The 115343-nt window shown below is 46.8% G+C and carries 121 protein-coding genes and 4 pseudogenes (2 of these 125 running past the window's edge); 67 read left to right on the top strand and 58 right to left on the bottom strand.

The features are described 5' to 3' along the window. On the bottom strand, nt 1-371 hold the 5' end (the start) of the coding sequence (locus MJO57_RS24855; RefSeq protein WP_252019594.1) for a hypothetical protein. It extends 1813 nt beyond the left edge of the window; the window shows 371 of its 2184 coding nt (coding positions 1-371); its start codon is at nt 369-371; its stop codon lies beyond the left edge, outside the window. A 255-nt stretch (nt 372-626) separates the two neighbouring features. Between MJO57_RS24855 and MJO57_RS24850 the strand changes: the two genes are divergently transcribed. Then, nucleotides 627-1076, top strand: coding sequence for a transposase (locus MJO57_RS24850; protein WP_252019593.1), 450 nt, complete (start codon nt 627-629; stop codon nt 1074-1076). A gap of 682 nt (nt 1077-1758) precedes the next feature. Next, nucleotides 1759-3021 carry a group II intron reverse transcriptase/maturase gene (ltrA, locus tag MJO57_RS24845; RefSeq protein ID WP_252017357.1) on the top strand — a complete coding sequence of 421 codons (1263 nt, stop codon included), beginning with the start codon at nt 1759-1761 and terminating at the stop codon, nt 3019-3021. On the opposite strand, the gene MJO57_RS24840 is transcribed toward ltrA (MJO57_RS24845), so the two are convergent. Beyond that, on the bottom strand, nt 3012-4175 hold the full coding sequence (locus MJO57_RS24840; RefSeq protein ID WP_256492238.1) for an IS4 family transposase: 1164 nt from the start codon (nt 4173-4175) through the stop codon (nt 3012-3014). The two genes, ltrA (MJO57_RS24845) and MJO57_RS24840, sit on opposite strands and share 10 nt — an antisense overlap. A 25-nt stretch (nt 4176-4200) precedes the next feature. On the opposite strand from MJO57_RS24840, the gene MJO57_RS24835 reads away from it, so the two are divergent. Next, on the top strand, nt 4201-5244 hold the full coding sequence (locus MJO57_RS24835; protein ID WP_252019588.1) for a hypothetical protein: 1044 nt from the start codon (nt 4201-4203) through the stop codon (nt 5242-5244). 169 nt (nt 5245-5413) lie between these two features. Here the strand turns inward: MJO57_RS24835 and MJO57_RS24830 are convergent, their stop codons facing one another. Then, nucleotides 5414-5599, bottom strand: coding sequence for a hypothetical protein (locus tag MJO57_RS24830; protein ID WP_252019586.1), 186 nt, complete (start codon nt 5597-5599; stop codon nt 5414-5416). 398 nt (nt 5600-5997) lie between these two features. Here MJO57_RS24830 and MJO57_RS24825 point away from each other — a divergent pair, with 398 nt between their 5' ends. The 7 genes from MJO57_RS24825 (at nt 5998) to MJO57_RS24795 (ending at nt 11603) form a co-directional block, all read left to right on the top strand. Next, entirely contained in the window at nt 5998-6918 is a 921-nt protein-coding gene (locus MJO57_RS24825; RefSeq protein WP_252019584.1) for an IS4 family transposase, read from the top strand. A gap of 309 nt (nt 6919-7227) precedes the next feature. Continuing rightward, nucleotides 7228-8220, top strand: a complete 993-nt coding sequence (locus tag MJO57_RS24820) for an IS630 family transposase (protein WP_252019582.1) — start codon at nt 7228-7230, stop codon at nt 8218-8220. Between the two features lie 15 nt (nt 8221-8235). After that, on the top strand, nt 8236-8778 hold the full coding sequence (locus MJO57_RS24815; RefSeq protein WP_371924912.1) for an IS4 family transposase: 543 nt from the start codon (nt 8236-8238) through the stop codon (nt 8776-8778). Between the two features lie 227 nt (nt 8779-9005). Beyond that, on the top strand, nt 9006-9794 hold the full coding sequence (sctJ, locus tag MJO57_RS24810) for a type III secretion system inner membrane ring lipoprotein SctJ (RefSeq protein ID WP_252019575.1): 789 nt from the start codon (nt 9006-9008) through the stop codon (nt 9792-9794). A gap of 154 nt (nt 9795-9948) precedes the next feature. After that, nucleotides 9949-10587 carry a SctK family type III secretion system sorting platform protein gene (locus MJO57_RS24805; protein ID WP_252019573.1) on the top strand — a complete coding sequence of 213 codons (639 nt, stop codon included), beginning with the start codon at nt 9949-9951 and terminating at the stop codon, nt 10585-10587. Further along, nucleotides 10566-11225 carry an HrpE/YscL family type III secretion apparatus protein gene (locus MJO57_RS24800; RefSeq protein ID WP_252019570.1) on the top strand — a complete coding sequence of 220 codons (660 nt, stop codon included), beginning with the start codon at nt 10566-10568 and terminating at the stop codon, nt 11223-11225. Before MJO57_RS24805 ends, MJO57_RS24800 begins: the two co-directional genes overlap by 22 nt. Nucleotides 11226-11393: 168 nt before the next feature. Further along, nucleotides 11394-11603 (top strand): aromatic amino acid transport family protein, encoded by a 210-nt coding sequence (locus MJO57_RS24795; protein WP_252019567.1) that lies wholly within the window; start codon nt 11394-11396, stop codon nt 11601-11603. Here MJO57_RS24795 and MJO57_RS24790 read toward each other — a convergent pair. Beyond that, nucleotides 11600-12640, bottom strand: coding sequence for an IS1595 family transposase (locus tag MJO57_RS24790; RefSeq protein WP_252017335.1), 1041 nt, complete (start codon nt 12638-12640; stop codon nt 11600-11602). The two genes, MJO57_RS24795 and MJO57_RS24790, sit on opposite strands and share 4 nt — an antisense overlap. 370 nt (nt 12641-13010) lie before the next feature. Here MJO57_RS24790 and MJO57_RS24785 point away from each other — a divergent pair, with 370 nt between their 5' ends. From MJO57_RS24785 to frdD, 7 genes are all read left to right on the top strand, one after another. Then, the gene (locus MJO57_RS24785) at nt 13011-14288 is read left to right on the top strand and encodes an IS4 family transposase (RefSeq protein ID WP_256491693.1); all 1278 of its coding nucleotides are present in this window, start codon (nt 13011-13013) and stop codon (nt 14286-14288) included. Next, on the top strand, nt 14269-15318 hold the full coding sequence (locus MJO57_RS24780) for an aromatic amino acid transport family protein (protein ID WP_371924686.1): 1050 nt from the start codon (nt 14269-14271) through the stop codon (nt 15316-15318). The genes MJO57_RS24785 and MJO57_RS24780 overlap by 20 nt, the downstream gene beginning before the upstream one ends. A gap of 304 nt (nt 15319-15622) precedes the next feature. Next, the gene (frdA, locus tag MJO57_RS24775; RefSeq protein WP_252019563.1) at nt 15623-17413 is read left to right on the top strand and encodes a fumarate reductase (quinol) flavoprotein subunit; all 1791 of its coding nucleotides are present in this window, start codon (nt 15623-15625) and stop codon (nt 17411-17413) included. Nucleotides 17414-17422: 9 nt separating this feature from the next. After that, the gene (locus tag MJO57_RS24770; RefSeq protein ID WP_252019561.1) at nt 17423-18172 is read left to right on the top strand and encodes a succinate dehydrogenase/fumarate reductase iron-sulfur subunit; all 750 of its coding nucleotides are present in this window, start codon (nt 17423-17425) and stop codon (nt 18170-18172) included. Nucleotides 18173-18249: 77 nt separating this feature from the next. After that, the gene (locus tag MJO57_RS24765; protein WP_252026884.1) at nt 18250-19284 is read left to right on the top strand and encodes a transposase; all 1035 of its coding nucleotides are present in this window, start codon (nt 18250-18252) and stop codon (nt 19282-19284) included. 22 nt (nt 19285-19306) lie between these two features. Continuing rightward, nucleotides 19307-19678 (top strand): hypothetical protein, encoded by a 372-nt coding sequence (locus tag MJO57_RS24760; RefSeq protein WP_256492228.1) that lies wholly within the window; start codon nt 19307-19309, stop codon nt 19676-19678. A 19-nt stretch (nt 19679-19697) separates the two neighbouring features. Beyond that, nucleotides 19698-20051, top strand: coding sequence for a fumarate reductase subunit FrdD (gene frdD / locus MJO57_RS24755; protein WP_252019556.1), 354 nt, complete (start codon nt 19698-19700; stop codon nt 20049-20051). 62 nt (nt 20052-20113) lie between these two features. Here the strand turns inward: frdD and MJO57_RS24750 are convergent, their stop codons facing one another. Beyond that, a complete protein-coding gene (locus MJO57_RS24750) occupies nt 20114-20869 on the bottom strand; it encodes a hypothetical protein (RefSeq protein WP_252019553.1) in 756 nt (251 codons plus the stop codon). 130 nt (nt 20870-20999) lie between these two features. Here MJO57_RS24750 and MJO57_RS24745 point away from each other — a divergent pair, with 130 nt between their 5' ends. Further along, nucleotides 21000-21695: an SDR family oxidoreductase gene (locus MJO57_RS24745; protein WP_252019551.1), complete on the top strand. Its 696-nt coding sequence runs from the start codon at nt 21000-21002 to the stop codon at nt 21693-21695. Between the two features lie 23 nt (nt 21696-21718). Next, entirely contained in the window at nt 21719-22378 is a 660-nt protein-coding gene (locus tag MJO57_RS24740; RefSeq protein WP_252019548.1) for a hypothetical protein, read from the top strand. Here MJO57_RS24740 and MJO57_RS24735 read toward each other — a convergent pair. The 3 genes from MJO57_RS24735 to MJO57_RS24725 form a co-directional block, all read right to left on the bottom strand. Then, entirely contained in the window at nt 22373-22696 is a 324-nt protein-coding gene (locus MJO57_RS24735) for an Hpt domain-containing protein (protein ID WP_252019546.1), read from the bottom strand. The genes MJO57_RS24740 and MJO57_RS24735 overlap by 6 nt on opposite strands. Before the next feature lie 173 nt (nt 22697-22869). Further along, nucleotides 22870-24801, bottom strand: a complete 1932-nt coding sequence (locus MJO57_RS24730; RefSeq protein ID WP_252019544.1) for a DUF1631 family protein — start codon at nt 24799-24801, stop codon at nt 22870-22872. A 170-nt stretch (nt 24802-24971) separates the two neighbouring features. Further along, nucleotides 24972-25256, bottom strand: coding sequence for a hypothetical protein (locus tag MJO57_RS24725; protein WP_252019541.1), 285 nt, complete (start codon nt 25254-25256; stop codon nt 24972-24974). Between the two features lie 406 nt (nt 25257-25662). On the opposite strand from MJO57_RS24725, the gene MJO57_RS24720 reads away from it, so the two are divergent. The 11 genes from MJO57_RS24720 (at nt 25663) to MJO57_RS24670 (ending at nt 36823) form a co-directional block, all read left to right on the top strand. After that, entirely contained in the window at nt 25663-26052 is a 390-nt protein-coding gene (locus MJO57_RS24720) for an ISAs1 family transposase (protein WP_252019538.1), read from the top strand. A 39-nt stretch (nt 26053-26091) separates the two neighbouring features. Then, nucleotides 26092-27662, top strand: a protein-coding gene (locus MJO57_RS24715; protein WP_252017319.1) for an IS3 family transposase whose coding sequence is annotated in 2 segments (ribosomal slippage) — nt 26092-26566 and nt 26566-27662 — 1572 coding nt in all. Because the reading frame shifts where the segments join, the coding sequence is not laid out codon by codon here. Nucleotides 27663-27677: 15 nt separating this feature from the next. Next, nucleotides 27678-28475, top strand: a complete 798-nt coding sequence (locus tag MJO57_RS24710; protein WP_252019535.1) for an ISAs1 family transposase — start codon at nt 27678-27680, stop codon at nt 28473-28475. 95 nt (nt 28476-28570) lie between these two features. Continuing rightward, complete coding sequence (locus MJO57_RS24705; RefSeq protein ID WP_252017330.1) at nt 28571-30085, top strand: IS66 family transposase; 1515 nt, start codon at nt 28571-28573, stop codon at nt 30083-30085. Further along, nucleotides 30075-30803 (top strand): IS630 family transposase, encoded by a 729-nt coding sequence (locus MJO57_RS24700; protein WP_252019532.1) that lies wholly within the window; start codon nt 30075-30077, stop codon nt 30801-30803. Before MJO57_RS24705 ends, MJO57_RS24700 begins: the two co-directional genes overlap by 11 nt. A 163-nt stretch (nt 30804-30966) precedes the next feature. Next, a complete protein-coding gene (locus MJO57_RS24695; protein ID WP_252019530.1) occupies nt 30967-31272 on the top strand; it encodes a hypothetical protein in 306 nt (101 codons plus the stop codon). A 228-nt stretch (nt 31273-31500) separates the two neighbouring features. Continuing rightward, nucleotides 31501-32466, top strand: a complete 966-nt coding sequence (locus MJO57_RS24690) for a TIGR01212 family radical SAM protein (RefSeq protein ID WP_252019527.1) — start codon at nt 31501-31503, stop codon at nt 32464-32466. Further along, nucleotides 32463-33977 (top strand): IS66 family transposase, encoded by a 1515-nt coding sequence (locus MJO57_RS24685; protein WP_252017330.1) that lies wholly within the window; start codon nt 32463-32465, stop codon nt 33975-33977. Before MJO57_RS24690 ends, MJO57_RS24685 begins: the two co-directional genes overlap by 4 nt. A 168-nt stretch (nt 33978-34145) precedes the next feature. Beyond that, nucleotides 34146-35045 (top strand): TnsA endonuclease N-terminal domain-containing protein, encoded by a 900-nt coding sequence (locus MJO57_RS24680; RefSeq protein WP_252019524.1) that lies wholly within the window; start codon nt 34146-34148, stop codon nt 35043-35045. A 147-nt stretch (nt 35046-35192) separates the two neighbouring features. Then, a complete protein-coding gene (locus tag MJO57_RS24675; protein ID WP_252019522.1) occupies nt 35193-35414 on the top strand; it encodes a hypothetical protein in 222 nt (73 codons plus the stop codon). A 131-nt stretch (nt 35415-35545) separates the two neighbouring features. After that, nucleotides 35546-36823, top strand: a complete 1278-nt coding sequence (locus tag MJO57_RS24670) for an IS4 family transposase (RefSeq protein ID WP_256491761.1) — start codon at nt 35546-35548, stop codon at nt 36821-36823. A 309-nt stretch (nt 36824-37132) separates the two neighbouring features. Here MJO57_RS24670 and MJO57_RS24665 read toward each other — a convergent pair whose 3' ends face one another. From MJO57_RS24665 to MJO57_RS24650, 4 genes and pseudogenes are all read right to left on the bottom strand, one after another. After that, a complete protein-coding gene (locus MJO57_RS24665) occupies nt 37133-37462 on the bottom strand; it encodes a type II toxin-antitoxin system RelE/ParE family toxin (RefSeq protein WP_252019519.1) in 330 nt (109 codons plus the stop codon). Continuing rightward, a complete protein-coding gene (locus tag MJO57_RS24660) occupies nt 37459-37725 on the bottom strand; it encodes a type II toxin-antitoxin system ParD family antitoxin (RefSeq protein ID WP_252019516.1) in 267 nt (88 codons plus the stop codon). Before MJO57_RS24660 ends, MJO57_RS24665 begins: the two co-directional genes overlap by 4 nt. A gap of 75 nt (nt 37726-37800) precedes the next feature. Further along, nucleotides 37801-38385 (bottom strand): annotated as a pseudogene (locus tag MJO57_RS24655) (DUF935 family protein); the annotation flags it as partial. Nucleotides 38386-38397: 12 nt separating this feature from the next. Further along, nucleotides 38398-38769, bottom strand: a complete 372-nt coding sequence (locus tag MJO57_RS24650) for a DUF935 domain-containing protein (protein WP_252019513.1) — start codon at nt 38767-38769, stop codon at nt 38398-38400. A gap of 11 nt (nt 38770-38780) precedes the next feature. Here MJO57_RS24650 and MJO57_RS24645 point away from each other — a divergent pair, with 11 nt between their 5' ends. The 16 genes from MJO57_RS24645 to MJO57_RS24575 all read left to right on the top strand — a co-directional run bounded on the left by MJO57_RS24645 (nt 38781) and on the right by MJO57_RS24575 (nt 53685). Further along, nucleotides 38781-39176, top strand: a complete 396-nt coding sequence (locus tag MJO57_RS24645) for a hypothetical protein (RefSeq protein WP_252019511.1) — start codon at nt 38781-38783, stop codon at nt 39174-39176. A gap of 207 nt (nt 39177-39383) precedes the next feature. Next, nucleotides 39384-40298 carry a hypothetical protein gene (locus MJO57_RS24640; RefSeq protein WP_252019508.1) on the top strand — a complete coding sequence of 305 codons (915 nt, stop codon included), beginning with the start codon at nt 39384-39386 and terminating at the stop codon, nt 40296-40298. Further along, nucleotides 40267-41103, top strand: coding sequence for a type I-F CRISPR-associated protein Csy2 (locus MJO57_RS24635; protein ID WP_252019505.1), 837 nt, complete (start codon nt 40267-40269; stop codon nt 41101-41103). Before MJO57_RS24640 ends, MJO57_RS24635 begins: the two co-directional genes overlap by 32 nt. A 29-nt stretch (nt 41104-41132) precedes the next feature. Then, complete coding sequence (locus MJO57_RS24630; RefSeq protein WP_252019502.1) at nt 41133-41585, top strand: type I-F CRISPR-associated protein Cas7f/Csy3; 453 nt, start codon at nt 41133-41135, stop codon at nt 41583-41585. A gap of 152 nt (nt 41586-41737) precedes the next feature. Further along, nucleotides 41738-42355 carry a type I-F CRISPR-associated protein Cas7f/Csy3 gene (locus MJO57_RS24625; RefSeq protein WP_252019500.1) on the top strand — a complete coding sequence of 206 codons (618 nt, stop codon included), beginning with the start codon at nt 41738-41740 and terminating at the stop codon, nt 42353-42355. After that, entirely contained in the window at nt 42352-43092 is a 741-nt protein-coding gene (gene cas6f / locus MJO57_RS24620; RefSeq protein ID WP_252019497.1) for a type I-F CRISPR-associated endoribonuclease Cas6/Csy4, read from the top strand. The genes MJO57_RS24625 and cas6f overlap by 4 nt, the downstream gene beginning before the upstream one ends. Nucleotides 43093-43739: 647 nt before the next feature. Further along, nucleotides 43740-44696 (top strand): IS1595 family transposase, encoded by a 957-nt coding sequence (locus MJO57_RS24615; protein WP_252017306.1) that lies wholly within the window; start codon nt 43740-43742, stop codon nt 44694-44696. A gap of 254 nt (nt 44697-44950) precedes the next feature. Continuing rightward, nucleotides 44951-45190 carry a hypothetical protein gene (locus tag MJO57_RS24610; protein ID WP_252019494.1) on the top strand — a complete coding sequence of 80 codons (240 nt, stop codon included), beginning with the start codon at nt 44951-44953 and terminating at the stop codon, nt 45188-45190. A gap of 51 nt (nt 45191-45241) precedes the next feature. Continuing rightward, nucleotides 45242-46603 carry an ISNCY family transposase gene (locus MJO57_RS24605; RefSeq protein ID WP_252017318.1) on the top strand — a complete coding sequence of 454 codons (1362 nt, stop codon included), beginning with the start codon at nt 45242-45244 and terminating at the stop codon, nt 46601-46603. A 231-nt stretch (nt 46604-46834) separates the two neighbouring features. Then, on the top strand, nt 46835-47290 hold the full coding sequence (locus MJO57_RS33465; RefSeq protein ID WP_371924911.1) for a hypothetical protein: 456 nt from the start codon (nt 46835-46837) through the stop codon (nt 47288-47290). Nucleotides 47291-47855: 565 nt separating this feature from the next. Further along, nucleotides 47856-49118, top strand: a complete 1263-nt coding sequence (gene ltrA / locus MJO57_RS24600) for a group II intron reverse transcriptase/maturase (RefSeq protein WP_252017357.1) — start codon at nt 47856-47858, stop codon at nt 49116-49118. A gap of 82 nt (nt 49119-49200) precedes the next feature. Further along, nucleotides 49201-50721: a DEAD/DEAH box helicase family protein gene (locus MJO57_RS24595; protein WP_252019491.1), complete on the top strand. Its 1521-nt coding sequence runs from the start codon at nt 49201-49203 to the stop codon at nt 50719-50721. Between the two features lie 21 nt (nt 50722-50742). Then, the gene (locus MJO57_RS24590; protein ID WP_256491593.1) at nt 50743-52020 is read left to right on the top strand and encodes an IS4 family transposase; all 1278 of its coding nucleotides are present in this window, start codon (nt 50743-50745) and stop codon (nt 52018-52020) included. Further along, nucleotides 52020-52451, top strand: coding sequence for a DEAD/DEAH box helicase (locus MJO57_RS24585; RefSeq protein ID WP_252019489.1), 432 nt, complete (start codon nt 52020-52022; stop codon nt 52449-52451). The genes MJO57_RS24590 and MJO57_RS24585 overlap by 1 nt, the downstream gene beginning before the upstream one ends. 402 nt (nt 52452-52853) lie before the next feature. After that, nucleotides 52854-53186, top strand: a complete 333-nt coding sequence (locus tag MJO57_RS24580) for a hypothetical protein (protein ID WP_252019487.1) — start codon at nt 52854-52856, stop codon at nt 53184-53186. A gap of 202 nt (nt 53187-53388) precedes the next feature. Continuing rightward, entirely contained in the window at nt 53389-53685 is a 297-nt protein-coding gene (locus MJO57_RS24575) for a hypothetical protein (RefSeq protein ID WP_252019486.1), read from the top strand. 338 nt (nt 53686-54023) lie between these two features. Here the strand turns inward: MJO57_RS24575 and MJO57_RS24570 are convergent, their stop codons facing one another. Continuing rightward, nucleotides 54024-54593 carry an ISAs1 family transposase gene (locus tag MJO57_RS24570; RefSeq protein WP_252019484.1) on the bottom strand — a complete coding sequence of 190 codons (570 nt, stop codon included), beginning with the start codon at nt 54591-54593 and terminating at the stop codon, nt 54024-54026. A 198-nt stretch (nt 54594-54791) separates the two neighbouring features. On the opposite strand from MJO57_RS24570, the gene istA (MJO57_RS24565) reads away from it, so the two are divergent. The 3 genes from istA (MJO57_RS24565) (at nt 54792) to MJO57_RS24555 (ending at nt 58748) form a co-directional block, all read left to right on the top strand. Then, nucleotides 54792-56345: an IS21 family transposase gene (istA, locus tag MJO57_RS24565; protein WP_252017310.1), complete on the top strand. Its 1554-nt coding sequence runs from the start codon at nt 54792-54794 to the stop codon at nt 56343-56345. A 12-nt stretch (nt 56346-56357) separates the two neighbouring features. Next, a complete protein-coding gene (istB, locus tag MJO57_RS24560; RefSeq protein WP_252017309.1) occupies nt 56358-57113 on the top strand; it encodes an IS21-like element helper ATPase IstB in 756 nt (251 codons plus the stop codon). A gap of 120 nt (nt 57114-57233) precedes the next feature. Continuing rightward, a complete protein-coding gene (locus MJO57_RS24555; RefSeq protein ID WP_252017330.1) occupies nt 57234-58748 on the top strand; it encodes an IS66 family transposase in 1515 nt (504 codons plus the stop codon). Here the strand turns inward: MJO57_RS24555 and MJO57_RS24550 are convergent. The 18 genes and pseudogenes from MJO57_RS24550 to MJO57_RS32895 all read right to left on the bottom strand — a co-directional run bounded on the left by MJO57_RS24550 (nt 58735) and on the right by MJO57_RS32895 (nt 69951). Continuing rightward, entirely contained in the window at nt 58735-59247 is a 513-nt protein-coding gene (locus MJO57_RS24550; protein WP_252019482.1) for an ISAs1 family transposase, read from the bottom strand. The two genes, MJO57_RS24555 and MJO57_RS24550, sit on opposite strands and share 14 nt — an antisense overlap. A gap of 140 nt (nt 59248-59387) precedes the next feature. After that, entirely contained in the window at nt 59388-60089 is a 702-nt protein-coding gene (locus tag MJO57_RS24545) for a transposase (protein WP_252019480.1), read from the bottom strand. An 86-nt stretch (nt 60090-60175) separates the two neighbouring features. Continuing rightward, on the bottom strand, nt 60176-60934 hold the full coding sequence (istB, locus tag MJO57_RS24540; protein ID WP_252017770.1) for an IS21-like element helper ATPase IstB: 759 nt from the start codon (nt 60932-60934) through the stop codon (nt 60176-60178). After that, nucleotides 60931-62079, bottom strand: a pseudogene (istA, locus tag MJO57_RS24535) (IS21 family transposase); the annotation flags it as partial. The gene istB (MJO57_RS24540) and the pseudogene istA (MJO57_RS24535), both read right to left, overlap by 4 nt. A 3-nt stretch (nt 62080-62082) precedes the next feature. Continuing rightward, on the bottom strand, nt 62083-62454 hold the full coding sequence (locus MJO57_RS24530) for a transposase (RefSeq protein WP_252019477.1): 372 nt from the start codon (nt 62452-62454) through the stop codon (nt 62083-62085). Beyond that, nucleotides 62436-62831: a transposase gene (locus MJO57_RS24525; RefSeq protein ID WP_252019474.1), complete on the bottom strand. Its 396-nt coding sequence runs from the start codon at nt 62829-62831 to the stop codon at nt 62436-62438. Before MJO57_RS24525 ends, MJO57_RS24530 begins: the two co-directional genes overlap by 19 nt. Continuing rightward, nucleotides 62773-63063 carry a transposase gene (locus tag MJO57_RS24520; RefSeq protein ID WP_252019472.1) on the bottom strand — a complete coding sequence of 97 codons (291 nt, stop codon included), beginning with the start codon at nt 63061-63063 and terminating at the stop codon, nt 62773-62775. Before MJO57_RS24520 ends, MJO57_RS24525 begins: the two co-directional genes overlap by 59 nt. Continuing rightward, nucleotides 63005-63178 (bottom strand): hypothetical protein, encoded by a 174-nt coding sequence (locus tag MJO57_RS24515; protein ID WP_252019469.1) that lies wholly within the window; start codon nt 63176-63178, stop codon nt 63005-63007. The genes MJO57_RS24520 and MJO57_RS24515 overlap by 59 nt, the downstream gene beginning before the upstream one ends. Nucleotides 63179-63330: 152 nt before the next feature. Further along, on the bottom strand, nt 63331-63597 hold the full coding sequence (locus tag MJO57_RS24510; RefSeq protein WP_252019467.1) for a DUF6444 domain-containing protein: 267 nt from the start codon (nt 63595-63597) through the stop codon (nt 63331-63333). A 48-nt stretch (nt 63598-63645) separates the two neighbouring features. Next, complete coding sequence (locus MJO57_RS33460) at nt 63646-63894, bottom strand: sodium:calcium antiporter (RefSeq protein ID WP_371924910.1); 249 nt, start codon at nt 63892-63894, stop codon at nt 63646-63648. Nucleotides 63895-63896: 2 nt separating this feature from the next. After that, the gene (locus tag MJO57_RS24500) at nt 63897-64418 is read right to left on the bottom strand and encodes a sodium:calcium antiporter (protein WP_252019461.1); all 522 of its coding nucleotides are present in this window, start codon (nt 64416-64418) and stop codon (nt 63897-63899) included. Between the two features lie 415 nt (nt 64419-64833). Beyond that, nucleotides 64834-65280: a ProQ/FINO family protein gene (locus MJO57_RS24495; protein ID WP_252019458.1), complete on the bottom strand. Its 447-nt coding sequence runs from the start codon at nt 65278-65280 to the stop codon at nt 64834-64836. Between the two features lie 723 nt (nt 65281-66003). Beyond that, nucleotides 66004-67365: an ISNCY family transposase gene (locus tag MJO57_RS24490; protein ID WP_252017318.1), complete on the bottom strand. Its 1362-nt coding sequence runs from the start codon at nt 67363-67365 to the stop codon at nt 66004-66006. A gap of 344 nt (nt 67366-67709) precedes the next feature. Continuing rightward, a pseudogene (locus tag MJO57_RS24485) lies at nt 67710-67934 on the bottom strand (transposase); the annotation flags it as partial. An 11-nt stretch (nt 67935-67945) separates the two neighbouring features. Continuing rightward, nucleotides 67946-69004, bottom strand: a complete 1059-nt coding sequence (locus MJO57_RS24480) for a transposase (RefSeq protein ID WP_252017920.1) — start codon at nt 69002-69004, stop codon at nt 67946-67948. Nucleotides 69005-69025: 21 nt separating this feature from the next. Beyond that, nucleotides 69026-69223 carry a hypothetical protein gene (locus MJO57_RS24475; protein WP_252019456.1) on the bottom strand — a complete coding sequence of 66 codons (198 nt, stop codon included), beginning with the start codon at nt 69221-69223 and terminating at the stop codon, nt 69026-69028. After that, entirely contained in the window at nt 69213-69875 is a 663-nt protein-coding gene (locus tag MJO57_RS24470; RefSeq protein ID WP_252019454.1) for a hypothetical protein, read from the bottom strand. Before MJO57_RS24470 ends, MJO57_RS24475 begins: the two co-directional genes overlap by 11 nt. Then, nucleotides 69820-69951 carry a hypothetical protein gene (locus MJO57_RS32895; protein ID WP_256492198.1) on the bottom strand — a complete coding sequence of 44 codons (132 nt, stop codon included), beginning with the start codon at nt 69949-69951 and terminating at the stop codon, nt 69820-69822. The genes MJO57_RS24470 and MJO57_RS32895 overlap by 56 nt, the downstream gene beginning before the upstream one ends. Between MJO57_RS32895 and MJO57_RS24465 the strand changes: the two genes are divergently transcribed. After that, nucleotides 69950-71464, top strand: coding sequence for an IS66 family transposase (locus MJO57_RS24465; RefSeq protein ID WP_252017330.1), 1515 nt, complete (start codon nt 69950-69952; stop codon nt 71462-71464). The genes MJO57_RS32895 and MJO57_RS24465 overlap by 2 nt on opposite strands. On the opposite strand, the gene MJO57_RS24460 is transcribed toward MJO57_RS24465, so the two are convergent. Together MJO57_RS24460 and MJO57_RS24455 are read right to left on the bottom strand one after the other, a co-directional pair. Continuing rightward, nucleotides 71465-72262, bottom strand: coding sequence for a hypothetical protein (locus tag MJO57_RS24460; RefSeq protein WP_252019452.1), 798 nt, complete (start codon nt 72260-72262; stop codon nt 71465-71467). It lies immediately after the preceding gene. A gap of 157 nt (nt 72263-72419) precedes the next feature. Further along, the gene (locus MJO57_RS24455) at nt 72420-72722 is read right to left on the bottom strand and encodes a transposase (protein ID WP_252017325.1); all 303 of its coding nucleotides are present in this window, start codon (nt 72720-72722) and stop codon (nt 72420-72422) included. Nucleotides 72723-73044: 322 nt separating this feature from the next. On the opposite strand from MJO57_RS24455, the pseudogene MJO57_RS24450 reads away from it, so the two are divergent. Continuing rightward, nucleotides 73045-73910, top strand: a pseudogene (locus MJO57_RS24450) (nucleotide sugar dehydrogenase). After that, nucleotides 73804-74142 carry a UDP binding domain-containing protein gene (locus MJO57_RS33455; protein WP_371924681.1) on the top strand — a complete coding sequence of 113 codons (339 nt, stop codon included), beginning with the start codon at nt 73804-73806 and terminating at the stop codon, nt 74140-74142. The pseudogene MJO57_RS24450 and the gene MJO57_RS33455 overlap by 107 nt, the downstream one beginning before the upstream one ends. Nucleotides 74143-74232: 90 nt before the next feature. Here the strand turns inward: MJO57_RS33455 and MJO57_RS24445 are convergent, their stop codons facing one another. The 3 genes from MJO57_RS24445 to MJO57_RS24435 are packed head-to-tail and all read right to left on the bottom strand — an operon-like array spanning nt 74233 to nt 76988. Next, nucleotides 74233-74820, bottom strand: a complete 588-nt coding sequence (locus MJO57_RS24445) for a hypothetical protein (protein WP_252019448.1) — start codon at nt 74818-74820, stop codon at nt 74233-74235. Between the two features lie 20 nt (nt 74821-74840). After that, on the bottom strand, nt 74841-76355 hold the full coding sequence (locus MJO57_RS24440; RefSeq protein ID WP_252017330.1) for an IS66 family transposase: 1515 nt from the start codon (nt 76353-76355) through the stop codon (nt 74841-74843). A 48-nt stretch (nt 76356-76403) separates the two neighbouring features. Then, entirely contained in the window at nt 76404-76988 is a 585-nt protein-coding gene (locus tag MJO57_RS24435; protein ID WP_252019447.1) for a hypothetical protein, read from the bottom strand. Nucleotides 76989-77088: 100 nt separating this feature from the next. On the opposite strand from MJO57_RS24435, the gene MJO57_RS24430 reads away from it, so the two are divergent. Further along, nucleotides 77089-78659 (top strand): IS3 family transposase gene (locus MJO57_RS24430; protein ID WP_252017319.1). Its coding sequence is split into 2 segments (ribosomal slippage): nt 77089-77563 and nt 77563-78659, totalling 1572 coding nucleotides; the frame shifts between segments, so codons are not numbered across the junction. Here the strand turns inward: MJO57_RS24430 and MJO57_RS24425 are convergent. Further along, the gene (locus tag MJO57_RS24425; RefSeq protein ID WP_252019445.1) at nt 78656-78808 is read right to left on the bottom strand and encodes a hypothetical protein; all 153 of its coding nucleotides are present in this window, start codon (nt 78806-78808) and stop codon (nt 78656-78658) included. The two genes, MJO57_RS24430 and MJO57_RS24425, sit on opposite strands and share 4 nt — an antisense overlap. Nucleotides 78809-79093: 285 nt before the next feature. Here MJO57_RS24425 and MJO57_RS33450 point away from each other — a divergent pair, with 285 nt between their 5' ends. Both MJO57_RS33450 and MJO57_RS24420 read left to right on the top strand, forming a co-directional pair. Further along, nucleotides 79094-79396 (top strand): transposase, encoded by a 303-nt coding sequence (locus MJO57_RS33450; RefSeq protein WP_252017325.1) that lies wholly within the window; start codon nt 79094-79096, stop codon nt 79394-79396. Next, entirely contained in the window at nt 79354-80271 is a 918-nt protein-coding gene (locus MJO57_RS24420; RefSeq protein ID WP_371924909.1) for an IS3 family transposase, read from the top strand. The genes MJO57_RS33450 and MJO57_RS24420 overlap by 43 nt, the downstream gene beginning before the upstream one ends. A 58-nt stretch (nt 80272-80329) precedes the next feature. Here the strand turns inward: MJO57_RS24420 and MJO57_RS24415 are convergent, their stop codons facing one another. Then, entirely contained in the window at nt 80330-81844 is a 1515-nt protein-coding gene (locus MJO57_RS24415; RefSeq protein WP_252019443.1) for an IS66 family transposase, read from the bottom strand. Between MJO57_RS24415 and MJO57_RS32890 the strand changes: the two genes are divergently transcribed. Beyond that, entirely contained in the window at nt 81843-81968 is a 126-nt protein-coding gene (locus MJO57_RS32890) for a hypothetical protein (protein WP_256492197.1), read from the top strand. The genes MJO57_RS24415 and MJO57_RS32890 overlap by 2 nt on opposite strands. Nucleotides 81969-82016: 48 nt before the next feature. On the opposite strand, the gene MJO57_RS24410 is transcribed toward MJO57_RS32890, so the two are convergent. After that, nucleotides 82017-82415 (bottom strand): PIN domain-containing protein, encoded by a 399-nt coding sequence (locus MJO57_RS24410; protein ID WP_252019442.1) that lies wholly within the window; start codon nt 82413-82415, stop codon nt 82017-82019. Further along, nucleotides 82415-82615, bottom strand: coding sequence for a type II toxin-antitoxin system VapB family antitoxin (locus tag MJO57_RS24405; protein WP_066015066.1), 201 nt, complete (start codon nt 82613-82615; stop codon nt 82415-82417). Before MJO57_RS24405 ends, MJO57_RS24410 begins: the two co-directional genes overlap by 1 nt. A gap of 116 nt (nt 82616-82731) precedes the next feature. Here MJO57_RS24405 and galU point away from each other — a divergent pair, with 116 nt between their 5' ends. After that, a complete protein-coding gene (gene galU, locus MJO57_RS24400) occupies nt 82732-83553 on the top strand; it encodes a UTP--glucose-1-phosphate uridylyltransferase GalU (protein ID WP_252019440.1) in 822 nt (273 codons plus the stop codon). Nucleotides 83554-83618: 65 nt separating this feature from the next. Here the strand turns inward: galU and MJO57_RS24395 are convergent, their stop codons facing one another. Continuing rightward, complete coding sequence (locus MJO57_RS24395) at nt 83619-85052, bottom strand: hypothetical protein (RefSeq protein ID WP_252019438.1); 1434 nt, start codon at nt 85050-85052, stop codon at nt 83619-83621. Nucleotides 85053-85333: 281 nt separating this feature from the next. On the opposite strand from MJO57_RS24395, the gene MJO57_RS24390 reads away from it, so the two are divergent. Next, nucleotides 85334-85636: a transposase gene (locus MJO57_RS24390; RefSeq protein ID WP_252017325.1), complete on the top strand. Its 303-nt coding sequence runs from the start codon at nt 85334-85336 to the stop codon at nt 85634-85636. 169 nt (nt 85637-85805) lie between these two features. Here the strand turns inward: MJO57_RS24390 and MJO57_RS24385 are convergent, their stop codons facing one another. Further along, nucleotides 85806-87320, bottom strand: a complete 1515-nt coding sequence (locus tag MJO57_RS24385; RefSeq protein ID WP_252017330.1) for an IS66 family transposase — start codon at nt 87318-87320, stop codon at nt 85806-85808. Here MJO57_RS24385 and MJO57_RS24380 point away from each other — a divergent pair. After that, the gene (locus MJO57_RS24380; protein ID WP_252019436.1) at nt 87319-87582 is read left to right on the top strand and encodes a hypothetical protein; all 264 of its coding nucleotides are present in this window, start codon (nt 87319-87321) and stop codon (nt 87580-87582) included. The genes MJO57_RS24385 and MJO57_RS24380 overlap by 2 nt on opposite strands. Before the next feature lie 416 nt (nt 87583-87998). Here MJO57_RS24380 and MJO57_RS24375 read toward each other — a convergent pair whose 3' ends face one another. Then, nucleotides 87999-88640: a hypothetical protein gene (locus MJO57_RS24375; RefSeq protein ID WP_252017818.1), complete on the bottom strand. Its 642-nt coding sequence runs from the start codon at nt 88638-88640 to the stop codon at nt 87999-88001. Between the two features lie 13 nt (nt 88641-88653). Between MJO57_RS24375 and MJO57_RS24370 the strand changes: the two genes are divergently transcribed. After that, on the top strand, nt 88654-90027 hold the full coding sequence (locus tag MJO57_RS24370) for an IS1380 family transposase (RefSeq protein ID WP_252019434.1): 1374 nt from the start codon (nt 88654-88656) through the stop codon (nt 90025-90027). 137 nt (nt 90028-90164) lie between these two features. Here MJO57_RS24370 and MJO57_RS24365 read toward each other — a convergent pair whose 3' ends face one another. Next, nucleotides 90165-91526 carry an ISNCY family transposase gene (locus MJO57_RS24365; protein WP_252017318.1) on the bottom strand — a complete coding sequence of 454 codons (1362 nt, stop codon included), beginning with the start codon at nt 91524-91526 and terminating at the stop codon, nt 90165-90167. 326 nt (nt 91527-91852) lie between these two features. Between MJO57_RS24365 and MJO57_RS24360 the strand changes: the two genes are divergently transcribed. Genes MJO57_RS24360 through MJO57_RS24345 form a run of 4 tightly spaced genes read left to right on the top strand, consistent with a single transcriptional unit; the run spans nt 91853 to nt 96327 of the window. Beyond that, the gene (locus MJO57_RS24360; RefSeq protein ID WP_252019432.1) at nt 91853-93934 is read left to right on the top strand and encodes an RND family transporter; all 2082 of its coding nucleotides are present in this window, start codon (nt 91853-91855) and stop codon (nt 93932-93934) included. Continuing rightward, entirely contained in the window at nt 93934-94761 is an 828-nt protein-coding gene (locus tag MJO57_RS24355; RefSeq protein ID WP_252019429.1) for an outer membrane lipoprotein-sorting protein, read from the top strand. Before MJO57_RS24360 ends, MJO57_RS24355 begins: the two co-directional genes overlap by 1 nt. Nucleotides 94762-94808: 47 nt before the next feature. Next, nucleotides 94809-96056 (top strand): hypothetical protein, encoded by a 1248-nt coding sequence (locus tag MJO57_RS24350; RefSeq protein ID WP_252019427.1) that lies wholly within the window; start codon nt 94809-94811, stop codon nt 96054-96056. A 43-nt stretch (nt 96057-96099) separates the two neighbouring features. Then, complete coding sequence (locus MJO57_RS24345) at nt 96100-96327, top strand: DUF2892 domain-containing protein (RefSeq protein ID WP_252019424.1); 228 nt, start codon at nt 96100-96102, stop codon at nt 96325-96327. A gap of 48 nt (nt 96328-96375) precedes the next feature. On the opposite strand, the gene MJO57_RS24340 is transcribed toward MJO57_RS24345, so the two are convergent. Both MJO57_RS24340 and MJO57_RS24335 read right to left on the bottom strand, forming a co-directional pair. Then, complete coding sequence (locus MJO57_RS24340) at nt 96376-96819, bottom strand: cupin domain-containing protein (protein ID WP_252019422.1); 444 nt, start codon at nt 96817-96819, stop codon at nt 96376-96378. Nucleotides 96820-96962: 143 nt separating this feature from the next. After that, nucleotides 96963-98543 (bottom strand): transposase, encoded by a 1581-nt coding sequence (locus tag MJO57_RS24335; RefSeq protein WP_252019419.1) that lies wholly within the window; start codon nt 98541-98543, stop codon nt 96963-96965. Nucleotides 98544-99245: 702 nt separating this feature from the next. Between MJO57_RS24335 and MJO57_RS24330 the strand changes: the two genes are divergently transcribed. Beyond that, nucleotides 99246-99761: a GNAT family N-acetyltransferase gene (locus tag MJO57_RS24330; RefSeq protein ID WP_252019416.1), complete on the top strand. Its 516-nt coding sequence runs from the start codon at nt 99246-99248 to the stop codon at nt 99759-99761. A gap of 641 nt (nt 99762-100402) precedes the next feature. Here the strand turns inward: MJO57_RS24330 and sctV are convergent. Genes sctV through MJO57_RS24315 form a run of 3 tightly spaced genes read right to left on the bottom strand, consistent with a single transcriptional unit; the run spans nt 100403 to nt 103232 of the window. Next, complete coding sequence (gene sctV / locus MJO57_RS24325) at nt 100403-102484, bottom strand: type III secretion system export apparatus subunit SctV (protein WP_252019414.1); 2082 nt, start codon at nt 102482-102484, stop codon at nt 100403-100405. A 43-nt stretch (nt 102485-102527) separates the two neighbouring features. Then, nucleotides 102528-102821: a hypothetical protein gene (locus MJO57_RS24320; RefSeq protein ID WP_252019411.1), complete on the bottom strand. Its 294-nt coding sequence runs from the start codon at nt 102819-102821 to the stop codon at nt 102528-102530. A 12-nt stretch (nt 102822-102833) separates the two neighbouring features. Then, complete coding sequence (locus MJO57_RS24315; RefSeq protein WP_252019409.1) at nt 102834-103232, bottom strand: hypothetical protein; 399 nt, start codon at nt 103230-103232, stop codon at nt 102834-102836. Between the two features lie 246 nt (nt 103233-103478). Here MJO57_RS24315 and sctC point away from each other — a divergent pair, with 246 nt between their 5' ends. Further along, a complete protein-coding gene (gene sctC / locus MJO57_RS24310) occupies nt 103479-105683 on the top strand; it encodes a type III secretion system outer membrane ring subunit SctC (RefSeq protein ID WP_252019406.1) in 2205 nt (734 codons plus the stop codon). 49 nt (nt 105684-105732) lie between these two features. Continuing rightward, nucleotides 105733-106641, top strand: a complete 909-nt coding sequence (gene yvcK / locus MJO57_RS24305) for a uridine diphosphate-N-acetylglucosamine-binding protein YvcK (protein ID WP_252019404.1) — start codon at nt 105733-105735, stop codon at nt 106639-106641. Between the two features lie 16 nt (nt 106642-106657). Here yvcK and MJO57_RS24300 read toward each other — a convergent pair whose 3' ends face one another. The 9 genes from MJO57_RS24300 to MJO57_RS24260 form a co-directional block, all read right to left on the bottom strand. Further along, entirely contained in the window at nt 106658-107299 is a 642-nt protein-coding gene (locus MJO57_RS24300; RefSeq protein WP_252019402.1) for a sugar transferase, read from the bottom strand. Between the two features lie 40 nt (nt 107300-107339). Further along, nucleotides 107340-108536: a glycosyltransferase family 2 protein gene (locus MJO57_RS24295; RefSeq protein WP_252019399.1), complete on the bottom strand. Its 1197-nt coding sequence runs from the start codon at nt 108534-108536 to the stop codon at nt 107340-107342. Continuing rightward, nucleotides 108533-109627, bottom strand: a complete 1095-nt coding sequence (locus tag MJO57_RS24290) for a glycosyltransferase (RefSeq protein ID WP_252019397.1) — start codon at nt 109625-109627, stop codon at nt 108533-108535. The genes MJO57_RS24295 and MJO57_RS24290 overlap by 4 nt, the downstream gene beginning before the upstream one ends. Beyond that, on the bottom strand, nt 109624-111129 hold the full coding sequence (locus MJO57_RS24285; RefSeq protein ID WP_256492165.1) for a GNVR domain-containing protein: 1506 nt from the start codon (nt 111127-111129) through the stop codon (nt 109624-109626). Before MJO57_RS24285 ends, MJO57_RS24290 begins: the two co-directional genes overlap by 4 nt. Then, on the bottom strand, nt 111119-111532 hold the full coding sequence (locus MJO57_RS24280; RefSeq protein ID WP_252019392.1) for a hypothetical protein: 414 nt from the start codon (nt 111530-111532) through the stop codon (nt 111119-111121). Before MJO57_RS24280 ends, MJO57_RS24285 begins: the two co-directional genes overlap by 11 nt. A gap of 185 nt (nt 111533-111717) precedes the next feature. Next, nucleotides 111718-112578, bottom strand: coding sequence for a glycosyltransferase (locus MJO57_RS24275; protein ID WP_252019389.1), 861 nt, complete (start codon nt 112576-112578; stop codon nt 111718-111720). A 262-nt stretch (nt 112579-112840) separates the two neighbouring features. Next, nucleotides 112841-113425 carry an acyltransferase gene (locus MJO57_RS24270; protein WP_252019386.1) on the bottom strand — a complete coding sequence of 195 codons (585 nt, stop codon included), beginning with the start codon at nt 113423-113425 and terminating at the stop codon, nt 112841-112843. A 103-nt stretch (nt 113426-113528) separates the two neighbouring features. Beyond that, a complete protein-coding gene (locus MJO57_RS24265) occupies nt 113529-114740 on the bottom strand; it encodes an O-antigen ligase (protein WP_252019383.1) in 1212 nt (403 codons plus the stop codon). 290 nt (nt 114741-115030) lie between these two features. Further along, nucleotides 115031-115343, bottom strand: partial view of a lipopolysaccharide biosynthesis protein gene (locus MJO57_RS24260; protein WP_252019381.1) — the final stretch only. The gene runs 1118 nt beyond the window's last position; only the last 313 of its 1431 coding nucleotides appear in the window; its start codon lies beyond the right edge, outside the window — the gene reads right to left on this strand; it ends in the stop codon at nt 115031-115033.

Below are 115343 nucleotides of genomic sequence, written 5' to 3'. Positions count from 1 at the left end.
TCCGCCAGACGCACACCTGCACAGAGCTTGGCGGCGACGTCCGCAACGATCTGAACCTGTGGACACCAATAGCTCATCAATGAGCAGGCCAGCCCCGCCCCCTCAAACAGACTCCCTGTGAACGTCGCTGGTCGATTACCCGATACCGGATAATGGGTTGTTGCAGACAACGGTGTTTCGTTGTCGGTTTTCAGGTGATCGGGTAAGTAATTTGGAGAAAGGGACGTGACAAAAGAGCGAGTTCCATTGTACAGGTTAACCGCAAACCTCCCCATGGAACCGGAACCGGATGGTGGTTTAGCGTGCTGCTCTGATTGAGTATCGTCATACACTGTTTTAACCGGTTGAAGGGTCGTGTTCAGACTTTGCATGTATTATAGTCCTGTGAATTTTAATTTAAAAAAACGACGACATTATTATTATTCTTGTCGCATTTGCAGACCAAATTGTAGACACTTCCTAACTTTGTGCTTAATTATGCTGAAATTAAAAATCTGGAAGAAAAAAACAATCTGAATAATGAAAACTAGATGTCAAGCAATCCCCTTGTGTCAGCCCTGTATCAGCATAGTAGTCGCCCCTCATGAATTGAGAAACCTAAACAGGGAGCGGCCAATGAATGATCAATGGCCCGCTATTCAGAAGAGCTTAAAGAGTCCATCATTCAGATGATGATGCCACCAAATAATGTGCCTGTTTCTCAGTTGGTACGTGATATTGGTATCTCTGATGTGACTCTGTACACTTGGCGAAAGAAAGCTTTATCTCAAGGAATACCGGTACCAAGCGACGGGAAAAATCCAGATCAGTGGACACCTGAAAACCAATTAGCAGTAATCATTGAAAAAGTGGCCTTAAATGAAACAGAAATGGTTGAATACTGTCGTAAGAAAGGCCTTTTTGCTGAACAACTTTTTGCTAAACAAATAGAGCAGTGGAAACCAGTCTTTATTCTTAAGGTAGACATTAAGCTCCACCCACTGCACAGAAGCCTAATCTTGTACGCCCTGAACAACCATCCCGTGCAGGGTGTTCTCGTTTCGCATTATTTCCCCAGAAGTCCAGTAGCTTTTTAATGCATGAGACCAATGACTTTCCTGCATTCATCAACGATGAAATCACATTACCAAACAGGTGAGTCCCACTTTTCATCACCTTGGTACGCCCGGCATGGGCATGAACTGATGGGGTGAAAGTCCCCTGTGGGAGAACCTACATCTGACTGGCGGTAAAGACGCCTGCTGATGACAACCACTAGCTTAAGGCAAGTGCAGTCCCGCGAGGGGCTGTGCGGAGGCAGTCTGAGTGCAAAGGTGCGAGCCGACGTACAGAAATCGCATATAAGGCTGAGTCTCTGGGCGAGTGAGCCAAGGATCACAAAGCCCTATGGTTCGTGAGACACGGTAAATGCGGCGGTTGTGCACTGAAAGTTCATGTCCTTATCCGGGGAGATCTGTTCAACATGCGATTGGTAATTCCCAGTTCTCAGCCACTGGTTACAACAGGCTCGGCGAACAGGTCTCATCATCCTGTTCGAGCAAACCCGATGGCAACCAATAGCGCCAGCAGAGGTAACTCCGCGTGGTGATTGGACAGAAGTCAGCAGAGGCCATAGTAGCTGTACGACAGAAGCCATTAACGGATGGGAAGTCGTTAGCGAAGGGCCGAACATCGACGACAAAGAGGAGACTGATTCCCTCAAGGCGATGCAGCCGTCCGGCGACTCACCGTACTTGGCGACAGAATCTTTAACCAGCTTTGAACCATGATCTACTAAATTGCGTACTTGAACCGGCTAATCTGGCAAGTGCATGGAAACAGGTCAAAAGCAACAAGGGTGCTCCGGGTATTGATGGAGTCACTATTGAAGCTTATCCAGACTTTGCCAAACAGCATTGGCCTTCAGTGCGTCAAGCCTTATTGGACGGAACCTACCAGCCATCACCCGTGCGCCGACATGTTATAGAAAAGCCGGACGGCGGTGAGCGTTTGCTGGGAATCCCTACCGTGATGGATAGGGTCATACAGCAGGCCATTGTGCAGGTGCTGACCCCTGTCTTTGATCCGGGTTTCTCTCCAAACAGCTTCGGCTACCGACCGGGACGGTCAGCACACGACGGAGTCCGTCAGGTTAAGCAGTTGATCAACCGGGGGCTTCATTACGCTGTTGACGTTGATCTGAGTAAATTCTTTGATACGGTTAATCACGACGTTTTGATGTCGAGGGTCTCCCGTAAGGTCCGCGACAAACGCCTTCTGAAACTGATTGGTAGCTACCTGCGCTCCGGTGTCATGATTGAGGGCAATGTCTACCCGACCAGGGTTGGCATGCCACAGGGTGGGCCTTTATCACCCTTGCTGTCTAATGTGGTCCTCGACGAACTCGACAAGGAGCTTGAATATCGGGGTCATTGCTTTGCAAGATACTGTGATGATTTTGTGATTCTCGTCAAAAGTCAGCGTGCAGGGGATCGGGTGATGCACAGCATTACCCAATTCATTGAACGCAAATTGAAACTGAAGATTAACTCCCGGAAAAGTAAAGTTGTGAAAGCAACAGAAAGCGAATTCCTGAGTTTCACCTTCACAGGGAAGAAAGTTCGCTGGGCCCAGAAGTGTCTGGACCGATTCAAATACCGGATACTCAAGTTGACCAGTCGTCGCTGGGGTGTCTCAATGCAACATCGGTTACGCAAATTGGCACAATATATCCGGGGTTGGATGGGGTATTTCCGGTTATCGGAATATCACCGACCAATTCCCCTGCTGGATCAATGGATACGTCGGCGAATCCGTTGCTGCTTTCTGAAGCAATGGCGCAAGCCGAAAACCCGTTTTAAGAATCTGGTCAGGTTAGGCGTTGATAAAATTAACGCCGCCAAGATCGCAGCCAGCAGCAAAGGGTATTACCGTCTGAGTAAAACCTATGCGGTACAACAGGCACTGAATAACAGTTACCTCGCGAAAATTGGGCTTGTTTCATTGAAAGACTTATGGATCAGGTTTCACCATCATCGTTGAACCGCCCGGTGCGGACCCGCATGCCGGGTGCTGTGGGGAGGGCTGGAGAAAGACCGGCCCTTACCCGATTGCGTCGAGATTTCCTCAATGCTCCCACTTTCACAGAGGTTCGCCTGTGCAGCATGGGCAAGGTACCTTTTCAACGTCACAACCACAAAGGACATCAGAATCAGGCTAAACACCAGTGTCGCTGATTTGGTGTTAAAACGATGCCACCCTGAATAGGATTTGATCTCTTTGAAAATCAGCTCTATCTGCCACCGTAGACGATAGGCCTGGAGCACATCACTCAAGGTGAACTCCACCCGGTTCAGGTTGGTCACAACGAAAACCCACTTCTGTTTTTTGTCATTCCAGCGGACAACCAAGCGGAATGGCCAGGCTTTGAATCCCGGCCATTCTACATCCAGGTCGAGGCACTGGTCTTTGGGGAAGCCAGACAGTACATCCTTCAGTTTTTGTCCTTTGTAGCGATTGAGATTCTTGCCATCCTCCCGTACCGCGCTGAGTATCGTCGGGTTGATACTCTGAGGTGCCTTGCAGATAAAAGAACCCTCCCTGTCATCAATAGCGGCAAAGAGTTCCAGCTCAAAATAACCGGCATCCATTAGCATCAGGATATAGGCCATGGATGTTGGCAGTGGTGGCAGACAGTCTCTTTCTGAACGGGTATCTTCAGTCAGCTGCACCCGCACCAGGTTGTTGGTGAGAAGATCCATTGTCGTATGAAGCTCGACGGCAGCAGGACTGACCGTTGAGAACCTGCCGGGAAATGCTTCTTTCAGGGCATCATAGACAGCTTGTGACGAACCGTCCTGAATCAGAATGTGCTCAAACTCTGAAAATGGACTGTCTTCATCAAACGCCATGACTTTGCGGGAAAATATTTCCAGACACTGCACCCATAGCCACAGGATAAGAGTAGGCAGCGCGTCCTTTTTAGCTTGATTTGCCCAAGAACGATAAGAGACATTCAGCCCCGTCAACTCGTTAAATTTACGGTGTAGATCCGCCAGGGTATCGCAGTTTCCATCACCAGCGAGGGCATCAATCAGTGAGAGGATAAAATCCAAAGGACGGATATCTCGCTGTCGTATAGTAAAACCAAGCTGTTCCGCCATACTTAGGAGTTCTGACCGGTCGAAACAGGTCAACAGTTTTTTTCAACTAATCTACTATTTGCAGTACTCATCTTGTTCAGCCATTGATAATGGTTTCGAAGCTTTATTGTGGCTGTTCAAGGTGGGTTCTGCCGCCGGAAACGAACCTTTTTTGAGCTTAATGTCTACCCTAAGAGTCTTTATTAGCGGAGTGTCACCCAAATCTTTCAGTCCATCAGAGCAGCGTAAGGCCTTGACGGTTGAGCAAAAAAAGACAAACAAACCATCAGGAAACTCGAACGTGAGTTCAAGCACAAGGACATCGGCAGGGAATTTCCGTAGATGGAACTTTTTTGCAAACTTAGGTTCCAATAGGGAAATAAAACTGAAGGTCGATCTTATGCCAACCAATGTTTCAAATAATCAAACAGGATTATTGCCCAGAGTTCTGCCGAAATCAGTAGAATCAACGCCAAGCCAACAGTTACCAACACCAGGCCAACAGTTGCAACCTGACGATTTCAACTGTTTGTCAGTTGATGTGATTCATCACAATGCAAATGAACTGGCTCAGCCCAACGCGATCCAACTTGAGCAGGCAGGCCATAATACCAACCAATCTATTGATCAAAGGACTATCGAAGATTTAAGGTGCCCAATTCAATTCAAGAATATGGAAGCGGTTGAAAATGCAAGTAAATATGAGAAGTTAAAATCATTTTACAATACAGGTAGACTTGATCATTTTTATAAACGTTATGCGTATGACGAAAGCTTAGGGCTTGTTAATGATCCAAAGCGAGTAGATATAAAAAAATTCTATGCAATTATGAAGCTGTGTAATGCAACCACTAAATACCAAAATGAAATATACACAATGTATACAGGGTTATTTGAAAACGGGCATGTTTTTCTTATTGCACCTCGTGAATCCTATAGGATAGAAGAAGATCCAAACAATCCCAATAAAGTTTTATTTAATGGAAATACATATAGTTTAGGTGTTGATGCCATTTATTCGGGGAGGACTTTTCAGGAAGTAAAGAAACTAATAAACATAGTTCATAATAACACTCCACTATCAAACCACATCTCTCATATTCTTGAGCATGAATATAAGTAGCTAACCATATGGAATCGAATATTTCTGACTCCTTGTGCCGACACTCTGCTTCGTTATAACTCTGGTCACATAGTTACGGCTATGCTCCCTCCGTTGTGCCTCTCATAGTACCAGCCCAAGTAGCCAGAAATATTCGATTCCATATGGTCAGCTACTTAAGTAAGGCGCTCTAAAGCGCCTGCACCACTTTCATAAACTGGGACAGCCCACTGCTGGTGATGCTGCTGTCTCTCAATACCTCAAATTCCATAGCAACCTCGGCAAACTCGTCACTGATAAAGGGCAGCAGCTCGCCGTCGGTACCGCTGGCGGCAATTACTTCATCGGTGACTGAACCGCTGGTATCTTCACTCACCCACTGCTTGCAAGGCAGGCGCTACCCCCAATTGTATGTACTCAAAAACTAATATTTTGAGGAAAATACCATCACAGTCTACCTTTCAGAATCATGAATACATCGCCTGATAACCTTTCTACTGCAAAGTTGCTTGTTTTCATAACTCAGCAGCAGGAGCACATTGTTCAACTTCAGGAGCGGATAAAGATTCTGGAAAACGAAATCAATCGTTTGAAAGAGCTGAATCCAAAGCCAGAGATAAAGCCCAACACCAAACCATCCGATAGGCTTATGAGGTAGCGGAATATTCCCGAGATTGACTCAGAAAATTGAGAGTGCTGCACAGACCGCTGTGTTCTGTCTCTTGATCACAAATAGCTACCTTGTTCTATCATTTCTCACTGATAAAACAGGTCATGCTTCCACTTTCTCCTAAACCATGGTCAGAACTAACTTTTGGATGTGCTGATTTGGGCGATACTCGACGTACAAAACGACTTGTCAAAGTTGCTGCCGAGCTTTCAGCTCATACCGGTAATTCTTTGTCATCTTCATGCGAAGGTTATACCGCACTGGTAACTGGAGCTTACCGGCTGATTGAGAATGAGGCCGTAAAGCCTGAAGCAATAGCTGAGGCAGGCTTTCAGGCAACTGCCAAAATAGCGAGACAGTCTCGCCTACTTCTGGCTCTCGAAGATACAACAACCCTGGGTTATAAACATGCTGTCAGATCCGAGCTTGGTGATCTTGGAGGTCCTGAAGGCTCTAAAACCAGAGGATTCCACGTCCACTCTGTCTTCTTGGTTGATGCGGATACAGAGCGAAGCATTGGGCTTATTGATCAAGAACGATGGGTTAGAGAGGACGTTCAGCGGGGGAAAAAGAACCAACGTCGTCAGCTACCTTACGAGGGAAAGGAAAGCTTTAAGTGGCAAAGAGCCTCTGAAAACACAGAACAAAGGATGGGGGGTAAAATGCCTGACATCATCAGTGTTTGCGACCGGGAGGCGGATATATACGAATATATGCACTACAAACTGGATAACCGACAGCGGTTTGTTGTAAGAGCTACACAAAACAGAATCCTGGTGGATGGCGAACTCTTATTATTTGATTCCTTAGCTCAGACTGAAGTGTTGGGGAAATATACGATAGTGGTTCCTCAAAAAGGAGGTAGAAAGAAGCGAAAGGCAACGCTGCAGGTCAAAAGAAAGAAGATGACAATACAGGCGCCGCAAAGGCCAGGCGGCAGGCCGGAACCGGTAACTATGAATATTGTGTCGGCTGAAGAGATTGGCAATGACTCCGAAGACCGTTTGCACTGGGTAAGTAGTTAAAAGTTTGCTTATGGATATTTTGATCGTACTATCAGGCAGACAAAGAAAGAGATCCTTAATCTATTATAAGTGGGTCTTGAACTAAAACGTCCCCAACCTATGAAGTATGTCAATATCACTGATGAAGCTGTTGTATTAACTTTGAAGGCTCTATTTTGATTACGAACTGCTCTACAGTGAAAACTGACTGTAGGTCACGAAAAACAAGGATTGAGCAACATTACCGGACAATATGCTGACAACCTTTGTAGATAAAGGGCTTCAGCAATGTTCAACCCAGTAGCAGTCTGAAATCCTACAAGAGCCACTTTGAAATACGCCAAGCACTACGGCCCTCTGAGGTGTATCAGGGAAAGAGCTCATGGTCTTCTATTGAGTAATCGAGGCTTTACCCTTGAGCAAATTGCAGAAATCCTTGAGATTAAATATCAGACCGTTTCCCAATGGATTGATGATTGGGAGGACTATGGTATTCGTGCATTGTATAAGAAACATGGTGGTGGAAGATCTTGCATATATGATGAATCTGAAGTGCAACGCATAAAAGAGTTAGTAGCAGAAGAGCCTCGTCGTTTATCGTATGTAAAATCCAAAATTGAGGATGAGACCGGTAAATCCTCATCAAAACTTACTCTGGCCAACATCGTAAAAAAGTTAGGACTGGTTTACAAAAGACTCCGTAAATCGTGCAAACATAAACGGGACGAAGAGCATTTCCAGCGTTGTAAAACTGCACTGAAAGACGCCCAGGAAGCTGAGCGCAAAGGGTTAATAAACTTGTTTTATTTTGATGAGTCCGGATTTACTCAAGAACCTTGTGTGCCATATGGCTGGCAGGAAAAAGGAAAGCAGCTCAGAATTCCATCAGTCAAAAGTAAGCGCATCAACGTGCTGGGCTTTATGAATCGGAGCTGTGAGCTGTTTCATTACCCTGTTGTGGGCTCTGTGAATAGTGATACAGTGATTGCAGCCTTTGACGACTTCGCAGAGAAAATGGAGGATGAAAAATACAGTTCAAATGACCGCTACACCGTAGTTATGGTGGACAATGCCAGTATTCATACCAGCAAAAAGTTTCGTGACAGAATCGCTGACTGGACTCTTGAGAAAAAGTTACTGATCTGCTTTCTTCCAACATATTCACCTGAACTCAATCTGATTGAGATCCTGTGGAGGAAAGTAAAGTATGAATGGCTCAATCTATTGTCAATCAAGAGTTTCACGGAATTTGAAAAGGAAGTTGAACGAGTGTTCGCTTCATTTGGAGAGAGTCATATGATTTCGTTTGCAAATACTAAATAATCGTTCAGTCAATTTATCCGAAAGCAAATTATCAACTACTTACTATTGACAACTGAAGATATTGAAACATTCGAAGACTGTCGCTCTATCATTCGATTTTACGAGCTCCGATGGCGAATAGAAGAGTTCCACAAGGCTTGGAAATCGGGAGCAGGAGTAGAAAGGCTTCGTCTGCAATCTCCGGATAACATTGAACGACTTGCGGTCATATTAATGTTTGTCGCTGTCAGACTAATGCAAATCCGTGAAGCATTAATGTTACCGAATGACAGGCAGCACAAAGACAGAAAGCTTTGGAGTGAAAAAACACTCGCGAATGAGGTGGTCAGTGATGATGAATGGCAGGTTCTCTGGCTAACCTATGAAAAAAAAGCGTTGCCCGATAAGCCGCCAACAGTCACTTGGCTGCTTCAAACGATTGCTCGGCTTGGTGGTTGGGGTGATTCAAAGCATACAGGGCAGCCCGGCTGGTTAGTGGTATGGGAAGGCTGGGCGAAATTGCAGGATCGGGTAAAAACCTGGCAGATAGCCCGGCAGTTCAGCGCTGGAGAGATGTGATCAAGAGTCAGCGCTGTGTTAGGTTAGTTGTCGTGTGGGCCAAATATGGCTTTTTGAGTGCATGCTATTTTTTCTGTAAGCGGAAAGAAAATAAGTTAATTTTCCTTTCGCTATTATCGCTGATCCTACTTTTCAAAACTATATTCTGTAAATTGTAATTTTTCTCCGCAACTGGCCGTTAAAAGTAAGAGTAATAAATATCCTAACGTACATAAGGTTGGCTCGTCATGAAACAGGGGTTTGTCCAGAGCTTTAGAGTTACATTGCTGTGTCTCATCGGTCTTTTATTACTGGGGTGTAAGGTCGAGCTTTATTCCGGGCTTGATGAAAGAGAAGGTAATGAAATGCTTGCCATCCTTCTCGATAATGATATACCCAGTGAGAAACTGGTGGATAAAGATAAAATTGTCACAATCATGGTGGAAGGTGTTGATGTTGCAAGATCTGTCAGGGTTTTGAGCAGCCTTGGTTTTCCGAAAGAAAAATACTCATCGATCGGTGATATTTTTCCAAAAGATGGCTTGATTTCTTCCCCTACCGAAGAGCGGGCTCGATATACCTATTCTATGTCACAGGAGCTGTCATCAACACTGTCTATGATTGATGGCGTCGTGACCGCTCGTGTTCATGTCGTATTGCCGCAGGAGCAGGATAGCCTGACGGATGTTAACTATCCCTCATCAGCGTCAGTGTTTATCAAGTATACTCCTGAGCTGGAACTGGCTGGTTTGGTTCCCAAAGTAAAAACTCTGGTGGCAAACAGCATCGAGGGTCTGTCTCTTGAGAAAATCGCAGTTTCACTGTTCCCGGCAACCCGCTTGAACTCTGGCAATTTTGATAGGCCATCAACAGAAACGGTGCTGTTTGTCGATGTTAATTCTGATTCTGCAGGTGTTGTTCGACTGGTTGTCTATGCTTTGATTCTACTGTTGGTAGTAGCACTGGGTGTTGGTGGCTATTTCTTCTGGATGATGGAACAGAAGAAAAAGAAGAAGAAAAAGAAGGATAATCGTTAAAAGCGGATGATTTGCTCAAGGCCACAATTATTTGTAGGACGATGCATCCTTCGCTAAATGGTTATTCAGTTGAGTGTATAGGGTTAGAGTGAAATGACCAATGAACAGTAACAATGTTTTTCAGGAATACCAGGGAACAAGCCTGTTCAATCATATGGTTGAGTTTAACTTCTTTCCTATTCGTTATGTACATACGAGCTGGCTTAAATCGGATAAACATTTCAGGTTTCTTAAAGCGCTTCAGTCAAGTGTGCCTGCGCAGTTCAATATATCAAGCTATTTGTTGAGAAAGTTTGGTATCTCGAAGCAGTTTGATTATGACTTTGACCGTCTGGATAAAAGGATTGTGTTTGCCAGTGCCGAAGAAATTGAGCGGTTGGCTTTATACATCGGGTTAATCCTGAATGAAGAAGCAATCCGGTCTGTTATCCACCGGGATGAGCGTGTGGCACTGAAGCAATGCCTGGGAGAAGAGGCCTATCGCTTTGCAGTTAAAAAAGCGCAGTTTATCAGCAGGGCATCAGACAAAAGCGGTCCCAGTCTACTCATTGATTGGAAACACCTGGATCGATTTAAAGCCTTTCTGGAAATAAATGGTCAACAGGTAATTGCCACTGCATTTTCCGATTTGCCTGTAGCCTTTCGGCAACGGTTGATATTAAAAATGCCCAGTAGTTGGAAAAAGACGTTGAACTCACCAGATGCTGGGGGGCTGGGTAAAGCCCAGTGCGTGAATTTACTGGTAAAAACACATAAAGAGGTGAATCGACAGTGGCGGCACCTGTTATCCTGAATAATATCCAGCTGGAGCTGGATCCAACCTGTAAAGTGCTCAAGGCAGATGACTATGTTGTTTATCTTGAAGCTCAGGAAATTATTAAGGCCGCCCAGCAGCAGGCTGCAGGTATTGCTGAGGAAGCTCACCAGGCCTATGAGCAGGAAAAAAAACGGGGGTATCAGGATGGTTTGGCTGAAAGTAAGGCTGAACAGACTGATCATATGTTGAAAGTGGTCAGTAGGACGATTAACTATCTTTCAGATATTGAAAATACCCTTGCTAATATCTTGCTGTCGGGTGTTAAAAAGATCATCGGTGAGTTCGATCAGGACGAGCTGGCCATAAGCCTGGTTAAAAATGCCCTGCAACATGTCAGAAATGAAAAGCATGTAACTATCCGTGTTCCGTCTGCCCAGTACAGTGCTGTTCAGGCGCGCTTGAATACCATCCTGGCAGAGTATAAAGGCGTTGGTTTTATTGATCTGGTTGCTGATCCCCGGCTCTCACCCGGTGACTGTATCATGGAGAGTGAAATCGGCGTTGTTGATGCCAGTGTTGATGTTCAGTTACGAGCATTACAGAAGCGGTTTGACAGTCTCCAATCACTATCTGTGCGGAACCGTGAGGCCGATGTGGCTAACAATGCTGAATAGAAAATGCTCTTCGGGTTATTAACGTCTTTTATCAGCTCTTTTTGAAATAAAGGGCAGTTACCTTCACTTGATGCTTACTTTGTCCAACAGGACATAATCAGGTAAGCATCTTTATTAAATTTCCCTATCTTTATGACTGGAATTTAGATTCAGTGAAGGTGTTTTCTTATGTCTGAGCCAAGTCGTTCTTCCACCATTGGCAGTGCTTTGATTTTGGCAGGAACGGCAATGGGTGCGGGCATGCTTGCTTTACCACTGGTATCAGCCAGCATAGGCTTGGTGCCGGTTATGATTATTTTTGCAGTAACAGCATTTTTTGCAGTCATTTCCGCCCTTTATGCCTTTGAGGCAAATATTGCCATAAACCCTGGCGGCTAAGTTACCGTTAATGGTTGGAAGCACCAATGTTCAGTAATTCTGCTGATCAACCGGCCAACAGTTAATTTTTTTGCTGCCGTCAGTTCTCGCCTCCAGGCCAGATAATGGGGAAGGTAACGAGTTGCAACCCCTTGGAATACGCCGCCAATCCAGCGTTTTAAATGACTGTGATAAGAATTTACAGTCTGGATGTGGTAGATGCCTTCAACAACATGTTGACCTGCTGATGTCACCAGCTCCTTGAAGACAAATCCAAGCTTGTCAGCAAGTTTTTCGTGAGCGAGGTGTGCATCCGCACAGACCGTGGCCTGTATCGATATGCGGCCATTTAAATGCCTGCACAATTCATTAGCACTTTCGTTTTCTAATACACCGTCAACGGTATTTCGATTACGGTCCCGAGCCACCATTACCGGGACTTTTCGGGCTTTGTTGGGATCATTACCCCGCTTTCGGGTTGGCCGTGGAAGGCCTTCTCTTTGCCCTTTGAAGGATTCACGGAAAAATGTTTCATCAAGCTCAGTAATGCCACAAAGCTCTTCTGCTTGATCATTATTAATCACTTCAAGAAAGCGGTGACGCCAGCGGAACGCAGTTTTCAAGTCAATGGCATTCTCAGCAGCAGCTGGTCGCAAGACCATAGAGTGAGTCATACCTGCGAGGTACTTGTTCCATTTTTCAGGGTGCCTGAGCCTTGCCAAAGGCGTTCCACTAAAGGCGTTAAACGTTGAGTCGCAAGTCTTGCAGTGGTAGCGCTGTCGGCCATTTCGTATGCCCCAGCGACCAACGCTATGGCTTTTGCATTTGGGGCACCTGGGGTTTTCGGCAAATTGGGCAAGTATGCTCTTTTCTACGTCAGGTGTTGCATTATCGTTATTGGGTATAGATTCACTGTAAACAGGTTCAGAGTCAGTGGTTTCTACTACCTCGGTAACCTCTATTTGAGTACTAAGGAGCGAGTTGTTAAGAATGTCTCGCTGTTCACTGGTTAATGTTGAAATGGAATCAATAAAATTCTGGAAGAGTTCAGATTGCATATCACTCCCCTACAACGTAGATTTTATGGGAGTTTAGCTGATTCAACCATTAACGGTAACTCTTAGGGTAGACATTAAGCTCAAAAAAGGTTCGTTTCCGGCGGCAGAACCCACCTTGAACAGCCACAATAAAGCTTCGAGGCTCTTATTGGATTACAGACTGTTCCCAGATTGAACCTGGCTGAAGCACTTATCATTAAAGGCTCTCAGAGCTTTGCTCGGCAATTTGCCCTCAAGCCTTACATTGCGTGGTCCACATCCAATTTTCACTGCAGAGCAGTTCGGAAATCAAATAGAGCCAGCTTCGAAACCATTATCAATGGCTGAACAAGATGAGTACTGCAAATAGTAGATTAGTTGAAAAAAACTGTTGACCTGTTTCGACCGGTCAGAACTCCTAAGTATGGCGGAACAGCTTGGTTTTACTATACGACAGCGAGATATCCGTCCTTTGGATTTTATCCTCTCACTGATCGATGCCCTCGCTGGTGATGGAAACTGCGATACCCAGGCGGATCTACACCGTAAATTTAACGAGTTGACGGGGCTGAATGTCTCTTATCGTTCTTGGGCAAATCAAGCTAAAAAGGACGCGCTGCCTACTCTTATCCTGTGGCTATGGGTGCAGTGTCTGGAAATATTTTCCCGCAAAGTCATGGCGTTTGATGAAGACAGTCCATTTTCAGAGTTTGAGCACATTCTGATTCAGGACGGTTCGTCACAAGCTGTCTATGATGCCCTGAAAGAAGCATTTCCCGGCAGGTTCTCAACGGTCAGTCCTGCTGCCGTCGAGCTTCATACGACAATGGATCTTCTCACCAACAACCTGGTGCGGGTGCAGCTGACTGAAGATACCCGTTCAGAAAGAGACTGTCTGCCACCACTGCCAACATCCATGGCCTATATCCTGATGCTAATGGATGCCGGTTATTTTGAGCTGGAACTCTTTGCCGCTATTGATGACAGGGAGGGTTCTTTTATCTGCAAGGCACCTCAGAGTATCAACCCGACGATACTCAGCGCGGTACGGGAGGATGGCAAGAATCTCAATCGCTACAAAGGACAAAAACTGAAGGATGTACTGTCTGGCTTCCCCAAAGACCAGTGCCTCGACCTGGATGTAGAATGGCCGGGATTCAAAGCCTGGCCATTCCGCTTGGTTGTCCGCTGGAATGACAAAAAACAGAAGTGGGTTTTCGTTGTGACCAACCTGAACCGGGTGGAGTTCACCTTGAGTGATGTGCTCCAGGCCTATCGTCTACGGTGGCAGATAGAGCTGATTTTCAAAGAGATCAAATCCTATTCAGGGTGGCATCGTTTTAACACCAAATCAGCGACACTGGTGTTTAGCCTGATTCTGATGTCCTTTGTGGTTGTGACGTTGAAAAGGTACCTTGCCCATGCTGCACAGGCGAACCTCTGTGAAAGTGGGAGCATTGAGGAAATCTCGACGCACAAGGTGATGAAAAGTGGGACTCACCTGTTTGGTAATGTGATTTCATCGTTGATGAATGCAGGAAAGTCATTGGTCTCATGCATTAAAAAGCTACTGGACTTCTGGGGAAATAATGCGAAACGAGAACACCCTGCACGGGATGGTTGTTCAGGGCGTACAAGATTAGGCCTTTGTGCGGTGGGTGGGGCTTAATGTCTACCTTAAGAACGGTAACTTAGCCAACCCTGGCTGTAATTTGTATACCATGGCCAGCAGAACATTAGGGCGGATAGGGAAGGTTTTGTCTGCAATTGCGCCTCTTGGGCTATTTTACGCATTGATGTCAGCGTATTTTTCCGGGGGAGGATCTTTACTGGCGCAATACGTTCAATTAGTGCTTCCCGGAGCCTCAGCCCAACTGTGTGTGATTTTCTTTGCTCTGGTTGCTGGTGCCTTTGTTTATTACAGTACCCGGGCCGTGGATCTTGTTAACCGTATCTTTTTCACCCTGATGATCGTTACTTTCATTTTTGCCCTGATTTCACTGGCACCTTCGGTGCGTTATGAGAGTATGGTTCATACGGCAAAGGTTGAATGTTTATCGGTTCTGGCTGCGCTGCCGGTCATATTTACATCGTTTGGTTATCATGGTGGCATTCCCAGTATTATCATTTATCAAAAGAAGCAGCTGAAGCATATCCCGTTTGTTTTTCTTTTAGCGACCTTGATTCCGCTGACGATTTATACATTCTGGCTGATGGCGGTGCTGGGGGTATTACCGGAAGGTTTATTACTGAGAATCAGCCAGTCATCAGGGGCAACGGCTCATTTAATTTCAGCATTGAGCGGTGATAACGATGTACACACTATCCTTTATCTATTTTCTGATCTGGCTTTGTTGACTTCAGTGTTAGGCGTTGCGCTTGGGCTGTTTGATTATCTTGCCAGCTTACTACAAAGGGAGGATACCCGAATCCACCGGCTGCAAACCGCGTTGGTGACATTCATCCCGCCTGCTGTTATTGCCATTATGTTTCCGGATGGTTTTGTCCCGGCTTTAGGGTATGCTGCGATTGCTCTGGTCATTCTGGGTATCCTTCTGCCTACGGCCATGGTCTACGTACTAAGAAAAGATCCGGCCTATGAAAACCCGTTTCGGGCACCAGGGGGAACCATGTTGATGTCAAGCTGTTTTGTGTTTGGCTGTATTATCATTCTGTCCCAGTTTATTTCCAGGCTATAGGTTTTTTTGCGTAAGTTGAGAATGAAAAGTGAACCTTTGGTTAATTAAACAATAGATCTGCATACATTAAAATTTAAACTGTCGTTTATAGTGGTTAATGCTGTTTGTTCATATTAAAAATATGTTTTTTCCGAAAATCTGATTAATCTTTGTTCTAAGTCAATGGCTTTAATTTTTTTGGTTATATAAACTTCGGTTCTAGATTTTTAACCCTTCTTTAATTATTCAATTTAGCCAGTTCGCTGGCTGTCTCTGTTTGGGACTCTTCCCGGAGATGGTGGTGAACAGTGGTAGAGGTTTGCGTATGCAGGTCATAAAGGCTGATGTAGCCATTGTCGGTGCCGGAGGTGCCGGTCTTCGGGCTGCGATTGCCGTTGCCGAAAAAAATCCTGAGCTCAAAGTAGCATTGATTTCCAAAGTCTACCCTATGCGGAGTCATACGGTGGCAGCAGAAGGCGGTTCAGCCGGTGTCATTCAGGATCATGACTCTCTGGAAAACCACTTTGTTGACACGGTTGCCGGTGGCGACTGGCTCTGCGATCAGGATGTTGTGGATTACTTTGTTTCCCACGCCACCGAAGAGATGATTCGCCTGGAGCACTGGGGTTGCCCATGGAACCGTAAGGACGACGGTAACGTAAACGTTCGTGCTTTTGGTGGTATGAAAATTGAGCGCACCTGGTTTGCTGCCGACAAGTCCGGCTTCCATATGCTTCACACGTTGTTCCAGACATCCACCAAGCACCCATCCATTGAGCGCTTCGATGAGTATTTTGCCACTGACCTGATCATGGAAGATGGCCGTGCTCAGGGCGTTGTTGCCATTGAAGTGAAAACTGGCGAGCCAAAAGTATTCCTGGCGAAATCAGTGGTTCTGGCAACAGGCGGCTCTGGTCGTATTTTCCGTTTCAACACCAACGGTGCCATTGTGACCGGTGACGGTCATGCCATGGCCCTGCGTGCTGGTGCACCGCTGCGTGATATGGAATTTGTTCAGTACCACCCAACCGGTCTGCCAGGCTCCGGTGTATTGATGACGGAAGGTTGTCGTGGTGAAGGCGGTATCCTGTTGAACAAGGATGGTTACCGTTACCTGCAGGATTATGGTCTGGGGCCAGAGACTCCGGTTGGTCAACCAAAGAACAAATACATGGAACTGGGGCCACGTGACAAGCTTTCCCAGGCCTTCTGGCAGGAGCAGCGTAAAGGCCGCACCATTGAAACGCCACTGGGTGATGCGGTGCATCTGGACCTGCGTCATCTGGGCGAACAAAAGCTGATGGAGCGTCTGCCACTGATCTGCTCCCTGGCAAAAAACTACCTGGGGGTTGATCCGGTTCATCAGCCAATTCCGGTTCGTCCTGCGGTTCATTACACCATGGGTGGTGTCAGAGCGGACATCAACTGTGCCACCGATCTGGCCGGTCTTTTCGCTGCCGGTGAATGTGCCAGCGTTGGTATGCACGGTGCCAACCGTCTCGGCTCCAACTCTCTGGCAGAGACTGTGGTCTTCGGTAAGGTTGCCGGTGAAAGCGCGGCTGATTTTGCCAGCCAGAATATAATGTCTGACGAACGCAAATTGCTGGACCAGGCAAAAGCGCACCTGGCAGCCATCGAAAGTCTGCGTAACGCCAACGGCACTGAAAAAGCATCTCACCTGCGTCATGAAATGGTGAAAACCATGGAAGACAGCTTTGGCATTTACCGGGTGGGTGAAGAGATGCAGGCCGGTCTGGACAAGATCTCCGAACTGCGTGAGCGTTTCAAAAACGTCAAGGTGGAAGACAAGAGCAAGGTCTTCAATACCGAACTGCTGCAGGCCTTTGAGCTACAAAGCTCCCTGATGGTTGCTGAGTGTATGGCCATTGGTGGTGTTGAGCGTAAAGAGTCCCGTGGTGCGCACCAGCGTATTGATGGCTTTGAAGCCCGTGATGATGTCAACTTCCTGAAACACTCCGTCACCTTCTATAACGGTGATGCCAAGCCTCGTCTGGAATATGAGGACGTGAATGTAACCCGCTTCCAGCCAGAAGAGCGTGTCTATGGCGCCGCAGCCGAGAAGAATGCGGCTGAGAAAAACGGCGAAGGGAAGTAAGGAGGCCCCATGAGTGATAAAACCATAACCATCGAGATTCTGCGTTATAACCCAGAAACCGATGATAAGCCGACATTTGGCACTTTCACTATTCCTTATGTGGAAGCCTGGTCCATGCTGGATGCCCTTGAGCATATCAAGGATGAACTGGATTCCAGCCTGGCTTACCGCTGGTCCTGCCGTATGGCGGTGTGTGGCAGCTGTGGCATGGTCATTAATGGTACACCAAAGCTTGGCTGTGAAACTTTCCTCCGGGATTTCTACCCGAACACCATTCGGGTAGAGCCACTGGCTAACTTCCCGATCGAAAAGGATCTGGTGATTGACTCTGAAGACTTCATCAAGAAGCTGGAGTCAGTGAAACCTTACATCATCAATGCGATGGAGAAGCCGGTTCGAGAGGGTGTGAATAAGCAGACGCCTCAGCAAATGGGCCTTTATAAGCAGTTTTCCATGTGTATTAACTGCATGCTCTGCTACTCCGCGTGTCCACAGATGGGCTTGAACCCACTGTTTACCGGTCCTGCGGTGATTGCTCTGGGCCACCGTTATAACCTGGACAGCCGTGATGATGGCTATGAGCAGCGTACTGAAGTGATTCAGGGCAAGAATGGTGTCTGGTCCTGTACATTTGTGGGCTACTGTTCTGAGGTTTGTCCAAAGAATGTTGACCCGGCCGCTGCCATCAACCAGAACAAACTGCAGGGTTCCCAGGATTGGGCGCTCTCTTTCCTGATGCCACGTAAAGGAGACAAGTGATGAGTCTAGGACTTACGCATTGACAACAGGCTCTAAAATTTGATAATGCCAAAAAACAGATGTCTTCAGGGATGAAAGTGAGAACTACCACTCGACCGACCACTGCACGATGCACTCTTGCAAAATACATTGGCTTTTTGATTAGTGAGCCAAAATCATCAACATGCACAAGACTGGCCGAGGTTACCGACTTTTCTCACGATAGCGCAAACCGCTTTCTTAAGCGTGAAAACTATCAGCCCAAAGATATGTACGATGAAGCAGTCAAAAGTTTAAACCCTATTGGCGGCACCCTGAGCGTTGATGACAGCGTGCTCGACAAACCTTATAGCTACTCCGTGGCACTGGTTGGCCACTTTTGGTCGGGTAAACATCACCGAGTGGTTAAGGGAGTTAACCTCATCACCCTTTATTACACCGACGTATCCGGGCGCCATATGCCGGTGAATTACAGGATATACGACAAATCGGAAGACAAGACAAAAAACGACTACTTCCGTGAAATGTTGATTGAAGTGCTGGTATGGGGGCTGAAGCCAGCGTTCGTTACCGGTGACTCCTGGTACAGCTGCACGACTAACCTGAAGACGATTAAAAACCATCAGACTGGGTTTATGTTTGCCGTTGAGAAAAACAGGACAGTATCACTGGAAAAAGGTAAATGGCAGCAGGTTCAACACCTCGACATCCCCGACAATGGTCTGGATGTATGGCTCAAAGACTTCGGTAAGATCCGGTTGTTCAGGACGATGCTAAAAGACCAGCGTCGCCACTACGTGGTTTACTTGCCAGAGGAAGTCCCTTTTGAACGCAATGACTTCAAGCAGATCCATGACCAGCACTGGCAGATCGAACAGTTTCACAGGGCGATCAAGCAGGTTTGCCATATTGAGCACTTTCAGGTTCGCAGCGAACGACCCGTCAGAAACCATATATTTGCTGCAATTTTAGCTTTTGTTTATCTCCAGAAAATGCAGATAGAGCAGGAGTTTACGAATATTTATCAGCACCAACGGGGGCTGTTTAAAGAGACAATAGGCGCTTTCATTGAGAGTTTTGCAAAGGGGAAGGATCACCTCCTACCAAAATTTATCGGTGTCATCAATGCGTAAGTCCTAGAGTCGTCGCCCCTATGTGCGTCCTATGAAGCGCACCTGGTATATGGATCATCCCTTTTACCGCCAGTACATGGTACGGGAATCCTCCTGCGTAGTTGATGGTCTGTATGCCATCAACCTGTTTGTCGGCCTGGTTCAGCTGGTTAGAGGTGAAGCTGCCTGGAATAGCTGGCTTGCTTTTCAGGCCAACCCACTAATGATTTTGTTTACCGTGGTTACCCTGGGCCTGACCCTTTACCATGCCGTCACCTATTTCGATATGACGCCCCGCGTTCTGCCACAGCAGATTCGTAAAATGGTAAAAGACAGTGTGGTTAACAAGTTGATGTACGTTGGCCTGGCGGTGGTTTCTGCCATCATTCTGGCTGCGGCCACCATGGGACTTTGACGGGGATAGGAGAGGGAGCATGAGTAATAAACGTCATATTGAACCTCTGTTGTGGAGTCTGTTTGGGGCGGGTGGTACGACCATCGCCTTTTTCTTTCCGGCCATTATTTTTGTGGTTGGTCTGGGCGTGCCTCTGGAAATTATTCCGGCAGAAGCGCTCTCTTACGAGCGAATGTCAGCGTTCTTTCTGGAGAGCTGGATTGGCAAGTTGGCACTGATGGTGGCTTTGGTGCCTTCTTACTGGGCCTGTATTCACCGTATTTACCACGGTGCCCACGATCTGGGCTTTCACCCGGGGGTTGGGGTAAAAGTGGCCTGTTATGGTGGTACGTTGATTCTCAGCCTGGCAACCATTGCTTTATTGCTGGTTTGATCAGATTGTACGAAGGGGCTGAGTAAGCCCCTTCTCATGGATGGAAAGTTATGGATAGAAAGTCAAGCTGCGGGTGAAGTTTTTTCAGGGCTTTGGCTTTTTTCCTGAAGATAATTTTGTTCGATTCGTCGTTGATTTCGTGCTTGGGATATTTTTTCTGTGAAGACAGGGTCTTTATTGAGTAACTCCTCCTGCTTGATCATTATTTGATTGATCTGGTCATGAAATTTCCGGGTAATGTTATTAATCATTTGGGCACGATTAATCCCTGTTAAGGAGTGTTCCCGAATATAGCTGTCGACCGATACTCTTATCATTGCGCCCAGTGGGCTATCATGCTCATCAGAACGTTGAATAATCAGTTCAAGGCTCCCGAGATTTTCATGCTCTGCTCCGTCAGTGAGCCCTTCAGTCAGAATGGGAGTTGCCTCCTTTACCCAGAGTTCCCCAAAGTGATCCCCTATTGCCTGTTGAGTCTCAACCGGCATAGTACTAACTTGAGGGTTTATTGAAGCCAAGGCTTCATCCAATTGAGCCCGAGTTGTACAAGAAATTATTGCTGCCCGAACTCCCCCCCATTGGTTTTGCCTTGCAAGTACCTTTATCATTTCCAGATTGTCGGGAGATAGAGATTCAACCTGACGTCTGCCAACGGCCAGATTACGGGTTGCATTACCGGTTTTGTCTGATTGGGGCGTTACCTTGGCTTTACTGACTGGTCGTCCTATATGACTGGTGCTTGTCTCGGCAGAGGAGGTATGGCCCTTTTGTGCTGGTATATAGGGTGTTTGGTTGTCGCCTGTTATTTTTGGAGGCATCTTTCCCATCCCTGGTTTGCCATAATAAAGCGTTCTGTAAGTTTTTTTCTTCGTTTACTAGTAAGATGAATTATCGGCGGCTTTCGCTTGATTTCTACCAGAAGCCGCCAGTTTATCCCGGGGAGTCTGTATGCAGAAAATAGTTGTGGTGACCGGAGTGAGCCGAGGGCTTGGTCTGGAGCTGTGCCGTCAATACCTGGCGGAAGGTGCCAAAGTTTATGGTTGTTGTCGGTCTCCGGAACAGTCACAGAAACTGCTTGAGCTTAAACGCAGTGCAGGCTATCAATTTGAACTGGTACCTCTGGATATTACTCAGCCAGGGATGATTCACAACCTGCAGTATGTGATTGAAGAACCCATCGATATCCTGATCAATAATGCCGGGATTTATGGCCCTCCGGGTCTGTCGTATGATCAAGTGACCGTTGACCCGTGGATGGAGGTTTTGCGAGTTGATACTGTGGCCCCAATGATGGTGACTCAGGCGTTGGTCGGGAAGGTAGCCCAGAGTCATGACAAGAAAATTATTATGATGTCCAGCAAAATGGGCAGTATGGGGGACAACCAGAGGGGGGGTAGTTATATCTATCGATCTGCTAAAGCGGCATTAAATGCTGTGGGTAAGAGTCTCGCCGTTGATCTTGCTGAGAAGGGAATTAGCGTTGGTATATTGCATCCGGGTTGGGTTCAGACCGATATGGGGGGCGCCAATGCCCTGATAGATACAGAGACATCCATCAGGGGGATTCGTAAGGTTATTGAGCAACTTTCGTTGAAAAACAGTGGCCAGTTCATCAATTATGATGGGGCAGTGATTCCCTGGTAGGTTGATTAATCGGGTGAAATTTGATGCTTTCTATTGTCCAGTCGCTACATTTTTTCGCCCTTTATGGCGTGAGCCTGACGGGCTTGTTTCTATTGTCCGCTATCCCGTCCGAAATCGTCGGATTATACCTCCACCAGTCTTTTGCCGGCAGTAGCGAGATGAGTGGTGGATTTGCAGATCTGTTTATTTCAGTGTTGATCGAGCCCCTTGCTATGGGAGCAGCGATTTTCTTTATCGCCAGTCGTGACCAGGGCGGGAATTTAAGCCTTTATGGCAGTTTAATAAAGTCGATGGGTATCTACTTCCAGTTGGCGATCAGTTACCTGATCGTGTTGGTAATAGTCATGCTTGGCTTTAGCCTTTACCTGATACCCGGATTTTATCTACTGTACAAATTGATGTTTGTGGAGTTTCGGGTGGTCCTGAAAGGAGAGCCGCCAATGGAGGCTATTAAGGCCAGTTTTAACCAGACAAGGGGGCAATGGTCCTTGTTGTTTTTGCCTTTTACTTTACTCTTGCTTGCTCTAACGTCCTCACAATACCTCATCCGTTATTTATTAATAGACCAGGAGAGTGTGCTGCTGTTACAAATAATGGGCGGTATTCTTCAGGCGCCCTTTATGGCGTTTGCCGTTGTAGTTGGTTTCCGCCTGTTCAGCTTGACCAGTCAGCCGCTTTCATAGGTTAGGATGCAGGGCTTCAATACGGTTAAACGTATCTTGCAGTTGAAGAAATAGAGGATCATAACGCTCAGGCTCCATTTGCTGTCCTGATTGCTCCAGGTCTCCGGCAAGTGTTACCAGATGCTCTGCTCCGACCACTGCAGCACCGCCTTTAATCCGGTGGGCAAAGTTGACAATTAGCGCGGTTTGCTGATTGTTGACCGCTGCTTTCAAATTAAGGATGTCTTCTCGGGTACTCTGGAAAAATGTAGATAACAACTCTTCCAGAAGTACCTCATCACCGTCGGTGATTTGATGTAAATTTTCCAGATTGATCATAAAACGTCCTGTACAAATCATTAATAAATTAGTTTTTCGCCTTTAAACTCAAGTGCTTTAGTCGTCAGGAGCCTGTCCAATAACTGAAGTTTCTACCAGATTGCCATCAGCAGGCCTGAAAAATTTTCACATTCTTCTGTTCTTGCTTTATCTGCGAGTGTCCTCAGGCAGCATTACAGACGTTTTTTGAATCGCTCCAGGACAGCCTGGATAGCCCGGTCGAAGACCGGGTTATCCGCCATAACACGGATGGAACCGTCTTCGATTCCCTTTTTGAGATCGCTTCCAGATCGCTCCGCAATACGCATCCCCGAACGATTGACAAAAATATATCGATGACTGTCCTTGCTCAGTCGGGCCAGTTTGCAGCAGAGGCGGTGTGAGTCACCTTCACCAATAAACTCAACCCACTGACCTGGGTGAAGTCCATCAATGATGACAGGGGCAAATGAGGAGTGGTGCCCCTGCGCATCAGCTTCATCATTCGGTTCATTAGGAACCAGTTCAAGCTCCTGAGAGTCTTCGGTTGCCTCTGGGTTGAGCTCAGACAAGGGTGAATTATTCAGGCTGAGACCGGACTGTCCGCAGGAAAGAATTATCTCTTCTCCAAGTTCGGAATCTTCTTTCTTGAAATTTTCTGACCGGAAATCAATCGTATTGTCGTCAGAGGATGCTGTTACCTGCATCTCTTCTGGTTGTTCGCTGGGTTCAGTAGCGTGATTTTGTTTTTCCGAACGCTCAACCTCTGGTTGCAGGATGATATTCAGGTTGAATTGAAATCCATCAAGGCAATCCTGAAATATATTAGGGTTTTCATTGTGGTCTGAAATGATGGTACGTACCGTATACTCAATCAGTAACAACACATGTTTGCTTAGTTGAGTATCCCGGCAATACAGGATGCCCGCGGACGTCAAATTGTTTAATAAGCGTCGGGCCGGGTGCTTATTATGGGTTAAAAAATCATCATCAAGGATTGCCTGTTTTAAAATCGGTATCTGCAATAATGCCATGGTTTTTTTGACGTCATCAGGCAGGTGATGATCATCCAGAATGTATTCAAATAACCAGCCAACCATATTGATAAGGTCTTCATGATGGCGAGAGAGATTTGAGTTCACACCCTGTACTTCCAGAGCATCTATGACCGAGTTGTGGAGGTTCCTTATTGAAACGTGTTGCTCAAGAACTTCCAGTTGCAGTGAGCTGAGGACATTGGCCAGATCGATAGTCTTGACCCTGTTTGCTTTGGCTTCAGGGATGAGTTCGTCTTCGGCAAGCATATCCTCCAGACGGGATATCAGCTTCTCGGCAAGGCTATCCAGAAACTCGGGGTTTGCAATGTCAGGGTAATGGCCCTGCTTAGGGGCTGTTTGTATTCGATCCATGGAACGGGGAGCTGATACGGGATGATGATCTGGGGCGGGGACTGTATTGTTTTCCGATCGTCTAACCGGAGATAAATGTTTGGGCTCCAGCCCTTTATTAATAAGTAGCTGATCAACCTTTAGCCAGAGTTGATCAGCCGTTTTGTTAAGATGTCTGGCAAACCAGATGAAAAGCTGTTGTTCAATATCTCGATCAGGTTGAAGGTTTTCAAGGGCTTTGGAGAAACTTTCGCACACCCGCTCCCGGGTAGCTGGATAAGTACCCTCATGTTGGGGATAAGTGTTCTCAAGACTGCTTTTGATTCGGCAAATACGCTCAGCGTTTTTACTGTTCACAAAGTTATTGGCTGCAGAATGCCATAGCAGTTGATGATCAAGTTCGGAGTTGTCCAGTAATTCAAGCGTTAAGACACTTTTTTGTTGAGAAGATTGTTCTTTGTCGGTGCTGGTCAAATGCTCAATGAAGCTATTTTGAATTAAGGATTCAGACTTATTCAAACGGTTTTTTATATCGACCCAGCGCATCATATCCTGATCATTGGTGATTTCTTCCAGATGGGATTCTAAGTTAGACGATAAAACTGAAAACAGCGCATCAATCTCAGGACAGATGATTTCATGGACTAATTGGTTTAATTCAGAAAAAAGAGCCAGTTTCGTGGACTCATTTTTACCGCCCGGGCTGAGGGGTAAAACGTTGGAGAACTGAGTTGACATGCTGGTCACATCCCTGTACTGCACAATACCACCTGCAGGACTTAAGGTACCTGCAGGGACCATTCATATCATTAACATACTGTTGTTATCTTGCGAATACTTAATTGAATTAAGTAGCTGTTAACTAAAAATTTTTAATGCATTTGTCAAAAAACGGCAACAAACCCGTTTTATCCCTGTCTTAGCTCTTTAGCTATTTCTTTAGCTTTTTCAAGGGCTTTATTAAAGCCGTTTTTAAACAGGTTTTCGCGAATCTGTCTTTGAAGCTGTTCGGGAGTAATCTCTCCGTCTTCCGCAGCGGCTTCAGCAAGCTTATTTTTCTCCTTGTTTTGTACAAGGCTTGAAAACTCCTGAGACTGCATCGGATCAATACGGTCTACCGGTTTGACATTCCCTACCTGCCCTGAGTTATTAGAAGGTAGGTTCTCGACATCCTTGTTAGTAATGAGTGACATGGTCAGGCTCTCCAATGCCCAGCACAAGCTGGAATTTTGTAAATTAAGAAAATGTCGCCTTCTCTGGCGGCATTGTTCGCTAATGCTTTAATCCTAATACTGCTCATTGTAGATTATGAATAGAGATTATAAAAAAGATAAGTAGTTAAAAGTTTGCTTATGGATATTTTGATCGTACTATCAGACAGACAAAGAAAGAGATCCTTAATCTATTATAAGTGGGTCTTGAACTAAAACGTCCCCAACCTATGAAGTATGTCAATATCACTGATGAAGCTGTTGTATTAACTTTGAAATACGCCAAGCACTACGGCCCTCTGAGGTGTATCACACGGCAAAAACATGAGCATTATTTGAACAGACAAACAGGCTAAAAAAGGACAAAATACTCATTTTCTATCAGCCTATGCCTTCAAAAGCCTTATTCTCAAAATTCAGTACACTCACCGATCCTCGTGACCCAAAGAAAACTACTCACATTTTGGCGGAGATTATGTTCATCTCTGTTTGCGCCATCCTTTGTGGTGCCGATGACTGGAACGCCATAAGACTGTTTGCCAAAACCAAAGAACGCTGGTTCCGACAGCATCTGACTTTGCCCGGTGGAATTCCTGTCGCTATCACATTTAATCGAGTCTTTGCCGCGATCGATCCTGATGAGTTTCGCCAGATCTTTATCCAATGGATCCGGGATGTGCTTTCAGGTTTGCAACTTTCTGATAGCAGAATCGTGGCAATCGATGGAAAAACCATCAAAGGTTCCCCCCTGTGTCAGCATAGTTGTCGCCTCTCCTGAAATTAGAAATCTCAACAGGGGGCGGTCTATGAGTAATCAATGGCCCGCTATTCAGAAGAGTTCAAAGAGTCCATCATTCAGAAGATGATGCCACCCAATAATGTGCCAGTTTCGCAGTTGGTACGTGAGACTGGTATCTCTGATGTGACCCTGTACACTTGGCGAAAGAAAGCAGTATCTAAAGGAGTGCCTGTGCCGGGCGACGGAAAGAATCCAGATCAATGGACAACTGAAAACAAGTTAGCCGTAATCATTGAAACGGCTGCGTTAAATGAAGCAGAAATGGCTGAATACTGTCGTAAAAAAGGTCTGTTTGCTGAACAAATTCAGCAGTGGAAGGCTGCCTTTATTAACAGTGTTTCTGTCCAGCCTGAAAGTCAGTCAAAACAGCGTAAGGCGCTGTCTGACGAACACAAAAAAGATAAGAAAACCATCAAAAAGCTTGAGCGTGAACTCAATCGCAAGGACAAGGCGTTAGCAGAAACTGCTGCCTTGCTGGTACTCACAAAAAAGGCCCAAGAGATCTGGGGGGCGCCAGAGGACGATTAGTCTCTCTCCCGGATCGACAAAATGCTGTTAGCCTGATTAAACAGGCAGTTAAAGATGGGGCTCGTCAGTCAAAAGCCTGCAAAGCCCTTGGTCTTACAGAAAGAACTGTACAACGCTGGATGCAGGGTGATGACGTGCGCGCAGATAATCGCAAAAATGCTGACAGGCCAGAACCGGTTAACAAGTTTTCTGAAGCTGAGCGACAGGCGATTGTTGACGTCTGTAACAGCGAGCGGTTCAAAAGCCTTCCGCCCAGCCAGATTGTGCCCACATTGTTAGATGAAGGTCTCTATATGGGGTCTGAAAGGACATTTTACCGGGTGTTGGAGGAAACAGGGCAACAGCATCATCGGGGCAGTGCTGCCAAGCCAAACAGGTATAAGCCAACGTCCTGGTGTGCTACCGGACCCAACCAGGTCTGGTCCTGGGATATTACCTATCTGCGCTCTCCGATACGGGGGCAGTTTTATTACCTGTACCTGGTGATAGACATCTTTAGTCGTATGATTGTTACATGGGAAATTCATGAAACCGAATCAGCTGAGCATGCATCAGAAATGATCACTAAAGCCTGTATCAAACAGGGAATTGCAGCCTTGGAGTGGCCACTGGTTCTGCACTCAGATAATGGTAGTCCCATGAAGGGTGGCACTATGCTGTCAACACTGCAGCGTCTTGGGGTCGTGAGCTCATTCAGTCGTCCCCGGGTCAGTGATGATAACCCCTTTTCCGAGGCCATATTCAGAACCCTGAAATACCGCCCTGGTTATCCGCGCACGCCATTTGCTGATCTTGAAGCAGCACGTAGCTGGGTGCATGGTTTTGCCCAATGGTACAACGAAGAGCACAAGCACAGTGGGCTGAAATTTCTGACACCCGGGCAAAGGCATCGTGGTGAAACCAAGGTGCTTATGGCTAACCGCAGAAAGGTTTATGAACAAGCCAAAGAACGTCACCCAGAGCGCTGGGGAAAGAGGTCAACAAGGAACTGGGATCTGGCTGATGAAGTCTGGTTGAATCCCGACAGACCTGCTGATGATCAACTAAGCAAAGCCGCTTAAGTTGAGGCGACAACTATGTTGACAAACACCGGTTCTGCCTGGAACAAAGGTAAAGATGCCATTCACATGGTTAATGCCTGGTGCACCAAGGCCGGGCTGTCCCTTGGTCAATATAAGGTAGATGCCAAGTCTAATGAAATTACTGCTATTCCTGAACTGCTCAAACTGCTTGAGTTGGCAGGTAGCCTGGTCACCATCGATGCAATGGGCTGCCAGAAGAAAATCGCCACAGCCATCCTGAAAAAAGAAGCGGACTATCTGCTTGCTGTGAAGGGTAACCAGAAAAAACTTTATGGTGAACTTACTCGCGCTTTTGAACAGCTGTGGCAAGAAAATCCGGAAGATGGTCCATGCCCTGAGTTTGCTGAGCAGGAAGGTAAATCTCATGGTCGTCGTGAACATCGTAGATGCTGGGTAATCAACGATATCGCGGAAGGTTCCAACGCGTCAGGCTGGCAGGCCAAAACGATAGCAGCCGTCCAGTTAGACAGCCAGAAAAAAGGCAAAGGGAGCACATTAATCCGTTACTTTATATCGAGCCGCAAGTTGTCAGCAGGAGAGGTACTTGAGGCGACAAGGAAACACTGGTTGATTGAAAACCAGCTACATTGGGTTCTAGACGTTGCTTTTGATGAAGATCGTTGCAGATCACGAGAAGGTTATGCAGCAGAAAATCTTGCAGTTGCACGACAGATAACACTCAATCTTCTAAAGCTGGATACATCCGAAAAAGCAGGCATCAAAAACAAACGTCACAAATGTGGTTGGGACGAAGAGTATATGATGAACGTGCTTGGGCTGATCAATATATGATCATGTGTAACTGTTCAGCACCCCCACATAAATCTGGAATTTTCTGATTTTTATACCATCCTCTTAAGCACCATTTTTCCACAATATTCGCCAGCATGATTCCAGAACTACCCGCAACTATGTCGGCTGAGATTCTCTTGAAAGAGAATGCAGAGCTGCGGATGAGAGTTGCCTGTCTGGAAGAGCGATGTCGAGAATTGGAAGAAAAGGTTGGCAAGAACAGTCAAAACAGCAGCAAGCCGCCATCGTCTGATGGTTATCAAAAACCTTGTAAAAACAGTAATTCTCCAGATCATTCTGACGACCTTTCCGCAGATAAAGGTACCGATCCATCGGATGAAAAACCCAATCCTAAAAGTCTGAGACAGTCTTCTGGTAATAAAGCCGGTGGAAAGAAAGGGCATCAGGGCACTTGTCTTAAACAGGTCGATATCCCTGACTATATTGAGTACCTTCCGGTTAAAGAATGCAATAAATGTCAGGCGTCTCTTCTTGATAGTGAGCCGGTCAAATATATTGAACGACAGGTGTTTGAACCAGGGAGACCGGGTGAATTTGAAGTAACGGCCCATAGAGCTGAAGTAAAAATCTGCACTTGTGGTTGTCGGAATCAGGCTGAATTCCCGGAAGGTGTTACCGCTGCCGCACAATATGGCTCAGCCACACAGGCTATGGCCGTCTATCTTAACCAATACCATTTCCTGCCTTTTAAGCGCGTGTCAGAGTATTTTAATACTCTCTATAAAATGAGTGTAAGTGCAGGCACTGTCGCCAATTTTGTGGCCAGAACCTATGAAAATCTGGCTTCTACTGAAGAGGTTATTCGTGACGCCTTGCGGGAATCGTCTGTTGCCGGAGCCGATGAAACGGGTATGCGGGCCGAGGGCTCTTTGCACTGGCTACACGTTATGCGGGATGAACAATGGACGCTCTACTACTTGTCTGAAAAGCGAGGTCGTGAGGCCATGGACACGATGGGCATACTGCTAACATTTGCAGGCGTTCTGGTTCATGATCATTGGAAATCCTATTTTGCATATGCGGCAACTCACGTACTTTGCAATGCCCATCACCTGAGGGAGCTTTTGGGTGTTGTTGATAGGGACAGCAATCAACTGGCGTTGCGATTGATGAAGCTACTGAGGCTTTCCTGGCATTACTGCAAGGGCTTTAAGACCATAGGTATGCTACAGATGCCAAGTGTTGTCTGTGAACGAATCGAGAAGATTTATGACCGGTTGCTTCAGCGGGCTCTAATGAAAGAAGTCGTCTATATGGAGAAGCAACGAGAGGAGCTTAAGCGCAAGAAAGTCAAGAATACTAAAGCTTACAATCTCTTCAAACGACTCACTGAGTTCAAGGCTGAGACACTGCGCTTCATGTCAGATTTTACCATTCCCTTCGATAACAATGGCAGTGAGCGGGATGTTCGAATGGCCAAGTTAAAGCAGAAAATCTCAGGCTGCTTCAGGAGTGCAGACGGTGGTTCTATGTTTGCACGGATTCGCAGCTATTTGTCGTCTGCCAGAAAACAGGGAATGGACATATATCAATCACTTCATAGAGCTGTTCGGAATTACTGTAATATGCCTTTGCTCAGTGCTGAATAGTTACGATCATGTTTTTGCCGTGACCGGTAAATCCTCATCAAAACTTACTCTGGCCAACATCGTAAAAAAGTTAGGACTGGTTTACAAAAGACTCCGTAAATCGTGCAAACATAAACGGGACGAAGAGCATTTCCAGCGTTGTAAAACTGCACTGAAAGACGCCCAGGAAGCTGAGCGCAAAGGGTTAATAAACTTGTTTTATTTTGATGAGTCCGGATTTACTCAAGAACCTTGTGTGCCATATGGCTGGCAGGAAAAAGGAAAGCAGCTCAGAATTCCATCAGTCAAAAGTAAGCGCATCAACGTGCTGGGCTTTATGAATCGGAGCTGTGAGCTGTTTCATTACCCTGTTGTGGGCTCTGTGAATAGTGATACAGTGATTGCAGCCTTTGACGACTTCGCAGAGAAAATGGAGGATGAAAAATACAGTTCAAATGACCGCTACACCGTAGTTATGGTGGACAATGCCAGTATTCATACCAGCAAAAAGTTTCGTGACAGAATCGCTGACTGGACTCTTGAGAAAAAGTTACTGATCTGCTTTCTTCCAACATATTCACCTGAACTCAATCTGATTGAGATCCTGTGGAGGAAAGTAAAGTATGAATGGCTCAATCTATTGTCAATCAAGAGTTTCACGGAATTTGAAAAGGAAGTTGAACGAGTGTTCGCTTCATTTGGAGAGAGTCATATGATTTCGTTTGCAAATACTAAATAATCGTTCAGTCAATTTATCCGAAAGCAAATTATCAACTACTTAGAAGGTTTGGTTTTTTGTTTGGGAGTGTTGCCCGGTTTAATCAGCCGACAGCTGGTCTGAAGATCATAAAGCCATCTGTATCACCGCCGACAACTGAAACTAGTACAGCCGGGAGAATACTATGAGCGGTGAGCATTTTACGTTAACGATCAGTCAAAGCACGTCTGACGCCGGCGATTTTGCCATACATATGAAAGAACCTGATAAATCTGAACAGTTGTTAGTTCATTTAAGATTTACGCCTTTGGCTATGTTTGATGAAGCTTATCTGGATGATCTTGTCGGTGTGATGGCCAGGAAGCTGGCAAAAAGGATTATTGAATGGCGTGTGGCTCCCGATGACCCTGACGCAATGCTGGCCTGCCAGAGTGAGGCTCGTGCAGTCGTTCAGGAAGCTCTGGAAAGAATGAAAAAGAATTCAGGTTAGTTTTTCAGGGATAGCTGTATTCTGACTGGAATGGCTTTTGTCTATACAGAAGGTCATGGGGTAATCATGGAAGTCCTTCCCCGTTTACTCACTGCATACTCTGATTTATTTCCTGCTTTGAAACCTAAGCATTGGCCATTAGGTCATGCGTTAAACTCCCTATAGGCTAAGCCAAAGTCTATCGGTATTATGTTGAGATTTTTGATGACGAAATAACTCGCTATGGACATGACCCGCTTCGTGAATACTTTTGGCCGTTACCTTCGGCAGAAGTACCGAGAGAAAGTACACAAAGTTTCGGTGAATGCTTCGTTTACCTGCCCAAACCGTGACGGCACCAAAGGTATTGGTGGTTGTACGTTTTGTAATAATGCCTCTTTCAGTCCCGGCAGTACCAAAGCAGGAGAAATTTCTGAGCAGATTCGACAGGCTCAGGAGAGGGTTGGTTCCCGAACGGGTGCCAGGAAGTTTATCGCTTATTTTCAGTCTTACAGTAATACCTATGGCGCTTTGGAAGATCTCAAGCGCTATTATGATGAGGCTCTGGCTCAGCCCGGTGTAATAGGGCTTGCCGTTGGTACCCGGCCTGACTGTGTACCAGATCCGGTGTTAAAACTGTTGTCGGAGTATCAGGAACGGGGTTACGAGGTTTGGCTGGAGCTTGGCCTTCAATCCAGCTTTGATCCTACGCTTGACGTCATTAACCGTGGTCATACCTTTAGCGATTATGAAGATGCGGTGATAAGGGTCAAGCGCTATGGATTAATGCTGTGTACTCACCTGATTGTCGGTCTTCCGGGGGAAGAGCCTGAAGACAGTCTGGTCAGTTTTGACCGTGTTGTTGGTTTAGGTGTGGATGCCATTAAAATTCATCCTCTTCATATCGTGAAAGGCACTCAAATGGCTCGGCAGTGGCGTAAAGGGCTGGTTCGTGAATTATCGATGGAGTCCTATACGGATGTACTGGCAACAATGATTTCACGAGCACCAGAGGGATTATTGTTTCATCGATTGACAGGCTCTGGAGAAAGGCAATATCTACTTTCACCACAATGGACAATGCATAAATGGGATGTGCTTGGCTTGCTCTATAAAAAGTTGGTAACTGTTCAGCACCCCCACATAAATCTGGAATTTTCTGATTTTTATACCATCCTCTTAAGCACCATTTTTCCACAATATTCGCCAGCATGATTCCAGAACTACCCGCAACTATGTCGGCTGAGATTCTCTTGAAAGAGAATGCAGAGCTGCGGATGAGAGTTGCCTGTCTGGAAGAGCGATGTCGAGAATTGGAAGAAAAGGTTGGCAAGAACAGTCAAAACAGCAGCAAGCCGCCATCGTCTGATGGTTATCAAAAACCTTGTAAAAACAGTAATTCTCCAGATCATTCTGACGACCTTTCCGCAGATAAAGGTACCGATCCATCGGATGAAAAACCCAATCCTAAAAGTCTGAGACAGTCTTCTGGTAATAAAGCCGGTGGAAAGAAAGGGCATCAGGGCACTTGTCTTAAACAGGTCGATATCCCTGACTATATTGAGTACCTTCCGGTTAAAGAATGCAATAAATGTCAGGCGTCTCTTCTTGATAGTGAGCCGGTCAAATATATTGAACGACAGGTGTTTGAACCAGGGAGACCGGGTGAATTTGAAGTAACGGCCCATAGAGCTGAAGTAAAAATCTGCACTTGTGGTTGTCGGAATCAGGCTGAATTCCCGGAAGGTGTTACCGCTGCCGCACAATATGGCTCAGCCACACAGGCTATGGCCGTCTATCTTAACCAATACCATTTCCTGCCTTTTAAGCGCGTGTCAGAGTATTTTAATACTCTCTATAAAATGAGTGTAAGTGCAGGCACTGTCGCCAATTTTGTGGCCAGAACCTATGAAAATCTGGCTTCTACTGAAGAGGTTATTCGTGACGCCTTGCGGGAATCGTCTGTTGCCGGAGCCGATGAAACGGGTATGCGGGCCGAGGGCTCTTTGCACTGGCTACACGTTATGCGGGATGAACAATGGACGCTCTACTACTTGTCTGAAAAGCGAGGTCGTGAGGCCATGGACACGATGGGCATACTGCTAACATTTGCAGGCGTTCTGGTTCATGATCATTGGAAATCCTATTTTGCATATGCGGCAACTCACGTACTTTGCAATGCCCATCACCTGAGGGAGCTTTTGGGTGTTGTTGATAGGGACAGCAATCAACTGGCGTTGCGATTGATGAAGCTACTGAGGCTTTCCTGGCATTACTGCAAGGGCTTTAAGACCATAGGTATGCTACAGATGCCAAGTGTTGTCTGTGAACGAATCGAGAAGATTTATGACCGGTTGCTTCAGCGGGCTCTAATGAAAGAAGTCGTCTATATGGAGAAGCAACGAGAGGAGCTTAAGCGCAAGAAAGTCAAGAATACTAAAGCTTACAATCTCTTCAAACGACTCACTGAGTTCAAGGCTGAGACACTGCGCTTCATGTCAGATTTTACCATTCCCTTCGATAACAATGGCAGTGAGCGGGATGTTCGAATGGCCAAGTTAAAGCAGAAAATCTCAGGCTGCTTCAGGAGTGCAGACGGTGGTTCTATGTTTGCACGGATTCGCAGCTATTTGTCGTCTGCCAGAAAACAGGGAATGGACATATATCAATCACTTCATAGAGCTGTTCGGAATTACTGTAATATGCCTTTGCTCAGTGCTGAATAGTTACAAAAGTTGGAAGCTAATTGTGAGATAGGCAATTAAGTCGGTAAATAGTGCATTAAGTCGGTAAATACGAGCAATTAGTTGGTAAATACGAGCATTAAGTTGGTAAACGGCTAAAAAATAATCAACTACACTATCTGATAAGTAATCAACAGGTAGCGTATTTTTATGCCTAAAAAGAATGTAAAGCATTCGCCTTATTCCAGAAGTGAGAAGCAAATAACCCGTTGGCTTGAAGAGCAGAAACGTGGCACAGGGCATGGTTTGGAATATATTCCAGGCTTGTATACCAATGAAATCGAATCTGCCAAGAAGAATAACTTCAAAGAGCGGGTTTCTGGTATTAAAGCGTGTGGGCGTGATATGCAGCTGGCATCTCACACGGAGCATAGAATTCTTCGTTTCTTTGATTTAGCCAAAAATGTTGTCGAAATTAGAGAGCAGTTTCCCCTGAAGCGCTCTGTAACCCTTGGTATTGCGGAAAAACTTAAGATTCAGCATCCCAGCCAGACTGATTATAATACGGAAAAGCCCTTCGCTATTTATATGACCACTGACTTTTTGGTTACTCTTCTCGATAAGAGTAACCAAGAATATCTTGTTGCTGTTTCAGTGAAACCTGTCTCAGAACTTCAAGATAAAAGAGTCTTGGAAAAACAAAAGATTGAGTATGTGTACTGGTCTCTTCGAGGAGTCCGATTTGTCATTATCACTGATCTATCTTTTAAATCTGCAGTTAGTGATAATCTTGAACTCATCCACCAAAGTTACTGTACGATGGAGCAAAATGAAGTTTCTTTGCCTGGAAATGTTAATATTGCTTTAATTGAGGCTCATATCCTGTCTGCCATTAAATCAGAATCAGGAGCGATAACCATTTCTGAGCTTTGTAAAAAAATAAGGCTCTTTTCGGGTTACAGACTGCTCTGCAATGAAAATTGGCCAAAGGCCTTGATATACAATGCCTTCAGGAAACTGCTGGCTAAATATTGCCAAGCCCTGCCACAGGAGGATTCCAGCCTGATTTATGAAATCAGCAGTCTGCAATACGAAAAGAGCCAAAAATAAATAATCGGCATTCTTGCCCACCCGGCGTTGCATTAACGATTTTTTACCGAATGATCGCTGTCAGAAAAATTGATGTTGATATGAATAAAATTTCAATTGGCACACAGACTGATGTTTTGTCTCTGAAGAAGTATTTGGTATCTTGAGATGAATGACTTTGTAGATATTTTTGAGAATCATTTGATTGAATTTAAAATTAATGATAAAGAAGCTGGCGAAGGTTCGGCAGCTGTCTATCGTGTTTTGTGGCGTGATTCAGACAAGCTGATTTGGGTTAATGTTATTAATAACAGCTTTCCTGAGCAGGTTGATGTTGCTTATGTTAAGCAAAAAATAGATAGTGGTGAGTATTGCTTTATCTTAGGGTAGACATTAAGCTCAAAAAAGGTTCGTTTCCGGCGGCAGAACCCACCTTGAACAGCCACAATAAAGCTTCGAAACCATTATCAATGGCTGAACAAGATGAGTACTGCAAATAGTAGATTAGTTGAAAAAAACTGTTGACCTGTTTCGACCGGTCAGAACTCCTAAGTATGGCGGAACAGCTTGGTTTTACTATACGACAGCGAGATATCCGTCCTTTGGATTTTATCCTCTCACTGATCGATGCCCTCGCTGGTGATGGAAACTGCGATACCCAGGCGGATCTACACCGTAAATTTAACGAGTTGACGGGGCTGAATGTCTCTTATCGTTCTTGGGCAAATCAAGCTAAAAAGGACGCGCTGCCTACTCTTATCCTGTGGCTATGGGTGCAGTGTCTGGAAATATTTTCCCGCAAAGTCATGGCGTTTGATGAAGACAGTCCATTTTCAGAGTTTGAGCACATTCTGATTCAGGACGGTTCGTCACAAGCTGTCTATGATGCCCTGAAAGAAGCATTTCCCGGCAGGTTCTCAACGGTCAGTCCTGCTGCCGTCGAGCTTCATACGACAATGGATCTTCTCACCAACAACCTGGTGCGGGTGCAGCTGACTGAAGATACCCGTTCAGAAAGAGACTGTCTGCCACCACTGCCAACATCCATGGCCTATATCCTGATGCTAATGGATGCCGGTTATTTTGAGCTGGAACTCTTTGCCGCTATTGATGACAGGGAGGGTTCTTTTATCTGCAAGGCACCTCAGAGTATCAACCCGACGATACTCAGCGCGGTACGGGAGGATGGCAAGAATCTCAATCGCTACAAAGGACAAAAACTGAAGGATGTACTGTCTGGCTTCCCCAAAGACCAGTGCCTCGACCTGGATGTAGAATGGCCGGGATTCAAAGCCTGGCCATTCCGCTTGGTTGTCCGCTGGAATGACAAAAAACAGAAGTGGGTTTTCGTTGTGACCAACCTGAACCGGGTGGAGTTCACCTTGAGTGATGTGCTCCAGGCCTATCGTCTACGGTGGCAGATAGAGCTGATTTTCAAAGAGATCAAATCCTATTCAGGGTGGCATCGTTTTAACACCAAATCAGCGACACTGGTGTTTAGCCTGATTCTGATGTCCTTTGTGGTTGTGACGTTGAAAAGGTACCTTGCCCATGCTGCACAGGCGAACCTCTGTGAAAGTGGGAGCATTGAGGAAATCTCGACGCACAAGGTGATGAAAAGTGGGACTCACCTGTTTGGTAATGTGATTTCATCGTTGATGAATGCAGGAAAGTCATTGGTCTCATGCATTAAAAAGCTACTGGACTTCTGGGGAAATAATGCGAAACGAGAACACCCTGCACGGGATGGTTGTTCAGGGCGTACAAGATTAGGCTTCTGTGCAGTGGGTGGAGCTTAATGTCTACCTTAAGAGTAGCCTTTTACGACAACATCTTTTGCAAAAGCAATACTTGAAAAAATAGAAATTACGATTAATGCAGCTAACTTTTTCACTTTAATTAAACCCAGTTACAAATCGAATCAAGTTATATCAAGGTATAATTAAAATCATTGATGCAAATCAACAAAACATGTCTTTGGTGTTTACAAAATAAACAAAACGGCAAAACGGTGTCTTGACTTGAATCTTGAACTTCCTCCCAACATCACCGCCCCATCAACCACCCGAGAAAGCAGCATTCCTCTCCCGCAAGCTGCTTTCTATATTCTATAACTCATCAAGCAACCCATTCAAACGCGCTGGTATGTCCATACTGCTGTGCAAAATAGACAGGACGTATAAAACTTCCGATTGCGCACCATCGGAGGATTTTACAAATACATAGTGCTTCTTGTAACGCAAAAAACTGACTCCATTGATGATGCTCTCCGGTAGCACTTTCAGTAAAGCGTGGTTTCTGGCGACGCTGGTTAAATATTGGTGCAGTCCATCAATGTAAAGATCGGCCTGTTTTTCTCCCCAATATTCGTAGGTATAGAGCCAGATTTCTTCCTGCTGAGCAATGGCTACCGGGTGAAAACGGTAGAGTTCACTCACTCATCACCTCCGGAATTGTTCAGTCTCTTTCTGGCTCTTGTCTTAACGTCGTCAGCACTGAGTGATTGAAACTCGTCTTCCGGTGTATTCAACATGGGCTCCAGGTGCCCTTTTAACCATTTGGCCGATTGCTCTTGCTGGCGTTTGTCGTTGCGGATCAAGTCCCTCAGATAGTCGCTGGCGCTTGAGTATTCACCTTGTTTAACCTGCTGGGCAACCCAGTCTCTAAGCTGGTCGGGTAATGAAATATTGAGTGTGGCCATAATTGTCTCCTTTATCATATTATGGCTGAATATTAGCAGATATTGGCAAAGATTGGCATTTTGGCAGGAGAGGGCCTACACGCCACTTTTAACCATCCCCATCAACCGCCCAAAAAACGAAGCATTCCTTACTGTCTCCACCGCCTCATCCGTAGGCGGTTCCTCCATCATCTCCACCAGTTTCTGCCTAAAGGTAGCCACATCATCGGTTTCCTCCAAATAGTTCAGCAGCTGCTCCACCCGCTTTCCATACATCGCCTGGTACTTGGTGCCTAAATATTCAGCGGCATCCACCAGTGACTGCATATCTGCCCGATGGTTGGCTCGCTTTTGGGTAAGGCTGGATATTTCAGAAAACTCCGGGGGTAGCTCTGGCGCTCCTGCCCCCATGGGCGGCAGCGGACTGGCTGCTTTCTTCTTCCAGCCTTCCCCATAGGTTTCCAGAATATATTCCTCGGTGGGCTCAAAACCGAGAGTACTGATCTTGTTATCCCGTTCTGCCCTGGCCATCAGGTCTTCTTCGGGCTCTGTCTTCCGCCATACCCTGGGCGGTGTAGCGTTGGGGAAATTCCATTCGGTGAGCCAAGCCACCACCTGCTGGTTGAAGCTCTCACAAATAAGATCCGCATCGCTCTTGATAACTGCTTCCTGAACCTCTTGATGAACTTCCGCCTAGCTGCGACTGCTGCCATCATCCGTGGTCATGGTCTGGCTGAGAATGACTTTACTGATGGCCTTATCCATACGCTGGCACAGCGCATCATAATCGGCGGTGCCGGATCTGGCCGCTTCGATCAGCTCGATGATGACGTTACTTTTCCAGAAAGATCTGACAGAACCTAATAAGTAGTCCATAGTTTGCTTTTGAGGAGCATTTCCCGTTAGTTCTGACGCAGTGGCTGAGAAATATCCGTTTTCAATTTTTACCCTACTTACCATTCCGTTTGAAGAACGGTTGGTGATAGTGCCGTACAAGAAGATACGGGCTAATTGAAAATTGCTAAATAGCTGGTCTGTACTACCTTGCTGATGCTTCTGTAACACTTGGCGGAAACATGCTAAAAGAACCAATCAAACTTGAAGAACTGATCTGTGAAAGTGAGGAAAGTGATTCCCCTGATGATGTTCTCTATCGGTTTGTCAGCGCATATCGGGCGGGTTATGAGATTGAGGGTAGTGAAGAAGAAGCTATTTGCCTGTTGGTTAATTTCTCTGTTCGACGCGACTTGGTAGAAGCTCCACTGGACAGGGAAGAGGCCATTAAGAATCTTCGGGAGAAGAACTTCCGGTTGATCAGAAGGTATAAGGACTCGCTCAGGGGATATCACACCCATAATGCCAAGTTTACCTTGAGCTTTTTACGCGCCAATGTATTTTTCGAATGGCTCTATTTGATTTCCGAACTGCTCTGCAGTGAAAATTGGATGTGGACCACGCAATGTAAGGCTTGAGGGCAAATTGCCGAGCAAAGCTCTGAGAGCCTTTAATGATAAGTGCTTCAGCCAGGTTCAATCTGGGAACAGTCTGTAATCCAATAAGAGCCTTTCGAATTACCTTACGATGAAACAGATCCTTATGTTCATTCTGGCAGTGTCATACTAAACAAGCGCCATGGATATGCACAGAATGCAGCAAATACAAAAGCAGCCAAGGCGATATTGGCAGAGTTTTATTATCAGGGGGTTCGGACATCCATGGTGGAGGAATTGCAGCGAGGTAGCATTCTTTCCCATTCATATCTTGGTTTTTTAGAAGAAAGCGTTGAGCGTAGCTGCAAATCTTCGGATCAGTATGATGAAAAAGCCCAATGCATTGAAGCGTTATTAGAGGCTGTAAATGAGCTGCCGGAGGAAGTTATACCAGAAGTAGCGACAGACCCACAGGTGTTTGCCTATACCAGTGATGGAGAACCTGAGCTGCTCCTTTCTCCTGTTGTTAATACCGGCTTGCAGAATGAGATCAATCTAAGATTGGCTGATTATGATTGGTGGCTTGTAGCGGCGATACACACTGGAACAGGGAACGATATTCACACCTATGGCAGCCTGCTTTCTGATTCTGGTGGTTATTTACGGGTGCTCCGTTCTGTAACTCCTGTTGAAAAGAAGGGTGAGTTTCGATTGTTAATTGACCAGCTCAGTTTGGCTGGGCATTTGTATGATTTTACCTGGCAGAGTCCAAGGATTTTATCCATTGGTCAAAGCTACGGTGATAATGAAACCGGGCAGGTACGGCGGTGGAGCCGGTTTGAGCAGCAAAAGGCTGTGAAGGTGGAGAGTCGTAGAATCGTGCGAGCCCTGTTCAGCCACTACAGAAAGTTGAATTTTTATTTTGGACTGGGTAAGAGGTTACCAATATGGTGTCGCAACTTGCTGGAACAACGCTCAGCTCAGCTTTACCTGATTGATGGTGACACTAAAACGTCCACACAACAAAAGGTGATTATTGAAGATATAAAGCCGCTGTTATTTGATCACTTAACCATTCTGGCAAACGAAAACGATCTAACTTTTGTGGAATATCATCAGAAGGCTGTTGAAGATGCAATCAGAGACTATCTCCAGTCATCATAGTGTTTATCTTTGCATCAAAGATATGAGAGTGAATCGGGCCAATGCGATGCCCTCGCCTTATATTGCTGGCTTTCCCTCCATGTATGGTGTGGTGGGGATGGCAAAACATCTGGTTGATAGAGTCCTCAAAGGATCGGGGATGGCTTTTGAGGCTGTGGCCGTAAGCATCAACCAATTCATGATGTCAGAGAGTCAGCATAAATATTCTGCCCAAACATTAAGGGATATAAAAAACAGACAGGGTTTGCGTGTTATCACAGCCCGGGATTGCTGGTTCAGGGCTTCAGTATTTATCCGTGTAAATATTGGAGACAGAGGATTGCCAGTGGTAAGAGAGTGGCTGGATGCGCATCGTCATCTTGATGGCCTTTACCGGTTACGGTTTTGTGGAGGGCATATTATCTATGAGTCTGGCTCTCCTGAACTGCATCTTTTATCAAAAACTGAACTCCCCTTGGTCTGCAGGCATGTTGACGGTTTCCTGGTTGCTGATCGCATTGATTTATGCAGAGTATCCAGACAGCCCGATGAAGATGCTCTGGATACCATGCTACGCCTGATTCAAGAAAGTAAAAAGATGGGGCAAGGTTGGTTGGTCCCGCTGGCTGTTGGTTTTATGCCGTTTGGAGATCGGAAGTACCGGGCAAATACACGACAAAAGCTATTACATGGGTTTTGTGAGCCCGTAACGGGATTAGGCCGCTTGTTTAATGTTCGCTCATCGGCTTCAAACCTTGGTAAAAGTGACCATTTTTTCTGGAAACCGAATGTTAACCGTGAATTTCTGGTGACAGGGTCTATATAAAGGAGGATGTAACAATATCAGAGGAAGGTATGGCTGATCCTAACCAGTTGAGTTTTAACCGCTCCCTGGAAATCGGGTTTGGAACGATGAGCAATAAAAGCTCGTTATCAGGAAAGGAGTTTTCCCTCCATGTCCAGAAACGGATGGTCAAGGGGTCGTCCGGAGATTTTGCAACGCTCCGAGGGACTAATGACCAGAATATGGATACCCCAAATGTTCACCAAGCCGAGTTTGTTCACAATGAGCCAGGGGATACCTTGGTTGTGGAGTTTGAGGGGTACATCGTAAACAATGCGTTTCATCCTAAAACACCGGAAATTTTGGCAAAGGAAGATGTCATTCGATTCATGGAGTTATACCGGGATAAAGGTGGCCTGAGGTACCAGGCAGAGTCGATTTTCCAAAATATTCTGAACTTTCGCTGGTTGCGTCGTAATAATCAGATATGGCTCTTTTCGTATTGCAGACTGCTGATTTCATAAATCAGGCTGGAATCCTCCTGTGGCAGGGCTTGGCAATATTTAGCCAGCAGTTTCCTGAAGGCATTGTATATCAAGGCCTTTGGCCAATTTTCATTGCAGAGCAGTCTGTAACCCGAAAAGAGCCTCAGATATTTCAGCGTAGCAGGAGAGTGATGTTTAAAACTCAGGATTTTGAGTGTCATTTTAAATTACCAGACAGCATTGAGCTGCCAGAGTTCAGTGAGATTGAGACTGATGAGCCTGATTCCATAGAACGATGTATCGATTTTATTGAGAGTCGGATGCATCAAACGAATGTTGCCCGCTGGTTTAAAGTGAGGGTTGAGATGCTGGTTGGCTGCGGCCTGAATCTCTTTCCTGCCCAGGAAATGAAGATTGAGAAAAAGGGTAATGATTCTACTGACTCAAAGCAGAAGAACCGACAGGGCCGAACATTTTTGAAAGGCATTAATGAATACACTGGGCGTAGAGATACCCCGTTGATCGATGAACGACATATTCTGTATGCACTTTATACCAGTGATACCTCGTACGCTGAGGGTGAAAACTTGCCGCCGATTAACGCCAACCCTTCCGGTTTTGTTGAGTCTGAGGGGACCCATCACCGTGATTACCAGGGGAGAAATTGTCTTTATAACTATCAAGAGGCGCTTGATCAGTTGATCAAAGAGCTTGAGATAGTGAAGTCTCCTGAGTCTATTCCAGCTCACTGCCATTATCTTGTAACCAACTATATTAAAGGTGGTGTTTTTGGTGAGAAGAGTGAGTGATTAAAGAGGTGGGATGGTTGATGAAAAAGAGCTACTATTTTGAGCTTTTCCAGCCTGAATCACTGGATGAGCTGGAAACGTTTCATCAAGATACCTTCAGGCTTATTCATAATCATTCTGAGCCCTATAATGATCCAATTAGTAATGCGCGTTATCGTTCCTGGGTTGGGCTTTCGTACCCCAAGTTTGGCCGGATTGATCAATATTACCCTCAAGAATTTTGTTCTGATCATTCGTTGATTCTTTATGTTGCCATTAAACATCCAAGCTTGTTTGTTGGTGATGTTGTGCATTGTGTTTCTACAAAGTATGAATGTCTAGAGATGCTCTTAAAATCGGAAGAAGTAAAGGAGATGGTTGAGAATGGGGTTGCTATCGGTACTATTAGTGAAGTACCCACTGACTGCCAAAAAACCCGGAACAACAGAGATCGACGACCTGAGAGAAGGTCAAAGCGATACATTATGAAGAAGAACAAGAGGAGGCAGGGAAAATTCAATCTGGGCAAGGAGTCAGTTCAATATAGTCCGACACCAATTATGGAACCACTGCCCCGTTTTGCAAACCTCAGTAATAGTAATAAGGATCAGAGACCCATTCATATTAATCAAATAGTAACAGACTCCAGTCAAGGTGGCTGGTACAGCGTGTATGGTCTTTCCAAGCATGGTTCAACCGTGCCCAAAATTCCTGTAGATATTACCATTTTTTCGGGTGATAAAAAGGTTAGGGGATAACCTGTTGATACTCTGAAGCTTATCGTTTTTCAATTCATCAAGAAAAATTATTTGTATTTTCTCGATGGCTCTTTTCGGGTTACAGACTGCTCTGCAATGAAAATTGGCCAAAGGCCTTGATATACAATGCCTTCAGGAAACTGCTGGCTAAATATTGCCAAGCCCTGCCACAGGAGGATTCCAGCCTGATTTATGAAATCAGCAGTCTGCAATACGAAAAGAGCCTTCTCGATAAAGGTACAATTGCTACTAGAATCAAGGAGCAGGAGAGTTTTCTCTCTTGTGAACCGCCAAGTAGGCGGCTGAGAAGGGCAAAGATTTTGCATGCGAAATTATTTGTCGGTGAACCGCCAAGTAGGCGGCTGAGAAGGTTCGTGGATATGTAAGAAGTTTGTGTGTTTCGTGAACCGTCAACGCCAAGTAGGACCGCCAAGTAGGCGGCATAATACCCAGTCCCAATCTGTTTCTATAAAACAATCAGCCTCCCAATGTGTCGCGTATGCTGTATGGGAGGCTTTATCTCGCTGGTTGATAGTCTTCAAGAGCTGTAAACTGCTCCAAAAATACTCCTGATTACCACCGACCCTACGTCGTGAGCCAGCTGCTATAATAAACGTCGATAGTCATGTGTTTTGGAGGTAAAACTGATGTGTAAAAACACCATTCAGTTCCAAAAAGGCCTTGGCATTATGCAATTTCTGGCTAATTACGGCAGTGAAGAGCAGTGTGAGAACGCGCTGTCCTCTTGGCGCTGGCCAGATGGCTTCCAATGCCCGAAGTGTGGCTCCCGCAGTTTCTGCAAGCTTCACCGGAAAGCTGAATTCCAGTGCAATTGCTGCCGTTGCCAAACCTCGCTTACCAGTAACACTATCTTTGACTCAACAAAGCTGCCTCTAGCTACCTGGTTTCTGGGTATCTATCTCGTCACCCAGAATAAAGCGGGGATTTCTTGCCTGACGCTTCATCGACAACTTGGCATTTCCTACAATGCCGCATTGCGCATGAAACACAAACTCATGCAGGTCATGATGGAAAGAGATAACAGCTGGCAGTTGAGTGGTTTTGTTCAGATTGATGACGCCTATTGGGGCGGAGAGCGCCACGGAGGCCGCCGGGGCAGAGGCTCAGAGAACAAAGCCCCCTTCGTGGCCGCAGTTCAGACAGATGCTGATAACCACCCTATCTACATGAAGTTCAATGCCGTTGATAACTTCCGGCGAAAAACCATTCAGGAGTGGGCAGAACATGCCCTGAAAAAGGGTGTCCGGGCCGTCAGCGATGGCTTGTCCTGTTTCCGGGGTATTGAAGATGCCGGATGCCAGCACACAGCCATCATTACCGGTGGTGGGCATGCATCCATGGAGAATGAGTTGTTCACCTGGGTAAATACCATGCTGGGAAACGTGAAAACAGCGATTACCGGTACTTACCATAAGCTCGACCCCAAGCATCTGGGCCGTTATCTATCAGAGTTCAACTATCGGTTTAACCGGCGTTTTGATATGCCTTCAATGATCTCAAGGCTAGGTCGGGCTGCAGTCAATACAGCACCGATGCCGGATCGACTTCTCAAACTGCCAGACGTCCAGTGGAAACCGGGTTAGCCATCAACCGATAATTGAAAGTCAGTTGACGTATTAATATCATTATTTCGAATGATGATGTGGGTCTTTGCTTGTTCGGAGCGGTTATGAAACCGAATTTAGTTGATAATCTGGAGAACAAGCCGTCATGATGCCTGCTCCACCGGTAATACTGGAGAGGTTCTATTATTTCTTTACCGGGTTATAGACATAAAGAATGAAAAGCTGCACGTATATTCTTAAATTATCTTTCCCTGTGTCATGACGTACGATCAGTGGTAATCAGGAAAATACTTGGCTACTCTATTGGCTCTAAATTGGACGATATTTCCAAAGAAATTCAGATTATTGACCAACAACTTCATAAATTGGAAGAAGATAGGCAGGTGTTGCTTGCAAGGCGGCAGCGGCTTATTGCTAATTTAGATAGTTCTCGTCCAAAAACACAACCAATTGAAAACTGTAGATTTTATCCTGAAAAATTAAGTGGAGCCCTACTGCTATCTGGCGACTAAACTTCCCAAGAGCAAGAAACATAAGGGATTGCCAAAAACAGAGGACTCCAAATGCGCAAAAAACGCAACCCGCAGTGTAGTATGGAACTCCATTACGTACCTCATGAAATCTGCTCCCAGCTTTCCGGTATCTCGCAATGGCTTGACGCCCATCCACAGTTCAATGACTGGATTTATGAGGACTTAAGTTCTGGTGATAAACAGAACACTGGGCGGAACGGACTATCAGCAGAATCCGTTCTTCGTGCGGCACTCCTGAAACAGTATTTGAATTGTGATTATGACTACTTGTCGTTTGTTTTGATGGACTCCATGCTCTTTCGAGACTTTTGTCGCCTCGAACCAAACCAGCGCCCCAGTCGCTCCAGTTTGCATGGGCTCATCAGCCTTCTTACTGCATCTACATGGGAACGGATTAATAACTGTCAGCTAATGACCGCTAAAGATCAGGGTATTGAAAAAGGGCGCACTGTGGCTATTGACAGCACAGTCACCGAATCGGATATCAAACCTCCTTGCGACAGTGATCTTTTAGCCAGTTCCGTTAAAGAAATTTGTCGGCTGCTGGAACGGGGACAAACACTGACAGCGACACCGCTTTATGAATATACCCATCACAACCGAGCCGTAAAAGATGCGGCCAGAAAATGCATCTACGCTGGCAAAGAAGAGCGGCATCAGCATTATAAAAAACTGCTGCAGTTGACCCGAAAATCCCGGAAGGTACTTATCGAAGCTACTGTCACGCTAGCAAACGCCCGTCAGCAGGGGCAGTGTCTCCTGGCTGATGATGCCGACAAGTGGCAGGCCGATGTGGATCACCTGTTACCCCTGGTGGATGCAATAGTCTCCCAGACAGAGCGCAGGGTCTTTAAGGGTGAAAAGGTGCCAGCCCAGGAAAAAGTGGTTAGCCTGTATGAACCCCATACGGATATCATCGTAAAAGACAGGCGGCAAGTACAGTATGGCCATAAACTGAACCTGGTTCAGGGAAAAAGTCGATTGATCCTGGACCTGGTTATTGAGGAAGGTAACCCAGCGGATTCGGACCAATTCATTCCGATGATGGAAAGACAAAAAGAAATTTATGGTCGTGTACCTCGCCAGACAAGCGGTGACGGCGGATACGCGTGTCGCGCTAATTTGGAAAAAGCCAAGGCCATGGGAATCAGCGATGTAGCTTTTAATAAGAAGCGCGGACTTGAAGTCGAAGAGATGACTAAAAGTCAGTATGTGTATAAAACGCTCTTTCGCTTCCGGGCAGGTATTGAAGCGGGAATTTCGTGGCTAAAGAGATGTTTTGGGCTATCACGTTGCCACTGCAAGGGTTCTGAGCGTTTTGATTCTCATTGCTGGTTATCGGTGGTCTGTTACAACCTGGTGATTCTGGCCAGACACCCGGCACCATCCTGATAGCCACCTCCACGCTACATGAAAGTACCTTTCCAGCATGGTGGGAGGATGTTTTCTGCCTGCTTTTCGCGTTTTTCTCCAATATCCGTCCCAGATTAGAGAAAAAAAGGGAAGAGTTTTTGCGGCTCTCTGGAATTTCAGGAAATATCAAAACGCACGTACAATCTAATTATGATTGCCTGATGCGTTTTTGGACGAGAACTAGATAAAGAACGACCCACTGCAGTAGTACTGAGTCCAGGAGGGAAGATACAGATCTACCGGTCTCTCTTTAAAGGACGAGACGATGTGATTGCTGTACGTTGGCAAAGCAATAACTCAGGCAGGTCTGGTTACTCTCCTGCCTGCCACAATGAATGGCGACCGGGTATTTGCCAGAAGCCCGGGGTTAAATGTACTGACTGTCCCCATCAGAATTTTGAGCAATATACGGATCAAGCCGTCCACAGCCATTTGACAGGGAAGCGCACACTCGGCATTTATCCTCTCAATCAGAATGATACTTGTTGGTTTCTGGCGGCTGACTTTGACAAGAAAAGCTGGCGGGATGAGGTAGCTGCATTTGTCCAGGCCTGTCAGGCTAATGACGTATCCTGTCATCGGGAAGTATCGCGTTCTGGCAATGGTGCGCATGTCTGGATATTTTTTTCTTGGTACGCCCGGCATGGGCATGAACTGATGGGGTGAAAGTCCCCTGTGGGAGAACCTACATCTGACTGGCGGTAAAGACGCCTGCTGATGACAACCACTAGCTTAAGGCAAGTGCAGTCCCGCGAGGGGCTGTGCGGAGGCAGTCTGAGTGCAAAGGTGCGAGCCGACGTACAGAAATCGCATATAAGGCTGAGTCTCTGGGCGAGTGAGCCAAGGATCACAAAGCCCTATGGTTCGTGAGACACGGTAAATGCGGCGGTTGTGGACTGAAAGTTCATGTCCTTATCCGGGGAGATCTGTTCAACATGCGATTGGTAATTCCCAGTTCTCAGCCACTGGTTACAACAGGCTCGGCGAACAGGTCTCATCATCCTGTTCGAGCAAACCCGATGGCAACCAATAGCGCCAGCAGAGGTAACTCCGCGTGGTGATTGGACAGAAGTCAGCAGAGGCCATAGTAGCTGTACGACAGAAGCCATTAACGGATGGGAAGTCGTTAGCGAAGGGCCGAACATCGACGACAAAGAGGAGACTGATTCCCTCAAGGCGATGCAGCCGTCCGGCGACTCACCGTACTTGGCGACAGAATCTTTAACCAGCTTTGAACCATGATCTACTAAATTGCGTACTTGAACCGGCTAATCTGGCAAGTGCATGGAAACAGGTCAAAAGCAACAAGGGTGCTCCGGGTATTGATGGAGTCACTATTGAAGCTTATCCAGACTTTGCCAAACAGCATTGGCCTTCAGTGCGTCAAGCCTTATTGGACGGAACCTACCAGCCATCACCCGTGCGCCGACATGTTATAGAAAAGCCGGACGGCGGTGAGCGTTTGCTGGGAATCCCTACCGTGATGGATAGGGTCATACAGCAGGCCATTGTGCAGGTGCTGACCCCTGTCTTTGATCCGGGTTTCTCTCCAAACAGCTTCGGCTACCGACCGGGACGGTCAGCACACGACGGAGTCCGTCAGGTTAAGCAGTTGATCAACCGGGGGCTGCATTACGCTGTTGACGTTGATCTGAGTAAATTCTTTGATACGGTTAATCACGACGTTTTGATGTCGAGGGTCTCCCGTAAGGTCCGCGACAAACGCCTTCTGAAACTGATTGGTAGCTACCTGCGCTCCGGTGTCATGATTGAGGGCAATGTCTACCCGACCAGGGTTGGCATGCCACAGGGTGGGCCTTTATCACCCTTGCTGTCTAATGTGGTCCTCGACGAACTCGACAAGGAGCTTGAATATCGGGGTCATTGCTTTGCAAGATACTGTGATGATTTTGTGATTCTCGTCAAAAGTCAGCGTGCAGGGGATCGGGTGATGCACAGCATTACCCAATTCATTGAACGCAAATTGAAACTGAAGATTAACTCCCGGAAAAGTAAAGTTGTGAAAGCAACAGAAAGCGAATTCCTGAGTTTCACCTTCACAGGGAAGAAAGTTCGCTGGGCCCAGAAGTGTCTGGACCGATTCAAATACCGGATACTCAAGTTGACCAGTCGTCGCTGGGGTGTCTCAATGCAACATCGGTTACGCAAATTGGCACAATATATCCGGGGTTGGATGGGGTATTTCCGGTTATCGGAATATCACCGACCAATTCCCCTGCTGGATCAATGGATACGTCGGCGAATCCGTTGCTGCTTTCTGAAGCAATGGCGCAAGCCGAAAACCCGTTTTAAGAATCTGGTCAGGTTAGGCGTTGATAAAATTAACGCCGCCAAGATCGCAGCCAGCAGCAAAGGGTATTACCGTCTGAGTAAAACCTATGCGGTACAACAGGCACTGAATAACAGTTACCTCGCGAAAATTGGGCTTGTTTCATTGAAAGACTTATGGATCAGGTTTCACCATCATCGTTGAACCGCCCGGTGCGGACCCGCATGCCGGGTGCTGTGGGGAGGGCTGGAGAAAGACCGGCCCTTACCCGATTCCCATACCAGCAGTGGATGCGCGGCAGATGGGAAGCTTTCTGCTGGATCAGGCAATGGAAACCTGCCCTGAGTTAAGCTTCGACTCATATGACAGACTTTTCCCAAATCAGGATACTTTGCCAAAAGGTGGTTTTGGTAATCTTATAGCGCTTCCTCTTCAGCACCAGCCTCGTCAGCAAGGTGGCAGTGTATTTGTTGATGCAGAATATTTGCCTTACCCGGATCAGTGGCAATACCTCAGCCAGGTTATAAAAGTGTCACCGGAGAAGGTTGCAGAGTTGGTGGGCAAATACAGGGCTCAATTCCGGCATCAATCCATACCTGAAATCGAACTGGCACCATGGGAAACAGGGCTTCCACAAGCTACCAGTAAAATTGAAGGCTGTCCGGAAACGGTTAATGTGGTTCTGGCTAATCAGCTCTATATCTCCGCAGATGCACTCCCTGCGAAATTATTAACACGGATAAAAAAACTGGCTTCATTTCCGAACCCGGTCTTTTTCAAGACGCAGGCGATGCGGTTTTCAACCCAGGGGATACCCAGAATTATCACCTGTGCCCGAATGGAGGGTGGGTATTTGCATCTGCCCCGTGGATGTCTGGAAGCCCTGTCTGACTTACTTGAAAGCCAAGGTTGCAAATTGGATATAGAAGATAAAAGGATTTCGGGTGCTGAGCTTAAAGGTGTGGAGTTCCAGGGGCAGCTAAAAAAAGAGCAGCAAAAAGCGGTCAAGGCAATGATGAAGCAGGATGTTGGGGTTCTGCATGCGCCCACAGCTTTTGGGAAAACGGTGACAGCTCTTGCTCTTGTGGCAGAACGTAAAGTGAATACCCTGGTATTGGTGCACAGCCGCCAGCTGATAGATCAATGGAAAGAGAGAGCAGAAACGTTTTTGAATCTTGAAAATGTTGGCGTTATTTCTGGCGGGCGGAAGAAGCCTACCGGTTTGTTGGATGTAGCCACCTATCAAAGCCTGATCAGTAAAGGCGACAACCAGGTTAACCCGCTCATATTCGACTATGGACATGTAATTATTGATGAGTGTCACCATCTTTCTGCACCAAGATATGAATTACTTCTGAATGAAGTAAGGTGCCGCTATGTGCTTGGAATTACCGCAACACCTCATCGACAAGATGGACATCAACCCATTATCCATATGCAGGCTGGCCCTGTACGTCATAAGGCACAGGAGAAGCAAAGTGAGTATTTGCGAAAAGTAATCTTTAGGGATACGGGACTGCTGCCACTTCCTGAGTGGGTAGAGAACAAGCCCCATATCAGCGCAGTCTACCAGTGGCTTGCCAGTAATGAAGAACGAAATCAGCAAATTGTACGTGATGTGCTGATGGTGGCAAAAGATGGCCGACATCCTGTCATTCTGACGGAAAGAAAAGAGCATGCGATGCTTCTTAGGGTAAACATTAAGCTCAAAAAAGGTTCGTTTCCGGCGGCAGAACCCACCTTGAACAGCCACAATAAAGCTTCGAAACCATTATCAATGGCTGAACAAGATGAGTACTGCAAATAGTAGATTAGTTGAAAAAAACTGTTGACCTGTTTCGACCGGTCAGAACTCCTAAGTATGGCGGAACAGCTTGGTTTTACTATACGACAGCGAGATATCCGTCCTTTGGATTTTATCCTCTCACTGATCGATGCCCTCGCTGGTGATGGAAACTGCGATACCCAGGCGGATCTACACCGTAAATTTAACGAGTTGACGGGGCTGAATGTCTCTTATCGTTCTTGGGCAAATCAAGCTAAAAAGGACGCGCTGCCTACTCTTATCCTGTGGCTATGGGTGCAGTGTCTGGAAATATTTTCCCGCAAAGTCATGGCGTTTGATGAAGACAGTCCATTTTCAGAGTTTGAGCACATTCTGATTCAGGACGGTTCGTCACAAGCTGTCTATGATGCCCTGAAAGAAGCATTTCCCGGCAGGTTCTCAACGGTCAGTCCTGCTGCCGTCGAGCTTCATACGACAATGGATCTTCTCACCAACAACCTGGTGCGGGTGCAGCTGACTGAAGATACCCGTTCAGAAAGAGACTGTCTGCCACCACTGCCAACATCCATGGCCTATATCCTGATGCTAATGGATGCCGGTTATTTTGAGCTGGAACTCTTTGCCGCTATTGATGACAGGGAGGGTTCTTTTATCTGCAAGGCACCTCAGAGTATCAACCCGACGATACTCAGCGCGGTACGGGAGGATGGCAAGAATCTCAATCGCTACAAAGGACAAAAACTGAAGGATGTACTGTCTGGCTTCCCCAAAGACCAGTGCCTCGACCTGGATGTAGAATGGCCGGGATTCAAAGCCTGGCCATTCCGCTTGGTTGTCCGCTGGAATGACAAAAAACAGAAGTGGGTTTTCGTTGTGACCAACCTGAACCGGGTGGAGTTCACCTTGAGTGATGTGCTCCAGGCCTATCGTCTACGGTGGCAGATAGAGCTGATTTTCAAAGAGATCAAATCCTATTCAGGGTGGCATCGTTTTAACACCAAATCAGCGACACTGGTGTTTAGCCTGATTCTGATGTCCTTTGTGGTTGTGACGTTGAAAAGGTACCTTGCCCATGCTGCACAGGCGAACCTCTGTGAAAGTGGGAGCATTGAGGAAATCTCGACGCACAAGGTGATGAAAAGTGGGACTCACCTGTTTGGTAATGTGATTTCATCGTTGATAAATGCAGGAAAGTCATTGGTCTCATGCATTAAAAAGCTACTGGACTTCTGGGGAAATAATGCGAAACGAGAACACCCTGCACGGGATGGTTGTTCAGGGCGTACAAGATTAGGCTTCTGTGCAGTGGGTGGAGCTTAATGTCTACCTTAAGTGCGATGCTTTTGCATCAGACCTTATCCGTTGAGATACCTTCAGCAGAGGCTCTACACGGAGGGATGCGGGATAAAACCAGACAAGCCGTTCTTCAGCGTATTATTGACTCCACTGCTCCCGTCCCATTAGTGGCCACCGGGAAATATCTGGGAGAGGGTTTTGATCTTCCGAAGCTGGACACTCTGTTTCTTGCTTTGCCGGCTTCCTGGAAAGGCACCCTTGCTCAATATGCGGGACGAATCCACCGGGAGCATGAAGGAAAAACAGAGGTCGTCATCTATGACTACACAGATTCAGCTGTTCCCATGCTGGCCAGAATGAAGCAGCGTAGAGAGAAGGGGTATAAGAATCTCGGGTATGTTGTTAATTCAGGTATGGACAGGCTTCAAAGGCAGAGCGTATTCAAGGAAGAGTGATGGTGTTTCGTTGAGTGACAGGATAGGGAACTGGAACGCCCTTTCAAGAAAGGAGCTTCTCACTCCCTTTTTGGTACTATTTTATCAAACCTTATCAAGGGACTTGTTTTTGTGGAAATAAACGCTGTATCCTATTGAAAATAAAAGGTTTTTATATTTACCGACTTATTGCACTAAATTGAATGAGGGAGTTACCCTCCATTTACCAACTTAATTATTCTATATTCATTCAAACAAATGTTTGATTCCTTTGTTTTCAAGGGGTTGAGATGATGCTCATTTACCGACTTAATTGCCTATGTCACATAATTGTCAGACATCCAATTAAGTAGGGAATTCTTATAATTATATTGGGTATTTTTATAAATACTTGGAAATTATGATAATTATCTTGGGGATTTTTTGAAATCTACTTCTATACTGCCTCTATATAGTTTATTCAGGCAGTATTTTTTTATGCCAAATACAGATAAAAGGCGCAGCATCTATTCCAGATCTAAAAAGAAGTTTGAAAAATGGAAGCGAGATGGAAGAGGCACAGGCACTGGTCGTGATTACAAGCCAGGACTTAAAATAACAGAGGTACCATCAGGCACTGAAAATAACCGGAAGCACTCCGTTCCGGGAATTAAGGCTAAAGGTCGGCTGGTTCAGCTAATGTCAGATCTTGAGTTTTTTGTTTTTATTTTTGGCTCTTGTAGGATTTCAGACTGCTACTGGGTTGAACATTGCTGAAGCCCTTTATCTACAAAGGTTGTCAGCATATTGTCCGGTAATGTTGCCCAATCCTTGTTTTTCGTGACCTACAGTCAGTTTTCACTGTAGAGCAGTTCGTAATCAAAATAGAGCCAAAAGAAAATCTAAAGATAGTGAAGGGTATACGTTTACTTTTGTGAAATACAATAAGGGTGAAAATGAAGTTAGTAGGAAGTAATTTTTGAAATATTTAAAGCATTACTGGAAGCGTGGTAAGTGCGAGTTCGCATTATATCCGGATTTTGATAAATGCGGGATACCCAAAAAACCGTCACTACAGGTTGGAAGAAAGAGAGGACCAAAATACTTTGTTGACCCAGAGAAAGGAAGGGCTACTACCCCAAGAGATAAAAGGATTTTTGAAAAGTTTATCAAAAGTGAGATATTAGGAAAAAAAAGACCTTTAGAAACAGTTCATCATGAAATGATACATGGCTCTTGTAGGATTTCAGACTGCTACTGGGTTGAACATTGCTGAAGCCCTTTATCTACAAAGGTTGTCAGCATATTGTCCGGTAATGTTGCTCAATCCTTGTTTTTCGTGACCTACAGTCAGTTTTCACTGTAGAGCAGTTCGTAATCAAAATAGAGCCTGATACATAGTTCAAGCTATAAGTACGAATTTGATCACGAGAAAAATACTTATAAATACGAACTAAACCAAGAGTCTAAAAAATTAGAAAAAGTTATCCTTTCTGTTGATAAAAAACCATCTATTTCACAGTTTAGAAATTATTACTATAAATCAAGGAGCCCTGAATTCAGATTAAAAAATAAGATGGGTAAAAGAACTCATAATTTACCAAGGCTTACGCATCAAATAAGCACTATGGAACTTAATAATTGCTCAAGCTTTTCGTTGTCCCAACCAGCAGCTAACCGTTTAAGTTTTATACTCTCGTTGGTTTCCGTGTCCTGAGTGTGGATATTCAGTGCCAGCCGGTTAAGGATGGAGAAGTTTTCAATGGCGCAATTATTGGTGGTTTGATTTTTATCTTCACCAAAAGCAACATCAAGCCTCCAGTGAAGTTTGTTCTCCACTTCCCAGTGTTTACGGGCAATGTCCAGTACCTCTGCGGCACTGAGCTGTTTGCTCATGATGTAGTAATGTACTTCCGTAGTGACTTTATTACCGATTTGTCGATCACGCTGTATCATGGCAACTTGTTGCAACCCTTCCCACTTTGCAGCTTCCGTGATATCAGAGAGGTCTTCCATAACCCAGGCCATACGCCGTTCAGTCCGGCCATGACCTTTATCCAGCGTTTCTGAATAATTGAAACGTAACTGTTCAGCACCCCCACATAAATCTGGAATTTTCTGATTTTTATACCATCTGCATATTCTGGTAACTCTTGAACACTCATTCTGGTAACACTTGAACACCCATTCTGGTAACACTTGAACACCTATTCTGGTTTCTTTTGAACACTTTTTGATGATTTCCAGAATCACCGTTCAAGCTTCCAGAAACGCTGTTCAACAGACCATAAACCGGTCTAATACAGCTAACAAATATCTTCTTATGCATTGATTTTCCATAACTTTGGCCGTTCTTATCTGTACCAAGAGAGGGAACCGGCCATGACAGAAAACAGGATTACCATGCGTAAGCTACTAGAAATACTCCGGATGCGGTTTGGCAGCCAACTCAGCTTCCGACAAATTTCCCGCAGTGTACGGGTCAGTGTGGGGACGGTATCCAACTACGTTAAGGCCTTTCAGGAATCGGAATTAAGCTGGCCCCTGGCAGAGGATATATCTGAGCCTGAGCTTATTCAGGCGCTGTTTCCCGATGCCTCGATAGCCAATCGAAAAGGGTTGATTGATCCTGACTGGGCTGAGGTGCATCAGGAACTGAAGCGCAAGGAAGTGACCAAACAACGACTCTGGGAAGAATACTGTCAGGCCCACCCCCTCAATGCCTACAGCTATGCCCAGTACTGTCACCGTTACAATCAGTGGCGTGGTTGTCAAAAGCGATCTATGCGACAGCTGCACAATGCAGGTGAAAAGTTATTTGTTGATTATGCCGGGCCAACCATGCCAATCATCAACCCGGACACCGGCGAAATTGCCCACAATGCCCAGATATTTGTGGCAGTGCTGGGAGCGTCCAACTATACCTACGCTGAAGCGACTCTGTCACAAAAAACAGAGGACTGGCTGGGGTCTCATGAACGGGCCTTTGAGTTCTTTGGTGGGGTGCCAGAAATTGTTGTGCCAGACAACCCAAAGTGCGCAGTTATCAAAGCCTGTCGGTACGAGCCGGATCTCAACCCATCATACCAGCACCTGGCTTGTCACTACCAGGTGGCAGTCATTCCGGCACGCCCCTACAAACCCAAAGACAAGGCCAAAGCAGAAGTCGGTGTACAGGTAGTGGAGCGGTGGATACTGGCCAGGCTTCGTCATGAAATGTTCTTTACCCTGGCAGAGCTGAACCTGCGGATACGTGAGCTGTTAATCGAACTGAACCTGAAGCCCTTTAAGCAGTTGCCAGGAACGCGACGTAGTGCGTTTGAACAACTGGATGAACCAGCCCTCAAGCCACTGCCGAAGCAATCTTTTGTGTTCGCTGAGTTTATCAAGGCCCGGGTGAATGTGGATTATCATATTATCTGCAAGGGGCACGCCTACTCGGTTCCCCATCAGCTTGCCAGGCAGGAAGTAGAAGTACAGGCGACTGAGCACTGCGTCACGATCTACGCTAACGGTAAAGTGGTGGCCAGCCACGCTCGCAAGCACACACGTGGATTTACGACGTTAGCAGTTCATATGCCGGAACGACATCGTCACCATCAGGATTGGACGCCTGAGCGTTTACTTAACTGGGCTAACGACATTGGTCAGGAAGTCTATTGTTTTATTCAATCACTGCTGGATAGCAAGGAGCATCCTGAACAAGCCTATCGAGCTTCATTGGGGCTGCTAAACCTGCAGCGGGAATATGGAACTGAACGACTCAACAACGCCTGCGCCCATGCCAGGAACATCGGGGGTTATCGGTTAAAAAATGTCCGATCAATCCTCCAGTCAGGCAAAGACCTGATGCCATTGGAGCCACAGTTAAAACAAACGACAGGTCCCTTGCATGATGATCACGAAAATATTCGTGGCGCTATTTGCTATCAATAACCGGAGGCGAACATGATCAATGAAACACTGGCTCGCCTTAGGTCACTGCGACTGACCGGAATGGCAGATGCCCTCAATCAACAGCTGGACCAGCCGGGCACCTACAGTAGCCTTAGCTTTGAAGAACGACTGTCGTTGCTTACTGAGCAGGAAGAAACAGAGCGAAACAATAAACGTCTGGCTCGGCTGCTCAGAAGCGCCCGGTTTAAACTGGCTGCCCGGATACACGACATTGACTATGAACACCCCAGAGGTCTCAAACAGAACCAGATGGCCAGCCTGTCTGGAGGAGGCTGGCTTGACCGGTACAGGAACCTGTTGATCACCGGACCTTGTGGTTCCGGTAAGAGCTACCTGGCCTGCGCCCTTGGGCACATGGCTTGTCTGAAAGGCTACAGTGTCCGGTACTATCGGATGTCCAGGCTACTGGATGAACTGATCCTTGCCCACGGTGATGGCAGCTACAGCAGGCAGTTGAAACAACTGGCAAAAGTAGACTTGCTGATTCTGGACGACTGGGGCCTGGAACCACTGACGCAGCAACAAAGGAACGATCTGCTGGAAGTCATGGATGACAGGCACGAGCAAGGTTCCACGTTGGTTACCAGTCAATTGCCCACCCGGAAGTGGCATGCCAGCATTGGTGATGAAACTCTGGCCGACGCCATTCTTGACCGGCTTATGCACAATGCCCACCGGATTGAACTCAAAGGCGAATCCATGCGCAAAAAGCTTGGAAAATTGGACGCAGTTGAACACCTGGTCTAAAAATCACACTGGGCAATGTGTAAGGAGTTCAGGGTGTTCAAATGAAACAGAATAGGTGTTCAAGTTAACCAGAATACGCACCATCCTCTTAAGCACCATTTTTCCACAATATTCGCCAGCATGATTCCAGAACTACCCGCAACTATGTCGGCTGAGATTCTCTTGAAAGAGAATGCAGAGCTGCGGATGAGAGTTGCCTGTCTGGAAGAGCGATGTCGAGAATTGGAAGAAAAGGTTGGCAAGAACAGTCAAAACAGCAGCAAGCCGCCATCGTCTGATGGTTATCAAAAACCTTGTAAAAACAGTAATTCTCCAGATCATTCTGACGACCTTTCCGCAGATAAAGGTACCGATCCATCGGATGAAAAACCCAATCCTAAAAGTCTGAGACAGTCTTCTGGTAATAAAGCCGGTGGAAAGAAAGGGCATCAGGGCACTTGTCTTAAACAGGTCGATATCCCTGACTATATTGAGTACCTTCCGGTTAAAGAATGCAATAAATGTCAGGCGTCTCTTCTTGATAGTGAGCCGGTCAAATATATTGAACGACAGGTGTTTGAACCAGGGAGACCGGGTGAATTTGAAGTAACGGCCCATAGAGCTGAAGTAAAAATCTGCACTTGTGGTTGTCGGAATCAGGCTGAATTCCCGGAAGGTGTTACCGCTGCCGCACAATATGGCTCAGCCACACAGGCTATGGCCGTCTATCTTAACCAATACCATTTCCTGCCTTTTAAGCGCGTGTCAGAGTATTTTAATACTCTCTATAAAATGAGTGTAAGTGCAGGCACTGTCGCCAATTTTGTGGCCAGAACCTATGAAAATCTGGCTTCTACTGAAGAGGTTATTCGTGACGCCTTGCGGGAATCGTCTGTTGCCGGAGCCGATGAAACGGGTATGCGGGCCGAGGGCTCTTTGCACTGGCTACACGTTATGCGGGATGAACAATGGACGCTCTACTACTTGTCTGAAAAGCGAGGTCGTGAGGCCATGGACACGATGGGCATACTGCTAACATTTGCAGGCGTTCTGGTTCATGATCATTGGAAATCCTATTTTGCATATGCGGCAACTCACGTACTTTGCAATGCCCATCACCTGAGGGAGCTTTTGGGTGTTGTTGATAGGGACAGCAATCAACTGGCGTTGCGATTGATGAAGCTACTGAGGCTTTCCTGGCATTACTGCAAGGGCTTTAAGACCATAGGTATGCTACAGATGCCAAGTGTTGTCTGTGAACGAATCGAGAAGATTTATGACCGGTTGCTTCAGCGGGCTCTAATGAAAGAAGTCGTCTATATGGAGAAGCAACGAGAGGAGCTTAAGCGCAAGAAAGTCAAGAATACTAAAGCTTACAATCTCTTCAAACGACTCACTGAGTTCAAGGCTGAGACACTGCGCTTCATGTCAGATTTTACCATTCCCTTCGATAACAATGGCAGTGAGCGGGATGTTCGAATGGCCAAGTTAAAGCAGAAAATCTCAGGCTGCTTCAGGAGTGCAGACGGTGGTTCTATGTTTGCACGGATTCGCAGCTATTTGTCGTCTGCCAGAAAACAGGGAATGGACATATATCAATCACTTCATAGAGCTGTTCGGAATTACTGTAATATGCCTTTGCTCAGTGCTGAATAGTTACATTGAAACAAAGAGTCTGCTCCGGATCCCATTCGCATTGTTGTTCAGCTACTTTTTCAATTTGCTTGTGAAGGTTCTCCTGGTTGCCCTTAACTGGAAGCAGATAATCACCGCCCTGTTCGATGCAGACTTTAACAATCTCTCTTTGGCAGTTGAGAGCGTCAGCAGTGATAAAACAACCCTTCAGGTACATAGACCTCAAAAGTTCAGGAACAGCAGTGATTTCATTGGATTTGTCATCAACCTTTCGTTGACAGATAACCATTCCCGCGCGGGTACTCCACGCGCTTACCATATGAATGGCCTTTTTGGATTTACTTCTTGAGCCTCGGAGGCACTTTCCATCAATGGGGATAACATCCAGTCCCTCGCCGGAAAAGTCTCTGAAAGTATCGGAAATCCATCGTGTAAAGCACTCTTGAAACCTTAATTCCCGCTTAAGAATGGATAGCTGATCGGATACTCTGTACCAGAAGCAAATTTGTACAGTTTTCATACAGGGTCGATAAAATGCTATCCAAATCAGCTCGTATTCATGGTGCAACCTGTGTGTTTTGCGTTCAATTATCACCCTTTAGGTAAAGCAGGGCTCCACAGCACTCTGTGTTATTCGTCAAGTCGGCAATCTTGGACTGATCAGCTGCAAATCGGCGGAGGCTTCATGTCCAGCCTGTTGCTGATATCCAACAGCCATCCAAGATCTGCAGCCGTTTTGACGAACCACAATGTCCACTTTTTACCGCTATAGGTTAACCGGCCCACTGACCGGATCACTTTCCTGATCAGCGGGCGAATACCATGTCTTCTCTCTTTCTCTGGCAAAGCCTTGTACTGCAAAGCTCTCAGTAAAATCTGTGCCATTTGACCACAGGCGTAAAAAGCCTGATTGGCGTGAAATGAGCGACAGGGTGGATGGTGCAAATCCAGATCAATCAGTGGACCTTTCTGGGCATTCTCCTGCCCCTGCTTCTCCCGGTGGCGACGCACCAGTTCTGCCAACGGCAGATCAGAGCGGCTGACCAGTATCACTGAGTAGCGGGGCACTGCCAGCCACTGTTTTCCGTCATGCCAGCGGCGGGTCACGACATACGTCTGCTGACGGTTCCACCCGGCAGGCTGGTGATAAGACAGGATCGCCTCTTCTGTGTTGTCACTGCGGATAGGCGTCCAGGCACTTTTGGGTAAACCCTCAATACAATCGAGTACTGGACGGCAGTAGTTGTCATTGGTGACGCTGATAGAGAAGTCCCACGGACGGGCTTCAAACCATTCCACAACCTGTTTTCTGTAGTAGGCATTGTCCATTGTTAGCACCGATTTGAAATGACCTGTTTTCACCGGTTTGAGATGACCCGTTAACTGTGAAGGTTTTGACCTTCATTCACCGGTTTAGTTTCATTGAGTTATTTCAGGAATTGCAACTATTACCGTGGTGGTTCTTTCAGTAAGCCCGCCTTTCGTTTCTCTTTTAACCGATAACTTTCACCCTTGATATTCAAGGTGGTTGCGTGATGAAGCAATCGGTCGAGAATAGCAGTAGCTATGGCCTGGTCACCGAAGATTTCACCCCAGTCTACGAAGCTTTTATTGGAGGTCAAGATGATGCTTGCCTTTTCATATCGGCGAGTAACGAGCCGGAAGAAAAGGCTGGCCTCATCCTGATCCATTGGGAGGTAACCAATTTCATCCAGAACCAGAAGCTTTGGATAGGCCAGCAGCTGCATCTGTCGTTCAAGCCGGTTTTCCTGCTGTGCCTTTTTCAAGGTGGTCATCAGCTTGTCCAGACTCATGAACATGACCTTATGGCCTGCTTCCGCTGCCTTGACGGCAAGCGCGATGGCCAGATGTGTTTTGCCAACACCCGGAGGTCCCAGTAAAACAACGTTCTCAGCCCGCTCTACAAAGCCAAGGCCAGACAGCTCCCTGACGACTTTACGATCAACAGTGGGCTGAAAGCTGTAATCGAATTGCTCCAGGGTTTTCAACCACGGTAGCCTTGCCTGCTTCAAGCGGCTCTCAAGGCCTTTCTGATGGCGACCGGCCCATTCGGTGCTTAATGCTTCAGCCAGAAATTCCCGATAGTTCAGGTCTTTTTTGCTGGCCTGTTCACAAATGGCATCAAGGCTGTCATGGAGATGATCGAGTTTTAATCGCTCAATCAGTGTCGTTAAGGAGGTGGTCATGACATCATCTCCTCGTACCGGCTCAGATCACGGGTTTCTACCTTGATCTCGTCGTAAATCGCACGATGATGCTCAGGGTTTTGTTGCCACTGGTTACGCCCATCTTTCAGGGTATGGGTGGCTACCAGGGAGTCATTCGGCCCATAGACTCGCAGCCGCCGGTCAAGCCCTATCCGGATGCTGACCTTCTGACCCGCCAGGTCCGATGGAACGCTGTACCGATTGGTGCGGACAGTGATGTAACCATCAATCGGCACCTGTCGTACTTCACGATAGCTGGTATCAAAGGGAATGGCAGGTAATGCCTTAAGCTCGGTTTTTTCCCGTTCAAACCGTTCATAAACAGGCTCATTAACGGTCTTGTGTACCCGTTGATCGGCTACAGTGAGTAACCAGTCATTCAGCAGCTGGTTCAAGTGCTCAATGCTTTCAAACGAGCGGTAGCGCTGGAAGAAATTTTCTTTAATGTAGCGCACCATGCGTTCGGTTTTACCTTTGGTCTGGGCTCTGTATGGCTTGCAGGCTTTGGGCTGAAACTGATAGTGCTTTGCCAGCATGAGAAAGCCTTCATTGAACTGAACCTTGCCGTTAGAGGGATGCTTGAGCACTGCCGCTTTTTGATTGTCAACCAGTACCTGAGCACTGACGCCACCAAACCATTCAAAGCTTCGGATGAGGCTTTCATAGGTGTGTTCTGCATCATTAGTGAAGGCCGCCCAGGCAAAAAAACGACGGGAAAAGCCCAGGGTATTGACCGAGAAATACACCTTGCGCAGTTCACCGGCAACCTCGGTCATCAGTTCACCCCAGTCATGCTGGAGTTGGTGGCCGGGTAACGTTTCGTACCGGGCAGAAGCCTTACATTTACGTGTCGAACGCCTGGGTCGAATGTAATCCCGTAGAATGCTGATGCCACCGGTATAACCCTGCTCACGGATTTGGGAAAAAATCACCTCAGCGTTCCAGACATTCTCAGCGATCAGGCCGTTCACCATGGGTTTGAATGACTCCAGTTTGCTGATCCGGGCACCGGTTTTACGTTTGGGTGATGGCCCCTGTCGTTTGAGTGCCCGCTTGACGGTACTGACTGAGCAACCGACATCATCGGCTATGTCTTCAAGGTAGCTGCCTTTGTCCCTTGCTTGTAACTATTCAGCACTGAGCAAAGGCATATTACAGTAATTCCGAACAGCTCTATGAAGTGATTGATATATGTCCATTCCCTGTTTTCTGGCAGACGACAAATAGCTGCGAATCCGTGCAAACATAGAACCACCGTCTGCACTCCTGAAGCAGCCTGAGATTTTCTGCTTTAACTTGGCCATTCGAACATCCCGCTCACTGCCATTGTTATCGAAGGGAATGGTAAAATCTGACATGAAGCGCAGTGTCTCAGCCTTGAACTCAGTGAGTCGTTTGAAGAGATTGTAAGCTTTAGTATTCTTGACTTTCTTGCGCTTAAGCTCCTCTCGTTGCTTCTCCATATAGACGACTTCTTTCATTAGAGCCCGCTGAAGCAACGGTCATAAATCTTCTCGATTCGTTCACAGACAACACTTGGCATCTGTAGCATACCTATGGTCTTAAAGCCCTTGCAGTAATGCCAGGAAAGCCTCAGTAGCTTCATCAATCGCAACGCCAGTTGATTGCTGTCCCTATCAACAACACCCAAAAGCTCCCTCAGGTGATGGGCATTGCAAAGTACGTGAGTTGCCGCATATGCAAAATAGGATTTCCAATGATCATGAACCAGAACGCCTGCAAATGTTAGCAGTATGCCCATCGTGTCCATGGCCTCACGACCTCGCTTTTCAGACAAGTAGTAGAGCGTCCATTGTTCATCCCGCATAAACGTGTAGCCAGTGCAAAGAGCCCTCGGCCCGCATACCCGTTTCATCGGCTCCGGCAACAGACGATTCCCGCAAGGCGTCACGAATAACCTCTTCAGTAGAAGCCAGATTTTCATAGGTTCTGGCCACAAAATTGGCGACAGTGCCTGCACTTACACTCATTTTATAGAGAGTATTAAAATACTCTGACACGCGCTTAAAAGGCAGGAAATGGTATTGGTTAAGATAGACGGCCATAGCCTGTGTGGCTGAGCCATATTGTGCGGCAGCGGTAAACACCTTCCGGGAATTCAGCCTGATTCCGACAACCACAAGTGCAGATTTTTACTTCAGCTCTATGGGCCGTTACTTCAAATTCACCCGGTCTCCCTGGTTCAAAACACCTGTCGTTCAATATATTTGACCGGCTCACTATCAAGAAGAGACGCCTGACATTTATTGCATTCTTTAACCGGAAGGTACTCAATATAGTCAGGGATATCGACCTGTTTAAGACAAGTGCCCTGATGCCCTTCTTTCCACCGGCTTTATTACCAGAAGACTGTCTCAGACTTTTAGGATTGGGTTTTTCATCCGATGGATCGGTACCTTTATCTGCGGAAAGGTCGTCAGAATGATCTGGAGAATTACTGTTTTTACAAGGTTTTGATAACCATCAGACGATGGCGGCTTGCTGCTGTTTTGACTGTTCTTGCCAACCTTTTCTTCCAATTCTCGACATCGCTCTTCCAGACAGGCAACTCTCATCCGCAGCTCTGCATTCTCTTTCAAGAGAATCTCAGCCGACATAGTTGCGGGTAGTTCTGGAATCATGCTGGCGAATATTGTGGAAAAATGGTGCTTAAGAGGATGGTATAAAAATCAGAAAATTCCAGATTTATGTGGGGGTGCTGAACAGTTACTAAAGATATTAGATCCAATAACCGTAGCCACTGTCATATCGTGCAGTCCTTTCCGGGCACTGACCACCACTGCCGCCAGTTCAGGAAGGCTGGTGCCAAAAGCTACCAGCGTCAAGCCAATAATCAGCTCATTGACTCCCATCGCCAAGGCAATACCTTTAGCGCCCCAGACCAGGAGCTGAGAACCCAGCACAAGCAGCAACAGCATAATCAAAGACTCTGCAAAGGCCCGGGGAGTATGATCGGTAGCACGGGGATATCCTGCTCGGCTTCCTGTCCGGTTGAAGACTTCAGCAAATAGCAGCTGTAGGTAAAAAATGCAGCGGAAAAAATAATCCCATCCAACAGGCTTAATCTACCGTCCATTAACATCACAGCAGCAGCTACGGTCGTAATCAGCAGGATAGAGAGTTCGCGATAGACAATACGTGCCTTAACGACCAGAGGAGCAATCAGTCCACCTATCGCCAGAATCAGGCCGATGTTGACGATATTTGAGCCAACCACATTGCCAATGGCGATCCCGCCGGAGCCATTAAATGCCGCAACGGAAGAGACCATTAACTCAGGAGCAGAAGTACCAAAAGCAACCACGGTAACACCAATGGTCAACAGAGGCATGCCCAGACGAAATGCCAGGGTAGATGCCACTTCAACGAGACGATTTGCACTCCAGCAAAGCAAAGCAAAACCGACAGCAACTGCCAGAATAAATTGGAGAATGGAAATCATGAGCAGGAATCACTGAGGGCATGGCAATCAGATAACAGACACCAGGCCCTCTTGCTGGTATCCATCATCTGAGTCTGGCCAAATGTTGCTCGTTAGCAAACATCGTATACACCATGACCAAAAGGTCAATGCATGTTGATGTATACACCGGTCAGCCGAAAATGGCCGGGGCAGGCTACTCCCTCAATATCAGGCCGATTATAGCGATTACAGAGAGGGAGGGAAGTCGTTTAATGCGCTATGAGTAAGTACTTTTCTTATAAAAAATACCGACTCAGCACAGATTATCTATCTCAAGACCGCTTATTCACAGAAAGCAGACGAACCTTCTTGATAATGACCAGATCCCGCATAGGGATAAAGTCATTGCTCCTGGTATACAGCTTGATTTCTGCATCGACTGCTTCGCGGAGTTTTACTCGACCTGCCGCCTGCTCCTGAAGGTTAATCCGGATAGCGCCAGGCTTGATTTTTCAAGATAGCGATCCATGGACGTAAAAAATCGCAGTGCTACAGGAATAATATATGCCGGCAGCAACTTTGCTTCTGCCATCTCTTTGTGAATACCGATCTTGAGGGGCCGGGGATCTGAAACATTGAACGCGCCGGGCCAGATAATTCGTACCAGGCGCAGCGCCTCCGAATTCATTACGTCACTATCAGGCCGACTGTGCAGCCTCTCAAGAATTTTCCTGGCCTCTTCCGGAAGCGATTGACTCATGGCGGAGCCATCCTGTTCAGTTGCCAGCTGCATTTCCTGTTCATGGTTGCTCTGGTCAGAAATATTACTGTTTTCTGCTGTCATCGACTGCCTTGCCCGCATAACTCCGGGCATCTCGGAAAAGTAATAAAGCAGTGTCACCACTAGCCTGAGACGCCCCTGAAAACAACACACCCAGCAGCCTGGGAGCCTGACCGAGAATAGCGCCCGTAGCGAGGATGGCAGAAAATTGAGGATAAAAAGTCGGAAATTTTTAGTGAATAGTGGTTCTATTTGCTAAAATTTCCGACTTGTTAGACCAATTTGCTGCCACCGCAGTAGGGCAGTCTATTCTCGGTCAGGCTCCTGGGCTAAAGGGAACACTATAATGACGGATTCAGCACCGCCATAAAAGTGTAATTTGTCAGCAAACTGTATCAGGCATCCGGCTGGTATTGAAGATCCGGGAGGCTCGGGTGCTGTTGCCGAGCTGTTGTCGATAGGTGTGGACGGTTGTGATATTTGATGGTTGCGGCACTGAAACCGGCGGATGTTAATCGTTTCAGGGCACGCGCGACAGCCGCTTAATTGACTTTTCCCTTCCTGTTTCTGCGCATACGATATAGCCTTCCAAGTTTCAGATGTAATTGAATTGCCGATGGTTTCCATAAAAGACGTAGCTAGTTCTCGTCCAAAAACGCATCAGGCAATCATAATTAGATTGTACGTGCGTTTTGATATTTCCTGAAATTCCAGAGAGCCGCAAAAACTCTTCCCTTTTTTTCTCTAATCTGGGACGGATATTGGAGAAAAACGCGAAAAGCAGGCAGAAAACATCCTCCCACCATGCTGGAAAGGTACTTTCATGTAGCGTGGAGGTGGCTATCAGGATGGTGCCGGGTGTCTGGCCAGAATCACCAGGTTGTAACAGACCACCGATAACCAGCAATGAGAATCAAAACGCTCAGAACCCTTGCAGTGGCAACGTGATAGCCCAAAACATCTCTTTAGCCACGAAATTCCCGCTTCAATACCTGCCCGGAAGCGAAAGAGCGTTTTATACACATACTGACTTTTAGTCATCTCTTCGACTTCAAGTCCGCGCTTCTTATTAAAAGCTACATCGCTGATTCCCATGGCCTTGGCTTTTTCCAAATTAGCGCGACACGCGTATCCGCCGTCACCGCTTGTCTGGCGAGGTACACGACCATAAATTTCTTTTTGTCTTTCCATCATCGGAATGAATTGGTCCGAATCCGCTGGGTTACCTTCCTCAATAACCAGGTCCAGGATCAATCGACTTTTTCCCTGAACCAGGTTCAGTTTATGGCCATACTGTACTTGCCGCCTGTCTTTTACGATGATATCCGTATGGGGTTCATACAGGCTAACCACTTTTTCCTGGGCTGGCACCTTTTCACCCTTAAAGACCCTGCGCTCTGTCTGGGAGACTATTGCATCCACCAGGGGTAACAGGTGATCCACATCGGCCTGCCACTTGTCGGCATCATCAGCCAGGAGACACTGCCCCTGCTGACGGGCGTTTGCTAGCGTGACAGTAGCTTCGATAAGTACCTTCCGGGATTTTCGGGTCAACTGCAGCAGTTTTTTATAATGCTGATGCCGCTCTTCTTTGCCAGCGTAGATGCATTTTCTGGCCGCATCTTTTACGGCTCGGTTGTGATGGGTATATTCATAAAGCGGTGTCGCTGTCAGTGTTTGTCCCCGTTCCAGCAGCCGACAAATTTCTTTAACGGAACTGGCTAAAAGATCACTGTCGCAAGGAGGTTTGATATCCGATTCGGTGACTGTGCTGTCAATAGCCACAGTGCGCCCTTTTTCAATACCCTGATCTTTAGCGGTCATTAGCTGACAGTTATTAATCCGTTCCCATGTAGATGCAGTAAGAAGGCTGATGAGCCCATGCAAACTGGAGCGACTGGGGCGCTGGTTTGGTTCGAGGCGACAAAAGTCTCGAAAGAGCATGGAGTCCATCAAAACAAACGACAAGTAGTCATAATCACAATTCAAATACTGTTTCAGGAGTGCCGCACGAAGAACGGATTCTGCTGATAGTCCGTTCCGCCCAGTGTTCTGTTTATCACCAGAACTTAAGTCCTCATAAATCCAGTCATTGAACTGTGGATGGGCGTCAAGCCATTGCGAGATACCGGAAAGCTGGGAGCAGATTTCATGAGGTACGTAATGGAGTTCCATACTACACTGCGGGTTGCGTTTTTTGCGCATTTGGAGTCCTCTGTTTTTGGCAATCCCTTATGTTTCTTGCTCTTGGGAAGTTTAGTCGCCAGATAGCAGTAGGGCTCCACTTAATTTTTCAGGATAAAATCTACAGTTTTCAATTGGTTGTGTTTTTGGACGAGAACTAGTTAGTTCTCGTCCAAAAACGCATCAGCCAATCATAATCGGAATAAACGTACGTTTTAATATTTCCTGAAATTCCAGAGAGTCAGGAAAACTCCTCCCTTTTTTCTCTAATCTGGGACGGATATTGGAGAAAAACGCGAAAAGCAGGCAGAAAACATCCTCCCACCATGCTGGAAAGGTACTTTCATGTAGCGTGGAGGTGGCTATCAGGATGGTGCCGGGTGCCTGGCCAGAATCACCAGGTTGTAACAGACCACCGATAACCAGCAATGAGAGTCAAAACGCTCAGAACCCTTGCAGTGGCAACGTGATAGCCCAAAACATCTCTTTAGCCACGAAATTCCCGCTTCAATACCTGCCCGGAAGCGAAAGAGCGTTTTATACACATACTGACTTTTAGTCATCTCTTCGACTTCAAGTCCGCGCTTCTTATTAACTGAAGTTACGCAGCTAACAGCTCTCTCAGCTGCCCCAACGAAGCTTTCAGCCCTGCCATATAGATTTTGGCTCTGAGCTGAAAGTGATTCAGATTTACTTTCAATGACAATACTTCCAACCTGAAGGCTGAGTAAATTGAAAGAAAGATATGATTACTCTGTGTTCTCACAGTATGCGCCGGTGACTTGGCCATTGACGCATTCGATTTCAGCGTTTTATGGAAGACCTCGACTTTCCACCGTTTCTCGTAGATTGCCTTGAGAGTCTCGGCATCACAGTCAAGATCGCTGCAAACCAGATAGAGAATGCCTGTGCTTCCGTCTTTGTTTTTAAAGACCTGACGGTATAGCAGAACAGGGAAATCGACACCTGCTATCCACCCTTGTACAGGCTTATCTTCTGAAAAATCAACAGTATCTATACGCTGTGAACGGCCTTGTAATTTGTCGTCCAGACTGAGGGATACCTTGCGGTTTGACTTCATCGCCATCAGGAAATGTTTATTACAGTCGTGTCGAATAAACATCATATTGTCGTTTGAGCAAAACCAGCTATCTGCAAGGACATAGCGGAACATAAGCTGGTTATGGCAGCAAATCATCAGCATCTCCCGCATCATTTCATTTTTGGTTTGCTCTGCATATCGTCTTACCTTTTTTGTCTTCAAGTCGGTGTACAGGATGGTTTTCTCGATCAATTTATAGGCGACAGGAATCGACGCATCTCCGGCATGGTAGTGTGCATTGAGCAGATTTATACCTTTCACGGTGCGATTTTTTGTATGATCAAAATGCCAGGTGTTCAGGGCATTCTCTTTGCTGAACTGCTTTTCCTGAATCGTATCGTCAAAGATCAAAACCCCATCACTGCACTCAACCTGTCGCACGACGGGTTTAACGTAAAGCCATAAGTCACGACTGGTAAACTCATTGTTTGAAAGCAATCGGGTGAATTGGTCATGACTGTAGACATTATCCAAAAGCTCTGACACTCCCGTTGCAGTGGTCTTCCCAGACGACGACAACAGGTAGTCAGAATAAAGTTCTATGAGATCATTTTTCATGCCACCAATAATGGCTGATTTTCAGCAAGGTGCGTAACTTGAGTTATTAAAAGCTACATCGCTGATTCCCATGGTCTTGGCTTTTTCCAAATTAGCGCGACACGCGTATCCGCCGTCACCGCTTGTCTGGCGAGGTACACGACCATAAATTTCTTTTTGTCTTTCCATCATCGGAATGAATTGGGTGAAAGTCTCATATTTATGAGTACTAACGTTCAATATTACCCTTCCCTGATGAAAATGGAATCACATTATCACTGACCATATTTACCTTGGCCCGGTACGTTACCGACAGCAGCATCCAGCCACAGTCGAACCAACCACTTTGAATTATTGACCTGAGTGTCAGAATGCCTTGCCCCCCGGGACACCGCCAACGCATTCCCGAACACTTCATTCGCTGTGTAACCAGCGTTTTACAGGACGCCTCAATGACCCCTGAGCCTATGGGCAGGTTGCGCGACAGGTGTTCTGCATAATTCATCCGTAACCGGTTTTTTCTGAAGTACTTTAACTCTGTCTTTAATTTCGATCGGCGGGGATGCTTGCTATGCTGGTAAGCCAGTGCCTTGATTATTTTTTCAACCCCACCCGGCTCCTCCTTCAGGATATGTCGGTAGGTGCTGAATTTCTCTTTGGACTTCGCGCTATTTTCACCGTAAGCCAGGTCAAATGCCTTCTTCAGGTGTTCTGCCGCATGGTAATAATCAACAATTTCTTCTCCCTCCGGTAGCTCTTTGGTGAAGTATGTCCAATTGTCCCGGGCTCCATCTGCCACTTTGACCAGAGTCAGATTTGGCTTTTGCTGAAGCACCTTATCCAGAAGGTTTGAAAGGGATTTTTTCAATGTCGCTTTGTAACTGTTCAGCACCCCCACATAAATCTGGAATTTTCTGATTTTTATACCATCCTCTTAAGCACCATTTTTCCACAATATTCGCCAGCATGATTCCAGAACTACCCGCAACTATGTCGGCTGAGATTCTCTTGAAAGAGAATGCAGAGCTGCGGATGAGAGTTGCCTGTCTGGAAGAGCGATGTCGAGAATTGGAAGAAAAGGTTGGCAAGAACAGTCAAAACAGCAGCAAGCCGCCATCGTCTGATGGTTATCAAAAACCTTGTAAAAACAGTAATTCTCCAGATCATTCTGACGACCTTTCCGCAGATAAAGGTACCGATCCATCGGATGAAAAACCCAATCCTAAAAGTCTGAGACAGTCTTCTGGTAATAAAGCCGGTGGAAAGAAAGGGCATCAGGGCACTTGTCTTAAACAGGTCGATATCCCTGACTATATTGAGTACCTTCCGGTTAAAGAATGCAATAAATGTCAGGCGTCTCTTCTTGATAGTGAGCCGGTCAAATATATTGAACGACAGGTGTTTGAACCAGGGAGACCGGGTGAATTTGAAGTAACGGCCCATAGAGCTGAAGTAAAAATCTGCACTTGTGGTTGTCGGAATCAGGCTGAATTCCCGGAAGGTGTTACCGCTGCCGCACAATATGGCTCAGCCACACAGGCTATGGCCGTCTATCTTAACCAATACCATTTCCTGCCTTTTAAGCGCGTGTCAGAGTATTTTAATACTCTCTATAAAATGAGTGTAAGTGCAGGCACTGTCGCCAATTTTGTGGCCAGAACCTATGAAAATCTGGCTTCTACTGAAGAGGTTATTCGTGACGCCTTGCGGGAATCGTCTGTTGCCGGAGCCGATGAAACGGGTATGCGGGCCGAGGGCTCTTTGCACTGGCTACACGTTATGCGGGATGAACAATGGACGCTCTACTACTTGTCTGAAAAGCGAGGTCGTGAGGCCATGGACACGATGGGCATACTGCTAACATTTGCAGGCGTTCTGGTTCATGATCATTGGAAATCCTATTTTGCATATGCGGCAACTCACGTACTTTGCAATGCCCATCACCTGAGGGAGCTTTTGGGTGTTGTTGATAGGGACAGCAATCAACTGGCGTTGCGATTGATGAAGCTACTGAGGCTTTCCTGGCATTACTGCAAGGGCTTTAAGACCATAGGTATGCTACAGATGCCAAGTGTTGTCTGTGAACGAATCGAGAAGATTTATGACCGGTTGCTTCAGCGGGCTCTAATGAAAGAAGTCGTCTATATGGAGAAGCAACGAGAGGAGCTTAAGCGCAAGAAAGTCAAGAATACTAAAGCTTACAATCTCTTCAAACGACTCACTGAGTTCAAGGCTGAGACACTGCGCTTCATGTCAGATTTTACCATTCCCTTCGATAACAATGGCAGTGAGCGGGATGTTCGAATGGCCAAGTTAAAGCAGAAAATCTCAGGCTGCTTCAGGAGTGCAGACGGTGGTTCTATGTTTGCACGGATTCGCAGCTATTTGTCGTCTGCCAGAAAACAGGGAATGGACATATATCAATCACTTCATAGAGCTGTTCGGAATTACTGTAATATGCCTTTGCTCAGTGCTGAATAGTTACGTCGCTTTCTTGCTTTCAGGCATTCGTCCCATCCTGATCGTAGAGAGGCGATCTCCCTGGTCATCGTAAAACGACAGTGTTCCACAACTGGCCTCCTGACAACCTGCTGGCCCTCGGGTACGTTTGCCATCAGCAACACTCTTTTCACGTTTCTCCTGACGCTTGCCGTCTTTCATTGGTAGCATCACACCGTCAAGGGAAGCAGCTACCGTCACCGCGTCAGGCGGTACTGTGAGATTCTCCGCGAGAAGGGTCTCGAAAGGGTCAAGGTGCTGCTCCCATTGTTCGTTGAGTTTTTTGGGAAGACGTGCCAGAGAGCTGGTTGAGGGTGACATATTCCCCATTAGATCGAGTAAGCTTTTTACGTCCGCGGGCGGCAACTGGGCAACCATCCATGCTGCTTGCTTCGCAGCCTTTGGTAACCAGTAGCCTTCTACAACGCCAGCCTTGAGCTCTAAAGGGACAATGCACTTATCCCCGGCATTGCGGTAGAGGCTGCGCAATACCCGGACAGGTCCTGCTGCTGACTGGTAGGTTTGATAGCTGCGTAATGCCTGGTGATACACGACCCCATTCACTTCGATAGAAGCTTTATTGATGTCTAATTTTTGCAGTTCTTCTGCCAGTATTTCTCGCTCCGCCTGAATAAAGAGGGAGTGAATCTCGTTTTCATGATCCTCAAAATGCTGGATTGGATTATTGGACTGACGAAGGAGGGTCAGTTTTTGCTGCAGTTGGTCAATAGCAGGACAGGAATCATTGGCGACTTTGGTTAGTGGCTGACATACTTCCATCGGAGCGGCCTCTCACAGTTGACTCTTTGTTTGCTGTTAGAATCATAGCTGTGTTTGGCTGCTCTCCATTCAGTTTGAAAAATTTGGTGTTACGTCTGTTTGCTGTAGCTCAAGGCCTGTGGGTGTGATCAATATGAGACTTTCACCCATGCAAATCTTACAACAGGTCTTTCGCGAAGAAGGCCGTCGCCTTTTTTAATATTTCCTGTTCCATTTTCAACTGGCGGTTTTCAGCTTCCAGCTCTTTTATTCGCTGCTGATCAGGCGTCAAAGCTTGCTGCCCTTTGCCTGGAAAAGACATTTCCTTTTTTTCATCCTGTTCCCGTATCCAGCGTCTCAGGTTGCCATCATTGATACCAAGACTTCTGGCAACCTCTGTTACAGCCTGCTTCTGCTCCACTACCATGGCAATGGCTTTACGCTTGAATTCCGGAGAATAATTTTTACGCTGCTTTGTCACTTTCTACCTCGTCACTAACTGCACTATTGTGCTTAACGAGGTGTCCTAAGTCATTAAACCACTTCACTTCTTTATAACGGTTGATCCAGTCATATACGCAGGTGTGATCTGTACTGTATATCTCTGAAATTTCTTTGACATCAGCACCATCCAACTACTTTTGAATAGCCTCTATGCGAATAGACTCGCGAACAGTGTGGCTTAGCTTGCGTCCATCAACTCTACTCATAAACTGCCGCCCCCCTGAAAGAGGCGACAGTCTACTCAACTTTGTTGTGGGAGGCTTTGGCACATATCAATATTTGCCCAACACAACCCGGTGATGGCCGTTGATATCATTCCTCAAAAAGTGGATATGATTAACGACCGACTGTCGCCCATTGTTGATGCTGAAATTGAAGACTTCCTGGCTAACCGGGAACTGAACCTCAGAGCTACCACCGAACCGCAACTGGCCTATACCGATGCGGAGTTTGTGATTATTGCTACGCCAACGGATTATGACCCCAAAACCAACTACTTTAATACCGCTTCTGTGGAAGCGGTGATTAAACAGGTAATGGCGATTAATCCCAATGCGGTTATGGTGATCAAATCTACTGTTCCTGTTGGCTATACCCAGCGAATTAAAGAAGAGCTGGGTTGTGACAATATTATGTTCTCACCGGAGTTTCTTCGGGAAGGCAAGGCGCTGTACGACAATTTGTATCCATCTCGGATTATTGTGGGCGAGCAATCGGAACGGGCAGAACGTTTTGCCCAGCTGCTGGTAGACGGTGCTGAGAAAACCGATATCCCGGTTTTGTTTACTGACTCTACTGAAGCGGAAGCCATCAAGTTATTCTCCAACACCTACCTGGCCATGCGGGTGGCATACTTTAATGAGCTGGATACTTACGCCGAGGTTCATGGCCTGGATGCCCGCCAGATTATCGAAGGGGTGGGTTACGACCCGCGGACGGCGGACACTACAATAACCCCTCCTTCGGTTACGGCGGTTACTGCCTGCCCAAGGATACCCGACAGCTACTGGCTAACTATCAGGATGTGCCCAACAATATTATTGATTATTGGCGCCATTGTGGATGCCAACACGACCCGCAAGGATTTTGTCGCCGAGTCCATTCTCAAGCGCAAACCACAGGTGGTGGGTGTTTACCGGCTGATTATGAAGGCTGGCTCCGATAACTTCCGAGCTTCGTCTATTCAGGGCATTATGAAGCGCATCAAGGCCAAGGGTGTCGAGGTGGTGGTGTATGAACCGGTGCTGGAAGAAGCGGAGTTCTTTAACTCACGGGTGATTACCGATCTGGATGAGTTCAAGCAGACTGCTGATGTGATCGTCTCCAACCGTCTGGTGGATGAGCTGGCGGATGTGCTGGATAAGGTCTATACCCGCGACCTTTTTGGATCGGATTAAAAATCGCTGAGGCGATTTTGTTACAGCGTTGAAGGTTTAAGCGTTTAAAAGAGCGTTCACTTCGGGTGCTCTCTCGGGTTAATAGCTGACTTAGCAATCAAGTAAAACTTTGCCTGACATAACGTTAGACCACAGTTGTTCCCAGCGTCCCTTGCTATGGATAAGAGACCTTGTTTCCAGCAGTACTTCTGCCCCGGCTAATTTCCACCTCATTCCTGAACTGCATAGCCGTTGTTTGACCAATGTCTTACATGCTGCTTCTGTGACTCCGGAACCGATCGGCCAGTTGTGCTCCAGAGCCTCTTGATACTTCATTAAGTGATGATTGTTGGTAAAGTAGGTCACTGCCTTGTAACGCTTTTCTATCAGTGCCGTCGTCTTTTTCGGGAGTTCTGCTGATTCAATCTCCTTCAGTATTTTCCTGGCCGCACCGCATGTGTGTTTCAAGTTATGGAGCCTATCTTCTAACCAGACCTTTCTCCTGGCTTTACTGTCCGGAAATAATGCTTTTGCTGCCCCGGCCAAGTATTCCGAGGCATGATAAAAATCGAGTATCTGAGCAGAGGTATGCTTCGTCAGATAGCACCAGTTTTCTTTAGCCCCATCAGCGACCCCCACATAAGTCGCTTGTGGGTAAAGGCGTTTTAGTTTTGCAATCTCCTCGTCCAGTTTGCCCATAAAGCTTTGCTTGCCAGTAACTATTCAGCACTGAGCAAAGGCATATTACAGTAATTCCGAACAGCTCTATGAAGTGATTGATATATGTCCATTCCCTGTTTTCTGGCAGACGACAAATAGCTGCGAATCCGTGCAAACATAGAACCACCGTCTGCACTCCTGAAGCAGCCTGAGATTTTCTGCTTTAACTTGGCCATTCGAACATCCCGCTCACTGCCATTGTTATCGAAGGGAATGGTAAAATCTGACATGAAGCGCAGTGTCTCAGCCTTGAACTCAGTGAGTCGTTTGAAGAGATTGTAAGCTTTAGTATTCTTGACTTTCTTGCGCTTAAGCTCCTCTCGTTGCTTCTCCATATAGACGACTTCTTTCATTAGAGCCCGCTGAAGCAACCGGTCATAAATCTTCTCGATTCGTTCACAGACAACACTTGGCATCTGTAGCATACCTATGGTCTTAAAGCCCTTGCAGTAATGCCAGGAAAGCCTCAGTAGCTTCATCAATCGCAACGCCAGTTGATTGCTGTCCCTATCAACAACACCCAAAAGCTCCCTCAGGTGATGGGCATTGCAAAGTACGTGAGTTGCCGCATATGCAAAATAGGATTTCCAATGATCATGAACCAGAACGCCTGCAAATGTTAGCAGTATGCCCATCGTGTCCATGGCCTCACGACCTCGCTTTTCAGACAAGTAGTAGAGCGTCCATTGTTCATCCCGCATAACGTGTAGCCAGTGCAAAGAGCCCTCGGCCCGCATACCCGTTTCATCGGCTCCGGCAACAGACGATTCCCGCAAGGCGTCACGAATAACCTCTTCAGTAGAAGCCAGATTTTCATAGGTTCTGGCCACAAAATTGGCGACAGTGCCTGCACTTACACTCATTTTATAGAGAGTATTAAAATACTCTGACACGCGCTTAAAAGGCAGGAAATGGTATTGGTTAAGATAGACGGCCATAGCCTGTGTGGCTGAGCCATATTGTGCGGCAGCGGTAACACCTTCCGGGAATTCAGCCTGATTCCGACAACCACAAGTGCAGATTTTTACTTCAGCTCTATGGGCCGTTACTTCAAATTCACCCGGTCTCCCTGGTTCAAACACCTGTCGTTCAATATATTTGACCGGCTCACTATCAAGAAGAGACGCCTGACATTTATTGCATTCTTTAACCGGAAGGTACTCAATATAGTCAGGGATATCGACCTGTTTAAGACAAGTGCCCTGATGCCCTTTCTTTCCACCGGCTTTATTACCAGAAGACTGTCTCAGACTTTTAGGATTGGGTTTTTCATCCGATGGATCGGTACCTTTATCTGCGGAAAGGTCGTCAGAATGATCTGGAGAATTACTGTTTTTACAAGGTTTTTGATAACCATCAGACGATGGCGGCTTGCTGCTGTTTTGACTGTTCTTGCCAACCTTTTCTTCCAATTCTCGACATCGCTCTTCCAGACAGGCAACTCTCATCCGCAGCTCTGCATTCTCTTTCAAGAGAATCTCAGCCGACATAGTTGCGGGTAGTTCTGGAATCATGCTGGCGAATATTGTGGAAAAATGGTGCTTAAGAGGATGGTATAAAAATCAGAAAATTCCAGATTTATGTGGGGGTGCTGAACAGTTACGCTTGCCATATTCAGGTGAGCTGGCGGTATAAATAGTGTGCAATCGATCACCATTGGCCGAGTAAAGACTCAGGGTTCCACACATCGCTTCTCTCCAGCCGTGTTCACAGAGCAACATGCAGGTGCCATCCAGACCTATGGCAATGGTTTCGACAGGTTCTGGCAGGAGCGGCAAGTCATATTCGATGTCATTCTGGTCTTCAATTAATGCACCTACCCTGTCGGATAAATGCTTGATATACGAGTTAGACAGAGTTCTTTGATGGTTGGTTGCAAAGTCTTCTTTAACAGCAGGAGCGGGCATCTGACTGTATTTCCAAGCGAGTGTTTTGGCAAACTTGGGGGTAGCTGAGCCGACAATACCGGTGCGAAGATCAAGAGGCGCCAGCGTAACACCACCTCTGCCCCCCTGATAAACAGAACGTTCCATAGGCACACATCCATACATGGTTTCATATCGCTTCAGCACCTTTCCCTTGTAACTCCACTTCTGCTGGTTTACGACAATGGGGTCTTTGTTGGGTGGTTCAAACAGTTCAAGCAACTCTTTTGTTCCGAGCTGTCCTGCTTCCCCCCTGTGTCAGCATAGTTGTCGCCTCTCCTGAAATTAGAAATCTCAACAGGGGGCGGTCTATGAGTAATCAATGGCCCGCTATTCAGAAGAGTTCAAAGAGTCCATCATTCAGAAGATGATGCCACCCAATAATGTGCCAGTTTCGCAGTTGGTACGTGAGACTGGTATCTCTGATGTGACCCTGTACACTTGGCGAAAGAAAGCAGTATCTAAAGGAGTGCCTGTGCCGGGCGACGGAAAGAATCCAGATCAATGGACAACTGAAAACAAGTTAGCCGTAATCATTGAAACGGCTGCGTTAAATGAAGCAGAAATGGCTGAATACTGTCGTAAAAAAGGTCTGTTTGCTGAACAAATTCAGCAGTGGAAGGCTGCCTTTATTAACAGTGTTTCTGTCCAGCCTGAAAGTCAGTCAAAACAGCGTAAGGCGCTGTCTGACGAACACAAAAAAGATAAGAAAACCATCAAAAAGCTTGAGCGTGAACTCAATCGCAAGGACAAGGCGTTAGCAGAAACTGCTGCCTTGCTGGTACTCACAAAAAAGGCCCAAGAGATCTGGGGGGCGCCAGAGGACGATTAGTCTCTCTCCCGGATCGACAAAATGCTGTTAGCCTGATTAAACAGGCAGTTAAAGATGGGGCTCGTCAGTCAAAAGCCTGCAAAGCCCTTGGTCTTACAGAAAGAACTGTACAACGCTGGATGCAGGGTGATGACGTGCGCGCAGATAATCGCAAAAATGCTGACAGGCCAGAACCGGTTAACAAGTTTTCTGAAGCTGAGCGACAGGCGATTGTTGACGTCTGTAACAGCGAGCGGTTCAAAAGCCTTCCGCCCAGCCAGATTGTGCCCACATTGTTAGATGAAGGTCTCTATATGGGGTCTGAAAGGACATTTTACCGGGTGTTGGAGGAAACAGGGCAACAGCATCATCGGGGCAGTGCTGCCAAGCCAAACAGGTATAAGCCAACGTCCTGGTGTGCTACCGGACCCAACCAGGTCTGGTCCTGGGATATTACCTATCTGCGCTCTCCGATACGGGGGCAGTTTTATTACCTGTACCTGGTGATAGACATCTTTAGTCGTATGATTGTTACATGGGAAATTCATGAAACCGAATCAGCTGAGCATGCATCAGAAATGATCACTAAAGCCTGTATCAAACAGGGAATTGCAGCCTTGGAGTGGCCACTGGTTCTGCACTCAGATAATGGTAGTCCCATGAAGGGTGGCACTATGCTGTCAACACTGCAGCGTCTTGGGGTCGTGAGCTCATTCAGTCGTCCCCGGGTCAGTGATGATAACCCCTTTTCCGAGGCCATATTCAGAACCCTGAAATACCGCCCTGGTTATCCGCGCACGCCATTTGCTGATCTTGAAGCAGCACGTAGCTGGGTGCATGGTTTTGCCCAATGGTACAACGAAGAGCACAAGCACAGTGGGCTGAAATTTCTGACACCCGGGCAAAGGCATCGTGGTGAAACCAAGGTGCTTATGGCTAACCGCAGAAAGGTTTATGAACAAGCCAAAGAACGTCACCCAGAGCGCTGGGGAAAGAGGTCAACAAGGAACTGGGATCTGGCTGATGAAGTCTGGTTGAATCCCGACAGACCTGCTGATGATCAACTAAGCAAAGCCGCTTAAGTTGAGGCGACAACTATGTTGACAAACACCGCTTCATTCAATGCTCGCTGCAGTCCATCTTCAAGATCCAGCATGTTGCCAGATTCAATGGGTACTTCAATTTGCAACACAATGGTTTTTGGTTTACGGGCAACGACAGAAGCAGGCATGGCGACAGATTACGACTGTGAAAGATGGTTCCCATAATAGTCGTGATTGGGGTGCACATAGGTTTCAATTATTCAGAGAGAACACCCTTCACTTTTCACTTCTTTGGCGTTGTAACGCTTAAACTTGCCACGTTGAAACTTCTTTGCGGCGATTTTGTTACAGCGTTGAAGGTTTAAGCGTTTAAAAGAGCGTCCACTTCTTTGGCGTTGTAACGCTTATGAAGTGGTTTAATGACTTAGGACACCTCGTTAAGCACAATAGTGCAGTTAGTGACGAGGTAGAAAGTGACAAAGCAGCGTAAAAATTATTCTCCGGAATTCAAGCGTAAAGCCATTGCCATGGTAGTGGAGCAGAAGCAGGCTGTAACAGAGGTTGCCAGAAGTCTTGGTATCAATGATGGCAACCTGAGACGCTGGATACGGGAACAGGATGAAAAAAAGGAAATGTCTTTTCCAGGCAAAGGGCAGCAAGCTTTGACGCCTGATCAGCAGCGAATAAAAGAGCTGGAAGCTGAAAACCGCCAGTTGAAAATGGAACAGGAAATATTAAAAAAGGCGACGGCCTTCTTCGCGAAAGACCTGTTGTAAGATTTGCATTTATACAACAGGAGAAGGAGGCCTATCCGGTGCAGGTGCTCTGTAAAGTAATGCAGGTTGGGCGCAGTGGCTTTTATCGCTGGCAGAATCAACAGGAACATCAGAAGGACTCTCTGGCCAAGCAGTTCCGCCTGGATTCTGATGCACAACAAATTTTTATCGACTCCGATCGCTCATATGGCAGCCGGAGAATGGCAAAAGCCCTGCAAGGCAAGGGTTACAATATTGGCCGCTATCAAGCAGCAACACTGATGAAGCGCTTGGGACTGGTTGTGAAGTATGCAAAAAAATTCAAGGTGACGACGAATAGCAAGCATAAGCTTCCGGTAGCAGAAAATCTTCTGAACAGGGAGTTTGCTGTCACAGAGGCAAACAGGGTCTATACGACTGATATCACTTATCTATGGACTCGCGAAGGCTGGCTGTATCTGGCAGTGGTTATGGATCTCTATTCCCGGAAGATAGTAGGCTGGTCAATGGACAAGCGTATGACCACAGAGCTGCCGCTGGAAGCCTTGAGAATGGCGTGGTGGAGTCGTAAGCCTGGTTCGGGAGTGCTTCACCACTCAGATCAGGGAAGCCAGTACGCCTCGCTGGACTATCAGGCTCAGCTCAGGGAATACGGCATGATATGCAGTATGAGTCGTAAGGGAAATTGCTGGGATAATGCGGTAACGGAGCGATTTTTTGGCAGTATGAAACGAGAAAGGACTGACCATTATATTTTCGAAACAAGGGCAGATGTTGAGGCGACAGTTGTTGATTATATTTTGTTCTACAACAACCGCAGACTTCACTCTTATCTTGGTTACATGAACATGAGCCCTGTGGACTTTGAACAACAAGAACTCAGGAAAGCGGCTTAATCAGGTGTCCATTTTTACTTGACCACTACATTAAACTTGCCACGTTGAAACTTCGTAACTATTCAGCACTGAGCAAAGGCATATTACAGTAATTCCGAACAGCTCTATGAAGTGATTGATATATGTCCATTCCCTGTTTTCTGGCAGACGACAAATAGCTGCGAATCCGTGCAAACATAGAACCACCGTCTGCACTCCTGAAGCAGCCTGAGATTTTCTGCTTTAACTTGGCCATTCGAACATCCCGCTCACTGCCATTGTTATCGAAGGGAATGGTAAAATCTGACATGAAGCGCAGTGTCTCAGCCTTGAACTCAGTGAGTCGTTTGAAGAGATTGTAAGCTTTAGTATTCTTGACTTTCTTGCGCTTAAGCTCCTCTCGTTGCTTCTCCATATAGACGACTTCTTTCATTAGAGCCCGCTGAAGCAACCGGTCATAAATCTTCTCGATTCGTTCACAGACAACACTTGGCATCTGTAGCATACCTATGGTCTTAAAGCCCTTGCAGTAATGCCAGGAAAGCCTCAGTAGCTTCATCAATCGCAACGCCAGTTGATTGCTGTCCCTATCAACAACACCCAAAAGCTCCCTCAGGTGATGGGCATTGCAAAGTACGTGAGTTGCCGCATATGCAAAATAGGATTTCCAATGATCATGAACCAGAACGCCTGCAAATGTTAGCAGTATGCCCATCGTGTCCATGGCCTCACGACCTCGCTTTTTAGACAAGTAGTAGAGCGTCCATTGTTCATCCCGCATAACGTGTAGCCAGTGCAAAGAGCCCTCGGCCCGCATACCCGTTTCATCGGCTCCGGCAACAGACGATTCCCGCAAGGCGTCACGAATAACCTCTTCAGTAGAAGCCAGATTTTCATAGGTTCTGGCCACAAAATTGGCGACAGTGCCTGCACTTACACTCATTTTATAGAGAGTATTAAAATACTCTGACACGCGCTTAAAAGGCAGGAAATGGTATTGGTTAAGATAGACGGCCATAGCCTGTGTGGCTGAGCCATATTGTGCGGCAGCGGTAACACCTTCCGGGAATTCAGCCTGATTCCGACAACCACAAGTGCAGATTTTTACTTCAGCTCTATGGGCCGTTACTTCAAATTCACCCGGTCTCCCTGGTTCAAACACCTGTCGTTCAATATATTTGACCGGCTCACTATCAAGAAGAGACGCCTGACATTTATTGCATTCTTTAACCGGAAGGTACTCAATATAGTCAGGGATATCGACCTGTTTAAGACAAGTGCCCTGATGCCCTTTCTTTCCACCGGCTTTATTACCAGAAGACTGTCTCAGACTTTTAGGATTGGGTTTTTCATCCGATGGATCGGTACCTTTATCTGCGGAAAGGTCGTCAGAATGATCTGGAGAATTACTGTTTTTACAAGGTTTTTGATAACCATCAGACGATGGCGGCTTGCTGCTGTTTTGACTGTTCTTGCCAACCTTTTCTTCCAATTCTCGACATCGCTCTTCCAGACAGGCAACTCTCATCCGCAGCTCTGCATTCTCTTTCAAGAGAATCTCAGCCGACATAGTTGCGGGTAGTTCTGGAATCATGCTGGCGAATATTGTGGAAAAATGGTGCTTAAGAGGATGGTATAAAAATCAGAAAATTCCAGATTTATGTGGGGGTGCTGAACAGTTACGAAACTTCTTTGCGGCGATTTTGTTGCAGCGTTGAAGGTTTAAACGTTTAAAAGAGCATTGAAACCTTTAACGATTGAACGTTTCATCTATACAAAACAACAGGTATGTGTTTGCGGTAGTGGATAAAGTCTTTATCTGTTGTCAGTACAGGGATCTGGTGTTTGATGGCCATTGTAGCAATCAGAAAGTCGGTATGAGAGCCCTGAACCCCATGCCTACGACAGATGTTGGCTTGAGTCGCCGCGCTGATATAGTCCATTTCAGAAATAGGCAGCAGTTCAAAGGCACTGAGTTTGTCACACAAGCGTGTGAATTGAGCCTCATGCTTAATGCCGGTTAACACTTCCTGCAGTATCGGCCCGATCATCACGGCCCGGTGCTGACGGATTAATCGCTGCAACAGGATGGCTTCTTTGGGAACGGATTCAGCATTACGCCGACGCAGTGCAGCAGACCATACGCAGGTATCTACCAATACCATTATTTTCTACGGGCCTCTTTTTTGGAGGCTTGATCGTCGTGGTAATCAATGGTGCCGAAATCGTCCAGCAGTTCCAGCTGCTTGCGATGGCGAATAAATTCGGCAAGCGCTTCATTAACGGCCGCCTTTTTGGTTTTATAGCCACCCAGCTGTTGTACCTGGGCAATCAAGTCATCGTCTATAGCGAGGTTTGAAGGCATATCATCAACTCCTACACAATGCTTTACACAAAAACAGTCTAGCCTGTCTGCTCATTCATTACCAATGGCTGTAACGTTTAAACGCTGTAACGCTTTAACTTTCTTACAGAGATTTTATGTTAAAAAAATGTCTTTTCCCCGCTGCCGGTTACGGCACCCGTTTTCTCCCCGCCACTAAAAGCATGCCCAAAGAGATGATGCCGGTGGTCTCCAAACCGCTGATTGAGTACGGGGTTGAGGAAGCCCTGGAAGCCGGATTAGCGGATATCTGTATGGTCACCGGTCGGGGCAAGCGAGCCCTGGAAGATCATTTCGATGCCAACTATGAGCTGGAACACCAGATTGCCGGGACCGATAAGGAATCCCTGCTGACTAATATCCGCCAGTTGATTAACCGGTGCTCTTTCTCCTACACCCGGCAACGGGAGATGAAAGGGCTTGGCCATGCTATTCTCAGTGGCGAATCGCTGATTGGCGAACAGCCCTTTGGCGTGGTACTGGCCGATGACCTGTGCATCAATCCGGATGGCCCAGGTGTGCTGTCGCAGATGGCTTTGCTCTACAAACAGTTCCGTTGCTCTATTGTGGCGGTGATGGAAGTGCCGGAAAACGAAGTGCATAAGTACGGCGTGATTGCCGGGCAGGCCATCTCTGATGACTTGATCCGGGTGGAAAATATGGTGGAGAAGCCTGCTAAAGAGGATGCGCCCAGCAATCTGGCCATTATTGGCCGCTACATTCTGACACCGGATATTTTCGACCTGATTCGGGATACTCAACCCGGAAAAGGTGGCGAGATCCAGATTACCGATGCCCTGATGATGCAAGCTCAACGTGGCTGCGTACTGGCGTATAAATTCAAAGGCAAGCGGTTTGACTGTGGCAGTATCGAAGGCTTTATCGAAGCGACCAACTATTGCTACGACAAACTGTATTAAAAATCGCTGAGGCGATTTTGTTGAAGCGTTTAAACGTTTGGGTGAAAGTCTCATATTGATGAGTACTAACGTTCAATATTACCCTTCCCTGATGAAAATGGAATCACATTATCACTGACCATATTTACCTTGGCCCGGTACGTTACCGACAGCAGCATCCAGCCACAGTCGAACCAACCACTTTGAATTAGTGACCTGAGTGTCAGAATGCCTTGCCCCCCGGGACACCGCCAACGCATTCCCGAACACTTCATTCGCTGTGTAACCAGCGTTTTACAGGACGCCTCAATGACCCCTGAGCCTATGGGCAGGTTGCGCGACAGGTGTTCTGCATAATTCATCCGTAACCGGTTTTTTCTGAAGTACTTTAACTCTGTCTTTAATTTCGATCGGCGGGGATGCTTGCTATGCTGGTAAGCCAGTGCCTTGATTATTTTTTCAACCCCACCCGGCTCCTCCTTCAGGATATGTCGGTAGGTGCTGAATTTCTCTTTGGACTTCGCGCTATTTTCACCGTAAGCCAGGTCAAATGCCTTCTTCAGGTGTTCTGCCGCATGGTAATAATCAACAATTTCTTCTCCCTCCGGTAGCTCTTTGGTGAAGTATGTCCAATTGTCCCGGGCTCCATCTGCCACTTTGACCAGAGTCAGATTTGGCTTTTGCTGAAGCACCTTATCCAGAAGGTTTGAAAGGGATTTTTTCAATGTCGCTTTCTTGCTTTCAGGCATTCGTCCCATCCTGATCGTAGAGAGGCGATCTCCCTGGTCATCGTAAAACGACAGTGTTCCACAACTGGCCTCCTGACAACCTGCTGGCCCTCGGGTACGTTTGCCATCAGCAACACTCTTTTCACGTTTCTCCTGACGCTTGCCGTCTTTCATTGGTAGCATCACACCGTCAAGGGAAGCAGCTACCGTCACCGCGTCAGGCGGTACTGTGAGATTCTCCGCGAGAAGGGTCTCGAAAGGGTCAAGGTGCTGCTCCCATTGTTCGTTGAGTTTTTTGGGAAGACGTGCCAGAGAGCTGGTTGAGGGTGACATATTCCCCATTAGATCGAGTAAGCTTTTTACGTCCGCGGGCGGCAACTGGGCAACCATCCATGCTGCTTGCTTCGCAGCCTTTGGTAACCAGTAGCCTTCTACAACGCCAGCCTTGAGCTCTAAAGGGACAATGCACTTATCCCCTGCATTGCGGTAGAGGCTGCGCAATACCCGGACAGGTCCTGCTGCTGACTGGTAGGTTTGATAGCTGCGTAATGCCTGGTGATACACGACCCCATTCACTTCGATAGAAGCTTTATTGATGTCTAATTTTTGCAGTTCTTCTGCCAGTATTTCTCGCTCCGCCTGAATAAAGAGGGAGTGAATCTCGTTTTCATGATCCTCAAAATGCTGGATTGGATTATTGGACTGACGAAGGAGGGTCAGTTTTTGCTGCAGTTGGTCAATAGCAGGACAGGAATCATTGGCGACTTTGGTTAGTGGCTGACATACTTCCATCGGAGCGGCCTCTCACAGTTGACTCTTTGTTTGCTGTTAGAATCATAGCTGTGTTTGGCTGCTCTCCATTCAGGTTGAAAAATTTGGTGTTACGTCTGTTTGCTGTAGCTCAAGGCCTGTGGGTGTGATCAATATGAGACTTTCACCCATTTGCATTTATACAACAGGAGAAGGAGGCCTATCCGGTGCAGGTGCTCTGTAAAGTAATGCAGGTTTGAAGTGGTTTAATGACTTAGGACACCTCGTTAAGCACAATAGTGCAGTTAGTGACGAGGTAGAAAGTGACAAAGCAGCGTAAAAATTATTCTCCGGAATTCAAGCGTAAAGCCATTGCCATGGTAGTGGAGCAGAAGCAGGCTGTAACAGAGGTTGCCAGAAGTCTTGGTATCAATGATGGCAACCTGAGACGCTGGATACGGGAACAGGATGAAAAAAAGGAAATGTCTTTTCCAGGCAAAGGGCAGCAAGCTTTGACGCCTGATCAGCAGCGAATAAAAGAGCTGGAAGCTGAAAACCGCCAGTTGAAAATGGAACAGGAAATATTAAAAAAGGCGACGGCCTTCTTCGCGAAAGACCTGTTGTAAGATTTGCATTTATACAACAGGAGAAGGAGGCCTATCCGGTGCAGGTGCTCTGTAAAGTAATGCAGGTTGGCGCAGTGGCTTTTATCGCTGGCAGAATCAACAGGAACATGAGAAGGACCCTCTGGCCAAGCAGTTCCGCCTGGAGTCTGATGCACAACAAATTTTGTAACTATTCAGCACTGAGCAAAGGCATATTACAGTAATTCCGAACAGCTCTATGAAGTGATTGATATATGTCCATTCCCTGTTTTCTGGCAGACGACAAATAGCTGCGAATCCGTGCAAACATAGAACCACCGTCTGCACTCCTGAAGCAGCCTGAGATTTTCTGCTTTAACTTGGCCATTCGAACATCCCGCTCACTGCCATTGTTATCGAAGGGAATGGTAAAATCTGACATGAAGCGCAGTGTCTCAGCCTTGAACTCAGTGAGTCGTTTGAAGAGATTGTAAGCTTTAGTATTCTTGACTTTCTTGCGCTTAAGCTCCTCTCGTTGCTTCTCCATATAGACGACTTCTTTCATTAGAGCCCGCTGAAGCAACCGGTCATAAATCTTCTCGATTCGTTCACAGACAACACTTGGCATCTGTAGCATACCTATGGTCTTAAAGCCCTTGCAGTAATGCCAGGAAAGCCTCAGTAGCTTCATCAATCGCAACGCCAGTTGATTGCTGTCCCTATCAACAACACCCAAAAGCTCCCTCAGGTGATGGGCATTGCAAAGTACGTGAGTTGCCGCATATGCAAAATAGGATTTCCAATGATCATGAACCAGAACGCCTGCAAATGTTAGCAGTATGCCCATCGTGTCCATGGCCTCACGACCTCGCTTTTCAGACAAGTAGTAGAGCGTCCATTGTTCATCCCGCATAACGTGTAGCCAGTGCAAAGAGCCCTCGGCCCGCATACCCGTTTCATCGGCTCCGGCAACAGACGATTCCCGCAAGGCGTCACGAATAACCTCTTCAGTAGAAGCCAGATTTTCATAGGTTCTGGCCACAAAATTGGCGACAGTGCCTGCACTTACACTCATTTTATAGAGAGTATTAAAATACTCTGACACGCGCTTAAAAGGCAGGAAATGGTATTGGTTAAGATAGACGGCCATAGCCTGTGTGGCTGAGCCATATTGTGCGGCAGCGGTAACACCTTCCGGGAATTCAGCCTGATTCCGACAACCACAAGTGCAGATTTTTACTTCAGCTCTATGGGCCGTTACTTCAAATTCACCCGGTCTCCCTGGTTCAAACACCTGTCGTTCAATATATTTGACCGGCTCACTATCAAGAAGAGACGCCTGACATTTATTGCATTCTTTAACCGGAAGGTACTCAATATAGTCAGGGATATCGACCTGTTTAAGACAAGTGCCCTGATGCCCTTTCTTTCCACCGGCTTTATTACCAGAAGACTGTCTCAGACTTTTAGGATTGGGTTTTTCATCCGATGGATCGGTACCTTTATCTGCGGAAAGGTCGTCAGAATGATCTGGAGAATTACTGTTTTTACAAGGTTTTTGATAACCATCAGACGATGGCGGCTTGCTGCTGTTTTGACTGTTCTTGCCAACCTTTTCTTCCAATTCTCGACATCGCTCTTCCAGACAGGCAACTCTCATCCGCAGCTCTGCATTCTCTTTCAAGAGAATCTCAGCCGACATAGTTGCGGGTAGTTCTGGAATCATGCTGGCGAATATTGTGGAAAAATGGTGCTTAAGAGGATGGTATAAAAATCAGAAAATTCCAGATTTATGTGGGGGTGCTGAACAGTTACAAAAAATGATGCCCCTTACCAATGGATTTTTCATCGATAAGAAGAGCGCGAATACCATCCCGCTTGGGTGCAGGCAGCATCTTCATGAGCATCTCTTTATCCCAGCGACGAGCGGTGCCGCCAGAGATAGCAATGAATTCAGGAACCTTGTCACATGGCATATAGCGGCATAGATGGCTGACATGCCTTTTAAGTCGCTCTGTTGCTTGAGCTTTAGGTGCAAGCCCCGGAGGCGTGACTGTTTCTATATTACCGCAACGAGAGCAACGCCCTTGAAATGCAGTGAAGAGAAGATTTACCTGAAGAGTCCCCAGTGGCAGATCCTGAACGCTTCGATCGTTTGTCTTCATCTGCCCCATAGGTGTTTCGCACTTACTACATCTGACGTGTTGTATACGGCCATCCCGACGGAGATGGACAAAGGCATGTTTGATATTCCAGTCAATATCAATTCGCTCGATTACCCAGCCAGGAAATGCGAACATAGGACGAAGTGATGGGGTTGCAGACATGTCTGATCCTTCAGAAGTTTTGATCCTTACAAATCAATCTTCCTCTGAAGGCTATTTCTGTTGCAACCCCTCACTTTTCATCCGCCAACCTGTAAAAGCCCCGGAATTACCGCATCCGGCTCCCGATAGACCCGTGTCCCCACACATGTTCGGTGAGACCGGAACATTGACACCGTTTTCCAGCTCTCTGGATACGCCAACACTTTAAGAATTTTCACCAGCTTTCCCCAGCTCAAGTATCCTTTTCCTCCCTGACGATTAAGCCATCTGTGGATCGTTCGTTTGCCTTGCAGAATGAACTGCCTGACCCGTCCTTGATTGTCTGTGATCCCATGATAGTTGATCCATCCCTTGATCCCCCGAATCGCTCTCTTCAGCGTTTGCACCCGGTCAGAACTCAGGCGCTTCCAGAGGAACTCCCTTAACCCTTTGAGCTTCGATGCAAAACGATCTTTACGGCTGGTGAACTTCAGTCGCCAACCACCTTTTCGCATCTTACCCCAGTAACAGGTGAACCCCAGGAAGTTAAACGTCGAAAGACGCTTACCTGATTGATTGGCCCTCTGAGCTGCAATCCATCCTGCAGGAATTATCTGCGATTTCTCTCTATGCAACTCCAGACCAAACTTCTCTAACCCGAATATTTCATAAATAAGAGCAGGTTCCGCCCAATCACCTGATATGATTGGGTCGACCAAAAAAAGCTTCGGAAGAAGCAATCCGGAACCTGCTATGACGAAACATACACAAGAAACCCTTCGTTTTCACCCTGTTAATGGTAAAACTGTCAGAGCTGACTTTAACGGAGGAGAGTTGTCCTCCGATTTTGGCGCGCTGTTACTGCATGAAATGGCCATCCGCAGTGAGCTAATTCCCCGGCTCGTCAAGGCAATCCAGGACAAACGACATCAATCCTATATTGACCATTCCATGCAGGATCTTCTAACGCAACGAGTGCTTCAAATGGCCTGCGGATATCAGGATGCCAATGACAGCAACCACTTGCGTAAGGACCCGATGTTCAAGCTGGCTGTCGGTCGCAGTCCTCTGAATGCCGAGACCCATCTGGCATCAGCCCCCACATGTTCACGACTCGGGAAGGGCTTGTCCCGCAGGGATATATACGACCTGGCCTACGCCTTTGCAGAGCATTTTCTCAGCAGCTATAAAAAACCGCCCAAGCTGGCAGTCATTGATCTGGACCACACAGCCAGCCTGACCCACGGCGCTCAACAGTATAGCTTGTTCAACACCAAATACGGCAATACCTGCTATTTGCCACTGATGATTTTTGAAGGCTTGAGCGGGAAGTTGATTACAGCCATTCTGCGGCCAGGGAAAACACCCTCAGGACGGGAAAATGCCGCCATTGTTAAACGTCTTTTGACGCTGATCCGGCAGTCATGGCCGAAAACACATCTCATCATCCGGGGAGACAGTCACTTTTCCCAGCCGGAGCTGATGCGCGTTGTTGAGCAGGATAAAGCTGCTGATTACGTGCTGGGTAAAGGCGCTGGGCATCCAACGGCCTTACGGCCAATGTCGGATGAAAGCATGGCGGAAGCTCGCCTCTGCCTGCAAGCACGAACAGCTTACGCTCGATTGAATAAATTACCGATACCTTACCGAGTGCGTCTGTATGGCGAGGCACAGTATCAGGCGAAGAGCTGGAAAGGGCTGGATACACGTGTCATATATAAGGCTGAAGTGAACCAGATGGGTGATAACCCTCGCTTTGTTGTAACCTCCATCAAGAATGCCTCGGCCCGGTGCATTTATGATCAGTTCTATTGTCCCAGAGGACAGGATGAAAACTACATCAAACACCTGAAAAATGATCTGTCCTGTGATCGGACATCGGATATGAGCTTTCGGGCGAATGCATTGCGTATGTACTACGCCTGTGCCGCGTATGTTCTGCATTACGAAATGAGAACCACTGTATTGAAGGATACAGAGATGCAGAGGGCTCAGCCTTCAACAGTGATCGCCAAGCTGTTCAAAATTGCCGTTAAGGTGGTGGAGTATAAAGACCGAGTTAGTTCTCGTCCAAAAACGCATCAGGCAATCATAATTAGATTGTACGTGCGTTTTGATATTTCCTGAAATTCCAGAGAGCCGCAAAAACTCTTCCCTTTTTTTCTCTAATCTGGGACGGATATTGGAGAAAAACGCGAAAAGCAGGCAGAAAACATCCTCCCACCATGCTGGAAAGGTACTTTCATGTAGCGTGGAGGTGGCTATCAGGATGGTGCCGGGTGTCTGGCCAGAATCACCAGGTTGTAACAGACCACCGATAACCAGCAATGAGAATCAAAACGCTCAGAACCCTTGCAGTGGCAACGTGATAGCCCAAAACATCTCTTTAGCCACGAAATTCCCGCTTCAATACCTGCCCGGAAGCGAAAGAGCGTTTTATACACATACTGACTTTTAGTCATCTCTTCGACTTCAAGTCCGCGCTTCTTATTAAAAGCTACATCGCTGATTCCCATGGCCTTGGCTTTTTCCAAATTAGCGCGACACGCGTATCCGCCGTCACCGCTTGTCTGGCGAGGTACACGACCATAAATTTCTTTTTGTCTTTCCATCATCGGAATGAATTGGTCCGAATCCGCTGGGTTACCTTCCTCAATAACCAGGTCCAGGATCAATCGACTTTTTCCCTGAACCAGGTTCAGTTTATGGCCATACTGTACTTGCCGCCTGTCTTTTACGATGATATCCGTATGGGGTTCATACAGGCTAACCACTTTTTCCTGGGCTGGCACCTTTTCACCCTTAAAGACCCTGCGCTCTGTCTGGGAGACTATTGCATCCACCAGGGGTAACAGGTGATCCACATCGGCCTGCCACTTGTCGGCATCATCAGCCAGGAGACACTGCCCCTGCTGACGGGCGTTTGCTAGCGTGACAGTAGCTTCGATAAGTACCTTCCGGGATTTTCGGGTCAACTGCAGCAGTTTTTTATAATGCTGATGCCGCTCTTCTTTGCCAGCGTAGATGCATTTTCTGGCCGCATCTTTTACGGCTCGGTTGTGATGGGTATATTCATAAAGCGGTGTCGCTGTCAGTGTTTGTCCCCGTTCCAGCAGCCGACAAATTTCTTTAACGGAACTGGCTAAAAGATCACTGTCGCAAGGAGGTTTGATATCCGATTCGGTGACTGTGCTGTCAATAGCCACAGTGCGCCCTTTTTCAATACCCTGATCTTTAGCGGTCATTAGCTGACAGTTATTAATCCGTTCCCATGTAGATGCAGTAAGAAGGCTGATGAGCCCATGCAAACTGGAGCGACTGGGGCGCTGGTTTGGTTCGAGGCGACAAAAGTCTCGAAAGAGCATGGAGTCCATCAAAACAAACGACAAGTAGTCATAATCACAATTCAAATACTGTTTCAGGAGTGCCGCACGAAGAACGGATTCTGCTGATAGTCCGTTCCGCCCAGTGTTCTGTTTATCACCAGAACTTAAGTCCTCATAAATCCAGTCATTGAACTGTGGATGGGCGTCAAGCCATTGCGAGATACCGGAAAGCTGGGAGCAGATTTCATGAGGTACGTAATGGAGTTCCATACTACACTGCGGGTTGCGTTTTTTGCGCATTTGGAGTCCTCTGTTTTTGGCAATCCCTTATGTTTCTTGCTCTTGGGAAGTTTAGTCGCCAGATAGCAGTAGGGCTCCACTTAATTTTTCAGGATAAAATCTACAGTTTTCAATTGGTTGTGTTTTTGGACGAGAACTATCTAGTTCTCGTCCAAAAACTCTGCAGCCTATGCGTGCCAAGGCTTAGAGGGAAAAAATCAAGTTTTGTTTTGACGCCTTTTTCAACCAGTTTTCGGGGGCTACAGCGGAGTTGATGTGATTTTCCTGTAAATTCAGAGCACGTCAAATCTCTGTAGGCTACGTGGCCCAAGGGCTATAGTTTTTGGATGGGAACTATCTATGTTCCGTTGACCTCGAAGGACATCAGTTATGCCACAGCGGAAGCCATTCGCACCATTGCCGACGCACTGGATAGCGATGACCGTTACCTGATTACCGGCCTGCCAGTTGCGGAAGACCAGTTTGGTGTCGAGATGTTTATCCAGATGGGGATCTCTGCACCACTGGCCGGGCTGGCCATATTTCTGCTGATGTGGTGGTTTTTCCGCAGTATTCCGCTGGTGATCGCACCGATGGTGGTGGCCATGTCCACGGTGCTGATTGTTATGGGGCTGCTGATCGGTACGGGTTTTACCGTGCATATCATGTCGTCCATGATTGCTATTTTCCTGATGCCCATTGCGGTCGTGGATTCCACTCATATCCTGTCTGAGTTTGCGGACCGTTTTCGTCCCGGCGAAAAACCAAAAGCCGTCATTAAACAGGTGGTTGGTCATCTGTTTACGCCGATGCTATACACCTCCATCACTTCTGCGGCGGGTTTCCTGTCGTTAATGCTGACACCGATTCCACCGGTACAGATTTTTGGTGCCTTTATCGGCTTTGGTATTTTCCTGGCCTTTGTGCTGACCATTCTGTTTATTCCGGCTTATATTTCCCGTATGAAACCGGAAGCACTGGCTTCCATGCAGGCGGCACTGCATCGTTCTGAAGACGGTGGACGTCTGCAGCACTGGTTGCCAAAGCTGGGTAAACTGGCCGTTGGGCGTTCCCGCTGGGTACTGATGTCGTTCCTGGTTCTGTTCGTGGTCAGCGTACAAGGCATTACCAGAATTCAGATCAATGACAACCCGGTCAACTGGTTCAAGGCCGACCATGAAATTCGAGTCGCTGATCGTGTGCTGAACGATCATTTTTCCGGAACCTACGACGCCTGGCTGGTACTGGAACCCGATAATGAACAGGCGCCTCAGACGCAGTTTACGGCATCCTTTAACCGTATCGCTCAGGAGGCCAAAGCCGAAGGAATTGAGTTGCCCGCCTTCACTGCATCGGATCACGGTGGCTTTACCGCAGATCTCTCCACCCTTCTGATTGATCTTGATGACCGTCTTTTTGAAGCCGGAGCATCACAGGCCCCCTGGCTTGAGCAACAACTCCTTTTGACAGAGCAGGCTCAGTCATCACTAAAAACCTTCCAGTCCCCGGCTGTACTGGATTGGATGGCTGGCCTCCAGAACGCACTGGTGGATAGCGGTCTGGTCGGTAAGGTGAATGGCCTGTCCGATATCGTTAAAACGGTCAACCGGGAGCTGCAAACTGGCCATGACAAGGATTTTGTGATTCCTGAAACTCCGGCCGGTGTTGCACAGACCCTGTTACAGTACCAGTCATCACACCGCCCTCAGGATCTCTGGCACTTTGTCACCCCGGATTATCGCCGCAGCCTGATGTGGTTGCAGCTGACCAGTGGTGATAATCAGCATATGTCGCAGGTTGTGGAGTTTGTTCAGCAGTATGTTGCAGCCAATCCGCTGCCAGAAGGGCTGTCCTACGGCTGGGCGGGCAAGGCGTATCTGAACATTGTCTGGCAGGAGGCCATGGTCAACGGCATGCTGGACAGCCTGTTGTCATCCTTTGTGGTGGTCTTTGTCATGATGGTGGTGCTGTTCCGCTCGGTGAAATACGGCATTCTGGCCATGCTGCCGCTGACGTTTACCATCACCTTTATTTACGGACTGATTGGCTGGCTTGGCAAAGATTACGATATGCCCATTGCGGTGCTGTCGGCGTTAACACTGGGTCTGTCGGTGGATTTTGCCATTCACTTCCTGGAGCGTTGCCGGGAGATTTATAAAGATAAAGGCTCCGTTACCGACACGCTGGCTGAAATGTTCAGGGAGCCTGGCCGGGCCATTACCCGTAACGCCATTGTGATTGCTGCCGGATTCACGCCTCTGCTGTTTGCGCCACTGGTTCCATACATCACCGTCGGCGTATTCCTGGCCAGTATCATGGCGGCATCGGCACTGGTAACACTGATGCTGTTACCTGCCTTACTTAAAACTGGTCGTTCGTATCTCTTCAAGGGAGCCGTGAGCAGTTCTGTTAAAGAGGAGGTCTGCTGATGAACAGTGTCATTGATAACATTAAGGCAGTATTGATCAACACTGTGGCGATCACAGGGCTGTTGATCAGCGCATTGCCAGTGATGGCCTCAACCCCATTAACGGATGCCAATGAGATTGTGCAACAGGCAAACCTGGCCTCTTTCTATGCCGGTAATGATGGACGGGCCGAAGCACGCATGAAAATTACGGATAGTCAGGGTAGGCAGCAGTTACGGCAGTTCACCATCCTGCGACGGAATCATGAACGTGGTGGACGACAGGACATGATGGTGTTTTTCAGTCGCCCCAGCGATGTCAGTGGCACGGTATTTCGTGTTGTGCGCCAGCCAGGCAGCGACGATGACCGCTGGCTTTACCTGCCCGCCCTGGACCTGGTGAAGCGCATTTCAGCCGGAGACCAGAGAACATCATTCGTCGGTTCCGATTTTTTCTATGAGGATATTTCCGGTCGTGATCTGCAGGCAGATACCCATAAGCTTCAGGATACCACGGCCAGCCATTATGTTCTGAACAGCAGGCCAAAAGATCCGGAAGCCGTTGAGTTCGCCCATTACACCAGCTGGATTGACCGGAATACCCTGCTGCCTATGAAAGTGGAATACAGCAATGACCTGGGTAACGTCTACCGTCGTATGGAGGTGCAGAAAGTGGAAGCCACTCAGGGCTTTCCGACCGTGTTACAGGCCTCCATCAGTGACCTGGAGCGTGGCAGCACCACAGTGATGCAGATGCGAGGCATACGCTATGACCTGGGTTTGCCCGCCAGTATTTTCAGCGAGCGCAGCCTGCGCACTCCGCCAACCCGATGGCTGCGGAGCAAATAACCATGAGGTGGATTCGATCCGGATTGTTTGTTCCCTTGTTATTTTCCATGCTGACGATATCTGCCGTACAGGCGATGGACGACTGGTCTGACGATGGCTGGGGAGACGACTGGACTGACGTTCCCGCTTCGCCATGGGAGCTCAGTGGTTTTGTGGAAGCCGGTTATGGTGCCAGAACCGGGGATGACCCCGCCATCAGCCAATCATCAACCCTGGGCGATATTCGTGGCCGTCTGTCCCTGGATTATGTCGCCGACAACTGGCGCCTGGATATGCAGGGTGAGGCACTCTACGACGATGTGATTCACGACACACAGTGGACAGTGCGGGAACTGGCGCTCTCCTTCAGCCCTGTGGATCAGCTGGATATTAAAGCGGGTCGTCAGGTCATTACCTGGGGTATAGGGGATTACCTGTTCCTGAACGATCTCTTTCCCAAAGATTGGCAATCGTTTTTTTCGGGCCGTGACGATGAGTTTCTCAAGGCGCCCTCTGATAGTCTGAAAGCCAGCTGGTTTGCTGATCGTTTCAGTGTTGACCTGGTGTGGACACCGGAGTTTGAACCGGACAACGCCCTGACCGGAGAGCGTTTCTCTTTCTTCTCTCCGGTGGCCGGAGCAACGGTTGCTCCCGATCCAGCCCTTAATCCTGAGGAACCTTCAGGCAGTACCCTCTCAACCCGACTGGCAACCAGCCATCAAGGCGTTGAGTACGCACTGTACGGACACGCCGGTTACTGGCCAACGCCATTGGGGGTAAACGATCAGGGACAAATGATGTATCCCGGCCTGAACAGCTGGGGAGGCAGTATTCGGGCGCCAGCCTACAGCGGGCTGTTGAATACTGAGTTTTCCTGGTATGACAGTGAGGATGATCGTGATGGCACAGATCCCAATATTCCCAACTCACAGCTGCGCGGACTATTGGGCTACGAACGGGAAGTGGCCGACAATCTGACGGCAGCGGTTCAGTACTACCTGGAGTGGACTGCCGACTATGATTCACAACAGTCCGGTGCCGTTTATCCTGAATACTCGCAGGATGAATATCGTCAGCTGCTTACCCTCAGGCTGACCTGGCTGACCATGCAGCAGAAACTGAACTGGTCGCTGTTTTCGTTCTGGTCGCCCAGCGATGAAGATGCTTATATCCGACCCAGTGTTACCTATCGGGTTAATGACCAATGGACTCTGGCGACCGGAGCCAACCTGTTTTATGGCAACCGGGAGTACAGTTTCTTTGGCCAGCATGAAAACAACAGTAACGGCTGGGTCAGGGCACGGTTCAGTTTTTGATACTAATGGACAATGACAACAATAACACGACAGGAGAACAACAATGATCGTTGAAAGAATGACCGTTGAACGAGCCGTTTATTCCTTTGCCGGTTTTATGGTGCTGCTATCCCTGGTGCTGACCCATTGGGTGCATCCGGGGTTTGTCTGGTTCACCGTATTTATCGGTGCCAACCTGTTTCAGTTTGGCTTCAGTGGCTTTTGCCCTGCGGCCCTGGTGTTCAAAAAAATTGGCTTGAAGACCGAGCGTCAATGTGTAGAACAGGCTTGATATACGCGTATTGCCCTGCTGATGTATGCAGGGCATCTGTCCTTTTGTTCACTCGCTGGATAATCCCGGACCGATAATTTTGACACCGAACTGCTCAGCCAGAATGCTCAGTTCATCAGGTGTTGCACCCTTTTGTTGAGCCTCCGGTATGTTTTTGATAAAGCCGTCATGGATACCAGGTGTTAAAATACTAATCAGATACCCTTGGCTTTTTCCGATATTTAAAAAGCAGTGAGGGGTGTTTGCGGGAATATAGAAAGTGTCGCCCACCTTACTCTGAATAATCTCATCACCTACCTGGAATTTAAAATCGCCACTGACAACATGAAAGGTTTCTGCCTGCTCGGTATGAAGATGCAGAGGCGTGCCTTCATTGGCTTTTGGTTTTGATATTCTCAGTGAAAACCGGCTGTCAGTCTCCACGCCAAACAACGCAACCTGTAGCTGATTAGCAGTTTTTTCTTCAGAAACAATCTTCACTTTATCGTTCATGTTATATCCATTTTATCAGATTCCTAATGTCTTTTATGATGAACCATCATCTGTCGATTTTGCACCAATTCTTCTACTGATCGGTCGTCTATTAAAACATTAGTACCATTTTCCAGTGGTATATTTTCAGTAACTGCTCATATTTAACTGGCAATAACAGTTTCCTGGCAACCTGATGCCTGCAGTATCAGGTCTTTTAGACGGGGTAACAGGTTTGCTCCTGAAAGCCTGTCTTTAAGATATTTGGCAAACGAAATACCATGCTGCTTACATGTCTTTTTCAGGCTGGCAAAAGTGTCACGACACATTTGGCCAAGGTCACTACGGGTTCCACCGCTGACTTTTCGCCTTTTCACATACTCCCTGATCTGTCTTTCCATCAGGTTGTTATGCAACGGTAGCCACGGGTATTCAAGAACCAGTAACAGCTCTTCCCTGACAACCATCAGCTTCCCCAATACATCTTGCAAGTCAGGATAATCAACCCTGGTTGTTACCCAGTGGTCAAAATCCCGCTTTATTTGCTGCTTCTTCTTTTCTGTAGGGTTTTGCCGGTAGTCGTCCAGGTCATCGTAGATGAGCCAGTACTGATCCTGAATCCAGTCTCTGGCCGCTCTTTCCAGTGCATTACCCGGGATTAGCTTATCCAAAGGCCTGCCTGCATGATACCAGCACAGCGAATGCTGAAAGGCAGTGTCAAACTGTCGGGCACCGTCACTGTGGATGATCATGCTTTCAAGGCAACGATTCTTAACCAGTGCTGCTTTCAACACACCCTCTGTTGCCAAACGTCTTTGCGGAACAGTGGTCAGGCCAATCTTATCAAGGAAGGTTTCCCATTCTGCTGATGTATTAAAGGCCTGTACGACACTGGCAGAGAGGGCCTTTACCCATTTACCTGCCATCTTGACCTGCTTCATATAATCAATTGCCACAGAATCAAGCAAATAACAGCATTGTTTCCCCTGCAGTCGGGTCAGAAAGTTGATCCGACTCTTGCTGGCTGTACTGGAAAAATAAGTAAAAAATTCATTGCCAATTGCCAGACAGTAGCCGTTTTTACCTTGGTGTCTGGCACCAGTATCATCTGTCTGAAGATATTTTGAGCAGGCTATCCCTGTATCCAGTAATTCTTCTTTTTCCTGATGAAAGGCATCATGGCCACAAGTCAGTATATTGCTCAAAGATCCTTCGGATATAGGGCATCCATGGTCTTGCATCCAGGCCAGTAACAATGGCTGAGTAGTGCTGAAGGAATGATAAAAGTCCAATGCATGACTCTTCAGGTTATCACCGAAGCGACCTTTAACATGTTCCGGCAGAGGTGCTGCCACTATGCCTTCAGGTGTCAGATAGTATTCGCGCCGGTAAAGAGTCGTGACAAATTCGACAACCATCTCAGTATGAAGGGAATCATAGTAGCCTTTGAACCGCCATCCTTCCTGTGGGTTGGGAACTTTGCAGATCTCTTCCCGGTCAACCGTAATGGGAGGTGACGCTGTTTCACCGGGAGGTTGCTGTTTTGGCCGTTTACCTTTTGGAGGGGGGGCACTGTTATTCTGAGTAGAGCCTTGAACTGTGGCATCTTCTTCTGGCGAGGTTTGCCCCTGATCGGTTTGATCGGACACATTGGGTCTTATTTTGGGTTTTCCCTTCTGCTTTTTCAGGTGCCGGAGTTCTGCCCGCAGCTTCTCATTATCTTCGGTGAGTTTCTCGATCTGCACACTCTGCCTCTCGACAGTATCGAGTAGATTTTGGACGAATGAACGAAACGGTTCACCGTCTTTACCGGAGAAAAGATGGTCTGGCAGATGCATGCAGGAATTATACGGGAAAGTTAGAAGCTCTTTTTTTGATCTGATAGGCTTGTCTTGCCAGTTAAATATGAGCAGTTACGATGAGCCTTCAGATATTCTGGAAAAGATTATCACATCGGCTCACAGACAGAATATAACAAGGGTATGGGTTAAGGGTCGGGAAGTCATCAACAAGAAAAGGTAATTGTAAACGCAGTGGCTACAACAGTTTTAGGCCGTAGTCATCTTCAAACTGTTTAGGGAGGGCTAATAAAGGTCTTTGATGTGTTTAAGGTGATTTAGATTAATGTTGATTGGATTTTCTGATTTTGTTTGATATGAAATCATAATGATATCTTTAATAAGAAATAATAATAATAAAATTATCCTGGTTTTGAATGATTGATTGTATTTAATATTATAATTCATCGTTCAGAGATGGTTGAGGCTTTCATCTTTATTTCCCTTTTACAAAATCAAGCCTGCTAAATGGATTAGATAAACTAAAACTTCAGCTTGGTTGGATAATCCTCGGCGTATTAAGTCATACCAATGGGTTCAGGGTGTATCATCAAGCCCTTGGTATTTTTGCCGATGTTTTACCTGATAGCTGACTATCAGGATAATGATATGCATATAGATTTGGGTAATGGTTACTGCCTCAGAAGGTTCCTTTATGGCGATGCAATCTCTCTGGCTAAACATGGTAATAACGTCAAGATAGCCAGAAACCTTCGGGATACTTTTCCACACCCCTATACCATAGAGCATGCCAGGGCCTGGGTTCAGCATGTAAAGGAACACGAGACCAGAACCCGCTTTGCCATTGATCATGGGGGGGAGGCCATTGGTGAGATTGGCTTTGTGGTTCAACTGGATGTCCACCGTTTCGGTGCAGAGATTGGCTTTTGGGTTTCGGAAGATCACTGGGGTAAAGGTATTATGACCGCAGCGCTTTCTTATGTCTGCCAGTATGCATTTGACGAGATGGGACTGGTTCGTATTTTTGCTGATGTACAAGCTTCTAACGATGGTTCCCGCCGTGTGCTGGAGAAGTGCGGCTTTGAGCTTGAAGGTGTGATGAAAAAGCATGTTTATAAAGAAGAGCAGTTTATTGACCAACTGGTTTTTGCATTAGTTCGTTGATTATCATTCTCTCTTAATCTCCTTACCTTACCTTACCTTACATTACTTCTACCCATTTACAGGGTGGGAGTAGTGTCGTAGCTAAAGGTAAGAGAGACAAGAATAAGAATTTTTGATCAGCCTTTTTTTAGATATTGCGCATAAAACCTTCCAGCCAAATCGATCTGAGCACCCATCCATTTCGCCTTTTTTCTGTACTGTGACAACTGGTAATTTCAGTTTGACAGTTTTCAGACCACGGCTCTTCAATAAAAATCTTCAGAAGAAGATAATTCATTTTGGCTCTATTTTGATTACGAACTGCTCTACAGTGAAAACTGACTGTAGGTCACGAAAAACAAGGATTGGGCAACATTACCGGACAATATGCTGACAACCTTTGTAGATAAAGGGCTTCAGCAATGTTCAACCCAGTAGCAGTCTGAAATCCTACAAGAGCCTTCATTTTTTGTATTGGACACCAATGCTTACAGCCAATGAATTTTATGGAACGATTGAGCATTGATTGGAAATTGATTGGAAGTTGTTTCACAAGGGGAGTTGACTGAAGATGTGATTGCCAGAAACCACAGCTCTCAACTACTGGCTGAAACGATCTGCCAGCAGATTGAGAAGCGAATCCGTTAAGGGAATGACATTGTTTACAGAGAAATACGGCCCAGTGGTTGAACGGTAATCTCTTCCGTTAGTTCCTGGTGTGAAAGCACGGCCAGGTCATAGACTTCCAGCTCCAGAAGTTTTCGCACATAGCGGCGTATATCCATTGACGTAATCAGCACAGGCTTGTGCTCAAGATGACCTATTTTGCCAACAGAATGCTTAACGTTTTCGACAAATTGGGCAGAGGTCGATGGATCAAGAGCCAAGTAACTGCCTGCCGAGGTCTGGCGGATACCGGAGCGGATGGTATCTTCGACATCCTGGTCCAGCAGGTAGACTGGCAACATGTTTTTGCCGTTAGAGTACTTGTAGCTGATGTAGCGCTTCAATGATGAGCGGACATACTCGGTTAACTGAACAACCTCTTTCTCCTTGTGTCCCCAGACCACCAGAGATTGCAGGATTGAACGAAGGTTCCTTATCGAAATGTCTTCAGATACCAGGCGCTGGAATATTTCGGTGATTTTGTTGACGGGTAACAGTCTTTGGACCTCCTTAATCAGTTCACCAAAAGTGCTTTCCATTTTTTCCAGAAGGTAGCGTGTCTCCTGAATACCAACAAAATCTTCTGCATATTTCTTCAGAACATGTGCCAGGTGATAAGTCAGGATTTTTGAGGAATCCATAAAATTGACATTATTGCGCTCAAGCTTGTCCTGAAGGCTTTCATTGACCCAGAGAGAGTCAAGGCTGGGCAGGAACGGATCGCCAACTTCATAAGAGATCTTCAGCATGTCCAGATGCTCATTACTCTCTCTGACGAAGAGAGAGCCTGGTTTGAAATAGCCAGAGGCGACTGGAACTTCCTGTAGAAGTATGCTGTAGGTATTCTCATCCATGGAGTCGTTAAACCGCAGGTGTATACCTGGAAAAGGCACACCGAGATCCATGTAAAGTGATTTCCGGACTTTAAGGAGCTCCTCATTCAAGGAGGATGTGTTCAGGCTTTTCTGTACAGAGGTCGGAACATCAATAATCAAGGGCAGAGTTTGGGTGAACTCTTCCTGTTGGTCCAATCTGGATTTGGCCTCACCCGGTGTTTCTGCTGCTGCAGCCATGGCAGGAATACCGCCATCTTCCTCAGCGGTTCGGGCTTTTTCCACTTTCCTCATCAGAAAGTAGCCACCGCCACCGATGGCTGCAGCGAGAATCATGAAAGTCAGTGTCGGGAAGCCGGGGATCAGAGCAAAGCAGAGTAATAGTGCTCCACCAACCATAAGGGCCTTTGGTTTATCGGTAAGCTGGGTGCCTATCTCATTACCAAGGTCTTTGGCATCTTCATTGGATACACGGGTTACAATGATACCTGCTGTAATGGATATCAGCAGAGCCGGTATCTGGGAGATAAGGCCATCCCCTACGGTTAAGATAGCGTAGAGCTGGAGAGCTTCTCCGCCACTCATACCGTTACCGGTACCAATGGCAACACCGGCGGTAATGTTGACAAAGATGATGATCAAACCGGCAATGGCATCACCTTTTACGAACTTCATGGCCCCATCCATCGAACCAAACAGCTGGCTTTCTTTGGTGACCAGCTCACGACGGCGCTGGGCTTCTTCCATTTCGATGGCCCCGGCACGAAGATCAGCATCAATACTCATCTGCTTGCCGGGCATACCATCCAGAGAGAAACGGGCGCTGACTTCTGCAACACGTTCAGAACCCTTGGTGATGACCAGGAACTGTACAATAGTAATGATAAGGAAGATAACGATACCAACGACCAGGTTACCCCCTACTACAAAGTTACCGAAGGTATATACAATCTCACCGGCATCTGCCTGAAGAAGGATCAGACGAGTGGTGGTAATGGACAGAGCCAGACGGAAGAGGGTTGTTATCAGAAGTACTCCCGGAAAGGATGAGAATTCCAGTGGGGACTTCAGGTAGATGGATGTCATTAGAAGTATTGTGGAAATCCCCATGTTCAATGCAATGAGGAAGTCCACCAGAGGGGTTGGCATGGGCAGAATAATGAGCCCGATGATTGATACCAGCAGGCCTGCCAGTACCAGATCATTTCTGCCGCCTAAATTCAGCCCGGGTAACAGTTGTGCCATGAGATGTGCGCCGCTGCTGTGGGGCTGGCAATGGTCTTGAAGATCAGCGGCTCAGTGCCGCTTTTCTCTTCTTGAGCAGGGCTCGCCCCTTGATCCATTTAATAGCCCGAGTATCACTGCCAGGCCTTGCGTATTTTAGGAAATTATCGGCTGCACGAATGGATTCTTCAGGTCGTTCTGCCTGCAAGTAAGCGTAGCTAAGCATGCGATAAATATCGGGGTTTTTCTTGTCAATTGATATCAGTGCCTCTAATAGCGCAATGGATTTTCTGGGCTGAAGGTACTCAAGATAATAGGAAGCCTGTGACAGCATCCAGGTTTTTAATGACTTATCCATTTCAGTAATCCTTTAGCTGGCAATCAATACATTGCGACACATCATTAAATATTCGCTATCTGCTTTAGCTTTTTCCAGTACTGACAAAGCTTCTTTTATTGTACTGGTATTACTGCTGTTTTTGGGCTGTTGTTGCAAAAAAGTGGCAAGAGAGTCGATTGCATCCTGTGTGAAGCGATAATGCTCCTCTGGACTTGAGTAGATATTCTGGCCGGAAATGCTGGTGGCAAACTTAAGTTCACGGTTTTCATAATTACGGCTCATATCCAGAGCCTTCCAGGTGTAATCAACAACCTTGTCACCGGAGGGTTTGAAATTTGATTTTGATTTAGGAAAGTCTGAGTGAACTAATGTGCTGTCGACCCTTGAAATACCTGAAATACCGTTACCGAAAGAAACTGGTGCTGCCATGATAAAGCCCGTCTGGTCATTTAATCCTCTCCTGCTATCGGCTGGCCTAAAGAGTGATTAACGGATTTTTCTCATGTTAATTATTTTTTTGACGAAATACTGGTGAATCCGGTTTGTTTTCCGATAAACTGGTTTGTGACGGACTTTTATTGACAGTTTTGATATTGTTCAACCATTACAAGGCATCTATTCATTAAGGGCTGTTGAATAAGCTGGAGCAGACATGAGCATGGAGGCACGCGTCTGATGGGCTTGATAAGAAATACCCTGATAATCCTGTCCCTTTTATTGGCGATTACTTTTCAGGCGCTGGCGAACTGGTCATCTGAAGAGCCGCAAACCAGAAAGCATGTAGTGCGTCCTAATGAGACTCTGGAAGTTATTGCTGGCAGTTACGGGTTTGAGGTAAATGAGCTTGCTCTCTATAACAAGCTGAATACTGCTCAGGCTTTACGGGTAGGACAGGTTATCTATTTTCCATCCAATATTGTGCCGGATCAGTCTGGCCGTGTTTCCGCTGAGCAGGGGAGGGCTCCCGAAGTCAGCGTATTCCCCAATTCAGTTGGGGACTTTGTTGACCAGGGGAGACCACTGGATGCCAGAGCGTTTCCCAAGCCAGATAGCTCATCTGTTAATGCAGAAACGGCACGATTAATGCCACTTTTGAATGATGAGCAGCTGTCCGGTAAAGAGGCTGATATCTCACAGTATGGCAGTCAAGCTCATTTCGTAGCAACGTCTGATTTTGATTATAACTTTGCCCAGAAAGATGTCCGTCAACCTGTCAATCAAATGCCCCAGCAATCTTCAAAAAACCTCAATATGATGGGGTCGGATGCACCATACGGAAACAAAATGGTTATCTCTGCAGAAGAGGCTATACAGGATGCGATCGATGATTTTGAAGGGACTATTGGTGATGATGAATCACCGGCCCTGGCGGCGTTTGGTGTTCGTCCGTATGCGTATTTCGGGAATGGGGACAGCTTGAAGGAAGTTTTGCAGAATTTTGCGTCAAGCTATTATATGCCAGCCATCATAGCGGATACGGTAGTCGGGGAAGTCAATGGCAAGATTGGACCTTTGACCCCTGTTGATTTCCTGGATCATCTGGCCAATATCTATGGTTTTATCTGGTATTTTGATGGGCATACCCTGTTTGTTTATGATGGCAGTGCATCCAGCCAGCAGATTATCAGCCTAAACTATTTACCGATAAAGCAGCTGAAGAAAACCCTGAAAAAGATTGGTATCTGGGATGGGCGATTTTTCTGGAAGGAACAGCCGCAAGAAGGTCTTGTCTTTATTTCCGGACCTCCTCGTTATATAGAGTTGGTTTCTCAGACAGTACTTCTGCTTGATGCGAAAGAAGGAGAACGCCAAAAGAGTAAGCTGACGGTTCGCACCTTTCCACTCAAATATGCCTGGGCAACCGATAAGTCATTTACTTTCCGGGGTCAGCAACTGACCGTTCCGGGAGTGGCCACTATTCTGACGAGAATTATTAAAGGTGGCGGTGTCGCCCAGGTCACCAGACAGGGAATGCCTAACCCATCAATGACTCCGGCAGAGAGTGTCAGTCAATCCGGTGAACCCGCTCTGACAGAAGCCTCAGGGCCATCGGTAGGAGACCCGCTAAATGCTGGCGCGGAAGCTGATGAAGTTTACATTAATGCTGATCCCCGACTGAATGCGATCATTGTGCATGATCTTGAATCCAAGATGCTCATGTATGAAGAGCTGATTGCTTCACTGGATAAACCAACCTCTCAAGTAGAGATCAGTATCTCAATTATTGATATCAATACTCAGGATCTGCAGGCTTTAGGCGTGGACTGGAATAATTCTGGCAGTTCAAGTGATTCGAAGTTTTCATTTACTCCCAATTTGTCACCAGATTACGCCACTGTTATTTCCAGTACTTTTGGTTCTTTTGAGGCTAATTTGCGGTTATTGGCTGATGAAGGAAGGGCTAAGATTGTCTCCAGACCTTCCATTTTGACACTTGATAATATTGAAGCAATTCTTGATAACAGCAGCACCTTCTATGTTGCGGTTGAAGGTAGAGAGGATTCTGAACTGTTTCCTGTTACTTCGGGTACTGTAGTTCAGGTTACACCGAGAATTGTCCGTGAAGATCAGGGACGACGTATTCATATGAGTGTTAATATTCAGGATGGTACTGGTAGTCAGGGAACTGAAGAAATAGGCCAGAAACTACCTGAGGTTACCAACAGTTCGATTAATACTCAGGCTATTATCAGTGAACAGGAGAGTTTGTTGATCGGTGGTTTTTACAAAGAACAGGAAGAAGAAAAACTCTCTAAAGTACCGCTGCTTGGAGATATCCCGGTTCTTGGCCACTTATTCCGTGCGGAGTCAACTTCAAAGATCAAACAGGTACGCTTATTCCTCATAACGCCGCGCATCATTGGTTCAACAGAAACCTGATAGTACTTAAGGAAGACTACTCGTATTTATATTCATAAAAGAACTTGCCATGTATTCTGTAAAAACACTTTATCAGTGTCGCCGGATTGTTGCTATTGGTGGAGGGCATGGCCTTGGACGTGTTATGGCAAGCCTGGGGGTTCTCGGTGAGCGTCTGTCAGGCGTTGTTGCGACAACGGATGATGGAGGGTCAACGGGGCGACTCAGGGATGGCAGTGGTTGTATTGCCTGGGGAGATCTTAGGAACTGTCTTAACCAGCTGTGCTCGGATAGTCCTAACCTTGCACGGATTCTGTTTGAGTACCGCTTTAAAAATAGCGGAGATATCAGTGGGCACAACCTGGGTAACCTGATTTTACTGGCGATGGACCAAATGTGTGTTCGCCCATTGGATGCCATAAACCTGATTCGCCAGATGTTACAGGTTGGCGCAGAGTTGATACCAATGTCAGAAGAGCCTGCTCGTCTTGGTGCTATTGTGGATGGGCAGGAAGTAGTTGGTGAAACAACCATTGATTCTCTCGAGAAATGCCCGGAGAAGTTGATGATTATGCCGGCTATACAACCGACTGATGAGGCTATAGCCAGGATAAAAGAGTCAGATATGATTATTTTAGGCCCGGGTAGTTTCATGACCAGTATCTTACCCGCGATCTTGATGCCAGAAGCTGCAGAGTGTATTCGCAACAGCAAGGCATTAAAGGTATTTGTGGGTAATATTAATCAGGAAATGTCGGCTGTCGGAAAAATGTCCATTAGCGATAAGCTGTCATGGATGAGTGAAATGACCGACATATACCCAGATGTATTATTGTGGCCTGCTGAGAATGAACAACCTGAGAATATTCAATGCGAAATCCACACTATGCCATTGGTGGATACTTTCCAGGCGGGCGTACATAGCCAAGAGGCCTTAAGGCAAGGCCTGGATGAGATTGCCGGTGTTTTGTTTCGGTAAGCGATTCTTTACCTTTCTACTGCCCCTTGCCTGTTATCATGACGAGGATGGTTTTGAACATTACGTAAATATCCATTTTCAGCCACTCCCATGGGGTGCTAAGAGACAGTGCATAGGCATGGTCATAGGCAACTTTATTTCTCACGTCATTCAATGTTTCATCATAACCCATCATTACCTGGGCAAGACCGGTAATACCGGGAACAACATCAAACGTTCGTTCACTGTAAAACGGAATGTTCGTTTCCAGTTTATTGTACATTCCCGGCCGCTCAGGTCTTGGACCAACAATGGCCATATCCCCAACCAGTACATTCCAGAGTTGCGGCAGTTCATCAAGACGCGTTTTTCTCAGGAAATTGCCAACTTTGGTAATTCTTGGGTCATTTTTCTGAGCCCAAACGGGGCCCGTTCCTGATTCAGCATCATTCCGCATGGTTCTGAATTTTTTCATCATGAATAAGCGAATATAGTTTTCCTTTTGATAGCCAATACGCATCTGCTGATAAATAATTGGTCCGGGGCTATCAAGACGAATGGCCATTGCGATAAAGGGAAACAGTGGCAGGGTGATTGCCAGCCCGGCCAGAGCGATAAGAATATCCATTAATCTTTTGCACATTGAGGCAAGAGGATGGACATAGGTAGACTCTTTCATGGGTACACTCCTTAAGTACGTCAAGTACGTCTTTAAATCCTTATGTTTCAGTATTTACTCTTTTCCATTGGCCTTTGGTCTGGCCTGAAAGATAGTTAATCAAGCCGATAGCCATGGCCAGGTGACCGGATACCAGATAAAAGAGTACTCTCAATTTCTTATGGTCTGGTTGTGAGCGACGGAGGATATAAAATACAGTGACTCCGTAAATGCCCAGCTGAATGGCAAGAACAATCTGAAAAATAGGGTATGACAGGGATAGTAATGTTGAAGATACCAGTGCCATTAACAGTAACAGAGGCATGAATGGGCGCAGAAATTTACCTGAAAAAAAGTTGAATGCTATCTTTCCGAATTTTGGATGTAATAAACCAGCGTGACGAATGGCCTGTTGAATATTTCCGGCAGCAATTCGCTTTCTTCGTTGGAAGTCCATTTCATGACATGCTTGCTCGAGTTCTACGGCAATTATTCTCGGGTCATAAAGACATTGGTAACCCTTCATGGTTATTTGGACAGGCAGTGTGAAATCATCATTGATCGTGTCCGCAGGGAGCAGGTCAAACAGCTCACGGCGAAAGGCATAAAATGCACCGTGCACGCCCAGTGTTGCCCCCAGAGTGCTCTCTCGTGTTTTAATACTTCGCTGATAATGCCAGTAAGCCTGCTCTCCAACACTGAGTGATTGTAAAAAGTGGTAGCTACCGCAAATTACCCCGGTATTTTCATTGCTTAAATGAGCTGCAACGATTAACAGGCTGTCGTTAGATAAAAGTGATGACACATCGGAAAGGGCAATTACACTACAGCGGGAGAAGCTGATGGCTTCATTCAAAACAGCTACTTTTCCAGCATTTACCGGTTTTTCTATTATGCATAAGTTCAGGTGGCTGCATTCAGGCTCTGTCAGGGTTTTCTTTGCCAGCTGGGCAGTACCATCTGTGCAGCCATCGCAAACCAGAATTACATTTAATTTATAGTCCGGGTAATCAAGGGTAGCAAGGTTTCTAATTTTTTCCTGAATAGTGCCAGCTTCATTACAGGCGGGCATGATCAGACTGATGCTTGGCAGCATATGATCAAGAGGCGTTATTTGATGGTGTCGGTGATAAAAGCTGGGTCGTGTGTTTTCCAGTCCCTGTGTCAGCCATTTCAGAACGACAGGATAACCAATATGGTGATATACAATCACAATGCCTGCCATAAAGAAGGTAATCAAGGCCAGCCACTCAATCATTTTGGCCTCCCGCAATACAAGTCATCGTACTGCCCGATCATTCTCTCCAGGTTGCAATGGTTAACTACAAAATTGCGTGCAGACTCCTGTTTTTCTTTATTGATGCCTGAAGAGAGCTGCGTTTTAAGAGCGGTTTCCAATTCCTCTGTACTTCCGGCTTTTATCAGGAGGCCGCTCTCAGGATCAACCGCTTCACGACAACCACCGACATCGGTGATGACAACAACTCTCTGGCAAGCCTGAGCTTCCAGTGGTGAGAGTGGCAGACCTTCTTTTTTTGAGGCGAGACAGAAGATATCAATAGCATGGTAGAAGCCGGGCATGTCATCAATGACACCCAGAAAGTGGACCCGTTGCTCTATGTTAAGCCGTCTGGTCAGATCTCTGAGTTCATGCTCAAGTTCACCTCCACCGGCAAGAGCAAGGTGAGTACTTTCGGGTAACCTGGAAAAAGCATGAATCAACAGGCTATGGTTTTTAACCTCATTAAAACGTGCTGCACAGCCAATAATGGGAGTATCCGTGGGGAGATTCAGTTTATTTCTGGCTGCCGTTTGGTCTGATGGCTGGAATTTATCCGTATCAATTCCATTAAGCACTACAGATGGTGTCAAGAGTGGAATATGTTGCCGAATGCTGGCTGCAACCAGCTCTGCATCTGCTACGACGGAAGGTCTGAGCAGGTGGAAGCAGGCAGCCACCAGCCAGCGTCGTTTTGGATGGTTGAGATGCCACGCATCGTGTTCAGTATGTACGTGACCACATCGGGTCAGCATGGCTGCAACTCCACCATAGATAAGGGGGCCTATATGGTGGGTATGAACCACGTCAACATTAATTTGTCGTAAAAGTTGTGAGAGTTTTGCAACCGTCGAAAGACTCAATCCGGGAGGTTTGCCAAGAAAATGAACCCTTTCCAAACCCTCAAGACGGGGCCAATGCCTGATAGCTTCAGACGGCGTTCCCTCGAGACTGATAATATGAACATTCTTCGGGTTACTGGCTTTTCGCTGTATGTCTAAAGCCATTGTCTCAATGCCACCCGGGGCGAGGTGCTGGACTATCTGAGCGATAACGGGAGGTGATGTCATGCTGATACCTCTCCCTCATCGAACCAGTCTTTTTCCGGATCGTAAACCACGTTTGGTGCTGTGGGCATTGATGGTATTCTTGCCAGAACGGATACCCCTGCAATTCGCTCAATACTGTCCTGGAATCGTAAGGTAGTATCGGATATTTCTGAAATCGCAGCCAGTCCGGTACCGATACCAAGACCAGCAAAGATGCCTGCCACAATAAATAATGAGGCTGGAAGTGCATTAGGACTGCTGGGGGTGAAGGGTTCGTCGATGATTTTAACTTGTTCTGATTCTTGGTAAGCGCTCAGGTCCTCTGTCACTTTTGCCATGACATAACGGTTAAGAAAATCATCATAAAGTTTTTGCTTGATACCGAAGTCTCGTTGCAGTTCAACAAGAGTCCGCTCTACTTCAGCAAACTGCTGCACTTTACTCTGGAGCTGGTCGGTCTGCTCTTTGATGTTTTTCACTTCATTCTGAAGGCTGTTGACTTTGGCTTTGGCTTCCTGAACTGCCTGAAGCTGAGAGGCCAGAATGGTGGTCTGTCCTCTCTGGGGATTATCCATTGACACAGTGGGCGTTGATGACGCCAGGTTCCATAGACGCTGAACATCTTCCGTTTTTAATTGACTGCTTTCAGCAATCATTCTCTGTCGTTCAGCTTGCAACCTGTCGAGCTCTCTTACCAGCGTCTGAACCTTGCTGTGCTTATCTGTATAACGGGAGCGAAGCATACTCAGCGTGGTGCGTGTGTTAATAATTCGCTCTTCAAGTTTACCGATAACGGGGTTGGTTTGAGCCAGGTTACCATTGAACTCTTCCATTGCAGCTTTGGCACCGACCAGTTCTGTCTCTTTTTCCATTAGCAGTTGGCGGAGTTCTGCCAGTCTGGTTACGTTCGCTTTATGGAGTTCTGGAAGTTCCAATGCGAACCTTGCCTTGTATTCAGATAATTCCAGCTCAGCATCAGAAAGCTCCTGATGTCGACGATCTACCTGATCCTTGAGAAACTGGGTTGAAGCTACCTGCCATGATTTTTGTGGTGCCTGAACCAGAGTAAGGAAGTGTTGAGTAACTTTGGTCAGCAGTTCTTTAATATCGGTTTTGTTCTGACTTCGATAATAGATTTTGACGAGATCACCGCCGAAGACGATGGACAGTGAGCGTGAGAGTTCATCAATGGCCTCATCTATTTGCTCCTCAGACGACTTATAGTCGATAAACCCAACGGCTTTAGCAACACCCTTTAATACTTTGCGGCTCTTAAGGAGTATTTTCAGGGCTAATTGTCGTTCTTCCAGGTTTGTGGATATAGTGAAATCTTCCAGAATCGGGTTTAGCTCGGTGGTATTCTGAAGCAGTATAGTGGTGTGCGCTTCATAAAATTTGGGAGCCATGAAGCTGGCAAAAAAACCAACCACCGGCATGATGAGAATAGGCACACAAATAGTGTAGCGGCGGCGCCAGGCGGCGCTGAGAAGTCGAAAAAGGTTTCTCAGGATTTCACTGGACACCTTCACCTCCGGAAATATTATTTCCTACCGCATGAATGGTGGCTGAATCAAGGTCCAGTTCAGGCTGGTAAACCAGCTCTATGTTTTCACTGTATTGCTCCAATGTATTTTTCAGACTCTGCAACCTTGCCCAGGAATCATTCAGTGTTTTAAACGGCTCTCCGGCGGAAGAGGGCGCTACGGAAATAATGATATTGAGCTGCTGGCTCTCGGGTAATGAATTAATAAAGAGATCAATGACTTGTTTATGCTGATTATTAACCTCTAATTCCTGTTGGGTGAAATTGAGAGACAATTGACGGCGATACCTATTTTTTGCAATAGGTGATCTATTTTCTTTTTCATTGATTCGCGCAATGGCATCGGTAATCTGCTGTGTTGATCTTGCTTGCTTCTTCTCCATCAGGGTCTGAAAACTAAGTGGTGATGTGCATCCGTAAAGTAATGACAGACTGAGAAACGTCAGTACGGCAATGAGGCGGGATCCATATCGCTTAATCAAGTTGACTTCCCTGTAATCAGTTTCAAATTACTATTAATTGTAGCTTCTGTTCAAATAGGAAAATATTTAAAATGAACAGTGTGTTTTTAACGTGATAAGTGGTTGATCAGTGCTTCGAGCTGAGTGGCTCTGTGCTGCCATGATTCGGTAGAGACTCTGCTCTGTCTTCTGGCTTTCTCTTCCCTCTGTTTATTGGCCCTCAAAATTACTCTGGAAAATGGCTCTTTAGGTGACTGAATAGCCAAGAGTTCTTCATATTCTCTGGCTGCAGGAAAAGTTGTGGAAGCAATAGGCGTACCCGATGCAAGATATTCTCTCAACTTCAAGGGATTACAGGCAGCGATCTGTTTGTTGTCTCGAAAGGGCAGCATGGCAACGTTCCAGTGCTGAATGTAGGCAGGTAGTTGATTATGGGGCCTGGCTCCCAGAAATTGCACATTGGGCAGTGCCTGAAGGGATGAGACATCGGTTTTAATGTCACCAATAAAAACAAACTGCCAGCTGGGTAGGGCAATGGCCGATTGAACCAGTATATCCGTCTCCAGCCAGGCAGAAATACTGCCGTAGAAACCGGCAATAGGGCCATTTTCTGGAAGATCATGGGGCCTGGCTGCCGGTGTTGAGAAAAGCGGGTAATCAACACCGTGGGGTAGAATGATGGAGTCAGGATGAGTAAATTTCCTGGTCAGTACTTTGCTGACGACAAGGATCAGATCAACTTTTTCAGCCAGCTCCTGTTCTAATGGTTTGACCATTTTGTGATCAACGCCATCAAGGCCTTCAAAATCATCACCACAGTAGTAGATAGAAGCTTGCTCATTAAAGCTACCCACCATATCGACGGCTGTTGGCAGTGAGAGCCAGAGAATAATCTTGTCAAATCCCTCGTGTTCTATTGCTCTGTTAATGTCTTTCAGTAAACGCCATTTGTTAAATCGGCGAATCAATTTGTACCTGTGAAAAGGGAGGACTTTGGGATTGATGATAATGGGCGTTATTTGTTCTGAGAGCGATTGTGTGGGCCTGTCAGTACGTTTAAACATAGCCGTTATCTTTTGATAGACTCTTTTTATATCCCTGAAAGATAGTCTTGGAGACCTCATTCCAATGGAGTTTACCCAGATTACCCGATGCCTTTTCATTAAATGACTGATCAGGTGCTGGGTACTGGACGGTAAACCTCCCCAGTCTTCTCCAAATACAATGAGATCAGCCATTGCTTCTCTCCGATGACAAATCCAGTGATTTGATGACCTTGGCCGGAATCCCGCCAGCAAGAACACCAGGGGGCAAATCTCTGGTGACAACGCTGCCAGTGGCAACAATCGTGCCTGCTCCAATGGTTACGCCACCCATAACAGTAACGCCAGCTGCCAGCCATGCATCCTCTTCGATAATAATGCTGCCAACCTGATCATCCGTATCCGGCTCTCCCCGTGCTCTGGCTAACGGGTCAACAGGATGTCCCGGGTAACCGACCAGCCTTACTTTGACGGCTAACCGAACGTTATCTCCAATCTCAATACGATCACCGACAAAAATTTCGTTTTGCCAACTGATACCGACATTGTTGCCAATTTTTAGTTCTGGTTTTATATGGCCTGAAGCTCTGCCACTGATGGTGGTATGGCCAGAGAGCCTGCAATGGTCACCCATGGTGATTGTTAATGGCCCGAGTAGTAAAGGCATGCCTGAATAGAGATAGAGCTTCCTGGGGATATTGGCGAGTTGGGATTTGAACACCGGAGTCCAGTAAAAGATACGAATCAGACTGCTGAAGAGCCCTGTAGTCATCTTGTGTAATTGATACAGTACGCTATGAATCGGATTGATTACCGGCATTTCAATACTTCGAATGGATTTCAAAAAAGAGAAAAGAAATCTTCCTGCGACAGAGTCACTGTTTTTTATTCGGGCCCTTAAGCGATCTAGCATGTGGCAAACCCTTGCCGTGTATGGTTTCAGCTTTTTTATTAACTATAGACGTTTTTTGTTCTTCTGTTTCTTCGGCTGGATAGTGATTATCCATAAAGTTGGCAATGGCAATACTGATCGATGTAATGATGTAGACTGGCCAGAGAAAGCCCTGACTCAAAAAAGATCCGGAAACACAGAAACCAACCAGTCCTGCATAGGTTCCTACCGCGATAGCGGTCATATGGGGATCGTACTCCGGTGACCCTTTATTTCTATCCAGGCGTGTCAGGGAGCTGCGTATCGACATAAAAATGGTGAAAATCATAAAACCGAACAGGCCAAAGCCAACAAACCCGGATTCTGACATGACCTGAAACCAGGTGCTGTGGGTAACGTGGGCCTGACCCTCCGCCCGACTATGGGTTGCGTAATCCCAGTAATTATCCAGGAAGAGAGATAGACCAACGCCGGTCATCGGGTTTCTGAGGGCCATGTTAAAAGCCGCTTCCCAGGCATGGATACGGCCCATCGCTGATGCATCAACGCCCTCCTCTGCGGCACCTCCGGATTTACGGTCGCTGATGCCAGCAGCAGCCACCAGAATCATCAGGCTAAAGCTGCCAATACTGATGAGCAGCAATTTTGATTTGATGATGCGAAGACCAAAGATACCAAACACGGCAACCGTCGCCAGTAAGCCGCCGCGACTTTGTGTTGCAATGATGGATGAAACAAAGACAACAATACCTATCAGGCCAAGCAGCGTTCTGATCTTGCCGGTGCCTTTCGTGGTTGCCAGGGCCACGGCATAGCTCATGGGAAAGCTGAGAACCAGAGAGAGGTCGTTGGGGTCACCCAGACTGGTGCCCGGAATGGTGACACGGGTTTCCTCGACCATACCGATACCGTTGGCATTGTTATACAGTGTGACACCGCCCACAGCCAGGCCAGAACAGATGATCAGAAAGTGCGCCAGCTTGAAGTGCCAGTGCTCGGTCATCAGCCACGAGATGGCCAATACCATGATGCCGATTTTCATGTAAACACTGGTGAAGCTGCCGAAAGCGGTGGGGGGATAGCTGGAAAATGCTATACCAATTACTACCCAGCCAAAAAAGCGGGCAAAAATGGTGTGTTCATGACGCCAGTAAACCTGAACTTTCTTGGTCAGGATAATGTGCCAGGCCAGCACAAAATAGGAGCCCAGTGCCGTTAACAGTGGGATCTTGATGGGGTCCAGCTGAGGAAAAACTTCATGGAGCCGGAAAAATGAGAACAGGATGAAAATCAAACAGACCACAAAGGGTTTTTTCAGAATAAATATCAACCCCAGCGGGATCACTGCCAGTGGGAGCAGGGCTATAGGGTGTGGAAATATCAGACTTGGCAATGCTGCAAGTGCGCAATAAGCGGTGACGGTTATCGTCTGGTAGCGATTAATAAACAGCCGTTCAAGGTTGGGTAGCTGCATCTTTTGCTACCCTAGTGTCGTAAGTACTTGAGGGTTGTAAAAAGCTGGCGACGAAAAAACAAGAGCTGAGTGGCTGAGAAAAGGAGCACTCCAGCCAAAACCATCAGGAACAGTAGAGCCACCTCATGTACCCGGCTGGACAATTGATCCCGAATTAGTAGTAAACATGCCAGCATAACCATGGCGCTGCAGAGGCTCGGTAGAAGAGCGCTCAGGAAAGATGATGATTTCAGCTCAAATGCTGGCAGAATGAGTTTCAGGTGAAAAGCAAAGCTAATCAGGTTAATGCTTAACCATGCCCAGCACGCACCTTCAACACCATAT

Source organism: Endozoicomonas sp. SCSIO W0465 (genome assembly GCF_023716865.1).
Taxonomy (GTDB): Bacteria; Pseudomonadota; Gammaproteobacteria; order Pseudomonadales; family Endozoicomonadaceae; genus Endozoicomonas.
This window is presented reverse-complemented; position numbering and strand designations above follow the sequence as displayed.

Bases quoted from the DNA above. Each gene is read 5' to 3' on its own strand.
- MJO57_RS24850 (WP_252019593.1), top strand. From the start codon at position 627: ATGGCCCGCTATTCAGAAGAGCTTAAAGAGTCCATCATTCAGATGATG.
- MJO57_RS24825 (WP_252019584.1), top strand. From the start codon at position 5,998: ATGCTTCCACTTTCTCCTAAACCATGGTCAGAACTAACTTTTGGATGT.
- sctJ (WP_252019575.1), top strand. From the start codon at position 9,006: ATGAAACAGGGGTTTGTCCAGAGCTTTAGAGTTACATTGCTGTGTCTC.
- MJO57_RS24805 (WP_252019573.1), top strand. From the start codon at position 9,949: ATGGTTGAGTTTAACTTCTTTCCTATTCGTTATGTACATACGAGCTGG.
- MJO57_RS24795 (WP_252019567.1), top strand. From the start codon at position 11,394: ATGTCTGAGCCAAGTCGTTCTTCCACCATTGGCAGTGCTTTGATTTTG.
- MJO57_RS24790 (WP_252017335.1), bottom strand. From the start codon at position 12,640: ATGCAATCTGAACTCTTCCAGAATTTTATTGATTCCATTTCAACATTA.
- frdA (WP_252019563.1), top strand. From the start codon at position 15,623: ATGCAGGTCATAAAGGCTGATGTAGCCATTGTCGGTGCCGGAGGTGCC.
- MJO57_RS24770 (WP_252019561.1), top strand. From the start codon at position 17,423: ATGAGTGATAAAACCATAACCATCGAGATTCTGCGTTATAACCCAGAA.
- frdD (WP_252019556.1), top strand. From the start codon at position 19,698: ATGAGTAATAAACGTCATATTGAACCTCTGTTGTGGAGTCTGTTTGGG.
- MJO57_RS24750 (WP_252019553.1), bottom strand. From the start codon at position 20,869: ATGCCTCCAAAAATAACAGGCGACAACCAAACACCCTATATACCAGCA.
- MJO57_RS24745 (WP_252019551.1), top strand. From the start codon at position 21,000: ATGCAGAAAATAGTTGTGGTGACCGGAGTGAGCCGAGGGCTTGGTCTG.
- MJO57_RS24740 (WP_252019548.1), top strand. From the start codon at position 21,719: ATGCTTTCTATTGTCCAGTCGCTACATTTTTTCGCCCTTTATGGCGTG.
- MJO57_RS24735 (WP_252019546.1), bottom strand. From the start codon at position 22,696: ATGATCAATCTGGAAAATTTACATCAAATCACCGACGGTGATGAGGTA.
- MJO57_RS24730 (WP_252019544.1), bottom strand. From the start codon at position 24,801: ATGTCAACTCAGTTCTCCAACGTTTTACCCCTCAGCCCGGGCGGTAAA.
- MJO57_RS24725 (WP_252019541.1), bottom strand. From the start codon at position 25,256: ATGTCACTCATTACTAACAAGGATGTCGAGAACCTACCTTCTAATAAC.
- MJO57_RS24720 (WP_252019538.1), top strand. From the start codon at position 25,663: ATGCCTTCAAAAGCCTTATTCTCAAAATTCAGTACACTCACCGATCCT.
- MJO57_RS24710 (WP_252019535.1), top strand. From the start codon at position 27,678: ATGTTGACAAACACCGGTTCTGCCTGGAACAAAGGTAAAGATGCCATT.
- MJO57_RS24705 (WP_252017330.1), top strand. From the start codon at position 28,571: ATGATTCCAGAACTACCCGCAACTATGTCGGCTGAGATTCTCTTGAAA.
- MJO57_RS24695 (WP_252019530.1), top strand. From the start codon at position 30,967: ATGAGCGGTGAGCATTTTACGTTAACGATCAGTCAAAGCACGTCTGAC.
- MJO57_RS24690 (WP_252019527.1), top strand. From the start codon at position 31,501: ATGACCCGCTTCGTGAATACTTTTGGCCGTTACCTTCGGCAGAAGTAC.
- MJO57_RS24685 (WP_252017330.1), top strand. From the start codon at position 32,463: ATGATTCCAGAACTACCCGCAACTATGTCGGCTGAGATTCTCTTGAAA.
- MJO57_RS24680 (WP_252019524.1), top strand. From the start codon at position 34,146: ATGCCTAAAAAGAATGTAAAGCATTCGCCTTATTCCAGAAGTGAGAAG.
- MJO57_RS24675 (WP_252019522.1), top strand. From the start codon at position 35,193: ATGAATGACTTTGTAGATATTTTTGAGAATCATTTGATTGAATTTAAA.
- MJO57_RS24660 (WP_252019516.1), bottom strand. From the start codon at position 37,725: ATGGCCACACTCAATATTTCATTACCCGACCAGCTTAGAGACTGGGTT.
- MJO57_RS24645 (WP_252019511.1), top strand. From the start codon at position 38,781: ATGCTAAAAGAACCAATCAAACTTGAAGAACTGATCTGTGAAAGTGAG.
- MJO57_RS24635 (WP_252019505.1), top strand. From the start codon at position 40,267: ATGCAATCAGAGACTATCTCCAGTCATCATAGTGTTTATCTTTGCATC.
- MJO57_RS24630 (WP_252019502.1), top strand. From the start codon at position 41,133: ATGGCTGATCCTAACCAGTTGAGTTTTAACCGCTCCCTGGAAATCGGG.
- MJO57_RS24625 (WP_252019500.1), top strand. From the start codon at position 41,738: ATGTTTAAAACTCAGGATTTTGAGTGTCATTTTAAATTACCAGACAGC.
- MJO57_RS24615 (WP_252017306.1), top strand. From the start codon at position 43,740: ATGTGTAAAAACACCATTCAGTTCCAAAAAGGCCTTGGCATTATGCAA.
- MJO57_RS24605 (WP_252017318.1), top strand. From the start codon at position 45,242: ATGCGCAAAAAACGCAACCCGCAGTGTAGTATGGAACTCCATTACGTA.
- MJO57_RS24585 (WP_252019489.1), top strand. From the start codon at position 52,020: ATGTCTACCTTAAGTGCGATGCTTTTGCATCAGACCTTATCCGTTGAG.
- istA (WP_252017310.1), top strand. From the start codon at position 54,792: ATGACAGAAAACAGGATTACCATGCGTAAGCTACTAGAAATACTCCGG.
- istB (WP_252017309.1), top strand. From the start codon at position 56,358: ATGATCAATGAAACACTGGCTCGCCTTAGGTCACTGCGACTGACCGGA.
- MJO57_RS24555 (WP_252017330.1), top strand. From the start codon at position 57,234: ATGATTCCAGAACTACCCGCAACTATGTCGGCTGAGATTCTCTTGAAA.
- MJO57_RS24550 (WP_252019482.1), bottom strand. From the start codon at position 59,247: ATGAAAACTGTACAAATTTGCTTCTGGTACAGAGTATCCGATCAGCTA.
- istB (WP_252017770.1), bottom strand. From the start codon at position 60,934: ATGACCACCTCCTTAACGACACTGATTGAGCGATTAAAACTCGATCAT.
- MJO57_RS24525 (WP_252019474.1), bottom strand. From the start codon at position 62,831: ATGAAACGGGTATGCGGGCCGAGGGCTCTTTGCACTGGCTACACGTTT.
- MJO57_RS24510 (WP_252019467.1), bottom strand. From the start codon at position 63,597: ATGATTCCAGAACTACCCGCAACTATGTCGGCTGAGATTCTCTTGAAA.
- MJO57_RS33460 (WP_371924910.1), bottom strand. From the start codon at position 63,894: ATGCTGTTGCTGCTTGTGCTGGGTTCTCAGCTCCTGGTCTGGGGCGCT.
- MJO57_RS24500 (WP_252019461.1), bottom strand. From the start codon at position 64,418: ATGATTTCCATTCTCCAATTTATTCTGGCAGTTGCTGTCGGTTTTGCT.
- MJO57_RS24490 (WP_252017318.1), bottom strand. From the start codon at position 67,365: ATGCGCAAAAAACGCAACCCGCAGTGTAGTATGGAACTCCATTACGTA.
- MJO57_RS24480 (WP_252017920.1), bottom strand. From the start codon at position 69,004: ATGAAAAATGATCTCATAGAACTTTATTCTGACTACCTGTTGTCGTCG.
- MJO57_RS24465 (WP_252017330.1), top strand. From the start codon at position 69,950: ATGATTCCAGAACTACCCGCAACTATGTCGGCTGAGATTCTCTTGAAA.
- MJO57_RS32895 (WP_256492198.1), bottom strand. From the start codon at position 69,951: ATGCTGGCGAATATTGTGGAAAAATGGTGCTTAAGAGGATGGTATAAA.
- MJO57_RS24460 (WP_252019452.1), bottom strand. From the start codon at position 72,262: ATGGAAGTATGTCAGCCACTAACCAAAGTCGCCAATGATTCCTGTCCT.
- MJO57_RS24445 (WP_252019448.1), bottom strand. From the start codon at position 74,820: ATGGGCAAACTGGACGAGGAGATTGCAAAACTAAAACGCCTTTACCCA.
- MJO57_RS24440 (WP_252017330.1), bottom strand. From the start codon at position 76,355: ATGATTCCAGAACTACCCGCAACTATGTCGGCTGAGATTCTCTTGAAA.
- MJO57_RS24425 (WP_252019445.1), bottom strand. From the start codon at position 78,808: ATGCCTGCTTCTGTCGTTGCCCGTAAACCAAAAACCATTGTGTTGCAA.
- MJO57_RS32890 (WP_256492197.1), top strand. From the start codon at position 81,843: ATGCTGGCGAATATTGTGGAAAAATGGTGCTTAAGAGGATGGTATAAA.
- MJO57_RS24415 (WP_252019443.1), bottom strand. From the start codon at position 81,844: ATGATTCCAGAACTACCCGCAACTATGTCGGCTGAGATTCTCTTGAAA.
- MJO57_RS24410 (WP_252019442.1), bottom strand. From the start codon at position 82,415: ATGGTATTGGTAGATACCTGCGTATGGTCTGCTGCACTGCGTCGGCGT.
- MJO57_RS24405 (WP_066015066.1), bottom strand. From the start codon at position 82,615: ATGCCTTCAAACCTCGCTATAGACGATGACTTGATTGCCCAGGTACAA.
- galU (WP_252019440.1), top strand. From the start codon at position 82,732: ATGTTAAAAAAATGTCTTTTCCCCGCTGCCGGTTACGGCACCCGTTTT.
- MJO57_RS24395 (WP_252019438.1), bottom strand. From the start codon at position 85,052: ATGGAAGTATGTCAGCCACTAACCAAAGTCGCCAATGATTCCTGTCCT.
- MJO57_RS24380 (WP_252019436.1), top strand. From the start codon at position 87,319: ATGCTGGCGAATATTGTGGAAAAATGGTGCTTAAGAGGATGGTATAAA.
- MJO57_RS24385 (WP_252017330.1), bottom strand. From the start codon at position 87,320: ATGATTCCAGAACTACCCGCAACTATGTCGGCTGAGATTCTCTTGAAA.
- MJO57_RS24370 (WP_252019434.1), top strand. From the start codon at position 88,654: ATGACGAAACATACACAAGAAACCCTTCGTTTTCACCCTGTTAATGGT.
- MJO57_RS24365 (WP_252017318.1), bottom strand. From the start codon at position 91,526: ATGCGCAAAAAACGCAACCCGCAGTGTAGTATGGAACTCCATTACGTA.
- MJO57_RS24360 (WP_252019432.1), top strand. From the start codon at position 91,853: ATGGGAACTATCTATGTTCCGTTGACCTCGAAGGACATCAGTTATGCC.
- MJO57_RS24355 (WP_252019429.1), top strand. From the start codon at position 93,934: ATGAACAGTGTCATTGATAACATTAAGGCAGTATTGATCAACACTGTG.
- MJO57_RS24350 (WP_252019427.1), top strand. From the start codon at position 94,809: ATGCTGACGATATCTGCCGTACAGGCGATGGACGACTGGTCTGACGAT.
- MJO57_RS24345 (WP_252019424.1), top strand. From the start codon at position 96,100: ATGATCGTTGAAAGAATGACCGTTGAACGAGCCGTTTATTCCTTTGCC.
- MJO57_RS24340 (WP_252019422.1), bottom strand. From the start codon at position 96,819: ATGAACGATAAAGTGAAGATTGTTTCTGAAGAAAAAACTGCTAATCAG.
- MJO57_RS24330 (WP_252019416.1), top strand. From the start codon at position 99,246: ATGCATATAGATTTGGGTAATGGTTACTGCCTCAGAAGGTTCCTTTAT.
- sctV (WP_252019414.1), bottom strand. From the start codon at position 102,484: ATGGCACAACTGTTACCCGGGCTGAATTTAGGCGGCAGAAATGATCTG.
- MJO57_RS24320 (WP_252019411.1), bottom strand. From the start codon at position 102,821: ATGGATAAGTCATTAAAAACCTGGATGCTGTCACAGGCTTCCTATTAT.
- MJO57_RS24315 (WP_252019409.1), bottom strand. From the start codon at position 103,232: ATGGCAGCACCAGTTTCTTTCGGTAACGGTATTTCAGGTATTTCAAGG.
- sctC (WP_252019406.1), top strand. From the start codon at position 103,479: ATGGGCTTGATAAGAAATACCCTGATAATCCTGTCCCTTTTATTGGCG.
- yvcK (WP_252019404.1), top strand. From the start codon at position 105,733: ATGTATTCTGTAAAAACACTTTATCAGTGTCGCCGGATTGTTGCTATT.
- MJO57_RS24300 (WP_252019402.1), bottom strand. From the start codon at position 107,299: ATGAAAGAGTCTACCTATGTCCATCCTCTTGCCTCAATGTGCAAAAGA.
- MJO57_RS24295 (WP_252019399.1), bottom strand. From the start codon at position 108,536: ATGATTGAGTGGCTGGCCTTGATTACCTTCTTTATGGCAGGCATTGTG.
- MJO57_RS24290 (WP_252019397.1), bottom strand. From the start codon at position 109,627: ATGACATCACCTCCCGTTATCGCTCAGATAGTCCAGCACCTCGCCCCG.
- MJO57_RS24280 (WP_252019392.1), bottom strand. From the start codon at position 111,532: ATGGAGAAGAAGCAAGCAAGATCAACACAGCAGATTACCGATGCCATT.
- MJO57_RS24270 (WP_252019386.1), bottom strand. From the start codon at position 113,425: ATGACTACAGGGCTCTTCAGCAGTCTGATTCGTATCTTTTACTGGACT.